Raw genomic sequence first — 113,533 nt, forward strand, 5'->3', positions numbered from 1 at the left:
AGTTGCGCCGATGGTAGTGTGGGAGTTCCCATGTGAGAGTAGGTCATCGTCAGACACTTATTCAGAGAAAGCCCGAATCGAAAGATTCGGGCTTTTTCGCATTTGGAGCTCGGCAAAAATAGCATGAGTTGCGGCAATAAACCTGCTCCTTTGCCGCTATACCAAGTGCTGCGAAGTGAAACGCGGTTGTGCCGATGGTCGTGTGGCAGTAATGGCGTAGTCCATGTGAGCCTTGGTCATCGTCAGACGCTTATTCAGAGAAAGCCCGAATCGAAAGAGTCGGGCTTTTTCGCATTTGGAGTTTGGAAAAATATTATGGGTTGCAGCCAACAAGCCTGCTCCCTTGCCGCTATGCCAAAAGCTGCAAAGTGAAGCGAATATCCGTTGCGCCAAGGGTTGGTGGCTTTAGTTACTTGAGCGTTGGTGGCAGTGATTTATTAGCAGTAAAAACGGCGCCTTGCGGCGCCGTTGCACTCTGGAGAAAGTAAACGTTATTGGCTTTTAACGGTAACGAACTCAGGATAGGCGTCAATGCCACAGTCGGAGGCGTCCATACCGTTGTACTCTTCCTCTTCGCTAACGCGGATACCAATGGTGTACTTCAGCGCTGCCCATACGGCGAATGAGGTGGAGAAAACCCAACCGAAGATAACCGCGGCTCCCAGCAGTTGCCCGCCGAAGGTCGCGTCGCCGTTAGAGAAAGGCACCGCTACCAGACCAAACAACCCGCAGACTCCGTGCACTGAGATAGCACCGACTGGATCATCCAGTTTGATCTTATCCAGAGCGACGATTGAGAACACCACTAAGCCACCGGAGATGGCGCCAATCAATGCGGCCATTGGCAACGACGGCGACAGTGGATCGGCGGTAATGGCAACCAACCCAGCCAAGGCACCGTTGAGGATCATGGTCAGATCGGCTTTTTTCCAAGTGATCTTACACAGTACCAAGGCGGCGATGGCGCCGAAGGCGGCCGCGGAGTTGGTGTTAACAAAGATCTTGGCGACAGCGCTGGAGTTCTCGACGTCCGATACCATCAACTGTGAACCACCATTAAAACCAAACCAACCCAACCACAGAATAAAGGTACCTAAGGTTGCCAATGGCAGGTTCGAGCCAGGAATTGGGTTTACGCTGCCATCTTTGTTGTATTTGCCTTTACGGGCTCCAAGAAGAAGCACTCCGGCGATTGCTGCTGCGGCCCCAGCCATATGAACGATGCCGGAGCCGGCGAAGTCCACAAATCCGATGCTTTCAGAGACAAAGCCACCCCCCCAGGTCCAATACCCCTCAATCGGATAGATAAAGCCAGTTAACACAACAGCAAACGCCAAGAATGCCCAAAGCTTCATGCGCTCAGCGACGGCGCCAGAAACGATCGACATGGCGGTTGCCACGAATACCATTTGGAAAAAGAAGTCAGCTTCAAGAGCGTGCGATTCCGGCGTGTCGTTGCCAATCAGACCGCCGAAGCTTGGCAGCCAGCCGCCTTCGGCGTTGCCGACGTACATGATGTTGTAACCCACTAGTAGATACATGGCGCAAGCAATGGCATACAACGCCATGTTTTTAGTGAGGATCTCGGTGGTGTTTTTAGAGCGAACCAAGCCCGCTTCCAGCATCGCGAAGCCGGCGGCCATCCACATCACCAGCGCTCCAGCGACAAGGAAATAAAAGGTATCGAGTGCAAAACGCAGCTCAGTAACGGTACTGGTTAATTCGGTTATCTGTTCCATGGTTTTGCTCCCCTTTAAATTGCTTCCGCGTCCATCTCGCCGGTACGAATGCGCACCACTTTATCGAGATCGACCACGAAGATTTTGCCATCGCCAATCTTGCCGGTGCCGGCAGCGTTGCTGATCACTTCAATCAAGCGCTCAACGTTATCGGTGGCGGTGGCGATCTCCAGTTTTACTTTTGGTAGGAAGTCCACTTGGTATTCCGCACCGCGATACAGTTCGGTGTGGCCTTTCTGACGGCCAAAGCCTTTTACTTCGGTGACGGTTAGGCCTTCAACGCCCAGTTCGGCGATGGCTTCGCGAACGTCGTCGAGCTTGAAGGGTTTTATGATTGCGCTGACCAATTTCATTGCGATACCTCGCCCAGTTATGTGTTGGGTAAGAGATAACCAATAGTCATGCCAGGTAATTAATTGTTAATTTATTCATGAAGTTAGTTGTTTTGGCTAGGCAACAGTCGACTGTGGTTGCACCATGATGGTCGGCGTGTTTGCACAAAAATTGTGCACCAGCGCTGCGCTGGTGCATTTAAATAAAAAAGGCTGCAAAAGCAGCCTTTTAGATTGCACTAACTTGGTCAATGGCTATTTCGAGCCACCGTATTTCTCCTGATAAGCTTTATCCCATTGCGGCACGATCTCTTGCAGGAAGCGTGCTTTGTCGGCGCGCATCTTATCCATGTCCATCCCGAGTGCGGCTTGCGCTTTCGCTTCGGTGGAGATGTCTGGGATTTTGACCGTCTCGGTGATGCCATGTTTGGCCAGCACTCGGGCCAGTTCAGTACGGGCATCAGCACTGCGGTCTAGTGATGTGGCCAACAGTCGCAGTGCTTCGGTGGGGTTGTGGGCATGGATGCCGTGAGAGGCGATCGACATATCCCAGCGCCATTGTGCATGGCGGATGGCGGTTAACACCGGTTTCATCTCGGCCTCGCTAGCGCCAGCGTCCCAGGCGGCTTTGGCTTCAAAGTGGGCGTGCACCAGTTGCTTTTCGGCCTTTAGTTTGGCGTCGTTGATCATCTGTTTGTAGTCATGAACCACTTTTTCCAATTCGTCTTGGCTTTGGGTATGGCAGCGGCCACAAGTGAATTCAAAGCGGTCGAACGGATTGCCAACGTTGTGATCGGTGTATTTACGGCCCTCTTCATTGGTGACTCGTGGCATGTGGCAGTCGGTACAGGAAACGTTATTACGGCCGTGAGTACTGGTCATGGTGGTTTCGAAGCCTGGATGCTGCGCTTTAAGCATTGGCGCTTTTGATAGCGCGTGGGTCCAGTCGGCGAAGTTAATGTTGTCGTAATAGCGTTCGATATCGTCGGTGTTGGTCCCTAGATCCCATGGGAACTTGACGAACTTGTTGCCAGGTTCGAAGTAATATTCGACGTGGCATTGGCCACAGACCATGGTCTGTTTTTGTGACTTGTCAGCGCTGTCCCACTGCCAACCGATGGTGTCCATCGCACGCTGGGCAAAAGGGGTGCTGATCCTTAGGCGCAAATTGTTGTCGTGGCAGGTGCCGCAACCGATGCTGTTGGTGATCTCATCCCCGCCTTTGGCCCACATCCCTTTGAAATATTCCGCTTCGCCGTTGGTTTCAATGTAGCGCGGTACGTCCGGCGATTTACATGACCAACAGGCCATCGGCATCGGCCCTTCGTCTTTGGTCATCGGTGCGCCGGTACGTAAGGTATTGCGAATGTCGGTTATCGCATAGTGGTGGCCGCGGGCTTTGTTGTAGTCTTTGGCAAAGCCATAGCCGGCCCACAGAATCACCAAATTGGGATCTTCTTCTAGGGCATCTTCTATATCGCTGCTTTCACTGGTTTGCAGCCATGACTGATATTGTTTGCTGAAACGTTGATAGCTGCTGTTGTCGGCGTTGGTGATCTGCTCTGCGGTCGCACCGAAACCGAGCGAGGTGAATAGGGCCGACAGCACCAGCGCCGAGGGTTTAGGCATCTTCCTCATCGTTGGAGTCCTTACTTTTGCGAAAGAGGTCTCTGTAAATCTAGTTAACTATCTCCAAGGTGGCATGGTTTCAGACAGGTAAACTTGCTATCAAAGCATCGCTTTTGAAAAGTGCACTAATGGCCGAACAAACAGATAACTACCTATGCCAAGAAAACTCTCTTTAGGACGCAGCGTTGCCCTAACGATGATTGCAGTCATCGTCTGCGTCAGTATTCAGTCCAGCGTTGGCCTGTTAACGGCGATCTACAGTATTGATGATGGCCGGGCGATCAATATTGCCGGGTCGCTGCGGATGCGTTCCTATCAACTGCTGTTCCTAGCAAATTCCGGTTCTGAGGTGTTACCCCAGCAGATCGACAGTTTTGAATTGGTGCTGCAAGATTTGGAAAGCAACCTAAGCCGGCAAAGCCTGCGTCCAGATGAACTGGAACAGGGCTTTGTGCAGGTAGAACGCCGCTGGGCGACCATGAAGCAGTTGCTGCTGAAAGAGCAGGTGCACTCTTACGTGGCGGCGCTGCGTTCGTTCGTGGCAGACATCGATGAATTTGTCCAGGAACTGGAAGATTTTGCGCGTTTAAAAGTGATGGTCTTGGTGGGCACCCAGGTGGCCGCTATTGTGTTATTGATGGCGCTGTCGACCTTTGCCCTAAGTTACATTCGTCGCCACATTACCCAGCCGCTGCGGCGCTTAGAGATGAGCGCCGAGCAGATGGCCGCCGGCGACTTTTCGATTGAGGTGCCCAAGTCTCGTTTTCGCGAATTAACCACCTTTGGCGAAACCATGGCTAGCGCCAGTGCCCAGCTTGATAGTCTTTATCGGCGTTTGGCAAAACGTGTTGAAGCGCAAGACATCGCCCTAAAACAGGCGCACAAAGACTTAACTTTTTTGTACGACGCCAGCTTTGCGCTGCATGCCAGTCCAGTGCAGGCCGGTGATATAGAGGAGAGCTTAGAGGCGCTGCGGCAGCACATAGGTGCCAATGGCGTCCGCCTAACCTTGGGCGGCAACAGCGGCGTTCGTTACCAAGTTGGCGAATTAGCGCAGCTCAGCCAGCAGGTACCATTGCCGCATCAAGACGGCACTGGGCGCTTGGCGATTAGCCATCAGCAGCCGATCGACAGCGAGTTGCTCCACAGCTTTGCGCTCTTGATGAGCCAAACCTTGCAAAGCCAACTGGATGCCAAGCAGCGCGAGCAGATGCATCTGATGGAGGAGCGAGCGGTGATCGCCCGCGAGCTGCATGATTCGTTAGGGCAACTGCTGGCGTACATGAAAATTCAGCTTAGTTTGCTTAAGCGAGCCAATCGCAGCGCAGAGCGCAGTGCCATTGATGATGCCACTGAAGCGCTGCAAGAGTCAGTGGATATGGCCTATCAGCAACTGCGAGAATTGCTCAGTACCTTCCGTTTGAAGTTGGTGGCGGCGGATCTAGAGCAAGCTTTAGAGAGCATGATCACTCAGCTGCAGCCGCGCACCGATGCCCAGCTGCAACTGGATTATCAGTTGCCGCGGATTACCCTAGAGGCCAACCATCAGGTGCATCTGCTGCAACTGTTGCAGGAGGCGGTGGTCAATGCGATCAAGCACGCGCAGGCGCAACATATTGTGATAGAAGGGCGGCGCCAAGACGGCCGCTGGTTATTACGAGTTTACGACGATGGCCTAGGGATGCAGACCGAAGGCGATTTAGAGGGTCATTTTGGTCTTGGCATTATGCGTGAACGCGCTCGAAAAATGGGCGCTTCATTGACCATAGGTCAACGTAGTGGCGGTGGCGTTTGTGTTACCGTGGAATTGAATGAATCAGAGGAGTTCCAAGATGGCTGAGACCTGGTCAGTAATGTTGGTGGACGATCACCCACTGCTACGCCGTGGCGTGGTGCAACTGCTAAACAGCGAACCGCACTTTAACGTGGCCTTTCAGGCTGGTGGCGGCGAAGAGGCGCTGAGTATGCTGGCTGAAGAACTGCCGGATCTGGTGGTGTTGGATCTGAATATGCAGCCGCTTAGTGGTTTAGATACGCTGCAAGCGATCCGCCAGCGTGGTTACGACGTCAAAGTGGTGATCTACAGCGTGTCAGACAATCCACGCGAAGCCGAAGCGGTATTGAATGCCGGTGCCGATGGCTTCCTAGTTAAAGATACCGATCCTGAAGAGCTGTTGGACTCACTTAAATTGGTGATGGAAGGTGAACGTCGAGTGACGCCGCGATTGGCGGACTCGATTGCCAATGCTGAACATTGGGATCGTGATCTGACCCCTCGGGAGAAAGAGATCGCCCAGCTGATTGGGCAGGGGATGAGTAACAAAGCGGTGGGTGAAGCGCTGTTTATTAGCGAAGGCACCGCCAAGGTGCACGTTAAAAACCTGCTGCGTAAAACCGGCTGTGCCAGTCGGGTCGAATTGGCCTTAAAAGTGAATAAAGGCTAGTTTCGCTATCCCTATTAAAAGCCCCGCACTCAATGAGTCGCGGGGCTTTGTTTTAATAGCGGCCTTCGACGAAGTCGAGCCAGCTTTGCAGCAGATGGACGAAGTCATCTTGGCCACAGAGCGCTTCGCTTTCGGCGTCGTACAGATTCAGATCTGGATCGCTTAGCTCTTCATCCTGATGCAATAGATGGTCTTGCACTAACACTTCGCCATCGGCGATCCGCAGCCCTTGCTCCCGCCCCTCAATCACCAGAGGAGCCTGATCGCTGTACTCTTGCTGCAGTTGTGCCAACAGCGCTTTGATGGTTGCGGGTTGCGCCAGTTCGTCGTTGATAAAACGCGCTAGCGCTTCATGTCCCATCGACAGTGACAGTTGCGGCTGGCCGCCCAATTCGCGGCGAAAATCGAACTCCATCGGTTCCTCGAAATAGAATGATTACGGGGCTAATTGTAACTCAGAGTCTGGCAACAACGCGGTTGCGAACTGGGCAATCGCGTCGTGGACTTAGGTGGGCGTAACGGGATGAACCAAGTACAATGTGGTTAATTCTCAAATAGACTAGAAACATCGTGACTGAACAGCAGCAACTGGATGACCGCCTTATCGATCTTGAAACTAAGGTTGCCTATCAAGATGGCATTATTGAACAACTTAACGACACCGTGGTCGAGCTGAACCATCTGGTAGCGAAGCAGTCTGAACAGATCAGGTTGCTTGCCGAGCGGGTTAAATCGATGCCACAGGGCAACAGCATTGATGGCAACGACAACACGCCACCGCCGCATTACTAATCGCCAGTTAGCACTATAAGGATATCTGCCGTGACGCAACCGATTGCCCAGTTGGGTGAACCAGTACTGGCTCAAGTGGCCGAATATGTTCGTGATTTCGATGAAGAGCTACAGCAACTGGTCGAACGGATGATGACCGCCATGCGTGACGCTGATGGGGTTGGCATTGCCGCGCCGCAAATCTTTGAGAGTAAGCGGGTGGCGATCATCGCCTCTAAGCCGTCGGAGCGTTACCCCGATGCCCCCCATTGCGAGCCGCTGGTGATGGTTAATCCGGAATTGTTAACCCATGGCAGCACTCAGCAAGTGGGTTGGGAGGGCTGTTTGTCAGTGCCGGGGATCCGTGGCCGGGTGAAGCGATTCTGTGATATCCGCGTGGCCTATCAGGATATGGCGGGGGAGTGTCACTGCATCGAATTGAGCGGCTTTTTGGCGCGGATCGCCTTGCATGAGATCGACCACCTTAACGGCAAAACCTTTGTTGATGTGGTGGCGGATCGCAAAGATCTGATCGCCGGTACCGTATGGCAGCAGCAATGCCGTTAGCCCGTTGGCTGACGATTAGCTTACTACCACTGCTGCTGGCCGGTTGCGCCAGCAGCAGCTTACTGATTACTTACCCGCAGCGCTTTGCCGCGGTAAGCAGCGAATTGCAACAGGGGCAAAGCGCACAGGCGCTGGAGCAACTCTCAGCCGGGATCGACGGCAGCGATGGCCTGCTGTACGCGCAAGAATCGGGTCGAGTGGCGGCGCTCAGTGGCGACACCGCCGCCTCGATCGACTACTACCGCCAAGCACTTAGCGATTATCAACAATACGATTGGAAGGCGCTGATCTCGCTTAGTGATCTGGGTGCCCAAGCGCTTGGTGCCAGCATTTCCGATAATCTGATCCCCTATCGTGGCCAAGCTTATGAGCGGGTGCTGGTGCATCAGCAGCAGTCACTGAACTATCTGTGGCAGGGACGTTATGAAGATGCGTTGGTGCAGGTGCGCCAAGGGGACCAAGCGCAGCATTTGGCGCTGCAAGCGTTCGGCGAATTAGAGTCTAACCGCGCGCTGCAATCGGCGGCGATCGACAGCCAGTTAACTCAGTTGGATCGCGCCGCTGGCGATGCGCCGGACTCCTTTATCAATCCCTACGTACTCTATTCCAATGCGGTGCTGTACGAAGGCGCAGGGCAAGCCAATGACGCGTTAATCGACGTGCGCAAGGCATTGCAACTGCGGCCGGAAAACCAACTGCTGCAACAGAACTTTGTTCGTTTGAGTTGCCAACTGCAGATCGATTGCGCCAGCGCTCAGGCGCAGTTTGGTGCTGCGCCGCCGATCGCCGCCAATCAAGGCCAACTGGTGCTGCTGTATGAACGCGGCAGCGTCAGCCCGCGGCAATCGATCCGCCTGCCGATAATCTGGGATGGCAACTATCAACAACTGGCGCTGCCAACCTACTATTCGCGGCCGTCGTTTGCTCCCTCGGCGGTGCAACTTAATGGTCAGCGTTTAGGTTTGTCGGCACTGGTTAATGTCGATGCCATGGCGGCGCGGGCGCTGCGCGAGCAATACCCCTACATCATCACTCGCCAAGCGCTGCGGATTGCCGCCAAGCATGGCGCCAATGAATGGGCGGAACACGCCGGTGGTGATGTTGGTTCGGTGCTGATGCAGTTAGTTAATGCCGTTACCGAGCAAGCGGATCGGCGCAGTTGGCTATCGCTGCCGCAGCAAGTCGATGGCTGGCAGGGGGCGTTGGCGGCGGGGCAACATCAGTTGCAGATTGCTGGGCAAACGCTGCCGATAACCATTGAGCCGAACCGAATCACTCTGGTCTGGGTGGCGGAAACTGGTAACTTGAGACAAATCCAATCACAATTGCTTTAACCGACAATCGAAAGGACGTAACACATGAATCGGATCACCCACATCCTGATGCTGGCGCTCGCGCTGGTGCTTAGCGGCTGTGCTTCCAAAGTGGAATATGGCGATGCCACTGCAGTCGAAACCGTCGATTTGGGCTTTGGCTCAACGGATTTACAGGCCGTAGCGGCCAAGATGGTCGACTCGATGATGACCACCCCATCGGTGCAGATGCTAACCGCCAACAATCAGCGTCCTGTGCTGTTTGTCGATCGGGTCACCAACAAAACCTCGGAGCATATCGACACCGAATCGATTACCGACACCATCAGCACCCAGTTGCTACGCAGTGGCCAGTTCCGCTTTATCGACATGACCAAAGTGGACGCGGTGCGCAAGCAATTGGACTACCAAAATCATTCTGGCTTGGTGGATCCAAGCAAAGCGATCCAGTTTGGTCGCCAAGTTGGCGCTCAATACATGCTGTACGGCAACCTGTCGAGCATCGTTAAAGACAACGGCTCGACCAAAGACGTGTATTACAAAATGACCATGCGCTTGATGGATCTCGACAGCGGCCTAATCGAATGGGCGGATGAGAAAGAGCTGCGTAAGCAAAAGAGCAAAACCTTGTTCGGTCTGTAAACTGCAGCGCCGCCAAGCATTGAATAAGAAGGGGCTACCGTTAGGTGCCCCTTTTTTACAGCCAGATTTGGAGCTAGATTTTAGCTGTTAGCTGTTAGTTGTTAGCTATCAGTAATCAGTGAAAGCCAAATCCAGGTCGCGACCTCGACGTCCTATTGGTTCACTAAAAACTAAGCACTGAAAACTGCTCGTAGTCGATTATTCAGGCTTGAACACCCCAATCACATCGCCGCTGGCTTGGGCTTCGGCGGCCTCACTGCCTTGATGCTTGCGATAGCCACAACTAACGCACTCCATCACCTCGACGCCATTCTCGACATACAGCATGATGCTGTCTTGATCGTTGCACTTAGGGCACGTTGCCCCGGCGATAAATCTCTTCTGCATTGGATACTCCCTGTGGTGGCGTAAATGCTATCATCCGCCCCAATTTTCCCTGCTCTGAAGTCACTATGATAACCCTTGATAAGGTGCAACTCATCCGCGGCGGCAAACGCCTGCTGGAAAACGCCAGTCTTTCGATCTTCCCCGGCCACAAAGTGGCACTGGTGGGCGCTAACGGTGTTGGTAAGTCCAGCCTGTTTGGGTTGCTGCAAGGGGAATACGGCGTCGATGCTGGCGATTGTCAGTTGCCGAAACATTGGCGGATGGCGGCGGTAGCGCAGGAGACCCCAGCGCTGGGACGCAGTGCGCTTGAGTACGTTATCGATGGTGACGAGCAATACCGTGCATTAGAGCAGGAGTTGGAAGCGGCCCAAGCCGATGGCGACGGTCGTCGTATCGGCCATGCCCACGATGCCTTTGAGGCCTACCACGGCTATCAAGTACCGGCTAAAGCGGCTGAGCTGCTGAATGGCTTGGGCTTTGATGATGCCGGCCAGCACCGGGCGGTGAAAGAGTTCTCCGGTGGTTGGCGGATGCGTTTGAACCTAGCGCGGGCGCTGCTGATCCCATCGGATCTGCTGCTGTTGGATGAACCAACCAACCACTTGGATTTGGATACCCTGATCTGGCTTGAACAGTGGCTTAAGCGTTATCAAGGCACCTTGCTGCTGATCAGTCACGACCGTGATTTCTTGGATGAGGTGGTCGGTGAAATCGTCCATCTGGAACAACAACAACTGTTCCACTACCAAGGTAACTACAGTCAGTTTGAACGCCAGCGTGCCGAACGGATGGCGCAGCAACAAGCGGCCTTTGATAAGCAGCAGCGCGAAAAGGCGCACATGCAAAGCTTTGTCGATCGCTTCCGCGCCAAGGCGAGTAAAGCCAAACAGGCGCAAAGCCGTCTGAAGGCGTTGGAAAAGCTGACCATGTCAGCGCCAAGTCACGCCGATTCGCACTTTAATATGGCCTTTCGTGAACCCGCAGCGTTGCCGTCACCACTGCTGCAGATGAGCGAAGTCCAAGGCGGCTACGGCGATACCGTGATCCTCAACAAGATTAAGTTGAATCTGGTGCCGGGCAGTCGCATCGGCTTGCTTGGCCGCAACGGTGCCGGTAAATCAACGCTGATTAAGATGCTGGCGGGCGACCTTGCACCGCAGGCTGGCGAGCTGAAATTGGCGCAAGGGGTTAAGATCGGTTACTTCGCTCAGCATCAGTTGGAACTGCTGCGGATGGACGATTCGCCGCTGATGCATCTGATGCGCTTGGCGCCGGAAGCGAAAGAGCAGGAGCTGCGTAACTTCTTGGGCGGCTACGGTTTTGTTGGCGATCGCGCGCTGGAACCGGTGCGACCATTCTCCGGTGGTGAAAAAGCCCGTTTGGTGCTCGCGCTGCTAGTGTGGCAACGACCAAACCTATTGCTGCTGGATGAACCAACCAACCACTTGGATCTGGAGATGCGCCATACCCTAACCGTGGCGCTGCAGGGGTTTGAAGGGGCGCTGGTGGTGGTGTCGCACGACCGCCATCTGCTGCGCGCTACCTGCAGTGACTTCTATCTGGTCGATAGTGGCAAAGTGGCTGATTTTGATGGCGATCTGGAAGATTACTATCAATGGCTGTTGAACCAACAAAACGCCGGTACCACCAAAGCTGGCGGTAATGGTGAAGTAGTTGATCGTAAAGCGGAAAAACGCCAGCAGGCGGAACTGCGCCAGTTGCTGTCGCCGCTGAAAAAGCGGCAACAGCAGCTAGACAAGCAGATGGCCAAGGCGCAGACTGAGCTCGACCACATTGAGCAAACGTTGGCCGACGCAGATATCTACGCCGCCAGCGAAAAAGATCGCTTAACCGCGCTATTGAAACAGCGTGGCGATCTGCAAGGACAGCTAGAGGAGCTAGAGCTGGAATGGTTGGAGCTGCAAGAGCAGATGGAAACGCTGACTCAGCCGTAACGATGATCTCGTTGGCGACCTTCGTCGCCTACTGTCAGCAACGTTGGCCGCAGGCGCAAGCGCTGGCCTTGGCGTTGCAACAACAGCACGGGCTAGAACCGAACCTGTTGTTGCTGGTGTGTTGGGCTGAACAGCAGCGGCAATTTCTCGACAGCGAGCAGATCCGCTTGCTTGATAATGCCCAGCGTCAGTGGGCGACTCAGATGTTGCAGCCCTACCGGCAACTGCGTCAGCTCGGTAAGCAGCATCTGCCAGAGGCGGACTATCAACAGATGTTGGCGTTGGAGCTCACCTTAGAGAAACGCAGTCAGCACTTGCTGGTACGGGCGTTGCAGCGACTGCAGCCAAGCCCGCAGGGGGACAACCTGGCGGCGCTGCTGGCAGCACTGAACTTGCAACTGCCGGCATCGCAACATCAACAGTTGCAGCAGCTTTTTTACCGCACCGAGTTACCATAGCTTGCCCTTCTTCAGCGCCAACCGCAGTGGTTGGCGTTGTTTATGCAGCCAGCAGTTGGTTATCTTCAGACCTTCACTCTTGGTTGAGGTACTGCAGTGACCGCTCGTTTTGCCCCTAGCGTCTGGTGGCGCAACCCCCATATTCAAACCATTTGGCCGGTGATCTGTAAGCCGAAGTTGGCGCCAGCCCTTAAGCGGCAGCGACTGGAGTTGGATGACGGCGACTTTATCGATCTCGATTGGTTGGCACAGCCGAGCCCCGGACAACCCTTGCTGCTGTTGATCCATGGTCTTGAAGGCGGGGCGGACTCCCATTACATCCGGCGGATGCTGCTGAGTGCTCAGGCGCACGGGTTGGCGACGGTGGTGATGCATCAACGCAGCTGCTCTGGTGAGCCAAATCGCTTACTGCGCAGTTACCACAGTGGTGCCAGCGACGATTTAAAGCGGGTGATCGATCATCTGCACCTGCGCTTTGGCGACCACCCGTTGTGGGCGCTGGGTTACTCCCTTGGCGCCAATCAGTTGTTGAAATACCTTGGCGAGCAGCGTCAGCACAGCTTGTTAGCTCGCGCCGCTGCGGTGTCGCCGCCACTGGATCTGGCTGCTTGCGCGAAACGGATGGAACGGGGCTTTTCGCGGGTGTATCAGCGTCATCTGATTAAGCGGCTGCAGCGCAAAACCGCGCAGAAGCTTAAAGACTTTCCAGAATTCTCATTAGCCAAACCGCTGTCGCAGCTCAATACCTTTTACCAGTTCGACGATGCGGTGACGGCGCCAACCAACGGCTTTGCTGGGGCGGCGGATTATTACCAACAGGCCAGTGGCAAACCCTTTGTGGCTGACATTGTCACGCCAACGCTGTTGCTGCATGCCATTGACGACCCGTTTATGACCACGGCGGTGGTGCCAGAGCAGATCAGCACTAGCGTGACCATGGAACTGCACCCTCGCGGCGGGCACGTGGGCTTTATCGCTGGGGGCTGGCCATGGGCACCACAGTTCTATCTGGAGCCACGCTTATTGCAGTTTTTTTGCGCAGAGTCGTAAACTTTGAGGGGGGGCCGCGTCGTTTGCGCGACTGTGGATTGACTACACTTTGCGCTTGCCTTGCCGTCTACCAGAGGAGTTGTCATGCGCATGGTATCCAAGGTGTATGGTGTTGTGATGCTGGCGAGCAGTGCGGTGGCGCTGGCGGAACCACTGCCGGTGCATTCGCAAGCGCCACTGCGCTCCCTGCTGTACAGCACCGCCCCGATAACCACGGACTATCAGTTGGGATGGCAGCTGGCCAGCGATATTCATGCCGCCAGTATCTTCGCGGTCGATCCCAACTACACCCTCGATTATTACCAGATGGAATATGGTCTAGAGGCCTTCTACGGTGTCAGTGCCGATTGGCGCTGGCGTGCAGGGGCGCGCTGGCTGCGCAGCGATGATGCCCATCTGGATCAACTGACGCTGACCTTTCATAACCTGTTTGGGCTGGATCAAAACGGCCGCGATCTGGTGCCGAAACATCGCTTCTTAGTGGATGTGCCAGAGGCGGGGGTGCGGGTTGAACAGTTTGATGGTCAGTCGCTGGTTAATAAGTTCTATCTGGGGCTGGATCATCGCTGGTGGCATGCAGACAAACACCAGTTGGCCAGCAGTATCACCTTGCAGTACAACGACGGCGGTGCGCCGTGGCGTTCGGGATCGCGCTGGGATGCTGGTGGTCAGTTGGACTACGGTTACCGCCGCAGCAATGGCGATCAGGCATGGCTGATGCTTGGGCTGAGCCACAGCGGCGCAGACCAGATCTTGGGTTTGCCGGTACGATCGTTGCTCGCACAGATCGCCGCAGGTTACCGCCACTACTTGGCGCCGCGGCACAGCATTGCCCTGCAGTATCAACTCAGTCGCGGAGCCATCGAGGGCTTGGGGCAACTGGCGCAACTAGTGCACGAAATTCACTTTGGCTACCGCTATCAACATCGACGTCAGCAATGGGATCTGATCTTATTGGAAAATGCCGAGAATCCGGATAACTCGGCTGACTTTGGCTTTGCAGTGCGCTTCGCCTATCGCTTTAACTCGTAACAACGACGACAATGGCCGTTTGAGTTCCAGCGTAAAACCGTTCATGTTAATAGAGTTTGCCACCCTGCAAGCGGCACTGCCCGCCGCCACCATCGATAACCTGCTGAAAGAGTATCTGTTGACTCAAGTCAGCGATGAAGGCTTTGACGGCACCGGCCAACAGCAACTGGCGCATGGCATCGCTTTAGCCAGAGCGGCATTGCAACGGGGCGAGTTATTGGTGGAGTATTGCGAAGACGACGACAGCATTGCGGTGCGTCGGCGTGAGGATATTCAGATCGGCGACTAGGGTAAGCGCCCAATCTTAGGCGAAGCGATTGACGAGGGAATATGTCAGCGAAGCATCCAATTATTGCGGTTACCGGCTCCTCTGGTGCCGGAACCACCACCACCACCACTGCGTTTTCTCACATCTTTCGGCAACTGGGGATCAACGCGACCTTGGTGGAGGGGGATTGCTTCCATCGTTATACCCGCGCGGAAATGGAAGTGGCCATCCGCCGTGCCCGAGAAGAGGGCAACAGCATCAGCTACTTTGGCCCAGAGGCCAATGACTTTAAGGCGTTAGAGCAGTTCTTTCGGCAATACGGCGAAGATGGCAGTGGCGAGATCCGTCGTTACCTGCACACCTTTGACGAAGCGGTGCCGTTTAACCAGATGCCGGGCACCTTTACCCCTTATCAGCCATTGCCAGCAGAGAGCGAGCTACTGTATTACGAAGGGCTGCATGGGGCGGTGGTGACCGACGATTGCAATGTCGCCAGCCATGCGGATTTGCTGATAGGCATGGTGCCAATCGTCAATTTGGAATGGATTCAGAAGATCGTCCGTGACACTAACGAGCGCGGCCACAGTCGCGACAAAGTGATGGACTCGATTGTGCGGTCAATGGATGACTACGTGGCCCATATGACCCCGCAATTTTCTCGTACCCACATAAACTTTCAGCGGGTACCGACCGTAGACACTTCCAATCCGTTTTCCGCCAAAGCGATCCCCAGTCTCGACGAAAGTTTTGTGGTGATCCGCTTTCGCGGGGTACAAGAAGTTGATTTCGCCTATTATTTGCAGATGATCAGTGGCAGTTTTATGTCGCGCATCGACACGCTAGTGGTTCCGGGCGGTAAGATGGCGCTGGCGATGGAGTTGATTCTGACGCCGCTGATCCGCAAGTTACAGCAGCAGCGGCAGCAGTGTCTGCTCGCGGGTCAAGTGACTAATCTCCAATCAAAGGAGTAATAGTCAGACAACAATGAGATCTAGCGCAATCGACGGCAGACAAAATTGACCAGCATTGCTTAAAAGTTAGATCTTCGTCCTAGTGCCCGACTCGCGGTCAGATTAAAATTTACCTAACTTTACGTAATTTTTGTTTATCGTGACACTGGCACAACGTTGCTGCAGTTAACGAAAACGCTACACAAGGGAAGACTCACTATGGCGCTAATTGGTAAGCCAAAGCCAGATCCAACATTGGAATGGTTCCTGTCCCACTGCCACATCCATAAGTACCCAGCAAAGAGCACTCTGATCCACGCCGGTGAAGAGTCGGATACTCTGTACTACATCGTAAAGGGTTCGGTAGCGGTGCTGATCAAGGATGAAGAAGGCAAAGAGATGATCCTCTCTTACCTGAACCAAGGTGACTTCATCGGTGAACTGGGTCTGTTTGAAGAGCAGCCAGAGCGTACCGCATGGGTACGTGCTAAATCCCCTTGTGAAATCGCTGAGATCTCGTACAAGAAGTTCCGTCAGCTGATCCAGGTAAACCCTGACATTCTGATGAAGCTGTCTTCCCAGATGGCCAACCGTCTGCAATCCACTTCTCAGAAAGTGGGTGACCTGGCGTTCTTGGATGTGGCGGGTCGTATCGCGCAAACTCTGCTGAGCCTGGCTCGTCAGCCAGACGCGATGACTCACCCAGACGGCATGCAGATCAAGATCACTCGTCAAGAGATTGGTCAGATCGTGGGTTGTTCCCGTGAAACCGTTGGTCGTATCTTGAAGATGCTGGAAGAGCAGAACCTGATCCAAGCCCACGGCAAAACCATCGTGGTTTACGGCACTCGCTAAACGCGAAACGCCTGCAAAAAACGGCTCCCCTCGGGGAGCCGTTTTTGTTGGTGCGGCGCGATGCTGCAGCTTTTGCTACTCACTGACAACTGACAACTGACAACTGACAACTGACAACTAAAACCGAGCAACACGGTTATCGAGCATCGGTGGATTCAAAGATCTTATCCGCCGAGGCGGCGACGAAACCGCGGTAAAGTTGGCCATCGGCCATCGGATAGCGTTGGGCGAATTCGTAAAAGCAGGCTGGGATAGTCAGGCTGCCATCGCTAAACGGCACCTCGACTTTATCGGCAAGAGTTGAAGATTGCTCCAGCAGCACTTCCGGCGAGCCTTTGATTTCGCCGCCGCTTTGATTGAGCGGGAATCCCGCCTGTTTCAGGGCATGGTTGACCGCGCCTAGGTTGGCAAAGTCCGCCAGTTGGTTGACGTTGATGGTGAAGTGGTTGGCGCGAAAGCCAAAGGCGGCTAACCAGGCGGCGTACTCACTTTCGGCCAGCAGCGTCTGATAGTCACTGCGACTGACCTGCCAGCGTTTGCCGCTGTAGAGAAAGTCTGGTGCGCTGGCGGCCTCGTCACCAAGTTGCGCCATCATCGATTTGGCTAACTGTTGCAGTTCGCTGCTGCACTGTTCGAGCAGCAGTTCGGAGATAAACACCTTTGGCGCGGTGGGATTCGGGTGTTCAAAATGGCGGGCGTACAGTTTCTTTTGCTTAAAGTGATACTCACCTTTGGCTTCATAACCCAATGCAATAAAGTGCGCCGCCAGTTTATCTAGGCCAATTTGGGGCAAATTGAAGGTGCGAAAGGCGACGTGGTCGTTGATCAACGCTTGGCCACTGCCAAGCAATTGATGGATGGCAGCAGCGCTGGGACATTGTTGCAGGTAATCCTGCCACAGCGCGGCGAACAGGCTATCGATGGTGTGATTCATGCGCTTCTCTCCATGAGCAAAGACCACCCGCAGGTGGTCTTATCTACAAACTGTTGTGGTTATTCGATGGTTAAACCCGGCGACAAGTTGGCGGGTAGGCTAACTTGGTCGGCTTCCATTGAGGCCACCGGGTAGGCGCAATAATCGGCGGCGTAATAGGCCGATGCGCGGTGATTGCCACTGGCGCCGATGCCACCGAACGGCGCCGAACCGGCGGCACCGGTGATCTGCTTATTCCAGTTAACGATGCCAGCGCGACTGCGAGGCAGGAAATAATCCCAATCGGCGCGATTGTCGGACAGCAATCCGGCCGATAAGCCAAAGCGGGTATTGTTGGCCATCGCAATGGCGTCATCGAAATCGTCGTAGCGCACCAGTTGCAGCAGCGGTCCAAAGTACTCTTCATCGGGCAGTTCGCTGATGGCGGTGACATCGATGATCCCTGGGCGGAGCAGGCCGGTGCCCGCTTGCAGTATCCGCGCTTCGGTCAAGCTGGTACCGCCCAGTTGTTGCAGTTGTTGCTGGGCGGCGAGGATCTGCTCGGCGGCGGCACTGGAGATCATCGAACCCATAAATGGCGTAGGTTCTGCTTGCTGTTGGCCGACCACAATGGCTTCGGTGGCGCGCACCAGCATCGCCAGCAGTTGTTCGCCCTGTTCGCTGCGGGGCAGATACAAGCGGCGGGCGCAGGTGCAGCGCTGACCAGAGGAGATAAACGCCGACTGGATAATGTCGTGCACGGCGCCGCGCAGATCGGCCACTTCGCGGACGATAAGGGGGTTGTTGCCGCCCATCTCCAGCGCCAAAATTTTGCCCGGATCGCCGCCATGCTGTTGATGCAGTAGGGCGCCAGTGCGGGAACTGCCGGTGAAGAACAGGCCATCAATGCCGGGGTGGCTGGCCAGCGCTTTGCCTGTCTCCAATTCGCCTTGAACAAGGTTAATAACGCCAGCGGGTAAGCCCGCTTGTTGCCACAGTTTTAAGGCCAACTCGGACACCGCGGGAGTAAGTTCGGATGGCTTTAGCACCACAGTATTACCGGCGATCAGAGCCGGTACGATATGACCATTAGGCAGGTGGCCGGGGAAGTTATAGGGGCCAAATACTGCCACCACCCCGTGGGGTCTGTGCCGCAGCATCGCTCGCCCGCCCGGCAACTCGGTCTCTTTAACCCCCGTGCGTTCGTTATAGGCTTTGATTGACAGTGCAACTTTGCCAACCATGGCGGCCGCTTCGGTGCGAGTTTCCCACAGTGGTTTGCCGGTCTCGGTGGCGATCAGTAGGGCGATCTCCTGCTGGTGTTGCTCCAGTTGATGGCGAAACGCCTCGATCACCGCCAACCGTTTGCTTAGCCCAGCCAGATGCCAGTCCAGTTGCGCGGCGCGAGCAGCGGCAACGGCGGCATCCACTTGGGCGGCGCTGGCGGCGTGGCCTTGCCAGATTTCGCTATTGTCGGCGGGATTGACGGAACGCATTGGCGCGCCATCGCCTGCGAGCCATTGACCATTAATCAGATGAGTCATGTTGTCTTCCTTGAATCGGTGATCAGAATTACCGTGCCACTACATTGGCAGCAGCCATACCGGTTGTTCGGCGTCGAGCTGTAGCTGCGCCAGTGCCGCTTGGCTCAGGCCGATGCGATCGTCTTCGAGCAACTGCGCTGGGGCGCGGATCACTCGATAGTTATGGATGTCGCCGTTGCAGATCAGATAGTCATCGTGCAGCTGCGCCTCGGGAACGATGGTGGCTCGGCGCTGCTCCGACTGTTGCACACTGTGGATCTGTTGCCGTTGGCATTCGACCGTTGGCCCGGCGTCAAAGATGTCGACGTAGTTGCGGAAGGTGAACCCCTCCGCTTCCAGCAAAGCCAGCGCTGGGGCGGTATTTTGATGAACCTTACCGACCACCGCTTGGGCGGCGTCGCTGAGTAAATTGACGTACACCGGATGGCGTGGCATCAGTTCGGCGACAAAGCTTTTTTCACCAATGCCAGTCAGGTAGTCGGCGGTGGGAAAGTCGATGCCGAAGAAATGCTGCTGCAGCCACTGCCAAAACGGCGAGCGTCCCTGTTCATCGCTGACTCCGCGCATCTCGGCGATGACGGTATCGGCAAAGCGCTGCGGAAACGCCGCCAACATCAAAAAGCGGCTGCGAGACAGAAAACGGCCGACGTTGTCGCGGCGCTGATCGCTTTTTAGAAACAGGGTGCACAGTTCGCTGGCGCCGGTGTAGTCGTTGCACAGGGTCAGGGTTGCCACTTCACGACGGATATCGAGCTTCTCCGAAACATGCACGTCTTTGCCCAGTCGGTAGTGATAGAAGGCATCGTTAAAGCCAACGGCGGCGGCGATGGCACACGTGCCGATCACCTCGCCATCGTCCTCTAACACCATCAAGTAGCTTTCATCGCCGGGGTCAGTAACTTCACGATTAAAGCTTTGAATTGAATGCTCAATTTTGTTGCGAAGCAGGGTTTCATCAACCGGCAACGAAGTGAAGCCGTGGCCGGACTCATGGGCGATTTGCAGCAGTGCCGGGTAATCGTCACTGCGAATAGCGCGGATCACTAACATAGCGGCCTCACTTAGCCGTTAACAACTTGGGCTACCGCCTGCTCAAAGCGCGCTAAACCTTGATCGATCTCGGCGTCGCTGATCACCAGTGATGGGGTAAAGCGCACCACATTGGTTCCCGCCACTAGGCACATCAGGCCATTGGCCGTGGCCGCTACTAAGAAATCGCGGGCGCGCCCTTGGTAGTCGTCGTTCATCGCCGCCCCCAGCAGTAGCCCCATACCGCGAACTTCACTAAATACGTGGTACTTAGCGTTAATCGCTTCAAGGCCGGCTTTAAGCCGCGCCGACTTTGCGGCCACGCCGGCCATCACTTCTGGCTTTAGTAGTTCATCCAGCACCGCTTGGCCGACCGCACAGGCTAATGGGTTGCCGCCGTAGGTGGAGCCGTGGGTGCCGATTTTCAGGTGCGCCGCCAACTCTTGGGTGGTCAGCATCGCCGCAATCGGGAAGCCGCCACCAAGGCCTTTGGCGGAGGTCAGAATGTCTGGCACCACCCCATATTTTTGGTAGGCGTACAGGTGGCCAGTACGACCGGCACCGGTTTGTACTTCGTCGAAAATCAGCAGTGCGTTGTGCTTGCTGCACAACTCTCGCACGGTTTGGATAAATTCATCGCTGGCTGGAATGATCCCACCTTCGCCTTGCATCGGTTCCATCATTACCGCACAGGTGCGATCACTGATGGCATGGCGCAGTGCCTCGACGTCGTTGAATGGCAGGTGATCGATGCCGCCGGGCTTGGGACCAAAGCCATCGGAATAGGCCTTTTGGCCGCCGACGGTAACGGTAAAGAAGGTGCGGCCATGGAAGCCCTGGTTAAAGGCGATGATCTGATCTTTGCCCTCGCCAAAACGGTCGAGCGCGACCCGACGGGCCAGTTTCAGCGCCGCTTCATTGGCCTCGGCGCCGGAGTTGGCGAAGTAGACTCGCTCGGCAAAGGTGTGATCGGTTAGGGTCTGCGCCAGCTTCAAGGCGGGTTCATTGGTGAAGACGTTGGAGAGGTGCCACAGTTTGCCAGCTTGGTCGTGGAGAGCATTGACCATCGCCGGATGGCAGTGGCCTAAGCAACTTACCGCGATGCCACCGGCAAAGTCGATGTAGTCACGTCCCTGTTGATCCCAGACACGGCTGCCTTCACCGCGTACCGGCACCATCGCCGCAGGGTTGTAGTTGGGTACCATTACCTCATCAAACAGATCGCGGGTAATTGGGTTGGTCATGGCGTCTTCCTCATGTTGACGGCACCGTCTGTAGCGATGCTTATTTTCTATCCGATGTGCTGGCACCTTATAAAAAGCCGTGAGGCGAGTCAAAAAAGCAGCAATGGCGGCAACCGCAGTCAATTTGGGTAGTTATGCAGCAGCGCGAAATGGCGTGATTCGGCTGCCAATCCGCCATTAAAAAGCCCAGCATCGAAGTGCGCTGGGCTGGGACTTGGGGGTGGTTCGCCGAGAGTGGGCAATTATCTGCTTTGAATGGGGTTCTATGCGTCGGCAAAAGTCACCCAAGCTTGACCTGGGCTAAGTTGATGGCGGTTGTTGCAGGCTGTGGGGTTTGGGGTAGTGGCTAAGCCACTGCTCCAGCTCCTCGCGCTCAATCAGTTTGCGCTTTTTTAAGGTGCGACTGATGGTCATCAGATGCGCCTGTGCCACCACTGCGGTGATGGGCGACAGTTGCTGATAGTCGCGCTGCGCCATCTCGGCCAGCAAGCGTTTATTGCCGTCGTGCAACTGGCCGGCCATGCAGCGATAGCCCCATAGGTGCGGTTGCTGCCAGAGTTTAAGCAACGACTGGCTTGGCAGTTGGGCAGTCAGTACCGCTTGGTGGATCTGTTTCTCTCGCGCCTCGCGGGCGCGCTTAAGCCACAATTGTTGCAGTTCATTAAAGCGTACTTCGGCGCAGTGCAGCAGCAATAGCGCGTCGACCGCTTGCAACACCGCGCAAGCCTCGCTGATGCCAACGTCCAAACCGTAGTGATGCGCCAGTTGTCCGGCTAACCGTTTTTGCTGCTGCACCATCCGCCACAACTTTCGTTGTCGAAGATTGATTTTGCTGCTGCGGTGCCACAATTGAAACTGCAACCATGGCAGCGCTTGCTGTATTTGCTGCACCCCAAGATAGGTAAATGCCAATTTCGGGTTGGTGACCAAGGCGTTGCCACGTTGCTGCAGTTGCCGATTGACGTAGCGCAGCAGTGATTGTCCCAGTAACGGTTGCCCTTGCAGCAATAACATTGCCTTGCTGCGGCTGATGTTAGGGTTGATGATCTCATTCAGCAGTGCCAGGTGGGGCGCTTTGATTGGGCACTGTTCGCTAAGGTGCAGTTGCCCCAGAGTATCGCTTAGATCTTTTTCAAAATGCTCGATAAAACGCTGCTGATAGCTGGCCAGTTGCGCCTGTTGCTGCTGTTTTAGCTGATCCCGTCGCTGCGCCGCTTGGCGGTCGATCGCCAGACGGCTGCCGCCGACGGCGGCGGGCGCCTCAGTGGCCGAGTTTGGGGCGGGGTGGTTTAACAGGTAGTGCCAAAAACGCTGTTGTAGTGGACCGTTATCGGTCAAGGGGTTGCTGGCGTATTGAGCGATAGGCGATGACTGCGACACAGGGGTTCCGATAACAAACAAGCTCTCATGGCGGTTATCGGCGCGGCAACGGATTAGTTTAGATCGAGAAAGTTTTGCAGCAGTTGATGGCCCTGTTCGGTCAGCACCGATTCTGGATGAAATTGCACCCCGACGATGGCCAACTGGCGATGGCGCAAGCCCATGATCTGCCGTAAACCGGAGTCGCTGTCACACCACGCGGTTATCTCTAGGCAATCGGGTAAGGTATTGGGATCGACCACCAGTGAGTGGTAACGAGTTACTCGCAGTGGCTGCTTAAGCCCCAGAAACAGGCCCTGCTGCTGATGGTGGATCAGCGAGGTTTTGCCATGCATCGGAATTTCGGCGCGCACCACTTGAGCGCCAAAGTGCTGGGCGATCGCTTGGTGGCCAAGGCAAACCCCAAGGATCGGCAGTTTGCCGGCGAAGTGGCGGATCACCTCAAGGCTGATGCCCGCTTGATTGGGATCTTTTGGCCCCGGCGAGATAATAATTTTGCTGGGCTTAAGCGCTTCGATAGCGGCAACGGTGATCTCATCGTTGCGTTTTACCACCACCTGTTGTCCTAACTGCTGCAGGTACTGCACCAGATTGAAGGTAAAGGAGTCGTAGTTATCAAGCATCAACAGCATCGGGCGGGATTATCGTGGTGGCGTTCAAAGGTGGCGATGATCCAATAAAAAACGCCAACTTGGTAGCCAAGTTGGCGTTTTTTGTCGTCCTGAGCTGGCAAGTTAGATGGCAACTGCCGGTCGCTAGCGCGGTTCCTGCATGGTGATGCAGTGGATGCCACCACCGCCACCAAGGATTGGCAACGCGTCGATAGCGATGACCTCACGCTCTGGGAACTCGGCTTGGATGATCCGCGCCGCTTCTTGGTCGCGATCCGCTTGGCCAAAGGCGGGGACGATGATGGCGTCATTAGCCAGGTAGTAGTTGATGTAACTCAGCGCCAGGGGTTCGCCATCGAGACTTACCGCTTCGGGCTCTGGGATCGCAATCAGCTCTAACGTACGCCCTTGGGCGTCTTGCTGTGACGCCAGTGCTTCGGCGTTCTGTTGGTAGCGCTCGAAGTTCGGGCTGCGGCGATCATCGCTGCCCATGGTCAGAATACGGCCAGGGCGGGTGAACGTCGCGATGTTATCAACGTGACCATCGGTATCGACATCACCAAAGACCCCATGCGGCAGCCACAGTACCTTATCGACCCCCAAGGTACGGCACAGCTCCTGTTCGATCTGCGCTTGGGTCATGTTGGGGTTGCGATTGGGGTTTAGCAAACATTCGGCGGTGGTCAGTAGCGTGCCTTCGCCATCAACATGAATGCTGCCGCCTTCCAGTACCATTGGACTGGCCATGATGGCAAAGTCTGGCTGTTGGCTGGCGACATGTTGCTGCAACGCGGCACCACTGGCAGCGTCGTTATGATAGGGGCTGAATTTTTCGCCCCAGCAGTTAAACCGGAAATCGACCGAGCCGCGGTGTTCACCTTGGAATACCGTTAGCGGGGTGATGTCCCGTGCCCAACTGTCATCCAGTGCCATCGGCAGCAGGGTGACGTTGTGGCTGGTCACCATCCGCTTGGCTTCATCCAATTGCGCCGGATTGACCATCAGTGTCACCGGCTCTGATTGGGCAATGGCGGCAATCACCTCGGCAAAGGCGCGCTTGGCCGCTTCAATGCCGTAGCCCCATACCCCTTGGCGACAGGGCCATGCCAAGTAGCAACCGCGATGTGGTTGCCACTCTGCCGGCATGGTCCAGCGCGATTGTGCTGCGTTCATCCGTCCAGATCCTCAAGATAGGTGTAACCACCTAAACCCAGTTCCAGCTCGGCAAGGACTGCCTGACGTTGCTCTTTAGGCAGCTTGCGAGCCAAATTTTTGTAGGAGGCCAGCAAGGTGCTGGCGTCGATATTGACGTAGTTAAGTACATCGCGAACGCTGTTGCCTTGATGCACTTCACCAAACACCAGATTGCCATCGTCATCAAGGCTGACGGCGACCGATTCGGTATCACCAAACAGGTTGTGCAGATCGCCAAGGATCTCTTGATAGGCGCCGAGCATAAAGAAACCGATGTGGTAGGGCTTATCGGGATCAAACGCCGGGATCGGCAGGGTGGTTTCGGTGCCTTGGCCTTCGACGTACTGATCGATGGTGCCGTCGCTGTCGCAGGTGATGTCGAGGATCACCCCGCGGCGCTCGGGGGCGCGGTCGAGCCCAGACAGTGGCAGCACCGGGAAGATCTGATCGATGCCCCACGCGTCCGGCAGTGATTGGAACAGCGAGAAGTTAACGAATAAGCGATCCGCCAGTTTTTCGTTCAGTTCATCGATGATCGGCCGATGAGCGCGGTTTTTAAACGACAGTTGCTCGGCAATCAGCTGGCAGGTAGCGGTATTGACCTGTTCCGCCCAAGCTCGCTGGCTTAGGTTTAAGCTGCCAAAGGTGTACATCGCGTTGACTTCGGCCAGATCGCTCATGGTGTCGTGATACAGCTCGACGATGGCACGGGAATCGGCGTTACTGAGCGCATCTTGATAGCTGCGCCAGAGGTTGTGCAGCACCAGCGGCGCGGCTGATTCTGGTTCCGGCAGAGTCTGCTGTTGCTGTTGCTCGACGCCAATCACATCGGCAATCAATACCGCGTGGTGGGCGGTCATGGCGCGTCCGGATTCAGAGATCAGATTCGGCATCGGCAGATTGTGCTCACGACAGACATCACCAATGGTCCAGACCACGTTATTGGCGTATTCGCGCATCGAGTAGTTGGCCGAGCATGCCGATTGACTGCGGGTGCCCTCGTAATCGACCGCCAAACCGCCGCCAACGTCAAGGTAGTCAATGGCGGCACCTAACTGGCATAACTCGGCGTAGAAGCGACCGGCTTCGCGTAGACCACTTTGAATATCGCGGATGTTGGCCAGCTGCGAACCGAGATGGAAATGCAGCAACTGCAGAGCGTCGAGCATCTGCTCTTGCTCAAGGCGGGTGATCACCTCAAGGATCTGGTGGGTCTTAAGGCCAAACTTAGACTTGCTGCCGCCGCTGGAGGACCAATTGCCTTTACCGGCAGAGGCCAAACGGGCTCGAACTCCTAAGCGCGGATTGACCCCAAGCGCTTTGGCTTCACGCAGCACTAAGTCCAGTTCAGAGGCTTTCTCAAGCACAATAAAGACCTTGTGACCGAGCTTTTCGCCCAGCAGCGCCAACCGCACGTATTCACGGTCTTTGTAGCCATTACAGACGATCACCGAGCTGCCTTGGCTGGCCAGCGCCAACACCGCTAACAGCTCTGGCTTGCTGCCGGCTTCCAGACCCAGCTGTTTGTATTCGAGGTTGTTCTGGCTGGAAAGCAGCCCTTCAACGACCTGCCGCTGCTGGTTCACTTTGATCGGGTAGACCGCCAGATAGTGGCCGTCATAGCCGTAGTTGGCGATCGCCTCATTAAAGCGTTCACAGAGGTTTTGCACCTGGTGGCGCAAAATGTCGGGAAAGCGCACTAACACCGGCAGGGTCATCCCCTGTTGGCGTAGTTGTTCGGCCAAATTATGCAGGTCAATCTGCTGGCCATTGGCTTTGGGGGTCGCGGCCACATGGCCGTTGTCACCAATGGTGAAGTAGCCGGCGCTCCAGTAAGGAATGTTGTAGGTCGAAAGCGCGTCGTTGATAGTCCAGTTATCTGACATCGAAAGATCTCCACAAACAAGTCGCCCCGCGCTTGCTGGTCTTAGCATGGCTGCGGGGCGATGGTTCGAGTGACTTACTGGCCGAGAGCGTCCAGTACGTAGCGCGGCAGGGCAAAACTGCCGACGTGTAACTCTGGGGTGTACCACCGAGTCTCAATGTTGGCGGCGGCAAAGCGTTGACGAATTACCTCAATGCTATGCTGACGCACGGCGGCGTTGTCGCTCGCCCATGCGAAGGTCATATCACCGCCGATGTAGGTTGGTACCGCAGCACGGTAGAAGCTGCGATCGGCAAAGTAAGGTGACAGACGAGAATCGGTGGTGGTCACTTCATCCAACTGCATAAAGCATACGCCGTTTTGCGTTACCAGGATGCCGCCTTCGGTCAAACAGTTGGCACAACCTTGATAGAAGGCGCTAGTGAATAACGCTTCACCCGGGCCGATTGGATCGGTGGAATCGGAGATGACCACATCGAACTTATCTTGGCAGTTGATCACAAAGTCGCGGCCATCGTTGATGACCAAGTTGACTCGTGGGTCGTCAAAGGCGCCGTTGCTGTGGTTTGGTAGGTAGGTTTTGCACATCTCGACGACCGAGGCGTCAATCTCCACCATGGTCACATGCTCGATACTTTGGTGACGGGTGACTTCGCGCAGAATACCGCCGTCACCACCGCCGATGATCAGCACTCGCTTGGCGTTGCCGTGGGCCAGAATTGGCACATGGGTCAGCATCTCATGGTAGATAAACTCGTCTTTCTCAGTAGTTTGGATCATGCCATCGAGGGCCATCACCCGACCAAATTTGGCGTTATCAAAGATGATCAGATGTTGGTGTTCGGTACGGCTTTCAAACAGCACCTTATCAATGCTGAATTGCTGGCCATAGGCGTTGTGCAGAGTTTCAAAGTAACGATCACCTTGAACCATGTTGTCGAGTCTCCCAGAGGTAACGGGCCAGTGTTGTGGGCGCTGGCGATTTGAATTATTTGCTCAGGGGTTATACCTGTTACGGCACCATTTGCAAGCGATTTGAATTTCAGTCACAAGCGGTTTTGCTTTATAAATCTGTCACTTGTGTAAATATTGGGGCTGACATCCTGATATCGATGGTTAGAATAGCCGCCACCCTATTTTTAACCATTAGGGCGTATCGCTGTGGTCTGCAAAATAATGCACCCAAGAACGTGCATGGCAGCACTGATGCGTCTTAAGTAATACAGGTCGAGTGCCATGTTTTTTGAAGGCTCCGAGAAGAAAGTCGAAGTCATTGTTGGTCCAGAACACGCCAACTTACGTCAACTTCCCCGCAGTTTTTGGGAAACCCTAGTGAGTCGTTGTCATGCGACCATTTTGTCAGAGATCCACAATGAGCAGATGGACGCCTATCTGCTGTCAGAGTCCAGCTTGTTTGTATGGAACGATCGGATCCTGATGATCACCTGTGGGGTGATCACCTTGGTGGATTCCGTTGCCTACTTTATCGAGCAGATGGGGATAGAGAAGGTGGCGATGGTCAGTTTCCAGCGCAAAAACGAATACCAGTCGCACCTGCAAAAAAGCTGCTTTGAAGAGGATATGGCACGGCTCAATGCGCTGTTGCCGGGTAAAGCGTTCCGTTTGGGGCACCTGGATGCCCACCACAACTACCTGTGGCATATGGATGCGCCCTACCAGCCGCTGGCGGATGACATCACCACCGAACTGCTGATGTACCACATCAGCGGTGACGCCGCTCGCTACCTTCGCAGCGACAGTCAAACCGTTGAGGGCATTGCCGAATTGCTGCAGTTGCATCAGCTGTTCCCAGGGTTTGAGTTTGACCAGTTCCTGTTTGAACCCTACGGCTATTCGATGAATGGCATCAAGGGCGACCAGTACATCACCATGCACATCACCCCGCAGGAAGAGACCTCTTACGTCAGTTTTGAGACTGACATCGATATCGCCCGCGAGTGCCCGCAACTGCTCGAGCATATGGTGCAGATCCTGCAGCCAAGCTCGTACGATCTGATCACCTTCAATACGGAACCGCAGTTTGAGCCTGCAGAGCCGATGTGTTGCGTAGCGAATCAGCGCCAGCCGCTTGATTGCGGCTATGTACTAGGCTTCCGCCATTGGCTAAAACGCGCCGAAGCAGTAGAGCCAGCGGTGGCGATGTAAGCGTTAGCTATCGCGATAAAGCACAAAAAAACGCCAGTAGAGCTAATCTGCTGGCGTTTTTTTATCTGGTTTTATCTGCCACTCGCTGGTGCCGGTGGCAACACGCTCTAGATTAGCTAGAGCGCTGCACGGCGATGTGAGCTAAGCCAATCAGCGCTTGCTTATAGTCGCTTTCTGGCAGGCAATCCAAGGCGGCAATCGCTTTGTTGGCTTCCTCTTCGGCACGCTGCATGGTGTATTCCAGAGAGCCCACTTGGTTGAGTGTGGCCACCACTGCATCGACTTCGTCGCAGCCACTGTTTTCAATGGCATCGCGGATCCGTTTGGCGTCGGCCTCTGACGCGTTAGCAATGGCGTGGATCAGCGGCAGGGTCGGTTTGCCCTCGGCCAGATCGTCGCCCAAATTTTTGCCCAGCTCTTCGGCATCGGCGGTGTAATCCAAGACGTCGTCGACCAATTGGAAGGCGGTGCCAAGGTAGCGACCGTAGTCACCCATAGCGGCACACATCGCCTCGTCGCAGCCTGCCATGACCGCTGGCAGGTGAGTGGCGGCTTCAAACAGACGCGCCGTCTTGCAGTAAATTACCTGCATGTAGCTTTCTTCGGTGGTATCGGCATCGTTGCAATTCATCAACTGCAGTACCTCACCCTCGGCCAACACGTTGGCGGCCGCCGACAGATCTTTCATGACGTAGTGTGAGCCCAGATCCACCGCCATTTGGAACGAACGGGAGTAGAGGAAATCTCCCACCAATACGCTGGCGCTGTTGCCGAATAAGGCATTGGCCGTCTCTCGACCGCGGCGCATGGTGGATTCGTCAACCACGTCGTCGTGCAGCAGGGTGGCGGTGTGGATAAATTCGATGATCGCCGCTAGCGTGGTGTGGCCATCACCTTGGTAATTTACTGCTCGGGCTGCCAATACCGCTAACAGTGGGCGCAGGCGTTTGCCGCCACCGCTGATGATGTAAAATGACAGTTGATTAATAAGCGCAACGTCGCTGTGCAGCTGTTGTTGGATGGTTTCGTTCACTTGCTGCATATCGTTGTTAGCAAGATCGCGGATGGCATTAAGATCCATAAAAAGTCCCAGATTTTGGCAGCCACAGCGACGTAGACTGTGTAAGGTTATTTGGTAAGCAGGCCGCATTTTACTGAAAAACTGTCGGTGAACCAGATTGTTTGCTTGGAACTTTAGGTCGCCTCCGCAAAAGGGGGGATCTTTTTCAAAAGCACGCTTGCCTGTTTCCTGTTCATGCCGTAGAATGCGCGCCCATTGTCATACAGTTTTAGTCACACTCTGAGTGCGCCAAATTTATGCGCCAAATCGGGGTGTGAAATACCGGAGTTTATATGTACGCGGTTTTCCAAAGCGGCGGTAAGCAACACCGAGTTGCTGAAGGCCAGACCCTGCGTCTGGAGAAGTTGGACGTTGAAACTGGCGCAACCATCGAATTCGATCAGGTTCTGCTGGTAGCTAACGGCGAAGAAGTTAAAGTTGGCGCTCCTCTGGTTGAGGGCGGCAAAGTTGTTGCTGAAGTGGTTTCTCACGGTCGTGCCGACAAGGTTAAGATCGTTAAGTTCCGTCGTCGTAAGCACAGCCGTAAGCAGATGGGCCACCGTCAGTGGTTCACTGAAGTTAAAATTACTGGCATCAACGCTTAATTCTAGGAGTTACGAGAAATGGCACACAAGAAAGCTGGTGGTTCTACCCGTAACGGTCGCGATTCAGAAGCTAAACGCCTAGGTGTTAAGCGCTTCGGCGGCGAGTCTGTTCTGGCAGGCAACATCATCGTTCGTCAACGTGGTACCAAGTTCCACGCTGGTGACAACGTAGGTTGCGGCAAAGACCACACCCTGTTTGCTACCGCAAACGGTAAGGTTCAGTTCGAAGTTAAAGGCAAGAACAACCGTAAATACGTAAGCATCATCGCTGAGTAATACGGCTTGCTAATCGAGCTAAAAAAGCCCCGCCTTGGCGGGGCTTTTTGCATAATGGGATATACTCTATCCATTACGTAAAAGAACCATATCGACAGCGTACTCATGACCGCGTGCAGTGACGGTCACGCGCGCTGCCGATATGGTTCGTAGGAACGAAAGATGAAGTTTGTAGATGAAGTTACCATCCGCGCTGAAGCGGGTGATGGCGGTAGCGGCGTAGTTAGCTTCCGTCGTGAAAAATACATCCCTAAGGGTGGCCCAGATGGTGGCGATGGCGGTGACGGTGGCGACGTATTTTTGGTTGCCGACGAAAACCTGAATACCCTGGTGGATTACCGCTTTGAACGTTGTCACCGCGCCTTGCGTGGCGAAAACGGTCACGGTGCTAACTGTACCGGTAAGCGTGGTGACGACAAGTTGCTGCCAGTGCCAGTAGGTACTCGCGCAATCGATGCCGACACCGGTGAGCAGATCGGCGATCTGACCTTCCACGGCCAGAAGTTGCTGATTGCCAAAGGCGGTTTCCACGGTCTGGGTAACGCCCGCTTTAAGAGCTCAGTAAACCGTACCCCACGGCAAAAGACTTTGGGTACCAAGGGCGAACACCGCGAAGTTAAGCTGGAGCTGTTGCTGCTGGCTGACGTTGGTCTGCTGGGTCTGCCAAACGCCGGTAAATCTACCTTTATTCGCAGTGTTTCTGCGGCTAAGCCAAAGGTGGCCGACTACCCATTTACTACTTTGGTGCCAAACCTGGGTGTAGTACGTACTGGCCCATCAGAAAGCTTTGTGATCGCTGATATTCCGGGTCTTATCGAGGGCGCTTCCGAAGGCGCAGGTCTGGGCATTCGCTTCTTGAAACACCTGGAGCGTTGTCGTCTGCTGCTGCACATCATCGACATGGCGCCATTTGATGAGTCCGATCCAGCCGAGGGCGCGATTGCGATCCTTAACGAGCTGGCCGAGTACTCGCCAAAGCTGTATGAAAAGCCACGTCTGCTGGTACTGAACAAGCTGGACTTAGTACCTGAAGATGAGCGTGAAGAGCGCATCAACGCCATCAAAGAGGCGCTGGAGTGGGACGAAGAAGTGGCCACTATTTCTGCTATCTCGAAAACGGGTACCGAGCAGTTGGCTCGTGATATCCAGCGCATCATCAATGAGATGCCAGAGGATGAGCAGGAAGAAGAAGGCGAGCAGGAAGTCTCCTTCAAGTGGGAACATCACCACGCTGAACAGATGAAGCATGTTGTTGTTGAAGACGACGAAGATTGGGATGACTGGGACGAAGACGACTACGACGTCGAAGTGGTTTACCAGAAGTAATACCAACCAAACTGATTGTGTGGTTGCTACTGCTAGCCTAAACCGTTCCATTCTGTGTTGTTCAACTTACTGTTAGAACCCGCTAGCAGTCGCGTTGAACGCCTTGATTGAAACGGTTTAATCTGCGCATTAGTCTGCTCACACCACCAGTATGGCTGGCATAAGATCATGAATTAGCTCTGAAATACGAGCTGGTTTATGCGAAAGTAGGGCGCCCCAATTGGGGCGCCCTTTTTTGTTTAGCGTAGGGAACCTGACGATGAAGCTAGCGATGATCGCTTGTATGGCCGCCAACCGAGTGATCGGCAAAGATAACCAGATGCCGTGGCACCTACCGGCGGATCTGGCCCACTTTAAGGCTACCACCCTGGGTAAGCCGGTGGTGATGGGGCGCAAGACCTATGAGTCGATTGGCCGACCGCTACCGGGGCGGCATAACATTGTGATTACTCGCCAAAGCGATTATCAAGTTGAAGGTATCACCGTGGTGCCTTCAATTGCCGCAGCGATGGCCGCTGCTGGCGAGGTTGAAGAGCTAATGGTGATTGGTGGCGGTCAACTGTATAACACGCTACTGCCGCAAGCCGACCGTCTCTATCTAACCTTGGTCGATGCCGAACTTGATGGCGATACCTACTTTCCGGCATGGCAGCCAGCGCAGTGGCAAGAGGTAAGCAGCGAAGTTCGTTTGGCGGATGACCGCAACCCTTATTCGATGCGCTTTGTTTGCTTGCAGCGGCTGTCAAAAGATTGACGATTTGCTGCCGATTTGGTTTTTTTTGGTTGTTCAGTGTCGCCAGATGATCCAAATCAAGGACGATTAAACTAGCCCGTCGGCCGTTGCCAGTTTGTGATAAATAAGTGCCGTATATATCGAAAATGCCATGGAGATAGGCGATGCGGATGACTATGAGCATTAGGGCAAAGATTGCCCTAATGACCGCGATGGCGATGGGTGTGCTGGCGGTGTTGTCGTCGGTGACTTGGCTGGCGTTAGAACGTAATAGCCAAGCGGTGATTCAGATCCAGACGGTAGAATACCCAGGGTTGCAGGCGGCCAGTTTGACCGAGATGCGCATGCAGCAGGCGGCAGAGCGCTTTGATGTGGCGGTATCCACCGGTGATGCGGAGCTGCTGCAGGCCAATCAACAGTTGCTGGAACAGATCCAAGGTAACATCCGCCAACAACAACAGTTGGTCGGCGAAGCTGAATCCGAGCAGTTGCAACTGCTACTAACGCGGATCGAAAGCTATTTTAGCAACGCTAACCAGCTGGCGGCCTCGTTGATTGCCGGTACCGCAGACTTTGCGCTGATTGGCACCAAAGCGCAGCAAAATGCCAGTTTGCTGGAGGGGATCCAGGCGCAGTTAGCAGGGCAGTATCAGCAGCAAACCAGCCGGTTTGAGCAGACCGTCAGCGAACTGGAGCAGCAAAATGCCAGCAGTGCCCAAGGGGTGTTGATCGCTTGTATTGCCACCGCTGGGGTGATTTTGGTGCTGGGGATTGGGTTGGCGCAGACCACCCGCCACAACCTCGCCGTGGTCACCGCCAAGCTGCAAGCGATTGCTAGCGGCGATGGTGATCTGACCGCCCATATTGATTACCAGCGCAATGATGAAATTGCGCCATTGGTGGCACACATCAATCAGTTTATTGGCACCTTGCATGGCAATATCAAAGCCATTGTCGATAACACCCACAGCCTCGAGCAGGTCTCGCAGTCGTTGCAGCAGGGTAATCAGGCGACCTTAGTGGCCTCTCAACAACAATTGGATGGCATCGATGAGGTGGCGCTGGCGGTGTCACAGATGTCCAGCGCCGCGCAAGAGATTGCTGGCAATGCCAACGATACAGCGCAAGCGATGGAAGCGGCCGCAAGCCTGTCGCAACAGGGCAATCAGTTTGTTCACCAAACCATAGAAGCGATGCATCTGCTGGTCACCGACGTGCAGCAGGTGTCTGCCGTGGTCGATACCTTGAATCGCAGCACTCGCGATGCTGAATCAATCCTTGATGCCATCAATGCCATTGCCGAACAGACCAATCTATTAGCCCTGAATGCCGCAATTGAAGCGGCTCGTGCTGGCGAGCAAGGGCGCGGCTTTGCCGTGGTGGCCGATGAGGTGCGCACGCTTGCGTCGCGCACCCAAAGTTCGACCAAGGAGATCCAGCAGGTGTTGGCGCAACTGCAGCAGCAAGCTGATGCGGCGATGACCATCATCAACGGCAGTGTCAGCAGTGCTGAGCAGTGCACAGCGCAAAGCGCGCAAGCGGAGCAAGCGCTGCAACAGGTGCAGCGTAATGTCGCCGACGTTGCCGATCGTAATGCGCGCATCGCCACTGCCACTGAGGAACAAGGGCAAAGCACCCAACAGATCGATCATCATCTACAGCAACTCAGTGCGATGGCGCGTAATACGGCCGACAACATCGACGCCGTCGACAAAGCGGTCGGTACTATTGGCCAAATCGGAGGGCAACTGGCGGCGGTGACCAGCCAATTTAAGATCAACGGCTAACTACGAAACGGATTTCAATTAAACCAACTTGATTCAATCGGTGGTCAAGCTAGTGCGGCTTTTGCCTGCAGCAGCTATCAAACGTTGAGTTAAATTGGTGGTTCAAGCAAAGGAAGCAACAATGATAACAAAGAGCGTAATAGCAGCAGCGGTGTGTGCCTCGCTGTGCTCCGCAGCGGCCAGCGCGGCCAGTCTGGATAATTTGAAAATCAGTGGCTACGGCACTGTCGGCATTGGCATTGCCAGTAATGATGCCGGCTACGCCGATTACGACAGTGACATCGCCGCGAATCCCGACAGCAAAGTGGGTTTGCAATTTGATTTCGCGGTTAATGATCGGGTTAATTTCACCACTCAGTTGGTGGCTAAGGGCAAATACGATTTCGAGCCCGATATTGAAGTGGCTTACGTCAGTTATGACGCGGAATTGTTGACCGTGCGCGCCGGTAAGTTACGAGCGCCAATCTTCATGTACTCCGATTACGTTGATATCGGTTACAGCTACCCAATGCTGCGACCTTCGGAAGAGGTCTACGGCGGCCTCGATGTAAATACCATCACTGGCTTAGATCTGTTGTTACCACTGGAACTTGGCAATACCAACCTGTTGCTGCAAACCTCGTTTGGTAACACCTACGTCCGTGAAGAGGAGTCTCAATTCGGCAAAGTGGATGTCGATAATGTTATCGGTGTTGCCGCCAACTGGTACGTAGGCGATTGGACTTTCCGCGCCTCGTACACCCAAGGTACTTTGGGCTGGAGCCAACCGGGAATGACTGGCATAACTGAAGTCGACCGGCTCAACGCGGCGATTCACGCTTTATTAGATGGACAAGACACCTCATTTACCTCTTTGGGTCTGCAATACAACGATGGGGTGTGGTTGCTGAATGCTGAGGCGATGCGCCATATCGCCGATGGCGAATACTGGGACAGCGACGGCGTATCGGTGCTGCTTGGCCGCCAATTTGGCAGCGTAACCCCGTACATCGCTGCCGGTTGGACCGAGACCACCGACGATGACAAACGTGCTAATCCGACCATATTCCAAGGCGAGCTTGCTGATTATCAACGGTTATCTTATTCCGTTGGCGCTCGTTGGGATTTGATGCGTAATGTCGCGCTAAAAGCCGATCTTACCTACGCCGATTACCAAGATACCTTTGGTGGCGTAAATGCCAATACTGATGGTGCGACTATCTTTGAAGATGACACCGTCGTCTACACCGTTGCGGTTGATTTCGTATTTTAAGGAGTAAGTGATGAACAAGGTTATTGGTGCCGCATTGCTTGCACTGTTTACGTCGTTACCGGCGCTGGCTGGGGTGGTGGTGATTGGTCACTCAGAGGGCGCGGCCACCATCGATAAAGAGACGGTTACCAAGCTGTTTTTGGGAAAGACGACTCGGTTTAATGGCGCCACCGTGAAACTGTTTGAGCTCAGCGAAGGCAGCAGTGAGCGACAGGCATTCCATGCCGCCACCACCGGTCGCAGCGATGCTCAATTGCAGTCCAACTGGTCACGGCTAGTGTTCAGCGGTAAGGCGCAGGCGCCAGTGGTGCAAGAGGATGCCGCGGCAATGATTAGCGCCGTTGCCGGTACCCCCAATGCCATTGGTTATGTCGATGAAGCGGCGGTCAGCGATGACGTAAAAGTGCTGCTGAAGCTGTAAAACGATTGCCGTTAAGATAAAAAATGCCCCGCAGGTAATTCTGCGGGGCGTTTTTTTGTTGGTTTACAACTGCTGCTGTTCTACCGTGCCGCCACCGGCGGGGATCAGGTATTTGGCGTTGTGTTCGGCGTGCCAGATGCACAGATGCCCACCCCAGCAACAGCCCATATCCAGCCCCAGTGCATTGGCGTGGTTGGTTTGCCCCAGCAGGGCTGCCCAGTGACCAAACACCAGACGGTGCTGTGGCAGGGTTTGATGATTGGGGTAGGTAAACCATGGAATGTTGTCGCTGCTGGTTGGCTCTGCCATTTGCGGAGAGGTTTTATCCTCAAATTCCAAGCTGCCGTCCGGCCGCAGGTAGCGCATCCGGGTAAAGGCGTTGACGGTAAACGTGGCGCGCTCATACAGCGGCGCGTGTGGATCGTCGCTATCGGGCTTGTCGCCGTACATTTGCTGGCAAAAATCGAGGTAGTCATCGCCGCGCAAGATTGCTGCAGCTTCCGCAGCGCGGCTGCGAGCGATGGCTAAGTCCCACTGCGGTGGCAGACCGGCGTGGGTCATCACCACATTGTGCTGTGAGCATTCGCGCAGCAGCGGTTGTTGCCGTAGCCAGTGGATCAGCTCGGGCAGATCGGTGGCTGCCAGTAACGCTTCCTGCCGGTCGCGGCGGCTGCCTTTTTTCAGGCCTGCGGCAACGCAGAACAGGTGCAAGTCGTGGTTACCTAGGACAACCTTGGCGTGTTCACCTAACGACTTTAAGTAGCGCAAGGTGGCGAGGGAGTCGGGGCCGCGGGAGATAAGATCGCCGCACACCCAAAGATAATCACGAGTTGGCTCGAAGTTGAGATGACTCAGCAGCTGTTGCAGTTCCAGCAGACAGCCTTGGATATCACCGACAAACAGGTTTTGAACGGAGTTGGACATCAAGTAGCAGAGGCTCTAGTGCAATGCGCCGGGCTGGCACAGTTGGAATGGGGCGATGGGAGAGTTAAAGGCGCCGTTGGCACCAGTAAGCTGGTAGTGGCCTTGCATCAGCCCAATCGGGGTTTCCAGTACCACCGCACTGCGGTAGCTGAAGCTGTCATTGGCGGCAATGGTCGGGGTTTGCCCGACCACGCCAACGCCATCGACTTCGGTCTGTTTGCCGTTGCCGTCGGTGATCAGCCAGTAGCGCCGTTGCAGGGTAACGGGCTGATCAAAGTCGTTGTGGATCTCAATCTGGTAGTGGAACACATACTGCCCTTGTGCCGGCTCAGAGTGCTCTGGCTGATACTCGGTGGCGATTGAGATCCGCAGCATCGGGGTTAGCCCTTGCGACGACTGATGTGGTTCGCCATCGCTACGAACTCTGGCACGCTGATGTTTTCCGGACGCAGAGTTGGGTCGATCCCCAGTTCGGCGAACTCCTCGTCGTTCAGCTGACCTTTGAGGTTGTTGCGCAGGGTCTTACGGCGCATCGCAAACGCGGAAGCCACCAGTTTTTCCAGCTGACGAATGTCATCCGCCGGGTATGGTTTGACTTCGTGTGGCACCAAGCGAACCACCGCAGAGTCCACTTTTGGCGGCGGAGTAAAGCAGCCTGGTGGTACTTCCAGTACTGGCATGGTTTTGCAGTAGTACTGCGCCATTACGGTTAGGCGACCGTAGTTCTTATGGCCAGGGCCAGCACACAGACGCTCTACCACCTCTTTTTGCAGCATAAAGTGCATGCTGGCCATGTTGTCCACGGTTTCAAACAGGTGGAACATCAGTGGGGTGGAGATGTTGTACGGCAGGTTGCCGAACACCTTCATCTTTTTGCCTTCTTCCGCCAGCGAACTGAAGTCGAACTTCAAGGCGTCGCCTTCGTGGATCACCAGACGGGTGCCCCAACGTGGCTGGTGGCGCAGGCGTTCGGCCAAGTCGCGGTCCAACTCGACCACGTTCAGGCGTTCTACCTGTTCCGCCACTGGCTGGGTTAGGGCGCCAAGGCCAGGGCCGATCTCGACCAAGGTGTGGTTGTTGTCTGGGCTGATGGCACCGACGATGCGATCGATGACGTTCATGTCATGCAGGAAGTTTTGCCCAAACCGCTTACGGGCGCGGTGCCCCATGTGAATGTTATTGCTCATGAATGTTGATTGCTCGCTAGCTCGATGGCTTTGCGTAAGGCGACCTTCAGACTGCCTGCGTCGGCTTGGCCTGTGCCAGCCAAGTCGAGGGCGGTACCGTGGTCGACGGAAGTACGGATAAAGGGCAGTCCCAGCGTGATATTCAGCGACTGGCCAAAGCCTTTGTATTTTAGCACCGGAAGCCCCTGATCATGGTACATCGCCAGCACCGCGTCGGCGTGGTCGAGGTATTTCGGTTGGAACAGGGTATCCGCGGGTAGCGGTCCGGTTAGCAACATTCCTTCGCTGCGCAGGGCGTTCAGAGTCGGTTCGATGATGTCGATCTCTTCGCGCCCTAAGTGGCCGCCCTCACCAGCGTGAGGGTTAAGGCCGCACACCAAGATCCGCGGTTGCTGGCAGGCAAACTTGCGCTGCAGATCGTGGTGCAGAATTCGGATCACTTTTTCCAGCCGCTCTGGGGTGATCGCCTTGGCAACGTAGGCCAAGGGGATATGGGTGGTCACGAGTGCCACCTGTAGCCCTTCGGTGGCCAACATCATCACCACATCCTGACACCCTGCCTGTTGGGCAAAGTATTCGGTATGGCCAGAAAACGGCACTCCGGCTTGGTTGATGATCCCTTTGTGGACCGGACCGGTCACCACCGCGGCAAATTCGCCACTTAGGTTGCGTTCGCTGGCAAAGCGCAGGGTTTCCACCACATAAGCGGCGTTGGCTTCGTCTAATTGGCCGACGTTGCAAGGTGCCGCTAGCGCCGTTGGCGCGATAGTCAGGGTACCGGCTTGCTGCGGCCGTGGCGCCTGACTGGGCTGGTAGGGTTGCAGTGTTAACGGCAACCCAAGCTGCTTCGCCCGCTGGCTCAGCAGCTCTGGATCGGCGCACACCACTAGCTCAACCGGCCACGCTTGTTGGGCAATTTGCACCGCCAAGTCCGGTCCGATCCCCGCAGGTTCACCTGGGGTGAGCGCAATCCGAATGGTCATGAGCGCTTGTCGAGCAACTCGATGTAAGCGCCAGCGCGCATCTCGTTCTGCCAAGCCTGAGATTGCTCAGCGGCTTTGCGGCGGAACAGCAGCTGGTAGGCGCGATCGGTGTTCATGCTTTCGGTGGCATCACTGGTGCGCTTATCCAACACTTGTACCACGTGCCAGCCATGGCTAGAGCGAAATGGCTGCGACGTTTGCCCTGGGGCTAAACGATTGATGGTGTCTCGGAACTCCGGCACGTACATGTTGGGATCGGCCCAGCCCAGATCGCCGCCACGGGTGGCCGAACCAGGATCGTCAGAGTGTTGCTCTGCCAGATCGGCAAACTCCGCGGCGCCGCTGTTAACCTGCTCGATAAACTCCAGCAGCATCTGTTGCGCCATATCTTCCGAGAGGATCGGCGATGGCTTTAACAGGATGTGGCGCGAGTTGACCTCGGCCACCTCTTGGGTTTCGATGCCGCGGGTGTCGAAGATCTTAACGATATGGAAGCCGTTAGCGCCTTTAATTGGACCGATGATGTCACCGGCTTTGGCGTCGGTTACCACTTCGGCAAACAGGGTTGGCATGGCGTTGACGTTCATGTAACCCCAATCGCCCCCTTCCAGCGCCTTCGGCCCGGATGACGCCGCTAGGGCGGTGTTCTTGAAGTCAGCACCGTCGTTAAGCATCTGCAGCACCTTGTCGGCGCGAGTACGGGCGGCATTTTCGTCGTTGCCAAAGTCGATCAGAATGTGGCCGACATGGAACTCGGCGCTCTGCAGGCCCTGCTCTTTAATCAGGCTCACTAAGGTGTCGATCTCTTGTGGGGAGATCTGCACCCGGCGCTGCACTTGAATGCGTTGTACCTGACCGATGGTGATCTCGCGCCGCACCTGCTCGCGATAAGCGGTGTAGTTGCCGCCTTGGGATTCGATGGTTTGGCGTAACTGCGCCAGAGTCTGTCCCTGTTCGCTGGCCATGTTGGTTAGGGTTTGATCTAGCTGGATATCGCTGATCACCATCCCCATCCGCTCGGCCATCTGCAGTTGCAGTGATTCATTGATAAGGCGATCAATCACTTGAGCGCGCAGCGCGCTGTCGGATGGCAGCTGTTGCCCGGCTTGCAGAGCGTTGCGCTTAACGCTCTCTAACCGTTCGCCAATCTCGCTTTCTAAAATGATGCCGTCGTTTACCAGCACCGCCACATGATCCAGCGGTTGCGGGGCAGACCACGCCAGCATAGGCATCAGCACGGCGGCAATTAGGGTATGTCGAAGCTTCATTGTTATATCCATCCTGGCTCGCCGGTTGTGGCGAGGTGATTAGCTGTCACGTTATCGGTTGCCGTTTTGACTGCGGCGGCCGCCAATTAGTTTCCGGTATACTGGGTTTTGCGGTAGCTAAAGCGCCCTTCATCGCGCATATCTGCAACCCCTAGCGGACCAGTGGAACCTAAGCCTTTCAACATAAAGTTGAAGCGAAAGCCCTGATCAAATTCGTTGGAGACCCGAATTGAGTCGTAGGTCTCACCGGTAAAGTCGGTTTGCAACTCATTGTAGTAAGCCACCTGAATCGCCCAACAGCAGGATTCGTATTGGATTCCCGCGAGCGACTCAATTGAGCGACTCAAGTTGGTATCGTAGTAGTAGTTACCGAACATGTAGATGTCTTGTGCCAGTGGCCAAGTCATCCGCAGGCCGACTTGATTGATATCGACGGGAACACCATTTACGTCATCACCCAGATTGGCGACGTAGCGATGAGACAACTGCAGTGAGCGATTATCGTCCATCTGATAGTTGAGTAACACCTCTGACTTGTTCAGTTCGCCGTTTTCGCTGTCAAATTGCAGTGACGCGTGGGTGTACCAAAAGCGGTCGATCTGCCACTGCGCTTCAGCAGCAATGGCCGAGGTTCCAGCTTGTTCAGTGGTGCTTTCCGCGCCGTCAACCGGAATGGTCACTTGGGTGTCGTCAAAGTAGAAGATCTGCCCCAGTGCCACGCTGGCGATCTCGTGCTGGCCTGCGTCAAACAGCCGCGAGGCGACCCCAACGGTTAACTGATTGGCGTCAGCGATCCGGTCCAGACCGGAGTAGCGGCGATCACGGAATAAGCCAAGGTAATCATCTTGCAAGCGGCCGGTATCATACAGGGCGATGTTGTCCTGATCTTCATAAGGCACAAACAAATACTGGAACTGTGGTTCCAACGTTTGCCGGAACTGCTGCTGACCCAATTCGAACTTGCGATCAAAGTTGATTTGGCCATGAACGCGCATCTGCGGGATAAAACGACTGACCGATTCATCCAAACCTAGGTAATCGTTGTTGTCCGTAGTGGTCGGAATATCTTGCTGATAGAAGGTTTGCATCAGTTTGACTTCCGAAGTCAAACTGCCCGCCGGACGGACGATTGGCAACGACAGCGTTGGTTCGAAGTGCCAACGAGTAGCCGATAGCTGGTCGCTGTCGGGGTGTTCAAACCGAGTTAACTCACTATTTAAGTCAAAATGCAGGCCGTACGGCAACTGGTGCTGAAAGTAGTTAAAGTCGACCGCCGGCATTATCCGATACGGTTGCTCTAAATCCCCCAGAACATCGATATGGTGGGCGGTAAAGGTAACGTTCCAATTGCTTTCAAAGTACGCCAATTGCCCCTTAGCGCTGATCTGATTATCAGAGGCGCTTTGTACATCGCTGGTGATATCGGTGAAGTAGTTATCATCACTGATGTTGGTGTAATCGGCGTACAGTCGCCAATTTTTGTTCAATTTGCCGGAGTGCTTAAAGTGCACCAAATAGCGATCGTTGACCTCATCGGCTTCGGCTAATTTGTCGTTACCTAGATATTCCAGATGCAGTTGGCCTTGACCCCAAGGTTGCAAATAACGCCCCATACCACGAACCGCGGTGCCACGCTTTGTCATCACTTGGGTAGTCAGGGTCGCATCCAAGTTAGGAGCGATGTTCCAGTAGTACGGCTGAATGTAGTCAAAGCCATTTTTAGAACCGCTGCTAAAGCTAGGAAAAAGGAAGCCAGTCTTGCGTTTATCGGTGATCGGGACGGTCATATACGGCACATAGAATATCGGTGTGCCAAACACTTCGACTTTGGCGTGCCAGATCTCACCCCATTCGGTTTCGCTGTCGATCTCGACCGATTTAGCTCGCAACGCCCATTCCGGATTGTCACTGGAGCAGGTGGTAAAGCTAGTGTCAAACAGCGAAATATCCTTATTTTCCTGCAACAGGATTTGCTCTGCGCTTCCGTGTACCTGCTTGCCATTTAACCAATAGTCGGCGCGACTCAGCTCAGCCTTTTCGGTGCCGGAATCCGCCGCCAGATCGGTGGCCACAATGGTGACATCCGGATCTTGGTAGATCAGACCACCTTCGGCAGTGATGGTTTCGGTTTGCTGGTCGATAGTGGCGCGATCGGTGCTGATCTGGCGATGGCCTTGGATCAGTTTGACGTTGCCCTCAAATACTGCGGTTTGGCCGCTGTAGGCTTCACTGCGATCGGCACGGATGCGGATCTCGGGATCGCTGGCATTGCCGCTAAATTGTGGCGCTTCGATGCCCTCAGGCAGTGACACAACACACTGGCTGTCGTCGATGGTGGTTGCTGCCCAAGCGGCAAACGGGCTACAACTGAAGGCTAAAATCAGGGAAAAACGCATGGGGTCCCAAATAGTCAAGCATCGGCGGCTGCCGTGATTTACGTCAGCCAAAATAAGAGCCTAAGTGGCTTTTGTCGACAATTCCACAGTGGTTACATGGTCGTGGAAAAACTTCGGTATGATAAAGCAATTTTGACCATTCGACCATGTTAGGGACCGGCATGACCGTAGACCCAAGAGCACAACAATTACACCGTTGGCTCGAACAACAGTGGCAACAAACATTGCCGCCACCTGAGCCGATTTTCGCCGATGCTAGCTTCCGGCGTTATTTCCGTTATCAGCGCGATGGCCGCAGTGAAATTGCCATGGATGCGCCGCCGCATTTAGAGGATTGCCGACCATTCGTAGCGGTCACCAACGCCTGTGCCGCGCAGGGGTTGCCGGTACCCACCATCTTGGCACAAGACCTAGAACAGGGTTTTTTGGTACTGAATGATCTTGGTGACACCCACTTTTACAAGATGCTAAGCCGTGCCGATGTGGGGTGTTGGTATCGCAAAGCGTTGGCGCTGCAACCGCATTTTTGCCGGTTAACCACAACCGAACTTGGACCGTTGCCGGCGTACGATGCGGCGATGCTCGATTTTGAGCTGGAACTGCTACCGCAATGGTTTGCCGGCGAGCATCTGCAGATTGAACTGCCAGCCGAGGCGTGGCAACAAGCGAAACAGGCGTTGTTGGCTAACGCCGCCGCACAGCCGCAAGTGGGGGTACATCGAGATTTTCACAGCCGCAACCTGATGGTGGTTGGCGGCAATCTGGCGCTGATCGACTATCAGGGGGCGGTGCTGGGACCGATCACCTACGACCTCGTTTCACTCTTACGGGATTGTTATTGGCGGATGGATCAGAAACTGCTGACCGAACTGGTGGCCGAGCAGCATCAAACCCTGATCAAAGCAGGCCTTGTGGATGCTGAAGTGTCGTTGGCCCAGTTTACCCGCTGGTTTGACTTAACCGGTTTGCAACGTCACCTCAAGGTGCTGGGGATCTTTGCTCGGCTGCACCACCGCGATGGCAAATCGGGCTATTTGGCGGATCTGCCTCGGGTGCTGCAATACGCGGTTGAGGTAGCCTTGCGCTATCCGGAAACCCAAGCGTTAGGTCAGTGGTTGGCTGAGCAACAGCAGCGACTGGAGTCACAGCAATGAAAGCGATGATTTTAGCCGCTGGTCGTGGTGAGCGGATGCGGCCGCTGACCGACACCACCCCAAAGCCATTAATTCGCCTGTGTGGTAAGCCGTTAATTGAGTACCACCTTGAAGCGCTGGCGCAAGCGGGCTTTACCGAGGTGGTGGTCAACCAAGGCCACTTAGGCGAGCAACTGCCACAGCAGTTGGGTGATGGCAGCCGCTTTGGTCTAGAAATCCATTACAGTGATGAGCGCCCTGATGCCCTGGAAACCGGCGGTGGCATTGCCAAAGCGCTGCCACTATTGGGAAATGATCCATTTTTGCTAATTAACGGCGACGTTTATTGCCCACATCCGTGGCAACAAGTGTCGTTGCCGCAGGGTAAACTGGCCCATCTGTTGTTGGTCGCCAACCCGGCTCATAACCTGAGCGGTGACTTTCATTTGAGTGAGGGGCTAGTCGCCAATGAGGGCGACAACCGCTTAACCTACAGCGGCTGTGCGCTGCTGCACCCGTTATTGTTTGAGGGTTGCCCAGAGGGGCATTTCCCGCTGGCGCCACTGCTACGACAGGCCGCCGCTAATGGCTTGGTCAGTGGCCAGCAGATTACAACGCATTGGTGTGATGTTGGCACCGTGCAACGCTTAACCGAGTTGGAGAACACGCTCAATGCGCATTTGGGGTAAGGTGATTGGCGCTGCCATTGGCTGGTTTATCAGTAAAGGCTCGGTGTTTGGGCTGTTGATTGGGGCTTACTTGGGCCATCGTTTTATCGATGCCAGAGGCAAACGGAAACGGGCCAATCCATTCTTTCACACCACTTTTGCGGTGATGGGTCATATCGCCAAGAGCACCGGCCAGGTAACCTCGGAAGATATCGCCTTGGCATCGCAGTTGATGGATCAGTTAGGGCTGCGCGGCAGCGCTCGTGAAGCGGCACAACGGGCCTATCGCGAAGGTAAAGCCAGTGATTACCCAATCCATCAGCGGCTAAAACAGTTGGGCTTGGCGCTGAAGTTCCGTCGCGACTTGGCGATGATGTTTGTCGAGATCCAGATTGTGGTGGCGCTGGCGGATGGCAGCATTCAGCCGCCAGAGATGCGTTTGCTGCAGATGGTGGCGCACGAACTGGGCTTTAGCCGCGATCAACTGGAGCAGATGATTGCCCGCGCTAAAGGAGGCCAGCATGGCCAGCAGCAGGGGATGAACCTAAAAGATGCGTGTCAGATCTTAGGGGTTAGCGAACAGGACGATATTCGCACCATCAAGCGCGCCTATCGTAAGCTGATGTCGCAACACCATCCGGACAAACTGGCCAGCCAAGGCTTGCCGCCAGAGATGGCTAAAGTAGCGCAAGAGAAAAGCCAACAGATCCAAGCGGCTTGGGAGTTTATCAAGGCGCGCAAAGAGGGCTAGTTACCCTAGTACAAGGAGAGTCAGATGAAGTTGCTCAGGATGTTGAGTGTGTCATTGGTGGCGTTACTGACGGCGCCTCTGGTGCAAGCGGAATCACGTTGGTTTGTGGCGCCGATGTATGGCGCCTCTTTTGGTGGTGATCTCGAGGTCACCAGCAAATTACCGGATCAAGAGCGCACCGATGTGGGTGACTTGGAGATCGACGACGACAGCCATGTTGGCCTGATGATCGGCATGGAAACCCCCGATCCCGGCAACGTTTATCTGCTCTATAGCACTCAATCGACCCGCTTTAAGGAGGGCAGCATTGCTCCCTCTAACGGCGTTGACGTTGATGTTAGCTACTACCATTTTGGCGGCAGCTTATACTTCCCGCGGGGTGATTTGGAGCCCTACCTCAGCGCCAGTATCGGTGCGACGCACCTGAAACCCAGTGGCAATTACTCCGACGAGTTGGCGTTTTCTTTAGGGTTGGCACTAGGGGCTCGCTATATGCCGCTGGAAAATCTTGGGCTGTATGCTGAGTTGCGCGGCTTCTATACCGGCTATGACAGCTCGACCAAACTGGTTTGCCCGGACAGCGATGGCAATTGCACTCTGCGGATTGAGTCCAACGGCTTCTTTCAGGGGCAGGCCAGCATCGGCGTGGTAGTGCGGTTTTAGCCGATAACGGCTGGTCGTTAGCAGTTGTCAGTCATTAGTTGTCAGTTAGAAGTTAAAAACTAACCGCGGGCGTTGTTATGCCACGCGGTGCAGGGCAACGCTGGCAGGCTGATAACGTAATCGCTGCCAACCTAAGCCGCTGGTAAACCGGCGGCTTCCCTCTAACCGCCATCCATGTTGTTGCCATACCTGAATAAATTGCTGCTGGTCAAAGCGGTCATGTTGCGGATGTTGCAATACCCGCTTCCACAGCGGGTGGCAGATCAGGCTGCGAAACACCTCCATCGAATAAAAACGGGCACCGGGCTTGGCGACCCGGGTCAACTCTTTGATTGCCCGCCGCCAATCTGGGACGTGATGGATCACCCCAAAGGCGAATAGACCGTCAAACTGATTGTCTGCCAACGGCAGTTGGCTGCAGTCGGCCTGCAGATACCGCTGCGACGGATGGCGTTGTTGCGCTCGTTTTAACATGGCCGGATCCAGATCCAATCCAAGCACTTTCTGGGCGCCGAACTGCTGTTTGATCAACCCGCTACCAACGCCCTGACCGACCCCGATCTCTAACGCGTATTCAATCGGTAACTCGGTCCCCATCGCTTGCAGCATCGGCGTTTCGATGTGAGTTTGAATGGCCGCCCGCAGCGGATTGTTTAGCGCCAGTTTCTCAATCAGATTTAGTTTCATGATGATTTGCCGCGATACTATGTGTGGTTGTCTACTTGGATAACCTGCAATCGGTTTACTTTGGAGTGTATATGGCCGCAATCGTGGTGCTAGATGGGCAAACCCTAAATCCTGGCGATCTGAGCTGGCAGGGGCTAGACGACCTCGGCAGCGTCGCAGTGTATGACAACTGTGACGCCAGTGAGCTGCTTGAACGCGCTGCCGATGCCGAAATCGTATTAACCAACAAGGTGGTGCTGGGCGAGGCTGAATTGGCTCAGTTGCCGAAGTTGAAGTACATCGGGGTGACCGCCACCGGCGTTAACGTGGTTGATCTAAACGCCGCCCAGCGCTGCGGGATCGTGGTGACCAACGTGCCAGCTTATGGCCCGGAATCGGTGGCGCAGATGGCGCTGGCGCATCTGCTGAATTTTGCCAGTGCGGTGCAGCAGCATCATCAAGCGGTGCAACAAGGGCAGTGGCTTCGCAGCAGCCAATTCTGCTTTTGGAATAGCCCATTGATGGGATTGGCGGGTAAAACCTTTGGGGTGATGGGCTTTGGCGCCATCGGCCAAGCGGCGGCGCGGATGGCTCGCGGCTTTAATATGAACATTCTGGTTAGCACCCGCAGCCCGATTGCCGACCTGCCGCAGGGCTATCGCTGGGTGTCGCAAGCGCAACTGTTTGCCGAAGCTGATGTGGTCAGCCTGCACTGTCCGCAAACCGCCGAAAATACTCAGTTCGTTAACGCGGCACTGTTGGCGACCATGAAGCCAACAGCCCTGCTGATTAATACATCCCGGGGCGGTCTGGTGCAGGAAGCGGATCTGGCCGATGCCCTGAAGCGTGGGGTGATTGCCGGTGCCGGTTTGGATGTGCTGTCGAGCGAGCCTCCGCAAGCGGATAACCCGCTGCTGAGCGCGCCCAATTGCACCATCACCCCGCACAATGCCTGGGCGACCATCGAGGCGCGGCAGAACTTATTGAACATTGCCGTGGCCAATGTGGCCGCCTACCTCAATGGTCAGCCGCAAAACTGCGTTGCTTGAGAGGATCGGCATCATTGCCATGTCAGCCTGATGCCGTACAATCCTCACCTTAATTTTTACGCCCACCAGCGAGAGTCCCTCAATGTTTCAGAACAATCCGCTGCTGCTGCAATTAAAAGCGCAGATCCGCGAAACCCTGCCCACCGTTGAGGGGCAGATCAAGGCCACCGCCAAAGGTTATGGCTTTCTGGAGACCGATAAAGGCGAAAGTCACTTTATTGCGCCGCCAATGATGAAAAAGGTGCTGCACGGCGATCGCGTTAAAGCGGTACTGCGCACCGAAGGTGACAAGACTTCCGCTGAGCCAGAGGAGCTTGTGGAAGCCGGTCTGGATCGTTTTATTGCGCGGGTGCAGTGGTTTAAAGGCCGCATCAATGTGGTGCCGGATCACCCGATGATCCGCATCGGGCTGCGGGCTCGGGTTAAGAAGAACATCGATGAGCAGTCACTGAAAGATGGCGACTATGTAGTGGCGCATCTGAAGCGTCACCCGCTTCGTCCTGACGACAACAGCTTTATCGCTGAGATCAGCGAGTTTGTTGCCGCGACTGACGATCCGCACGTGCCATGGTGGGTGATTCTGGCGAAGCATGAGTTGGCGAAAGTGGAACCTGAAGGCCCAGCGGATTGGAGTTTAGATAACAGCGACCGTCGCGATCTGACCGCGCTGCCGTTTGTCACCATCGATGGTGAGTCCACCAAAGATATGGACGACGCGCTGTACATCGAAGCCACCGACAATGGTTGGCGCCTAACCGTGGCGATTGCCGATCCAACCGCCTACGTGCGTCCGGGCGATGACGTTGACCAAGAGGCGTTTAAGCGCTGTCTGACCCAATATCTGCCGGGTTACAACGTGCCGATGCTGCCGCGTCAGTTGGCGGACGAGCTGTGCTCACTGGTGGAGGGCGAGGATCGTCCAGCATTGTGTGCCCACATCGATATCGCCGCCAATGGCGAACTGCAGCCAAATGCCGAGTTCTTCCTGGCCACCATCCGCTCGCAGGGCAAACTGGTGTACGACCACGTCTCCGATTTCTTGGATGGGGTTGAGGGCGGTTGGCAGCCAGCCAACGAGGTGATTGCGGCCCAAGTAACCCAATTGCACGCCATCGCCAATGCCCGCACCGCCTGGCGTAAAGAGAATGCGCTGGTGTTCCCAGATCGTCCAGACTACCGCTTTGAGGTGGACGACAACGGCAATGTGCTGAACATCCACGTCGATCATCGCCGTACCGCCAACCGCATCGTTGAAGAGTGCATGATCGTTGCTAACGCCGCCTGTGCGGAACGTTTGGCGGCAACCGTCGGCCAAGGGGTGTTTAACGCCCACGCCGGTCTCGATAGCGAGCGGGTCGGTAAGGTGATTGAGCTGCTGGCGGAGCATCATCTGAGCTTCGATGCCGAGCAACTGCAAACTCTGGGTGGCTACTGCGCCCTGCGCCGGGTGCTCGACAAGCAGGACAGCGGCTACTTGGATGCCCGCATTCGTAAGCTGCAAGCCTTTGCCGAAGTGGCAGGCACCGCGATGCCGCACTTTGGTATGGGTTTGGAAGGGTACGCCACGTGGACCTCACCAATTCGTAAGTACAGCGACATGGTTAACCACCGTCTGCTAAAAGCGATGGTTGCAGGGCAAGAGCCAAGCCAAAATGTCGATGAAGCGCTGCTGCTGCAACTGGCGAAGATGCGCAAACTGCACCGGATGTGTGAACGTCACGTGGGTGATTGGTTGTACGCCCGCTACCTCAAAGCGGAGCAGGGCAGCAAGACCGAATTTACCGGTGAGGTGATCGACATCAACCGTGGCGGCGCTCGTGTTCGTCTGCTGGAAAATGGCGCGGCGGCGTTTATCCCTGCCAGCCTGTTGTCGGTGGCCAAAGAGCGCTTGGCGATCGATGGCGATGCCGCGATTGCCCGCTTCGACAGCGAGATCGCTCTGCGTCTGGCCGACATCATCAAAGTTACCATCGGTGATGTTGATGTCGATCAGCGCAGCGTGACCGCCTTGCCGGTGACGCCGCTGGGGGCGTAATCGCCAAGTTCAGAAACAACAAGAGCAGCCCTAGGGCTGCTCTTTTTTTGTTAAGCGAGTTATCAGTTGGCAGTTAGCTGTTAGAAGTTGTTAGTTGGTAGTTAATAGTGATTAGTAAGAGCCAAAGCCAGAGCGGCGACGTTGGCGCTACTGCTGAGCTACTAATCACTAAAAACTGCGCTTCGCTGCGGTGTTTACACCGACAGTCCCAGCACCCAAGCGGCAAAGCCGAGGTAGATCACCATCCCGGTGGCATCGACGATGGTGGTTACCAGCGGGCCGGAGGCGGTGGCCGGATCGAGGTTGATCTTGGACAGCAAGAACGGCAGCGACAGGCCGATCAGCGAGCCGACCATCACCACGCAGATCATTGCGGCGGTAACGACAATGGCGATCTCCTCGCCACCGCGGAACCAGCCAAGGCCAGCGACCACCGCGCCCATGGTCAGACCCAGTGCACCAGCCACCACCACTTCGCGGCCGAGTACCCCAAACCAGTCTTTCAGTTCCACTTCACCGGTGGCCAGTGCCCGCACCATCAGTGCTGCGGCCTGTGAACCGGCGTTACCGCCCGCGCCCACCAACAGTGGCATAAAGAACACCAAGGCGACGTTGGCTTCAATCACATGCTCGAAATGGGCGATGCCGGCACCGGAGAGCAGCGAGCCAAACACCAGCAAGATCAGCCAACCAATACGTTTGCGGTACAGCTCCCACTTGCCGACCTTATCCATGGTGGTTTCCAGCGCCGATACTGAACCGGCTTTCTGGGCATCTTCGGTGGCTTCGGCCACCACCGCGTCCATGGCGTCATCGTAGGTACAGATCCCGACTAAGCGGTCAGCGCTGTCGACCACCGGCAGTGCCAGCAAGTCGTAGTGGCGGATCTTGTCGGAAACTTCTTCCTGATCGTCATCGACCCGCACATACAGCACCTCGGTGAGCATGATGTCGGCCACTAGGCTTTCTGGGTTAGAGAGGATCAACTCGCGCAGCGAGATGGTACCGACCAAGTGGCGATCGCCGTCGATCACGTAGGTTTGGTAGATGGTCTCTTTGTCTGGCGCTTCCAACCGCAGTCGTTGCAGGGCTTTGCGTACCGGCCAGTGACTGCGCAAGGTGGCGTAGTCCGAGGTCATCATCGCCCCGGCGGTTTTCTCTGGGTAGGACGCCAGGCGGCGTACGTCTTCCCGCTCCGCTTGCGCCAAGCCCGGCAGCAGCGCTTGCTGTTGCTCTGGCGACAGTTGGTTAAACAGATCCGCCCGCTCGTCCGATTCCATCTGCGAGAACAGCGCCGCCAGTTCATTGCGCGGCATGCCCTCGGCGATGTCCGCTTGTTTTTGCGGATCGAGATAGGCGAAGACTTCGGCGTGATCGCGAAGTGACAGCAGATCCAGCAGCTTGGCCGCTACTGGTGCATCGAATTCATCCACGGCCAGCGCAAAGTCGGCCGCGTGCATTTGGTCCAGCTCAGCACGGATGGCGTGCTTGTCGCTGACAGCGAGAGCGTCGCTGAGGGTGGCAAAAAGTTCAGCCTTTTGCATGGTCCACCTCCGAATACGGAAACAGAGCCAGCGGGGAGGCGATCCCCATCAGATATGGACTCTGTTTACCGTGAGTAATTGTTGCACGGTTCGTTTAATTGTTCCCACCTGGGACTGGGAATAGGGTCCATACTGACCTCGAAAATAGTAATTTCGCCGCGATTTTAGGCGCTTAGCAAGCAGGGTGCAAGCCTCATTCCGATGACAAAATGTGATTAACGCCGATACAAAAACGCCCAGCCTAATTAGGCTGGGCGTGGCTAGCGTTTAGCTTGGATTACTGTGGGGTCACCACGATCAGGCGGATCGCATCCAACTGAATTTGAGCGCGATTTAGATGGGCCTTAACCATGCTCATCTGTTCGCGGATGGCGTCCAGTTCGCTGTCACGGATGTTTGGGTTAACCGCTTTCAGCGCTTGCATCCGCTCCAGTTCCGCGCCCAGTTCGTCGTTCATCTTCTGCTCGGCGGCGCCTACCAGTTCAGCCAGTTGCTGTGCCACTTGGCCTTCGGCGGCGGCGATCAGCGGGTGCAGCACCGCTTGCGAGGCAGACACCAACTTCGAGCCAACGTGACGGTTGATTGGCACCAACTGATTGTTGAAAGAGTGGAAGTCGATGTTCTTACCCAGATCCTTACCGGTTTTGTCCATCAGCATGCGAATTGGGGTTGGCGGCAAGAAGCGGCCAATCTGCACTTCGGCTGGGGCAATGGCTTCGGCAACGTAGATCAGCTCCAAGAAGATGGTGCCGGCTGGCAGCGCCTTGTTTTTCAGCAGCGATACGCCGGTACAGCCGGTTTCAGAGCTGGTGATCAGATCGATACCGGCAGCCACCATCGGGTGCGCTGGGGTGATGAACTGGAAGTCATCGCGGGACAGGGCGGTGTCACGATCGAAGGTGATCGAGCAGCCATCTTCCGGCAGCCCCGGATAGCTTGGGTACAGCATCTGCTCGGTTGGGCGCAGCACCACCGCGTTTTCACCGCGATCGTCCTGATGCACGCCAATCACATCCCACAGCTTCAACATAAAGCTGATGAAGTCGGTGTCGTCGTCGGCCTTCTGCAGCTGCGCCACCAGCTCTTGCGCTTGGTCGCCGCCGTTGGAGTTGATCTCCAGCAGACGGTCACGACCGGCTTCTAGCGCCGCTTTGTGCTCGGCGGCGCGGGCGGCGGTTTGCTCGATCAGTGGATCAAGGCCGTCGATGTTGCCGGCCAGTACTGAAATCAGTTGCTCACCAAACTCGTCGTACAGCAGGTGACCGCCTTGGCAGTTGTGCTCAAACGCGTCCATGCCGCGATCGAACCAATCCAGCAGGTGCTGCTGGGCGCTGTCTTTGATGTACGGCACGTGGATCTGCACATCTTGGGTCTGACCGATACGGTCCAGACGGCCGATGCGCTGTTCCAGCAGATCAGGGTTTTGTGGCAGATCGAACATCACCAGCTGATGGGCGAACTGGAAGTTACGACCTTCAGAGCCAATCTCGGAACAGATCATCACCTGCGCACCACCTTCACTTTGGGCAAAGTAAGCGGCGGTTTTATCACGCTCAAGAATCGACATCCCCTCGTGGAACACCCCGGCTTGAATGCCTTCGCGGGTGCGCAGCGCTTCTTCCAGCTGCAGCGCGGTGTTGGCCTGTGAGGCGATCACCAGCACTTTCTTAGAGCGGTTGGCTTTTAAGAACTCCAGCAGCCAGTTAACGCGGCTGTCGAATTGCCACCAGCTGGAACCGCCCTTGTCGCCTTCAAACTGCTGGTACAGTTTTTCTGGGTAAAGGTTGTTGATGATCTGCTGTTCGGTGGTCTTAGCGCCGCCAAACATGTTGGAGACTTTCACCGCAGTGGCGTACTGGCTTGGCAGTTCCACTTCGTGGCGATGCAGTTGACGGGCGGTAAAGCCTTTAACGCCAGCGCGGGTGTTACGGAACAGCATCCGGCCGGTGCCGTGACGGTCCAGTAGCTCTTTTAGCAGCTTGGCGCGAGCGACGTTATCGCCAGCGGCAATCGCGGCCAATGGTGCACTAATGTCTTGAGCTGGCAGTAGCGCCACCAATGCGGCGTTCTCCGCTTCGGTCAGGGTGCGCTGTTCCAGCAACGCTTCGGCGGCGTCTGCTACTGGCTGGTATTCCTGTTCCTCTTTTAGGAACGCTTCGTAATCGTAGAAACGATCGGAATCGAGTAGGCGCAGACGGGCGAAGTGGCTCTGGTGACCGAGCTGATCTGGGGTTGCCGTCAGCAGCAGTACCCCAGGTACTTCCTCGGCCAGCTCTTCGACAATCTGGTAGGCGCGGCTTGGTTTGTCTTCGCTCCACTCCAGATGGTGCGCTTCATCGACCACCAGCAGATCCCAGTTGGCATCCAGCGCTTGTTCAAAACGCTTCTTCTTGCGCAGCAGATCCAGTGAGCAGATCACCAACTGTTCGGTATCAAACGGGTTGTCGCTGTCGGCGTAGGCTTCGATGCAACGCTCTTCATCAAACAGGGCGAAGCGCAGGTTAAAGCGGCGCAGCATCTCGACCAGCCACTGGTGCTGCAGGTTCTCTGGCACCAGAATCAGCACCCGCTCGACGCGGCCGCTCAGCAGTTGCTGATGGATGATGTGGCCGGCTTCGATGGTTTTGCCCAGACCCACTTCATCGGCCAGCAGTACTCGCGGGGCGTGACGCTGACCCACTTCGTTGGCGATGTACAGCTGGTGCGGGATCAAACCGGCGCGTGGGCCTTGCAGGGCGCGCAGCGAGTTTTGCTGCATGGCGTGGCGCTGCTGCTGACACAGGTAACGGGTAACGAAGTACTCCATCCGGTCAATCTGGCCGGCGAACAGGCGATCTTGCGGCTTGTTAAAGCGGATCTGATGGTCCAGCAGAGTCTCGCGCAGGCTAACGGCCTCACCATCTTCCTGTTTGCTGCCGTGATAGGTCAGCAGCCCATTTTGTTCTTCCACTTCGCTGATGGTCATACGCCAGCCTTCGTGGCTGGTGATCTCATCCCCTGGGTTGAACACCACTCGGGTCAATGGCGCTTCTTGGATGGCGAACAGGCGGGTTTCGCCGGTGGCAGGGAATAGCACGGTTACCATGCGGCCTTCGATGGCCACAACAGTGCCGAGGCCAAGATCTGATTCGGTGTCGCTGATCCAGCGTTGACCTAAAGCAAAGGACATATCGGGGAGAACTCCTGATGGCGAGTGGCTGGCAAAAAAAGGCGCGTATCTTACCCAAAAAATGGCGGCCATTCATCTGCTTATTCGGCCAAAACCGTTGATTGCTGCGGCAACGGTTATTGTGGCATGTTGAGATAGTAGTGGGACGTTGCTGCTGCCCCATCATCGCGCGCGTTGGTTGACGGTCGGTCTGCCAGCGGTGGTCGCAAATTCGACGGATTAATTGGATAGATTCTATACCAATCTCACCGGTTGGTTGCTGGCATTTGGCCAAGACGATCCTTGTTACTGGTCATGCTGTAACCTTGGGTGAACCCCATTTGCAATGGAGGCGTCATGGTCCAGTCCGACAAAAAGCTTTTCGTTTTAGATACCAACGTGCTGCTGCACGATCCCCTTGCGATCTACTCCTTCGATGAACACGACGTGGTGGTGCCGATGACGGTACTGGAGGAGTTGGATCAGATCAAAGACCGTAAAAAAGATGTCGCCCGTGAAGCCCGTGTTGCCATTCGCGCGTTGGAAGATTGCGTCGGTGGCGCCGAGCCGGAAGCGCTGTTAGAGGGGGTACCGCTGCGTACCAGCGGCATCGACGTTCCGACCGGCAATTTATTGATCTTCCCGGATCACCAACTGCAATTTGCCAACGCCATCGATCTGCCCGGGGATCACAACGACAACCGCATCATCAATGTCGCCTTGCACCTGCAACGCCGCAGCCAACGGCCGGTGGTGCTGGTGACCAAAGACATCAATATGCGGATTAAAGCTAAGGGCGGCGGCCTGCGCTTGGTCGAGGATTACCGTTCCGATCAACTGATCGACGATATCCGCTATTTGGCCAAGGGGTTTACCGAGTTTGACGGTGACTTTTGGCAACGGCTCGGGCAAGTGCAAACTCGCCAGCAGGGACGGTTTGCCGAGCACCGCATTCCGCTGGCGCAGTTAGGGGATGAGTCGCTGTACTTGAACCAGTTTCTGCTGGATGGGGGCGATGAGTTTTGTGGCCAAGTGGTCAAGATTGACCAGCAGCACGCGACCATTCGAGACTTTGGCCGCGAGCGGATGATGAATTTTCACGCCTGGGGAATTAATCCGAAAAACATCCACCAAGGGATGGCGTTGCAGGCGTTGTTGGATCCCAACATCGATATTGTGATCCTGACCGGCCCTGCCGGTTCTGGCAAAACCTTGTTGGCGCTGGCGGCAGCGTTGGAACAAGTGATTGAATTGCGCCGTTATGATCGGGTGATTGTGACGCGTAATACCCCGGAAATTGCCGAGTCGATCGGCTTTTTGCCCGGCAGCGAAGAGGAAAAAATGATGCCGTGGTTGGCGGCGGTTACCGATACCTTAGAGGTGTTGCATAAGAACGACGAAAGCCCCAGTGGCAGCCTGCAATACATTATGGATAAGGCCAACATTCAGTTTAAATCGGTCAACTTTATGCGTGGTCGTTCGATTCAAAACAGCTTTGTGTTGCTGGATGAGTGTCAAAATCTAACGCCATCGCAAGTGAAAACCTTGATCACCCGAATGGGCGAGGGCAGCAAACTGGTCTGCAGTGGCAACTTAGCGCAAATTGATTCTAACTACCTGACGGCGGTCAATTCTGGCCTGACCTATCTGGTGGAACGGTTCAAGATGTTTGAAGGCAGCGCCAACGTTTATCTCAATGGCGTGGTGCGGTCACGATTGGCCAGTTTTGCTGAACAAAATCTGTAACAGAGTCAACGTTGGTGGCGCCTGGCTTCTGGTACACTGAGCGCCAACAGTCTTTATTCACTTAACTGATCTATCTGTGAAATTGCCTATTCTTCGGCGCTACAACAAAGCGGTGTTTTACACCTACTTTGCGGTGGTGGTGTTAGCGCTGGTGGCGGCTTCGGCTGCCCATAACAACAAAATCAAGCGGCTGATGGCCGAGGAATACGCTCGTATTACTCAATACAGCCATCAGGTCGAGATGCTGTTGGAATCCAGTGCACGGGCAATGTTGTCGCTGCGAGACCTTGGCAATAGCCATATGCAGTTAACCCAATCGCTGCGGGCGCCGCTACCACTGGAGTACCAAGCGGACGGCAACCGCTTCTCGATCTTCCGTGGTGGCATAGATAACGCCGAGGCGGTGGGCTTGATCTCCGGCCAAGGGCCGCTGCAGCAGCGCAGTGAGGCATTTTATCGGGAACTCGACACCCTCTATCAGATGTCGCTGATCTTCCCGGTGGTCGAACGTTCCAGCCAGACCATTTCACAGGTGTACTACATCAGTGCCGCTGGCATGAGTTCGGTATTCCCATGGCCGCAAAGCAATGCCCAGTGGCCGCAAAACTCGCCGCTATTGGCTAAAGTGCAAGCCTTGCCAAAGGATGGCAATCAGGTTTTTTGGAGCAAGGTTTACCGTAATAACCAAGGTAAGCTGGTCAGTACCGTTGGCGTGCCGTTTTACTATCAAGGGCAGTTTCTTGGCGGCATTTTTGCCGACGTTGAACTGGCCGAATTAGCCAATCGCATCGATCGCTACTTTGAAGTGGGTGGCATGGTGTTGATGCTGGACGACGACAACATGCTGTTGACCTATCCGCGGATGCACCTAGACCGCAGCAGCACCGCCTTTCAACTAAGCCAGAAGCTACCGGCTGCATTGATTAAAGAGCCTACCGTGGAACTGCTGAACAGCGCCGAAGGCCAGTTGTTGCAGGGCTACTATGTGCGCTCGGTGGCGATGGAAGTGGCGCCGTGGCGGTTATTGTTTTTGCAGCTAGAAGATGAATTGGTCGCACCGGCCGTCGAAGAGTTGGAGTCACTGTTTTTCACTCTGATCCTATCGCTGTCGATATTGGTCAGTGTGGTGCACGTGTTGACGCGTCGTGCGTTCGTTAGCCCTGCGGCGAAGCTGATTGAGCATCTGAAAAACAGCGCTGAACGACCCCAACCGTTGCCCGCCAAGGTAGCCTCAGGTTGGGAGCCGTGGTTTGAGTTGATCACCCGTACTTTTGAGGATAACCAGCAATACACCCGTCATTTGGCTGAGCAAAACCGCCGTTTGGACAAACTGGTGGCTAAGCGTACCGAACGATTGCGACTGGCTAACGAGCAGCGCGAACGAGACTTTTCGTTGATGCGCAGTTTGATCGATGCCATCCCCGAAGCGATCGTGTTTAAAGACACCAATGGCCGCTATATGGGCTGCAATAAAGCGGCGGAGCGGATGCTTGGCCACAGCGAATCGGAGATCATTGGCTGCAACTTACTGGATCTGGAAAACTCGCCTCGGGCGGCGCGATTAGTGCAAGAAGATCTGCAAGTGCTGCATCGCCGTACCCCGGATCGCTTTCAAGAGTGGCGTGATGTCGATGGCAAAATGGTGCGAGTTGATGTGCTGCGCTTGCCGTTTTACAACAGTCGCGGCGAATTGTTGGGGCTGATCTCGGTGTGGCGTGATGTGACTCGTGATACCGAACAGCAAGAGCAATTGCGCCGCAGTGAACAGCGCTACCATCTAGCGATGGATGCGGTAGAAGATGGCATGTGGGATTGGCATCTCGACTCTAACCAGCTGATCTGTAACCCCGCTTACTACACCATGCTGGGCTATCAACCGGACGAATTTCCGCTGTTGATTGAGACCTTCTATGAGCTGATGCACGCCGATGATCGCAGTCGCGTCGAGCACGAAATTGACGCCTATCTGGCGACTCCTTCTGGGCAGTTAAACGTTGAATTCCGTTTGCGGACCAAAAACGGCGGTTACCGCTGGGTGCTTTCCCGAGGTGGGGTGGTTGATTTTGCCGAGGATGGCGAGCCATTGCGGATGCTTGGTACCAATAAGGACATTACTCGGCAAAAAGAGAACGAAGTGATCCTGCTGGAAGCCAAGCAAGACGCTGAGCTGGCTAACCGCACCAAGAGCGAATTTTTGGCCAACATGTCCCATGAAATTCGGACACCGATGAACGCGGTGTTAGGGATGTTGGAGTTGGCGCTACGTACCGATGTGACCCCGCGCCAGCACGATTATTTGGACAAAGCGCGGATGAGCGCGACCTCACTGCTGCGGATCATCAACGATATCCTCGACTTCTCGAAAATTGAGGCCGGTAAATTGGAGTTGGAGCAGCGGCCATTTTCGTTGGAGCAAGTGCTGGAACATGCGCTGTCGATCAGTTCATTGAAGGCGCAAGAGAAGGGCATCGAACTGCTGCTGTACGCCACCTTCCGCAGTGGTTTGCATATTCAGGGGGATTCGCTGCGGTTGGGGCAAGTGTTGGTCAATCTGCTCTCCAACGCGGTTAAGTTTACCGCCGAAGGCGAGGTTGAATTGGGCTGTGAGGACAGCGACGAAAGCAACGGCCGAATTCGCTTGAAGTTTTGGGTGCGCGACACTGGTATTGGCATCAGCAAGGCACAGCAACAACGACTGTTCGACGCCTTCAGTCAAGCGGATGGTTCCACCACTCGCGAATATGGCGGCACCGGCCTAGGTCTGTCGATCTGTAAACACTTGGTGGCGATGATGGGCGGCAATATCGACATCGAAAGTGAACTGGGGGTAGGCACGACCTTCAGTTTCACCATCGACGCGGTGGTGATGCCGGCGCCGGATCAACCGGAAAAAGCGCTACCAACGCAGATCCAAGGGCTCAGAGCATTGGTGATCGACGATAACCAGACGGCACTGCAGATCTATTCTACCTACCTGCGTGATCTGGGCTTTGCCGTGGACACCGCCGCGAACGGTGCCGATGGTTTACAGCTAGCACAGCAACGGGCGCCGCAGTTGGTGCTGCTAGATTGGATGATGCCAGAGATGGATGGCGTGGCGGTGGCGGAGCAACTGCAGCAGTGGTACGTCAGCGGCAAGATTGAACGGCTGCCGAAAATCATGATGATGACGGCCTACAGCGCCGAAACGGTGCAACAGCAACTGCACAGCGGTCGTATCGACTACCTGATGCAGAAACCGTTTAAGCAGATGCAGTTACAGGATGCCTTGTTGGAGGTGTTCGCCGCTGACTTTGACTTGCCCGCTATCGAGGCCGCCGAGGAGGCCTTGGCCGAGTTAACCCCAGAGCAAGGTCAACGGATCCTGCTGGTAGAGGACAACTTGATTAACCAACAGGTGGCGACTGAACTGTTAAAGAGTGCCGGCTACCATGTTACGTTGGCGGAAAATGGCCAGATCGCGGTGGATCTGGTGGCGGCAGATAACTTTGATCTGATCCTGATGGATATCCAGATGCCGGTGATGGATGGTTTGCAAGCGGCGGCACTGATCCGCGCCAGCCACCCCGATTTGCCGATCATCGCCATGACTGCCCATGCCATGAGTGGCGACCGTGATAAGAGCTTAGCGGCGGGCATGAATGACCATATCACCAAACCGATTGTGCTACCGCAACTGTTTGAAACGCTGAAGCAGTGGTTGAAGCAGCCATGAGTAATCGCAAATCAAATGTCGATCCACGCCGTTGGTTTTGGCTGCTGCTAGGGCTGCTGTCGGTCGGGTTGGCGACATTGGGGCTGTTTTTGCCGCTACTGCCAACGGTGCCATTTTTGTTGTTAGCCACCTTTGCTTTTGGCCGCTCCTCGGAACGGTTGCAGCAGTGGCTATATAACCACCGTTGGTTTGGCCCGATTTTGCAAAACTATCTACGCCACAAGGGGCTTACGCACCGCCAGTTGTATACCGCGCTAACCACGTTGTGGCTCGGGATCATCTTGGGCTGTTATTTAGCACCACTGTGGCATGTGCGGATCTTTCTGGCGGCTATCGCCATCGGCGTCACCATTCACCTATGGCGGATGAACCGACTTGACTGATACATACAACGGCGACCATTGTGGTCGCCGTTTTCTTGGGTAGGGTTATCGCCAACTTAGTTGGCGGCGGGCTGATCGCCTATCTGGCTTTGTTGGTAATTCTGGATACCGACTTTTTCTATCAACTCTAATTGCGTCTCGAGCCAATCGACGTGCTCCTCTTCAGCATCGAGGATCTTCTGGAACAGATCGCGACTGACGTAATCGCGAACCTCCTCGCAGTAACCGATGGCATCGCGCAGATCGGGAATGGCGATCATCTCCAGTGCCAAATCGCACTCCAGCATCTCTTGGGTGTGCTCACCGATGCGCAGTTTTCCCAGGCTCTGCAGGTTTGGCAGTCCCTCCAGAAACAGGATCCGTTCGATCAACCAATCCGCGTGGTTCATTTCGTCGATGGATTCGTGGTACTCGTAGTCCCCCAGTTTGGTCAGGCCCCAATCTTTGTACATCCGGGCATGGAGGAAGTATTGATTGATGGCGACCAGTTCGTTGCCAAGGATCTTGTTCAGGTGAGCAATGACTTTAGGATCGGCTTTCATGATCTGCATCCACTTGCGAAACGATGCTTCAACCATGGTACAGAAACTGACCCAGCACAAGACACACACTGTGAATAGTGTGTGCCGAAAAGACGGTGATCGGCACCGTGGCTAGTGCCGTAGCGCTGGGCTTGGGATTAGCACCCCGCGCCGCAAAAGTTTGGGTTTAACCTCGTTAGCAACGGCGTTAGGCAACCTCGTAGTAATTGGGGATCATATCTTTGGTAGCGGCGATCATCTCCAACGTGTCGCGGACGCATTTACCGCATTGCTTGCCGACATTCAGCTGCGCCTGCAGCGATTTCAGGTCCATCGCGCCTTGCTCAACGGCTTGTTTAATCTGTTTGTCGGTGACGCCATAGCAAACACACACGTACATCGTTTTGGCTCCGGGCAATCGCTGATTGCCGCTGCAAATTACTCTCTTCAATGGAACTGAACTTTAAATGCAAATAATTCGCATGTCCAATTCGATCTTAGAGCAAAATCCCAAGAAAACGAGCGCGGAAGTTATAAAAAACTGTGAGCTGACGCAGGACCGCTTTGGCGCTGGCATTGGCTATTTCAGTACCCTTTACGGATATCTACCTGATGATTAAGGGCTAAGCCCTGTTGCCAGCGTTCAAGATTGGCAATGAACTGAGTGACGATTTGTTCCGGGAAGCTGGCGGCGGCGATGTGTGGGGTGATAGTTAGATTGGGGCAGTGCCATAGTGGCGAGTCCACCGCGAGCGGTTCTTGCTCGAACACATCCACTACCGCCTGACCAAGCTCGCCCGCTATTAGCGCTTGAGACAATGTCTTGATATCAACGGCGCTGCCGCGACCAACGTTAATAAAGGTGGCGTCGTTGGGCATCGCCGCAAAGACTTCGGCGTTAAACAGATGGTGGGTGGCAGCGGTGGCCGGCAGGACGTTAACGATGACTTCGGCCAAGCGAACCGCGTCGGTCAACTTATCGGTGGCGAAGCAGCGATTAAAGCCCGCGACATCGCGACCATCGGTATTGAGCCCCAGCACTTGCATGCCGAACGCCTTGGCCACCCCGGCGATGTGCTGGCCAATGTTGCCGGTGCCAGCGATAAGCAGGGTCTGTCCGGCTAGGCTGCCATAGCCTTTGGGAGACCACTGTTTAGCTTGTTGGGCGACAGCATAACGGGGCAGCTCCCGCAGTCGGCTGAGCAGATGGGCGAACACGTATTGCGCCATCAGTGGCCCGAACACCTCGCGGACGTTGGTCAGCTGATATTCCGTTGGTAGATCTGGCTGACATAAGGCATCGACGCCGGCGTAGACGCTGGCAATCCACTTCGGCTTGAGCTTGTCTGTGGCTAGGTTGCGCAGGGCTTTGGCAGCCAGCGCTGGCTCTGCCAGCCAAATTTCGGCTTGGCTGGGATCAGCGGTGCATTCAATGCCGTAAGGAGCCAGTAGGCGCTGATAACGGTCGAAATGACGAGCAGAAAGTAGGGCAATCATCAGCGCCATCCTTGGGTTGATTGGCTTTGTTGTAGATAAGCGCGGCTGCGGCCGGGGAAGTCGGTGAACACCCCATCAACCCCAAGCGCGTTCATGCGGTCGAGATCGGCTGATCGATTGACGGTGTAGACGTAGACTTTAAGGCCGCGCTGATGGGCATCTTCCACCAAGGCGGCGTTAACGCCTCTGAGGTGGATGTGAACGGCATCGGCATTGAGCTTGCTGGCGAATTTGGCCAAGCTGTGTGATCGTCGCTCGGTCAGGGCGCCAATGGCGTATTGTGGCGCCTGCTCGGCAAAGTGGCTAAGCATGCGGTGATCAAAGGAGGAGACAATGATCTGCTCGGCTCGCAGCCCCAATTGCTGCTGAGCCTCAGCCAGCAGCGCCGGTAGCGGCCCACCACTGCCTGCGCCTTTCAGTTCAATATTCAGGTCGATTCGGTCGCCGATAAGCTGCAGTACCTGCCACAGCGTTGGCACTGCTTCGCCATCACCGGCATCCAGTGCTTGCAATTGCTCAAGCGAAAAGTGGCTGACTTGGCCGCTGCCGTTGGTGCGCTTATCGACACTGTCGTCGTGGATCACCACCAGTTCGCCAGCACAGAGGTGCACGTCTAATTCGATGCCATCGGCGCCTTGTTCGATGGCCAATGCCATCGCTTTTAAGGTGTTTTCTGGTGCTTCGCCGCTGGCACCGCGGTGAGCAATGATCTTCATTGAGGGCTTATCCAACAAAAAAGAGGAACCTAAGTTCCTCTTTCAAATTCGTTAACTTATTCGGCGACAGTCGCTTTGGTGGTCGCCATCATCTGCCCCAGGCGGGTTTGTGCACCCGGGGTAAAGCCAGCAACGAACTCATCGACAAAGCCTGGCGCAAAACAGGCAACGATGGTGCTGCCCAGTTTGAAGCGGCCCATCTCTTCGCCCTTTTCAAGGGTGACTGCGCCTTGGCCTTCGCTTGGGTAATCCCAGCACACCACCTGTTTCTCGCCACTTGGGGCGATGGTGCCGGCCCAGATGGTTTCAATCGAGGCAACAATGGTTGCCCCTACCAATACCATCGCCATTGGCCCGAATTCGGTATCAAACAGTGCCACCACACGCTCGTTACGGGCAAACAGGTTTGGCACGTTTTCAGCGGTCAGTGGATTTACTGAGAACAGATCCCCTGGGACAAAGATCATCTTGCGCAAGGTACCTTTGCACGGCATGTGAATGCGGTGGTAATCCTGCGGCGACAGGTAGATGGTGGTGAAATGGCCGTCGCGGAACTGATCGGCGTCGCTGGCGTAACCGCCCAGCAGGGTATCAACGGTGTAGTCGTGACCCTTCGCTTGGATGATGCGGTTAACCTTGATTGGACCGGCTTGGCTAACACGGCCGTCGACCGGCTGACACAGGGTTGTGTCATCGCCGATGATTGGCCGAATACCGGGCTTTAGTTCACGGGTGAAGAAGTCGTTAAAAGTGGCGAAGCGAGTGGTGTCTTCGATCAGCGCTTCATCCATGTTGATCTTGTACTGCTTTACAAACCAATTAATGGCGGCGGTGGTTACCTTGCCACATTCCGCGCTGGCAAAGCGGCCGACCAGACGCGATAACGCGTGCTGCGGCAGCAGGTATTGCAGTTTCACTTTCAGTTGGTCTAAAGACACGAGTTGCCTCTATTTACTTGTCGTTCAGTGGATCGATGAAGTGACGGGTAGACCGATCAGTTTCCATCGTTTCCAAAATTCGATGATAGTTATCAAAGCGTTGCAGGCTGATTAGGCCATCTTCAGCGGCCTGACGCAATGCGCAACCGGGATCATTGCCGTGCTTACAATCACGGAATTTACAGCCGCCAAGGTAGTCTCGGAACTCTTTAAAGCCCCAAGTCACCCGTTCTGGTGCTAGATGCCACAGCGCAAATTCGCGCACCCCAGGGGAGTCGATCAGGTCGCCACCTTGCGGGAAGCGTAGCAAACGGGCGGTGGTAGTGGTGTGCTGGCCCAGACCGGAGTTCTCCGAGACGTCGCCGACTTCCAGATTCAGCTCTGGCATCAAGGTATTTACCAGCGATGACTTACCGACGCCGGACTGACCAACGAAGATGCTGATGTTGTCTTTAAGCAACGCTTCCAACTCCGCCATACCTTGGCCGGTGTGGGAGCTCACTAAATGGATCGGGTAACCGATCTGGCGGTATGGCTCGAGGATCTCCTCGACAATGGCCATGCCTTCATCATCCAGCAGGTCGACTTTATTGAGCACTAAGATCGGCGGAATGCCGGTGTCCTCGGCGGCCACGAGGTAGCGGTCGATGATCATCGCCGATAGCTCAGGCACTACCGCCGAGACGATCAGCATCTGATCGATGTTGGCGGCAACGGGTTTAAGGCCATCGTAATAGTCGGGGCGCTTCAGTTCACTGCGACGTGGGTGTACGGCCTCGACGACGCCGGCGATCCCAGCGTTGATCTCATTACCTTGGCGCCAAGCGACCTCATCGCCCACCACCACACTGCCGATGGTACGGCGCAGGTTACAGCGATACACCTCGCCGGCTTCAGTTTCGACATCGGCGTGTTGGCCGAAGCGGCTGACAATGCGGCCCCAGATCTGCGGGCCCAACTGATCGTTGTCCCATTGGGCTTCGCCTTTGCCTGCCAGACGTTTGTCGCGATTGGCGCGAACCCGTCGCAGTTGGCCCTTGGTTAGCCGTTTCTTCGCTTTGCTCACCGTCAACCTGTGTATTCGTTAAAAGACCTCGTATGATACACGGTTCTGCAATAAGGGAGTTAACACACCGATGCCACAAGATGCCAACAACCTAATCTGGATCGATCTGGAGATGACTGGTTTGGATCCGATCGAGCATAAGATCATTGAGATCGCCACCATTGTTACTGATAGCCAACTGAACATTTTGGCGGAAGGGCCAGTGCTGGCGATCCGTCAAAGCGAAGAAGAGCTGGCGAAGATGGATGAGTGGAACCAGAACACCCATGGTGGCAGCGGTCTGCTGGACCGGGTTCGTAATGATTCCGTGTCCATTGAAGAAGCACAGGCACAGACCTTAGCGTTTCTGGCTGAGTGGGTGCCGGCAGGCAAATCGCCAATTTGTGGTAACAGCATCGGCCAAGATCGTCGTTTCTTGGTTAACTACATGCCAGAGTTGGAAGCGTACTTCCATTATCGTTACTTGGATGTAAGCACCATTAAAGAGCTGACTCGTCGTTGGCAGCCAGAGTTGCTGAACCAATTTAAAAAGCAGGGATCTCATCTGGCATTGGACGATATTCGCGAATCTATCGCTGAATTGTCATTTTATCGCCAGACTGTTTTCAAAATTTGAGCAGTCAGAAAAAATTGCCAAATCGGGGGTTGCCAGCCAAAGGAATTCCCTTATAATGCGCCCTCGCTTCCGGCAACAAATGTTGTTTAAAGCGCGATAGATGCGGCACTAGCTCAGTTGGTAGAGCGCAACCTTGCCAAGGTTGAGGTCACGAGTTCGAACCTCGTGTGCCGCTCCAAATTAAAAGATGTTTCGATGACCAAGTCGGGATGTCGGCGAAAGCCAAAATAGATTAAGCGGCACTAGCTCAGTTGGTAGAGCGCAACCTTGCCAAGGTTGAGGTCACGAGTTCGAACCTCGTGTGCCGCTCCAAATTAAAAGATATCTCGATGACCAAGTCGGGATGTCGGCGAAAGCCACAATAGATTAAGCGGCACTAGCTCAGTTGGTAGAGCGCAACCTTGCCAAGGTTGAGGTCACGAGTTCGAACCTCGTGTGCCGCTCCAAATTAAGAAAAGACCCAGCCTTCGGCTGGGTCTTTTTGTTTCTGTGTCCTGCAATTATCCACAAACAGTCCATCACAACCCTATCGTAGCCGAGAACCGGTTCTCGGAATTGGGTTGCAGAAACCCTCTGACTCTGCCTGAAAACAGGTTGTCGGCCACAACAAAAAACGCCTCCAGTTGGAGGCGTTTGGGGGTCAGTTGCCAATGCCTGGGCGGCTTAAGCGACGAACCACGTCATCGTGCTGTGGGTACTGCGCTAATAAGGTCTCTTGGCTGAACAGCTCGAAGTCATCGAAGGTGAAGCCGGGCGCTACCATACAACCTACCAACGAAAAGCCATCATTATTCATTGCCGAACCGAAGATATAGCCTTTAGGTACCAATACCTGTGGTTGTTCACCGTTAGCGATATCTAACCCTAGCTGAGCGGTGATCAGTTGACCTTGAGGATCAATCATGTAGATGGTTAGTGATTGGCCGGCATGGAAGTACCACATCTCATCGGCAGTTAAGCGGTGGAAGTTAGAGACTTCGCCAGTACGCAGCAGAAAATAGATGCTGGTCCAAAGTTGGCGGCGATCATCAAAGCCATCTTGTGAGCGGAATGAGGAGCGGTAGTAGCCACCTTCAACGTGTTGTTCCAGTTGTAGGTGGTTAATGAAATAGTCGGCGTTATGCATGTTTTTCTAAATATCGGGTACAAAAAAGGAAGCTCGATTGAGCTTCCTAGATGATATCGCGTTACTGAGGTTAATTCAGGCGCTTATGGGGTTGGGATCAGCAGCACTTCAACGCGGCGATTGAGGGCGCGGCCCTGAGTTGTATCGTTGCTGGCGATTGGTCGCAGCGGACCATAACCGGCGGTGCTTAAACGGTAGCTGGCAACGCCTTGGCGGGTTAGCTCATCAGCCACGGTTTCGGCGCGTTCAATCGACAGGCGCTGGTTCAGCTCGGCGCTGCCGGTGCTGTCGGTGTGGCCAGTGACCTCCAGACGAGTCTTTTCGTATTTGGCGAGCACCATTGCAACGCCAGACAAGGTGTTGGTCGCGCCCGCTTTTAATGCCGATTTACCGGAATCGAAGGTTAGGGTATTTGGCAGCACCAACTGAATATTGTCACCGGTGCGTTTGACGCTAACGCCGGTGCCAGCCAGTTGATTGCGCAGTTCAGCCTCTTGCTTATCCATGTAGTGACCGACGCCGCCCCCCAGCAAACCACCGGCTGCGGCACCGATCAGGGCACCTTTGCCGCGATCGCTTTTAGATGAACTGGCAGCACCAATGATGGCACCGGCTAGGACACCACCGATGGCACCTTTGGTGGCGCTATTGGTCTTTTGTTCGCCGGTGTACGGGTCGTGGCTGGTGGTGGCACAACCGCTCAGCAGAGTCAGTGAGACAGCGATGGCGCAAAGGGAGTTTTTCATCGGTACGTGTTCCTTTGATATTGGTCGCAGGCCATTATTGGATGCTTTAGCTAACGGCGCTTTGCGCTACGTTAACTTCTATATTGATTGACTCACCAAAATGAAGATGGTTCAGCATGAATAAGGGTGTGATTGTAACGTTTGCGTTGATGATGACCACTATTGCGGTCGAAGCGGCTGAGTACCAAGTGGCATCATGGCGTTGTGGCACCGGATTGGTTAAGGCTGGCGACAGTCGCAGCCATTTGATTAAGCGTTGTGGTAAAGCGGATGGTGAGCGGCGGCTCAAAAAAGGGGTAAAAGCGTATACCTACGTTGGCAAGCGAGGGCCAACAACGGTGGTGACCGTTGAGAAGGGAGTAGTCACCACCATTACGCAGCATCGATAGCCGATTACAATTCGTCGTCTTGGTCGTCGAATTCGTCTTCTGGCTCAAGCATGCCCCAGCCGTCGGTCTTGCCTTTAAACTGCTTACACAGCTTGTTTAGCAAGGTTTCGATGGCGGTGATGGCGTCGTACTCTGGCACCATCTCTTGCTGCAGGCGCAGTTCCCACATGTTGGCGTCGTCGGCGAAGTTCACGAACAGGCCAGCACCTTCGAACTCGCGGGCAACGCGAGCGGCGGCATCGTTGGCTTGTTGTTCTTCAGCGAAGATCACATAGAAATCCAGCATGTATGACTGGCTGAGATCGATGCCTTCGCCCTGCATCAGTTCAAGCAGTTCGCCGTTGGCGTCATTTGGAAAAGACATAGCGTTGTCCTAATTAAAATTTAATGGAAGGGCGGCCTTTAGGCTTAGGCGCTTGCTTTGGCTTATCGGCTTTGGCTGGCTTGACCCGCATCTCTGCTGGGGCCGAGCTGGCTTTGATAAGCACCGCATCGTCGCCGAAAATGACATTGTCACCGGCCACCAGTTTACGGCGCTTACGGGTTTCGACCTCGTGATTGACCAATACGTGGCCATCACCGATCAGCATTTTCGCTTCGCCACCGGCGCCAACCCAACCTTGGATTTTGAGCACTTTGTAGAGCTCGATGTAGTCATCGCCAGGATGCAGTTCTAAAACCTGAGTGGTCACTCGAATAGGCCTTTTTATTACGATATTGGCGCGATTATAGCGAGTTTCGTGTCGTGGTGAGGCTAAAAATAAAGGAGAGCCGAAGCTCTCCTTAGTTATCGACACTCGTTAACGAGTAACGATTACATTTCAGCGTTGTGGTACACGTTCTGAACGTCGTCACAATCTTCCAGCGCCGCCAAGAACTTCTCGAATGCGGCTACGTCGTCGCCTTCGATCTTGGTGTAGTTCTGCGGTACGAAGGAGATCTCTTCGATTTCGAACTTGATCTCTGGCATGGCGTTGGTCAGACAGGTCTTAACCTTAAAGAACTCAGTCTGTGGTGCGAATACGGTGGTCATGCCGTCTTCTACTTCCACGTCGGTCACGTCCACGTCATCCATCATCAGCATTTCCAGAATGCCGTCTTCGTCTTCGCCTTCAAAAGCGAAGATGCACTGATGGTCAAACATGTGCGCACAGGTGCCAGGGGAGCCCAGCTTAGCGTCGTTTTTAACGAACGCCTGACGTACGTCGGTGTAGGTACGCTTGTTGTTGTCGGTCAGACAGTCCACGATCACCATGGTGTTGCCTGGGCCGAAACCTTCGTAGCGCATTGGCTCGTAATCTTCGCCAGCGCCACCTACTGCCTTGGCAATCGCTTTTTCGATTACGTGGCCAGGAACCTGATCTTTCTTAGCCTTTTCCATCAAGCTGCGCAGCGAGATGTTGGTGTCTGGATCTGGGCCACCGTTCTTGGCTACCACGTAGATCTCTTTGGAGTATTTGGAATAAACCTTGGTTTTTACACCAGCGGTTTTAGCCATTGCATTCTTGCGGACTTCAAACGCGCGTCCCATCTGGGTCTCTCTCTTGTTCAAAAGGTTGCTAGTTAACCGAGCAAGTTTACCAGTTGTCACCACAACGGCAAAACCGCCAAATCAGTGATAATCACTCATGGTTGCTTGAACGTTACCATTGGTGCAGCAGCCAAGGGGATTTTAGTTTTGGTCAATGCTGCAGGTGGCGACAAAAAGGATGGTGAACATCGTTGCGAAAGCAAGTTAACTGCGCGGCAGTTCGGCAACAGCTCGCGGCAATGACTTGATTGTTTGGCATCATAAATTCGCGTTTTTCGCTGATTTTTCTTAACTCGGCGGTGCTACACTGGTGGGCTGTTTTCTCTGGTCGTTGTTACTGTGTCGCTGATCTTTGATGTCGCCAAGGTGCGCAAGTCATTTGAAAAAAATACCTTTGTTCGGGGGGAAGCTTACTTCGAGCGAGGCAAAGTCGTGTACTGCGATGTCAGCCAAGAGGGGCGCAGTATCCATGGCGAGGTGGCGGGCAACTATGGCCGTGACTATGAAGTTTCGATTGCCGCGACGCCGCAGGGGATTGTCAGTGATTGCACTTGCCCGGTGGGCGACCAATGTAAGCACGCGGTGGCCATTTTGTTGGCGGCGTTGGAGCAGGCGGGCACAACTGACACCATGTATCAGCGCTGGTTGGAGCGGTCCAGCCGCGATCTGCGCCACGATCGCCAAGCGGCAACGCGCAGTGATGGTGACAAGGTGTTGGCGGTGATGTTGCAGCACCAGCACAGTGAACTGGCAAAAGACGCCATTGTGGTCAAAACCGGTTACCGCCGTGCCCTCAAAAGCGGTGGTTTTGGCAAAGTGGTGGCGCGCTCGGCCAAAGAGTTGCTGTCGGCTTATCGCGATGACTTGGTGCTGAGCGACGACGATCGCGAAACCGTATTACTGCTTGAAGCGGGCTTTGAGCTAAGTCAAAACGGCCCACGTTATGCGTATTCTGGATTGCACCGCAACGCGTTGCAGCGTCTAGCCGAAAAGCAGCAGTTGTATTGGGATGAATCGACCACGGCGCTGACCTTAAGTGGTGCCCGCCACCTAAGTTGGCACTGGCAACCGGAAGGTGACAAAAAGGCATTGGAATTGCGCTTAGATGGCTGTCAGCGCTGGCGATTATTGCCCTTTACCACGCCGTGGTATGTCGATCTGGACAATCATCAGCTTGGGCCGATTAACACGTCGTTATCGCCACGTTTGCTGCATCAGCTTTCCAGCTTACCGGCGCTGACGGAAGCCTCGGCACAGCACTTTGCCACCGAGATCCTCAATAACGTCGATAGCGACGAAGTGGTGCTGCCGAGTAAGCGGGCGGATCTGGAGATTAACGCGCCGCTGGCGGTGCAACTGCATCTGTGGCGCAGCAGTGACGACATCATCGCCGCCTTGAGTTTTGGCTATGGCGCAATGGTGCTTAGCCCGCGGGTGCTGGCAAAACCGACGTTGCAGCTCTATCAGCATGCGCCTGATTCCGTCTGGGTACGCCGTGATTTCGCCGCCGAACAGACCGCGTTTGCGCTATTGGCGGATCAAATGTTGGAAGTGCTGCCAGAGAGCGACAACCAAGTGTCACTGCTGCTGCGCTCGCCGCTGCCTAATCAGCGCCTATTCTGGCAGCATTTTCTTACTCAACATCGGCAACAGCTTAGTCAGCAGGGGTGGCAGATCTCCACCGCGGATGATCTCCACCTTGAACCGGTTGCCATCGAGTCGATGCAGCTTGAACTGCAACAGCAGGGCAACTGGTTCGATCTGGATATATTGGCGCAGCTTAGCGTCGATGGCATGCCGATCTCATTGGCGCCGCTGCTGTTGCGCTGGCTGGCGGGCAATCCCGATTGGCGCGAACCGCGCGCCCAAGTGCTGCTGGAACGCAACGATGGCCCGCCGCTGCTGGTGGATTACCATAGTTTGCAGCCGATTCTGGCGGTGCTAGCCGAACTGGGCGATCGCAAGCCACGAGCTAAGGTGAGATTGGCCCGTCATCAGTTGGCGCGATTGCCCGCGGCTGATGAGCAGCTGCCATGGCTCGGTGATGACTCCCTCAAGCAATTGGCGGCAGAACTGCGTGATTTCAGCGGCATTGAGGCCGTTGCTCCACCGCAAGGGCTGCGTGCAGAACTGCGCGGTTATCAACAACAGGGTTTAAACTGGCTCAGCTTCCTGCACCGCTTTGGCTTTGGTGGGGTGCTGGCGGACGACATGGGTTTGGGCAAAACCCTGCAAACCTTGGCACACCTGCAACGCTTGAAAGAGCAGGGGCAGCTTAGCCAACCGGCGCTATTGATCTGCCCAACCAGCTTGGTAGGCAACTGGCGCAGTGAAGCCAAACGCTTTTTGCCGGATCTAAAGGTGTTGGTGATTCACGGTGCTCGCCGCCAAGAAGACTTCGAACAGATTGAACAAGCGGATCTGGTGATCACCACTTACCCGTTGATCCATCGCGATATCGACACCATGGTGATGCACGATTTTTCGGTGTTGGTATTGGATGAAGCGCAAGCGATCAAAAATCCTGCCGGCAAAGCCACCCGAGCCATCAAAGATCTGGTGGCGGAGCAGCGGTTGGCACTGACCGGCACGCCAATGGAAAACCACCTTGGCGAGCTGTGGTCGTTGTATGACTTTATTTTGCCGGGATTTTTAGGCACTCAAGGGCAGTTCAGTCGGCTCTATCGTCGACCGATAGAGCAGTTTGGCGATCAACAGATGCAGCAATGGCTGCAGCAGAAGATCCGGCCGTTTATGCTGCGTCGTACCAAAGACCAAGTGGTCACCGAACTGCCACCGAAAACCGAAATTATTCAGCGTATTTCGCTGCCAACCATGCAGCGCACGTTATACGAAACGGTGCGAGCCAGTATGGAGAGCAAAGTTCGACAGTTGCTGGCCGAGAAAGGCGTGGCCGCCAGTCGCATCGAATTTTTGGATGCGTTGCTGAAGCTGCGCCAGATATGTTGCGATCCCAAGCTCACCGGGCTTGAGGCGGCTCAGCAACTGGATGAATCAGCCAAACTGGAATACTTGCTAGAGAAACTGCCACAGATGATCGCCGATGGTCGGCGGGTACTGCTGTTCTCGCAATTTACCAGCATGTTGGCGCGCATCGAGGCGCGGGTGCAGCAATTGGGCATCGGCTACAGTCTGCTGACCGGCCAGACCAAGGATCGCGATGGCGCGGTGGCGGCGTTCCAATCGGGGCAAGTGCCGCTGTTCTTGGTGTCGCTAAAAGCCGGCGGCGTTGGTTTGAATTTGACCCAAGCGGATACGGTGATCCACTTTGATCCATGGTGGAACCCGGCGGCAGAGCAACAGGCCACCGATCGCGCCTACCGCATCGGTCAAGATAAACCGGTGTTCGTCTACAAGCTGATCTGTGAACATACCGTGGAAGAAAGGGTGTTGGCGCTGCAGCAAAGCAAGCAGGCGCTGGCGGACAGCGTCTATGGTCAGCAAGTGGAGCTGGGCACCTTGGATGACGCAGAGCAGTTATTGGCACTGTTAGCCAAGTAGCCAGCAATTAGGGAAAGAAGCCGCGTGCATACCAGCAACTTTGAATTTATTGCTAACGTGATGCCGCTGCTGTATCGCAGCGGCAGCTTGAGTGAGCATTACTATCACCTCGATCGCCAAGGCTGCGCCGCCAAGTTGCGGTTGTTTGCCGAACAGTGCGTCAATGAACTGATGGCGCATTATCAATGCGACCTCGCCGAGCACTCGGAAAGCCTGAATGAACGGCTGAACCGGCTAAGCTTCGAAACCCCAATCCCGGATGATCTTATCGCGCTGCTGCACCAACTGCGCAGCGCCGGTAATGTGGCGGTGCACGCTCAGCAGGGCGATGCGGCCTTGGCCAAGAATCAGGTGCGGGAGCTGCTAAAAGCCGCCCATAAACTGGCGGAGTTTGTGTATCTACTGCGATTTGACGGTCAAGTGGCGGATATTGCACCTTGGCAAGAGCCGCCAGATCCCGGCGCCAGTTATCTTTATCAATTAGCGTTTGAAGGCGATGCCGAAGCCTGCTTTGCACTGGCGCAACAACTCAATGAGCAGCTGCAACAGGCGTTCGCGACCAAAGCGGGGCAGCGCAGTCAGCAGCAATTGAGTCAACAGCAGCAACTGCGAGCCGACGTTGATTATTGGCTTGGCAAGGCGATCCGGCAGCATCATTGGCCATCCCAGCTGTTGGCGGCGCAGATCGATTCTGGTCTGTTAAATACCCCCGCTCAGGTCGAGCAAGCCGAGCATTACTTCGAGCTGGCGCTCACCAGTGACGAGTCGCAGGTGCAGTTTCATTACGCGAGCTTTGTCCGCAGCCAAGAAAACGGCAGCAAGTGGCTTAAGCTAATGCACCGCGCTGCTGCTGGTGGTTGGGTTGCAGCTACGCAAACGCTGATTGAATACTATGCCGAGCAAAATCAGCTAGAACGCTATCAAGAGTGCGTAGAGCTTGGCATGGCACAAAATCTTGGTGCCGCCTTTGCCTTGCAGTTGTTGGCGTTGGGGACGGCAACAACTGCCGATGCCGATGTCGATAAGCAAGGGCGTAATCTGATGATCCGTGCCCAAGCCACCGGTGAGCGTAGCATCGCCTTCGCCCGTGGCTTCTGCCTGTTTTTGGGGCGCTTTGGCTATCCGCAAGATCGTCAGGCCGGTTACCAATTGATGCGCCAGCACTACCAACAACTGCCGAGCAGTCGTTTAGTCAATCCCGCCGCCATCACCTTTATGGCGGGCGAGCAGTTTGAGGCCGACAGTAGCGAGCGGGTTAGCCAAGCGGAAGCGGCGGTGATTGCCAGTACAGGCAGCGAACTCGAAGCGCACATTGCTTTCGCCGCCGCGCTATTGCTGATGCGTCACATCGCCGAAAAAGGCAGTTACAAGGGAGTGCTGGTGCCTAAAGTGTTGCTGCAGCGGGCGGCAGAATTGGGGCATGAGGAAGCGCAGCGGTTTATGCGATCGCAACAAGGCAAGGCGCAACTCGCTGGGCTGATTGCGGTTGGGCGCCCGAAAGCTGACCGGAAAAAGCAGGCAGATAAGCGCAAAGCGGCGAAACGCGCACGAAAAAAGCGATAATGTGATCTGCTGCAATGAATGCGCTTGTGGAATCGTTGTGGTTATCTCTAAATGGGTAAGATAAGAGTGAGAGTCGTTCTTATTTGCGCGGCGGATCACAGTTTGCTTTGTTGTTGCTTTGTTAATGGTGATGTTGGCTGGATTTTAAGTTGTTAAATTTAGGTAAAACATGCCAATTTTACGCATGATTTGCTTGAGCTGCAGTGTGGCTTGAGTCACATTACGTCCCGCAGTGTGATTCACGGTGACAGCCATCATGACAAAGCGCGAACAACATCAATATTTACAGCAACGCCAAAGCTTAGAAGAGCGTTGCCATCGCTGTTCTGGCGATGCCCGTTGGAAGCTGGGAGACGGTATCGCTCTCGGTGTAATGTGCGCCGCACTGGCGTCGATCTACTTCATTATCTGACGCCCAAAAGATCCGAATTTTGCAAACGCCGCTTCAATTGAAGCGGCGTTTTTGATCGCGCTGAATTTGCCATTATTGGTATAACGAAACCAAAAAAAAGCCCCAGACCAATTGGCCTGGGGCTCATATATTGTTGAACTTAATCCTATCGGATTAGTTCATGCCATATTTCTTCAGCTTCTTGCGCAGAGTACCGCGGTTGATGCCCAGAATGTTAGCAGCGCGGGTTTGGTTGCCGCGGGTGTACTGCATCACGATGTCCAGCAGTGGCTGTTCAACTTCGCACAGTACCATTTCGTATACTTCAGAGGCTTCTTGGCCATCCAGTTGGGCAAAGTAGTTGCTCACAGCGCGCTTTACGGAGTCGCGCAGCAGCTGTGGCTTAACGGTGCCGTTTGGAGTCTCGATTTGGCCAACGGTCAGTTGGTGTGCTTCAGAAAAGGAGTTCTGCTGATCAAACATACTGTCTTTGCTCTGTCTTTTAACGATTACTATTTTCAAAAAAGCGGGCAAGTGCCTCGCGCTGCGCCGACGCCGAGTCCAACAAGTTGAACGCTTTGCGTAATTCCGGTTGTTGCTGGTTATCGAGATACCAGCCCACGTGTTTACGGGCGATGCGCATGCCGCGCTCGTCTCCATAAAACAAGTGCAATTGCTGCAGGTGTTCCTGCATCAGTTGCCAGCGCTCGTGCAACGTCGGCTCTGGCAGATGGGTTCCGGTTTTCAGGTAATGATCGATTTCGCGAAAAATCCACGGTCGACCTTGTGCTGGGCGCCCAATCATCAAGCCATCGGCTTGCGTGTGCTCCAGTACCTTGCGGGCTTTTTCGGGACTGTCGATGTCGCCATTGGCAATCAACGGAATCGAAATAGCCTGTTTTATTGCCGCAATGGTGTCGTACTCGGCTTCGCCTTTGTACATGCATTGTCGGGTTCGACCGTGCACGGCGAGAGCAGCGATGCCGCTTTGCTCGGCTATGCGGGCGATGTCGACGCCGTTGCGGTTTTCCGGATCCCAACCGGTGCGGATCTTAAGAGTCACAGGTACATCCACCGCGTTTACTACGGCGGTGCAGATCTGTGCCACCAAGTCCGGGTGGCGCAGCAGGGCAGACCCTGCCAGCTTCTTATTAACTTTTTTTGCCGGGCAACCCATATTGATGTCGATGATCTGGGCGCCGCGTTCCACATTGAAACGGGCGGCCTGAGCCATCAACTCTGGTTCACAACCGGCGATTTGTACTGAACGGATCCCACTTTCACCACTGTGATCCATCCGTGACATCGATTTCTCGGTATTCCAAACCTCAGGATTGGACGAGATCATCTCACTCACGGCCAGACCGGCCCCTAAACGACGGCACAATTGGCGAAAAGGCAGGTCGGTGACGCCGGCCATTGGCGCCACGAACAGCTGGTTATCCAGTTGATAGGGTCCAATTTTCATAGTCACTTTTTAACCCGCTCTGAAACGAGGGAGCGAATCTTACTCTTTTTTTGCAGGCTTGCAAAGGTCATAAAATATACGCGAGGCAAATTAATTTGCTTGACTTTCCAAGCGGGAATGGCGGTTTATAAAGTAAAGCCACGTTAGTGATGGCTAACTAACGTGGCTTTTTGTGAGTTGTTTAAAAGTTGACCGCTAGGCTGTGATCGCCATTAAGCGATCTTAGTGCCATCCAGACGACACCAATCGCCTTCGATTGCAGTTGGGTTTAGCTGGAACCACTGGCTGTAGATTTCGCGCAGTTCGTCGGCTTGCTCTTGCAGCAGGCCAGACAGCGCCAATTGGCCACCGGGCTTAACCAAAGCGCTGATCACCGGTGCCAATTCGCGCAGAGGTCCGGCCAAAATGTTGGCGACCACGGCATCGGCTTGCAGATCCGCCGGTTGGTCTTTGGGCAGGTAGACGGTCAGCTTGTCTTTGATGCCGTTGCGCTCGGCGTTGTCGGCAGAGGCGGTCAGCGCCTGCGGGTCGATATCAAGGCCAATCACCTGTTTGGCACCCAGCTTGATGGCAGCGATCGCCAAAATGCCGGAACCGCAGCCAAAATCCACCACGGTTTTGTCGGCCAGCTCTTGGCCGTCTAGCCAAGTCAGGCACAGGGCGGTGGTCGGATGGGTGCCGGTACCGAACGCCAGACCGGGATCGAGCATCACGTTAACCGCGTTTGGCTCTGGGGCTTCACGCCAGCTTGGGCAGATCCACAGGCGGTTACCGAACTTCATCGGGTGGAAGTTATCCATCCACTCGCGTTCCCAGTCTTTGTCTTCCAGTGCTTCTACTTTATATACCAACTGATTGGCCAGCTCTGGCAGCTGCTTTAGCTGTTCAATCACCGGTTCCATCTCGGTGATGGCGTCATACAGGCCCACCACGTCGGTGTCGCCCCACAGGCGGGTTTCGCCTGGTAGCGGTTCAAATACTGGGGTGTCATAGGCGTCAACAAAAGTAACGGACACGGCGCCGCTCTCAAACAGATGATCGCCAATGATCTCCGCGGTTTCTGCGGTGGCGTTTAAACGGATCTGCAGCCAAGCCATAAAGAGCCTCGTTGTGACAAATAGAATAACCAAAGCGGCGAATTGTAGCGCAAACCCGCGTGGCGTATATCGAAACTTGCCGCAGTCGCCAAAGGCTTGGTTGCAGAGGTTAGCGTTATTGGCGTTGCTTCAATTTTTTTCAGCGCCATGGCGGTTAAAATTTAGCATCTTTTCGGCCCTACAACCTGCGTGAGTCGCGGCATGTCGATGCACAATAAATTTCCTCGATTACTGGCAAAACTTGATATTTGGCAAGGAATTACCGGTGCTCTGTTAACGCTTTTTTTGGTCTTTCACCTGCACCTGACTGGTTCGATGCTATTGGGATTCGATGCCTTTGATGCGGTGATGGCGGCGTTGCATGGCTCGTGGTTAACCGAATCCGGTGATGGCTATGTGGCGATCGTCTACGTTGCCATTGCGTTGGTGGCGCTGTTGACCTTGGTGCACGTGTTGGCGGCGGCACGTAAATTTCCGTGGCGTTGGCAGCAGTGCGCGGCGTTGTATCGCCACAGTCGCATCATTCACCATCCAGGCACCCGCTTGTGGCTGGTGCAGTTGCTCAGTGGCATTGGCTTGCTGGTGCTGGTGGCGCAACACCTGATCGTGGTGACGCTGGATGCCGCTACGCTTAGTGGCCAACAGTCCGCCCACGCGATGGCGCATCTCGGTGGTTGGTGGTTTTATGCCCTGTTGCTGCCTTGTTCGATTGTGCACGCGATGGCTGGGATCACCCGCTTGTGGTTGAAGTGGTGCCCTATCTCTGAACCGCGGTTTTTGGGCCGGAGCTTAACTAAGTGGTTCGCCCTGTACTTGCTGCTTTTGGGTAGCGCTAGCGTGGGTTACAGCACCTATTTAGGAATCAATTTATGATCGCAGCGATAACCATTATTCACACTGACGCTTTGGTGTTGGGCGCCGGATTGGCTGGCCTTCGAGTGGCCATTGCCTGTAAACAGCGGGGGTTTGAGCCACTACTGCTGTCGCTGACGGCGGCACGCCGGTCGCAATCGGTAATGGCGCAAGGGGGGATGCAAGCGGCACTGGCGAACAGTGTTAACAGCGCTGGCGATAATGAATGGCAGCACTTTGTGGATACCGTGGTTGGCTCCGATTGGGGCTGCGATCAAATCGTTGCCCAGCGGTTTGCCCATGTGGCACCCAAAGCAGTGCGGCAAGCGGCGCAGTGGGGGGTGCCGTGGACCCGGATTAAGGCCGGGGTACGCCAACTACAGCAGGATGGTAAGACCGTTACTGTTAAGGAATCGCCGAAAGCACACGGTTTGATTCAGGCTCGTAATGTTGGTGGCACCAGCAAATGGCGGGTGTGCCATAGCGCTGACGGTAGCGGTCATTCGTTATTGTCGACCATCAGCGACCGAGCGATCGCTGAGCAGATCTCGATCGCCGAACGGGTTGAGGCGTTGGCGCTGATCCACGATGGCCAACGTTGTCACGGTGTGCTGGCGCGGGATCTGGTTAGCGGTGAACTCCGTGCTTATCTGGCGCGCACCACCACCATCGCCTGTGGCGGTTATGGTCAGTTGTGGGCCGATACCACCAATGGCTTGGCGACGCATGGGATGGGCGCAGCATTGGCGTTGGCTACCGGGGTGGTGCCTTTGGGGAACCCCGAAGCGGTGCAGTTTCATCCGACGGCGTTGGTGCCCAGTGGCATTTTGATTAGCGAGGTTTGTCGTGGTGACGGCGGCGTATTGCGCGATGCCGATGGTCAGCGCTTTATGGAACACTACGAGCCACAACATAAAGAGTTGGCCAGTCGTGATGTGGTGTCACGCCATATGGCGACTCATTTGGCTAAGGGCAAAGGGGTTGCCAGTGCCGATGGTGACCACCTGTGGCTGGATCTCACCAAACTTGGGCGGCCGTATCTCGACAAAAATCTGCCGGAAGTGGTGGATATTTGCCGTGATTTCGCCGGCATAGATCCCGCCAAAGAGTGGATCCCGGTGCGGCCTGCCCAGCACTACAGCATGGGCGGGGTGCGCACCGATGCCGACGGTCAGGCGCTGGGATTAACTGGGTTGTATGCGGTTGGTGAGGCTGCTTGCTGGGATCTGCACGGTTTTAACCGGCTGGGCGGTAACTCATTGGCAGAGACACTGGTGGCGGGGATGATTGTTGGTGAGCATGTCGCCGCTGGCTGTGAAAAGTTCAGCAGTGGCGATCCCCAGTTGGTCGCCGCCTTTGCTGCACCTTGGCAGCAGCAGATTGACCGTCTATTGCAAGCCGACGAGGGCGAGGATTGCTATCAACTGCTGGCACAGATGCAGCGGTTGATGACCGATAACGTCGGCATCTTCCGCGATGAACAGGGGTTAACCGAGGCGATTACGCAGCTGCAGCAACTGTTGCGCCGCAGTGGCCAGTTGGCGCTAAGAAATCGCAAACGCCACGGTAACTTGGAGCTTGAAGCGGCGCTCCGTTTGCCGTTGCAACTGCAACTGGCGCTGACAATTGCTACCGCCGCCCGTGCCCGCACAGAATCTCGTGGCGCTCACGCTCGTGATGATTTTCCAGCCCGTAACGATCGCGATTGGCTTAAGCGCACGTTGGCGTACTGGCAGCAGGGAGCGGTGCAACTTGATTACCAACCATTAGAACTGCAACAGATGGCGTTAGCGCCGGCAGCCCGTGGCTATGGCGCCACCGAGATTATCCCGCATCCGCAAGCTGAAGGCCGCGCCCAGCAATTGGTTGACTGCGGTGGCGCTGGCATCTGTCCCGAGGTGCTAGCAGGCTTACCGCGCTGCTATCAAGGCGACAACCAACGTTTATCGATGCCAGAGAAGAGCCTCCAATGAGCCGTACGTTAATTTTTGAAGTGTTTCGTTTAGATCCGCAAGCGGCCGATGCCACAGCCTGGATGCAGTCCTTTGAGCTGCCGGAATCCGCTGGGATGACAGTACTGTCGGCGCTACGACAATTGCAGCAACAACAGGATCCAAGCCTGCTGTTCGATGGCGTTTGCCGCTCTGGCAATTGCGGTGCCTGCGCCATGGTGATCAATGGCTTGCCGAGTCTGGCCTGTAAAACCTTAACCAGCAGCATTAGCTCTGGCCGGATCACGCTGATGCCGTTGCCAGGCTTTGAGCTGATTGGCGATCTGGCGGTGGATACCGGTAAATTTATGCGGGCGTTATCGATGCGGTTAGGCGCTTGGTTGCACCCGAAAGCGGATTCGCGCAGCTTCGATCAGATTGAAGCGGCGCAAGATCCCCACACAGCTGAGAGCATCTATCAAACCGACCGCTGTATCGAGTGTGGCTGTTGTGTGTCGGCCTGCGCGGCGGCGCAAATGCGCGCCAGTTTTATTGGCGCGGTGGGGATGAACAAGGTGGCACGATTTGCCCTTGATGATCGCGATGCCCGAGGCCCCGATGACTTCTATCAAGTGCTTGGCAGTGCCGATGGGGTGTTTGGTTGCATGACCTTGTTAGGCTGTGCGGATGCTTGCCCTAAAGGGTTAAATCACCAGATGCAGATCAGTTATTTGCGGCGGAAATTGGCGCTTAATCCCAATCGGATCTTGTGATCTGACAACCATAGCGTCACTAAGCCGGATCGAATGATCCGGCTTTTTTGATCGTTCTGACCCGCTTTGATCAAGGAATTTGCACTAGCCTTGCGGCACAGTGGCGCTGAGTTTATCAGCATAAGGAGTGTGCGATGAGAGCGTTAGGATTATGGCTAAGCCATATCGCTGTTGGGGTAGTGGGTCTGGTTGGCGGCATGTACTTACTGCCGATCTTGACCGCCCCAGAGGCGCCAAGTGGGACTGCAGTCCAGCAAGTGGTTAGCAACAGTGATTATCAAGCCAGTTTTGCCCGTGACCGGATCGACAGTGACTTTTTGCATTGGGGCGAGGGAACCTTAAGCATCAGTGGTGAGCAGATTGCCTTTCGTGGCCAACTGGCCGCCGGTCCGGATTATCACCTGTATCTGTCGCCGCGCTATGTGGAAACCGAGACGGAGTTTGCCGAGCTAAAAGCGCAGATGGTCGACGTAGGATTGGTGAAAAGCTTTGATGGCTTTGTGTTGCCACTGCCGCCAGGCATTGAGGTGGGTAATTACGCGGCAGCGATCGTCTGGTGTGAATCGTTCGGCGAGTTTATTACCTCGGGGCGACTTATTGCGGTCGATAACAACTAGCTGCACATGGCCGAGGGATCTGGCTGGTCATCAGCGGTTCATGTTCAGTGATCAGTGATGAGTTTTCAGTGAGTCGTCGTTCGAAAGTAGAGCTTGCGGCTGGCGGGATTTGACAACAAGCTGCCAACTGCCAACTGCCAACTGCCAACTGCCAACTGCCAACTGCCAACTGCCAACTGCCAACTGCCAACTGCCAACGGAAGTTATTCAGCCTCGTCAAAGCGGCAGGCAAACAACTCACAGACGGCGCTAAGAGCCGCATCGGCGTCGTCGCCATCGCAGCATACGGTGATGGTGCGGCCACGGCAGCCTTGCAGCATTAACAGGCCAAAGATGCTGTTGGCGTTGGCCTGCTGTTCATCTAAATGCAGGGTAATGGTGGCACGATAACCGGCAGCTAATTGCGCTAGACGGGTAGCCGCGCGGGCGTGCAATCCGAGCTTATTAACCACAGTAACTTGGCGGCACAGTGCGGTCATGAGGCGCTGCCAGACTGGTCTAGCTCGCGATGGCTACAAGAAACGATATTGTGGCGTTTGCTAAAACGTTGTTGCAGCTTCTCGGCAATGTAGACGCTGCGGTGTTTGCCGCCGGTACAGCCAATGGCAATGGTGAGGTAGGCGCGGTTGTTGCGCTGCAGCAGTGGTAGCCAATTGGCGAGGTAGGTTTCGGTGCTGTCGATAAATCGTTGCACGTCGTCGTGACGGCTAAAGAAATCGACCACTGGCATATCTAGGCCGGTGTAGGGACGCAGTTCCGGTTCCCAATGAGGGTTAGGTAAAAAGCGCACATCGAAGATAAAGTCGGCCTGTTTTGGCATTCCATACTTAAAGCCAAAAGACTCAAACACCACCGTCAGTTCAGTTGGCTCTGCATCCAACAAGCGTGAACGAATGGCGTCGGCCAACTCATACACCGACAGGTTATCGGTGGCGATGTGGTGGTCGGCTTGCTGTGCCAGTGGGCTTAAGCGCCGTTTCTCTTCAGCAATTGCGACCGCTAACGGCTTGCCATCGTGAGACAGTGGATGCAAGCGGCGGGTTTCGCTGTAACGTCTGAGCAGGGTGTCATCATCGGCGTCTAGGAACACAATTTGCGCGTCGATGGCCGCAGGCAGATGTTGCCGTAACTGGTTGAGGTCCAGTTGTTCGCTGGGCAGATTTCGAATATCGAGGCTGACCGCGATCTGGGTTTGGTGGCTTTCCAAGCTCTGCAGTAAATGGCCCAGCAGTGACAGTGGCAGATTGTCGACGCAGTAGTAGCCGCTGTCTTCGAGCACACGCAGCGCCACCGATTTGCCGGCACCGGAACGGCCGGAAAGGATCACCAGTTTGATCATTGACTGACTAACTCAAACAGCTGTTGATTATCTTCGGTACGGCGCAGCGCCCGAACCAGCTCTTTTTGACTGAGTTTTTCGGCTACCTTGGCCAGTACCGCCAGATACTGCTGATGTTCCTCCTCGGGGACGAACAGCGCAAACAGCAGATCCACCGGTTGTTCATCGATGGCGTCAAAGTCGATTGGGGTGTCGCATTTCAGCATCACCGCCATTGGTTTGGTCAGACGAGACAGGCGGCCATGGGGTAGGGCGATGCCCTTGCCAAAGCCGGTGCTGCCCATCTTTTCTCGCGCCATCAGGCTTTCAAAAAGCTCATGTTGAGGCAGCTCTGGACAGCATTCCGCCGCCAGTTCACTGATAAGCTCTAAGGCGCGTTTTTTGCTGAGCTCCGGGGTAACGCAGCGGGCGCACTCCGGAGCAAGTAGGTCGTTAATTTCCATTTAGCGTCGTTAGTGCCGGGTCAGCTTCTCTTTGTGTTTGATCACTTGCCGATCGAGCTTATCGATCAGGCCATCAATGGCGGCATACATGTTGTCGTGCTGATGCGCGGCAAACACTTCCCCGCCGTTGACGTGTAATTTGGCTTCGGCAATCTGTTGTACTTTTTGCACTTCGAGGATCACGTGGACATTGTTGATGTGTTCGAAGTGGCGCTCAAGTTTTTCGAATTTCTCGTGCACGTAACTGCGTAACGCGTCGGTAATGTCTACGTGGTGCCCGGTTAGGTTGATCTGCATAGCTGACCTCCGTGGGTGCGCTTACAACATCTTGCGCTGGTTTGAGGGTGGGATGGCCAAGGATTCGCGGTATTTGGCGACGGTGCGCCGTGCTACCTGAATGCCTTGATCCGCGAGGATCTGTGCCATCTTGCTGTCGCTTAATGGCTTTTTTTGATTCTCTGCCGCAACCAGTTTTTTGATCAGTGCGCGAATGGCGGTGGATGAGGCTTCACCGCCGCTGTCGGTACTGACATGGCTGGAGAAAAAGTACTTCAGTTCGAAAATACCCCGAGGGGTGTGCATGTATTTCTGGGTGGTTACCCGCGAAATGGTGGACTCATGCATCTCTACCGCTTCGGCGATGTCATTGAGCACCATCGGTTTCATCGCTTCGTCGCCGTATTCGAGAAAGCCTTGTTGAAACTGAACAATGCAGTTGGCGACTTTCATCAAGGTGTCATTGCGGCTCTCTAGGCTCTTAATAAACCACTTAGCCTCCTGCAGATGGCCGCGAATGAACTGGCCATCGCCAGCGTTGCGACTATTACGCGACAAGGCCGCATATTGCTGATTGATCTGCAGCTTCGGCATTGCGTTGGGGTTGAGTTCAACCACCCAGCGGCCGTGCTTCTTACTAACGGAAACGTCCGGTACCACGTATTCACTTGGCGGTGGGGCGATCTGGCCGCCAGGGCGCGGGTTTAAGGTTTGGATCAGGGTCATGGTCGCCTTCAACTCATCTTCACTGAGTTTAGTGCGCCGCAGCAGGGTGCGAAAGTCGCGATTGCCGAGCAGATCCATATGCTCATGGAGTAGCGCTATCGCTTGGTCGCGCCATGGGGTGTCGCTGTCCAGTTGCAACAGCTGAACTCGTAAGCAATCGGTGAGATCAATGCTGGCACAGCCAACCGGATCGAAGCGCTGCACGCGTTTGCGCACGGCTTCCACTTCATCCAGCTCAATGTCGTCAACACCAACGGCGCTGAGCACATCGTCAAGCGGGATGGTCAGATAGCCGTATTCATCGATGGCATCAATAAGCGAGGTGGCGATGGCGCGATCGGTATCGCTCATCGGGGTCAGCGCCATCTGCCACAGCAGATGGCTTTGCAGATCGTCGCTGGTTTCCCCTTGATAGAGGCTGTCGTCGTCATCGCGAGCAGGGCCGGCCGGAGTGGCTGGGGCAGCGCTGTAGACATCGTCCCAGGTGGAGTCGAGCGGCAGATCATCGCTCATCTCAGTTTTGCTGAGCGCCTCACTGGTTTCCAGTTCGCTGCTCTCGACAGTGGCACTGACGTTGTCATCATGGTGATCGTCGAGGTTGCCATCGTCATTGCCGTACTCGTCTTCGGATTGCTCCAGCAATGGGTTGGAGTCCAAGGCTTCTTGGATCTCTTGCTGCAGATCCAGCGTCGACAACTGCAGCAGGCGGATCGCCTGTTGCAGTTGCGGCGTCATGGTCAGCTGCTGGCCGAGTTTGAGTTGAAGCGAGGTCTTCATCTAACGATCAATATCCTTGTTGTACCTTGGCATTACAGCTTGAACTGGTCGCCTAGGTAAACCGAACGCACCAGTTGGTTGTTCAGTACCTCTTCCGGAGCGCCTTGGGCGATCATCTCGCCGTGGCTAACGATGTAAGCGTACTCACACACGTCCAAAGTTTCGCGCACATTGTGGTCGGTGATCAATACACCCAGACCGCGCTGCTTGAGATGCTGGATGATCTTTTTGATATCGATAACCGAGATCGGATCGACCCCAGCAAATGGCTCGTCCAACAAGATAAATTGCGGCTCGGCTGCCAGTGCTCGGGCAATTTCAACTCGACGTCTTTCGCCGCCGGAGAGCGCCATCCCTAAGCTGTCACGGATGTGGGTGATGTTGAACTCTTCCAACAACTGTTCCAGCTTTTCAATCCGTTGTTGCTGGGTTAGCTCTTTGCGGATCTGCAGCACCGCCATCAGGTTGTCATGCACCGTCAGCTTACGAAAGATAGAGGATTCCTGCGGCAGGTAGCCAATTCCTTTGCGGGCACGGTTGTGCATTGGCAGCAGGGTGATGTCATCATCATTGATGTGAATCGCGCCACGGTCGTTTTGTACCAGCCCAACCACCATGTAAAAGGTGGTGGTTTTACCGGCGCCGTTAGGGCCTAGTAGGCCGACGATCTGGCCGGTTTCAACGGTCAGACCGACATCCTTGACCACTTGGCGGCCGTTGTAGCTTTTGGCCAAGTTACTGGCTTTGAGTACCGTTGGGGTCATGGGGTTGGCTCAGTCTTTGGGGCCTCATCTTCGGTTTTGGGCAGGAAGATGGTGGTGATCTGTTCTTGTTTACTGCCTTTGGCTGTCAATTTCTGTTCCAGTGCGTTATAGCTGATGCGGTCGCCCTTAACCAAGCTGCCATCTTGGCGCAGTTCGGCTTCGCCAGTGAGGATCAGCTCACGTTTGGCAACACTGTAGCGGATCTCGCTGGCTTCGGCTTCAGCCATCAAACCGTTGTCCATCATCTGTTCGTAGGTGGCTGGGTTACCGGTAGCGACAAAGATCTGCTCGGTTTGCGCTTCGTTGCTTTGCAAAGTCAGTTTGTCGGCGTGGATCTTCAAGGTGCCTTGCACCACCACTACGTTATCAAGGTAGCTTAGGGTGCGACTTTGCAGATCGCCTTCACTGCGATCGGCGGTGACGCTAACCGGCTGACGAAAATCGTCCTCGGCGGCGTGGCCGATAGCGGTGGTCATTGCCAGTGCAAGTAGCAGTGCATTACTGAACTTCATAAGTGGAAACTACCTTTTGTTTCAGGTGAATATGGTTTTGATTTAGGTCGGCATGTAAGCCAACAGCTGTCATGGTGAAGTCGATGCCCTCGGCTTGCAGTGCCACCTCGTTGGTCATCACCATGGTATCTAAGTCCAGCGTTAATTGTTCGGTTTTGATGGTGTTGATCGGCTTATCGGGCTCGATCAAGGTGATCACCACGTTATTGGCGAGACTCAAATAACGGTTGTCTTGCAATGCGCCATTATCGGCGACGACTTTCCAAATGGCTGGGCTGTCTTCTGGATACACTAGATACACTGGCCGCTCAAACTCGGTGTACTGTTTTTGCTGATAATGCCGCATGGTGTCGGCGGCAACCTCGGCGTTTAGGCGGCCATTAAGGTCATAAGAACGGGTTTTCATCGCCCGCGCAACAAAGTCTGGCTCGTGCTCGCCGAGCGGTCGTACCTGTTCTGGCTGATGTGACAGGTTGTGCCAATACAGACCACCGGCCATCGCCAGCAGGATCAGGCCAGCTAACAGCTCGCGCTTCATACCGACAGACCTTTGGCGTCTTGCAACTTGCCTTGTGCTTGCAGCAGTAAGTCACACAACTCGCGCACCGCACCAAAGCCGCCGTTTAAATAGGTGCGATAGTGGGCCTGTGGCAACAGCGCTGGGTGCGCATCATGCACCGCTACCGCCAAGTTCACCTGCTGCATCACTGGCAGATCCACCAAGTCATCACCGATGTAGGCGCACGCTTCGGCGCTGAGCCCTAACTGTTGGCACAACTCGTTGAAGGCGGTCAGCTTGTCTTCACAGCCTTGAATGATGTGTTGCACCCCAAGGGCGGTCATTCGCTGTTGCACGATCTGCGAACGGCGACCGGTGATCACCGCCACTTGAATGTTGGCGTGTTGCAGCGCTTTGATGCCGAAGCCATCACGAGTGTGGAAGGCTTTCAGTTCTTCGCCGTTGTTGCCCAGATAGATGCGGCCATCGGAAAACACCCCGTCAACATCGCACACCAGCAGCTTGATGGCGGCGGCACGGTCGATAACCTCGGTGGTCACTGGGCCGTATAGGGTCGCGATGCTATCCATCACAGTACTCCTGCTTTAAGCATATCCATCATATTTAACGCGCCGCTGGGGCGGTTATCGGCATCAACGCTGATTAAGCCGTTGATGTTGTTGTCTTGCATCAATTTCAGTGCCTCGGCAGCCAGTAGATTACTGTCCACCACTATCGGATTTGGGGTCATCACGGTGCCGATGGCGGTGCTGTGGATATCGATACGGGCATCCAGCACGCGACGTAGATCGCCATCGGTAAACAGCCCGGTTAGGCGGCCGTTGTCGTCGATCACCAGCGTCATACCAAGGCCTTTGGCGGAGATCTCCAGCAGCGCTTGGCTGATAGTCACCTGTTGACCAACCAGCGGCAGCCGGTCGCCGCTATGCATCACATCGGCCACTTTTAACAGTAGTCGTCGCCCTAAGGCGCCGCCCGGGTGCGACAAGGCAAAATCGTTGGCAGTAAAATCGCGGGCTTGCAGTAGGGTGACCGCCAAGGCATCGCCCATCACCAAGGTAGCGGTGGTTGATGAGGTTGGCGCCAATCCCAGTGGGCAGGCCTCTTCGGCCACCGCAATGCACAGATGATGTTTGGCCAGTTTGGCCAGACTGGACTGTGGCTTGCCGGTCATCGCGATAACCGGCATGCCGAGGCGTTTGATCACCGGCATCAAGGTTAGGATTTCGTGGGCTTCACCTGAGTTGGAGATGGCAATCACTACGTCATTGATGTCCAGCATCCCTAAGTCGCCATGGCTGGCTTCGCCAGGGTGGACGAAAAAGCTTGGGGTGCCAGTACTGGCTAAGGTGGCGGCGATTTTACGGCCGATATGACCGGATTTGCCCATGCCCATCACAATTACCTTGCCCTTGCAGGCCAAGATGGTTTCGCAGGCGCCGATGAACTGATCATCGATGTATTGAGTCATCTGCTCGATTGCGCGGGTTTCGATGGCAATCACTTGCTGCGCCCATTGGCGCCATTGCTTAGTCATGGGTAGTCACTTGATTTACGGATGGCAGCATGCGGGTTAGTAGAACAGGCTGACTTGATAAAGGATAAAGCACAGCAGCAGTAATCCGCCTTCAGCTCGGCCAATGCTGTTGTTGCGTTTCAGCAGCAAAATAAGCAGTGGCGCCAAGCTGGTGCCAAGCATGGTAAAGAAATCGCGACCGGCTGCGGCGGCGTCAATGGCGCCTGGGGCAATCACCGCTGGGATCGCCAGCACCGCTAGAATGTTGAATAGGTTGGAGCCGACCACGTTGCCAATGACGATGTCATCTTCACCTTTCATCAGACCAGCAATGCAGGCGGCCAATTCCGGCAGACTGGTACCGACAGCGATAATGGTTAAGCCAATAACTAAGTCCGACATGCCGAACCACTTGGCGATCACCACCGCGTTATCCACCATCAGATCCGCCGCAATTGGCAACAGCACCATGCCAATCACCAACCACAGCAAAGCCTTAGCCATCGGCACGTTAGCCGGTACTTCGCCTTCGGCTTCACTAACCATCTTATCGTCGCGGGCTTTTAAAGCACTGATCACCAAAAAGCCCATTACCAGAGCGAAGGCGGCAAACAAGATCAATCCATCGGTTACCGATAACTGCAGATCGTGCATAAGGTAACCAGCCAAGATGGTGGCTCCCAGCATCAATGGCATCTCTTTAATCAAGGTTGAAGAACCAACCAGTAGCGGCTTAAGCAGCGCCGAAAGGCCTAGAATAAGAGTAATGTTGGCGATGTTAGAGCCAATCACATTGCCGACCGCGGTATCGAGTTTGCCCTCCATCGCCGCGCTGGCAGCGACCATCGCTTCCGGTGCTGATGAACCCATGGCGATGATAGTGAGGCCGATGATCATCGGCGCAAGGCCTAGGTTGCGTGCGACGGCAGCGGCGCCGAAGACGAAGCGGTCGGCGCTCCAAACCAATAACGCCAGACCTGCTAGCAGCAAGAAGATGTTTAACAGCATGAGGGCAAAAATAACACGGTCGAAAGGGTCACATTGTCGCCCGTTGCGCTTGAAATTGAAAGGCTTTAGCCATTGTGATGCGGGTTGCGCAAGCTTAAGATGGCGGGCTTAACTGGATAAATTTGTTGGAGAAAGGCGGCGAAAAGTTCGGCTATGCCAGCGCCGTGACCCCTATGACTGATCCTCACCTACCCCCGAGTGATGACTTAATTTGCGTTGAAGGATTGCAGTTCTATCGCGGCGACCGCGCCATCTATCGCGATCTCGATCTGGTTATCCCCAAGGGCAAAATCACCGCCATTATGGGCCCCAGCGGCATCGGTAAAACCACCCTGCTGAAGTTGATTGGTGGCCAGTTACAGCCATCCAAAGGGCGGGTGCTGTTTGATGGCATTGATGTTCATCAACAGTCGCGACGACAGTTATATCAACTGCGCCGACGGATGAGCATGCTGTTTCAATCTGGCGCGCTGTTTACCGATATGTCCGTCTTTGACAACGTCGCCTTTCCTCTGCGGCAACACACCAAGTTGCCCGAAGCGTTGATCCGTCGCTTAGTGCTGCTGAAGCTGGAAGCGGTGGGATTGCGCGGTGCGGCTGGGTTGATGCCGAATGAGCTCAGTGGCGGCATGCAGCGCCGTGCCGCCTTAGCGCGGGCGATCGCGCTAGAGCCGGATCTGGTGATGTATGACGAACCGTTCGCTGGCCAAGATCCGATTTCGATGGGGGTGGTGGTTAAGCTGATTCGTGAGCTCGGCAGCGCTTTAAACCTGACGTCGGTGGTGGTCTCCCACGACGTTGAAGAGGTGCTTAGCATTGCCGATTGGGTCTACGTAATCGCCGACGGTCAAGTGATCGGCAGTGGCACCCCTGAACAGATCCGCGCACTTGATAGCGCCCAGTTACAACAATTTTTGCAGGGGGCGCCGGATGGTCCAGTGCGCTTCCATTTTCCTGCAAGTGACTACATGGAGGCCTTGCTTAAGTGATCGATTGGATTGCGCAAATTGGCCGTACTGGTATCAATTGGCTGGCTCGTCTTGGGCAAGCGGGGTTGATGTTAGTCGGCGCCTTGGTGGCTAAGCCGCAGCCGCGACAGATGGCGCCGTTGTTGGTGCGGCAACTGTATCAGGTTGGCGTGTTGTCGCTGCTGATTGTGTTGGTTTCAGGGCTGTTTATCGGCATGGTGCTGGCGCTGCAGGGCTACATTATTTTGGTCGACTTTGGTACCGAGGAGAGCTTGGGGCCGATGGTGGCACTGTCGCTGCTACGGGAACTTGGTCCGGTGGTAACTGCACTGTTGTTTGCTGGCCGAGCTGGTTCGGCGGTGGCGGCGGAGATCGGCTTGATGAAGGCCACTGAACAGTTAGCCTCGCTGGAGATGATGGCGGTCGATCCACTGCGGCGGATTGTGGCACCACGCTTCTGGGCCGGAGTGATCGCGATGCCGCTGCTGGTGTTTATGTTTTGTGCCGTCGGCATCTGGGGCGGTCATCTGGTTGGGGTGGAATGGAAAGGCATCGACGCTGGCGCCTTCTGGTCAATCCTGACCGCCAATGTTGAATGGCAGCAAGATATCGTTAACTGCTTTATCAAAGCGTTGGTGTTTGCGGTGGTGGTGATCTGGATTGCGCTGTTTAAAGGCTACAGCGCGGTGCCGACCGCTGAAGGCATCAGTAAGGCCACCACCGATACCGTCGTACACAGCTCATTGGCTGTGTTGGCACTGGATTTTGTTTTAACCGCATGGATGTTTGGGAGCTAGCATGAATTCCAAAAGCATAGAATTGGCCGTTGGCGGCTTTATTGTCGCAGGGCTGCTGGCCTTTGCGGTGTTGGTATTTAAAGTGGCGGATATCGATCCGCGTCAGCACACCCAGCAGTATCAGCTGGTGGCGTATTTTGACAACATCGGTGGCCTCAAAGCGCGGGCACCGGTCAAGGTCGGCGGGGTGGTGATTGGTCGAGTGGCTGCGGTCGAACTCGACCAGCAGCAACTGGTGCCGAAAGTGACGATGTTGATCGACGGTCAATATAATCAGTTCGCTGATACCAGTAGCTTGTCAATTCTGACCTCTGGTCTGTTGGGCGAACAATACATCGGTCTGACCCCAGGGTTTATGATCGACGATGAAGGCGAGATGCTGGCCGATGGCGATGTGGTTGAAGATACCCGCAGCGCCATGGTTTTGGAGGAACTGATCAGCCAGTTCCTGTACAGCAGCGGCGACAAAGATAAGGAGTAACCGCGATGAAAAAATTGATGATGGCCGCCGTGGCGCTGTGCGGCTCGTGGCTGGCACCGGCCTATGCCGAGGTTGACCAAAGCAACCCATACACCATGGTGGAACAAGTGGCGTCAGAGCTGTTGGGTAACTACAGCGAGCGCCGGGCCGAGCTGGATGCCAATCCGCAGTTGTTGCGTCAGTTGATTGAAACCGACCTGATGCCTTATGTGAACGTCAAGTACGCCAGCTACAAGGTGATGGGCAAAGCGGTACGCAGTGCCACTCCAGAGCAGCGCGACAACTTCACCGCCGAGTTTCGCGAGTATATGGTCACCACCTTTGCCCAAGCGTTTACCGTTTACACCGATCAAACCATTGAGTTTGAACCAGCACAGCCGCTGACTGACCGCAACATCGTTTCGGTTGGCGTGACCTTTATCGAGGGCACCCGGCCACCGATTGAAGTGAAGCTGAAGCTGCGCCTGAACAAGAAAAGCGGTGATTGGCAAGCGATCGATCTGATCGCGGAAGGCGCCAGCATCTTGGCCGCCAAAGAGACCGAGTTTGGTGGCCTTATCCGCCAGCAAGGTTTGGACGCGGTGATCCAGATGCTTAATGACAACAACCAAAAAGCGCTGGCGGGCCAGTCATAATGGCACTGCTGGCAGAGCGCAGCGGTGACAGCTTAAGCCTTAGCGGTTCGCTAACCAGTGCCGATGTCGAGCAGCACTGGCCTATCCCAGCCGCTTGGCTTGGCTCGCAAACGCTAAATTTGAATCTTGAGCGACTGCAACAAGTGGATAGCGCTGGGCTGGCGTGGCTGATAGAGCTAGAATCGGCGCAACGTCAGCAGCAGGGGACGATGCAATGGTTGCATTGTCCCGAGCGGCTAATTCAGCTGATGACCCTGTACGACCTTGATGTCAGTGCGGGTCAGTTAGCGGTAAGACATCAGAATTAGGGAGTGCTCGATGGAGCTTAGCGAAATTCAACAACGCCTAGAGCAGGCGATGGCGACAACCGAAATCAAAGTTAGCGCCGAAGGCACCCACTACAAGATCGTGATCGTCAGTGACGCTTTTGATGGCCAGTCTAAAGTTAAACGTCAACAAGCGGTGTACGCGCCATTGATGGACAAAATCACCGATGGCACTCTGCACGCCTTAACCATCAAGGCTTTTACTCCAGCCGAATGGCAGCGCGAAAAGCTGTTTAACTGAGCGAGTCACAGTGGATAAATTGCAAGTTCGGGCCGCAGGCCCACTGGCCGGAGACGTGGTGATCTCCGGCGCTAAAAACGCCGCCCTGCCAATCTTAATGGCTGCGGTGCTGGCGGAAGATACCATGACCATCCGCAACGTTCCGGCGCTGCGTGACGTTAATACCACCATCGCCTTGCTGCGTCAGTTGGGCGCCGAAGTCAGCGATCTGGCCGATGGCGTTCTGACCATCAATCCGGCCACCATCAACAACTACGTCGCCGCCTATGATTTGGTGAAAACCATGCGCGCGTCGATCATGCTGCTGGGACCGCTGGTGGCGAAGTACGGCGAAGCGGATGTGTCGCTGCCAGGCGGTTGTGCCATTGGCGCCCGTCCCGTTAACCTGCACATCCAAGGTCTGCAGGCGATGGGCGCGGACGTGACCGTGGAAGAGGGTTACATCAAAGCCCGCGTCGATGGTCGCCTTAAAGGTGCCACCATCCTGATGGACGTGGTATCGGTAACCGGTACTGAAAACCTGATGGCGGCGGCCGCGTTGGCCGATGGCGTAACCTTGATTGAGAACGCCGCCCGCGAGCCGGAAGTGATTGACTTGGCTGACTGCTTGAACGCCATGGGTGCCAAGATCACTGGCGCCGGTACCGACGTGATCCGCATTGAAGGTGTTGAGCGCTTAACTGGTATCGAGCACAGCGTGATGCCGGATCGCATTGAAACCGGCACCTATCTGGTTGCTGCTGCGGCTACCCGTGGTCAGGTGAAATGCTTGAACGCGGCGCCAGCAACCCTGGAGCCAGTGCTGCTGAAGCTGGAAGAGGCCGGTGCCATCATCGAACGTGGCGACGATTGGGTAAGTCTGGATATGCAAGGCCGTCGTGCTAAGCCGGTATCGATCAAGACCGCTCCGCACCCGGCGTTCCCAACCGACATGCAAGCGCAGTTCTGTACCCTGAACGCGTTGGCGGAAGGTACCGCAATGGTGACTGAGACCATCTTTGAAAATCGCTTTATGCATGTGCCAGAGCTGCAGCGGATGGGCGCCCAGATCGAGCAAGAGGGTAACACCTGTATGATCCACGGCTGTGAAGATCTGCAGGGCGCGCAAGTGATGGCGACCGATTTGCGTGCCTCTGCCTGTTTGGTGATTGCCGGTCTGGTGGCCTCTGGCACCACCGTGGTGGATCGCATCTACCACCTTGACCGTGGTTACGAACAGATCGAACACAAGCTGTCTGGCCTGGGTGCCGATGTGGTGCGCATCAAGTAAGCGTCACTGAACGTTCGAGCGCCAATGGCATTAACAAAAGCCCCGCAACTCACTGAGTGCGGGGCTTTTTGTTGATTCGAATCTCGGTGTGGTTTGGTGGCTAATCACCGCCTCTTAGTAAGCTCGCTGCAACGCCATTTACATCACAGTTGGCCGTTCTTCGACGGTCACCGGCACATTAAAGCGTTTGCCTTGGCGGATCAGCGTCAGGTTGACTTCGGTGCCCGGTGGGGTTTCCGCGACGCTATCCAGCAGCATGGCGGTGCCGGTGATCGGTTTGCCATTGAATGCGATCAACACATCGTACAAACGCAGTCCGGCTTTGCCCGCTGGGCCATTGGGATTGATGCCGGTGACCACCATGCCAGCGGCATCCATCAGTCGCAGTTGGCGGGCGATGGTTTCATTAACGGGATCGCCATCAAGACCTAAGTGACCGCGGATCACTCGGCCATCACGGATCAGCTTTTCCATGATGTTGTGCGCCAATTCAATTGGGATCGCGAAGTTGAGGCCAACGCCAGCGCCGCCCAACTGCTGGTAGTTGGCGGTGTTAACCCCAACTAAACGACCATCAGCATCGACTAACGCGCCACCGGAATTGCCTTGATTAATTGCCGCATCGGTTTGAATAAAGTCTTGAAACCCGGCGGATAAGCCATTGGATAGGCCATTGCGGCCGGTGGCACTAATGATCCCTTGGGTGATGGTTTGGCCGAGGTTAAATGGGTTACCGATGGCCAATACCACATCGCCGATGCGAGCACTGCGAGTGATATCCAAAGGGATCACCGGCAGTTGTGGCAGATCGATTTTAAGCACCGCCAGATCGGTGACCGGATCGGAGCCCACCAGCAAGGCTTCGGCGATGCGTCCATCCTGCAGCGCGGCAAAGATCTGCTCGGCTTGGCGTACCACATGGTAATTGGTAAGCACATAGCCATCAGGACTCATGATGATGCCGCTGCCCAGCCCTTGCGGAGTCGGCTGACTGAAGTTGCTGGTGCCCGGGCCAACGGTGTAGATGTTCAGCACTGCCGGGGCGGCGCGGCGCACCGCGCTGGCGTAACTGCTGCGCTCGACTTGGCTGATGCTGCTGTCCAGCCGCGGCAAGCGGCTGCGCAGCTCGGGATTCAATATCACAATAATGGCGGCTAAGATTAGACCGGCTAACAAAGGCTTAAGGATGTATCGCAATAGCGCCATCGGGGTTCTCAATTCTCGCGATCAGAGTTAACTGGGGGCGATGTTATCGCTCCATCGGTGGGATAGCAAAAGGGTGGCCGCAGCCACCCTGTGTGTTTGCGCTTGGCAGATGGTGGCGTTAACGCATGATCACCATCAGTTGCTCATTGTCGCGAATGACGGTAGCGGCAAAGGCACCGTCGTAGTCGCTGAGCGCCTTGCGTAGCTGTTTCAGATCTTTAACCGGCACCCGCTGACGATTCATCAGACTGACGCTGGTGATGATGTCACCTTCCATCAAACCTTGCTGAGCGGCGCGGGAGCGTTCGGCCAGTTCGGTTACTTTGATGCCACGGACGCCATCTTCATTGACGCTGGAGAGTTTGGCGCCCTCAAGGGCTGGGTGCACCACCGAGGCTTTAACGTTTTCGCCGGGGGCTTCATTCAAGGTCACGTTAACGCTTTGGCGTTCGCCGTCGCGGATCAGCTCTAGGGTGATCTTGGCACCAGCGCCCATGGTGGCAACCTTGGCGCGCAGCTCCTGGAAGGTGCGGATCTTTTTGCCATCCAGCGCGACAATGATGTCACCGGATTTTAGTCCCGCTTGCTGCGCCGCAGAATCGGCTACCACTTGGCTGACATAAGCGCCGTGCTTAGTGTCCAATCCAAACAGCTTGGCGGTTTCATTATCCAGTTCGCCACCGATGATCCCCAACACGCCACGGCGCACTTCACCAAATTCCAGAATCTGATCCGTTAGGCTTTGCACCATATTCACTGGAATCGCAAAGCCGATGCCGACGTTGCCGCCGCCCGGGGCGATGATGGCGGTGTTAATGCCGATCAGTTCGCCTTTCAAGTTCACCAAGGCGCCGCCGGAATTACCGGAGTTAATTGCCGCATCGGTTTGAATGAAGTTTTGGTAGCCCTCGCTATTGAGGCCACGGGAAAGGGCGCTGATGATCCCGGAGGTGACGGTTTGGCCTAGGCCAAATGGGTTGCCGATGGCAACAGTGAAATCGCCTACCTTGATTCTGTCGGAATCTGCCAGCTTAACCGCAGTTAGATCGTCGGCTGCAATTTTCAATACCGCCACATCGGTGGCCGGATCCGAGCCGACCAGCTCGGCCTCAAATTCGCGACCATCACTGAGGTTAATCACAATCTTATCGGCGTTTTCAATAACGTGGTGGTTGGTAATGATATGGCCTTGCTTAGCATCAACAATCACCCCGGAGCCGAGACTGCGAAACGGCCGACTGCGCTCGCCACCACGAGGGCCGTTGGGGCCGAAGAAGAAGCGAAACTGTTCTGGCAGCGATTGTTGCGCGGTCTGGGTGCCCTCGACCGATACCGACACTACCGCAGGGGAGATCTGCTCCACCATTGGCGCCAAACTCGGCAGTGCTTGGCCGCCAACGGCGTCTGGCCAAGCGGCGATCGCCGGTGCCGTAGCACCAAATAAACTGGCAGACAGAATTGCAGCAGAAACCAGCGTTAGATTTTTTTTCATGGTTGTTCAAGCTCCTACAGTCACAACACGACCCATTGTTAATAAAGCTGACCAATCTGGCTGGGAAAAAGTTCCCCAGTGGGATGGCGCCGCCATGGCATAACAAAAACGCACCCTAGTGGGTGCGCTGTGAAAAAATCATTGGTTGGCCGCTTTCGGTTCCGGATTGATGATCCCGTGCGATCCTTGAACATAATCATTTGGTGGCAGCGAGGTAACGTTGTCGGCTTCGGCGATAACGATTTGCTCTTCAGGCTCTGCCGCCGCCGGTTCATCGCTCAGTTCTCGGGCGGATTCTTGCCAGAACGCTTGGGTTTTCTCCAACTGCGCCGCCAGAGCCGCAAGGTGCTGCTTGGATTGGGTAAAGTGGTCATTCAGGCCTTGGCGTTGCTGTTCCAGCTCAAATCGAGCCTGCGCCAGTTCCTGCTGCAATTTATCAACGCTGGCTTTGCCGCCACTGCCACGACGACCAATAAAAAAGCCAATTACTAACGCCACTGCCGCTGCAGCAACCACAACCATCTCGTTCATTCACCTCTCCTTACTGTCTCGCCTTGGCTGTTACCAAAGCACTGCGGACCTCAATATACCGAGCCCGAGGGCACCGTGGTAGACTCGTTGAACGCAATTATAGGGGATATCACCCTCGGGAAAATTGCGCTTTATCAGAAGTTTTCAGGCATCTTCGGATGCCATGCCGTCGATGGAATGACCGATGCCAACGCCCAAGGAACTGTACCTGCGCGATCTCAAGCGCCCCGAATTTGTCCACGATCCTGCGCAAGCCGCGGCGGTCGAACAGCTGGAATTGCTGTACCAGCAACTGCGCAATCGCAGTCGGCAAAGTGAGCAGCCATGGTGGCGGCGCTGGCTCACTGATGAGTCTAGCAACCACCCCAAAGGGCTTTATTTTTGGGGCGGCGTTGGCCGCGGCAAAACCTATTTGGTGGATACTTTTTTTCAGTGTTTGCCGACCAAGCGCAAGTTACGGGTCCACTTTCACCGCTTTATGCAGCGCGTTCACCAAGAGTTAAACGAGCTTAAAGGCCAAGCGGATCCGTTGCTGGTGGTCGCCAAGCGCTTAGCCGACGAAGCCGAGGTACTCTGCTTTGATGAATTTTTTGTCTCTGACATCACTGACGCGATGATACTGGCCGGGTTATTGGAACAGCTGTTTGCTCATAAGGTGGTGCTGGTGGCAACCTCTAACATTCCGCCCCCGCTGTTGTATCGCAATGGTCTGCAGCGGCAGCGTTTTTTACCGGCGATTGAACTGATTCAACAGCATTGTCAGGTGTTTGAGCTGGATAACGGGGTCGATTATCGGTTGCGTACGTTGGCGCAGGCGGAGATCTATCATCATCCACTCGATGACGCCGCGTCGGCCAACTTACATCGCTATTTCGACCAGCTGGTGCCCGCGGCAATGGTCGAGCAACAGCCGTTAATGCTGTTTGGCCGCGAGATCCCCATTATCCGCAGTGGTGAAGGGGTGTTGATGATCGATTTTGCGGCACTGTGCGACGGCCCCCGCAGTCAAACTGACTACATCGAACTGGCGCGGTTGTACCACACGGTACTGCTGAGCGAGGTCAAATTGATGGGCCAAGAACACAGCGGTGATGATGTCGCTAGACGCTTTATTGCGATGGTGGATGAATTCTACGAACGTGGGGTAAAATTGATTGTTTCCGCTGAGGTGGCGCTGGCGGATTTATACGGTGGCGGCCGCTTGGCGTTTGAGTTTCAGCGCTGTCAAAGCCGCCTGACCGAGATGCAGAGCCACGACTATTTGGCTCGCCCCCACCTTCCGTAAAAGTTCGCGCGAAAAACGCCAATTTAACCGAAAAAAGCGGGTGATTTTTGCGTCAGACTCCCTTATAATTCGCGCCCTGCCCACGTTACGGTAGAGCGCACTGCGCTCAAAACCAGCGTCTTGTCCCGCTCGAAGGGGTGGGTGGAAGACCACTAAAAGGTTGTTTAACTGTTTTTAGTTAGACGCATTTTGTAACAGCTAAATTGGGTTTTTATCTAATGAAAACTTTTTCTGCTAAGCCAGAGTCCGTACAACGCGACTGGTTTATCATTGATGCCGAGGGTAAAACCCTGGGTCGTATGGCTACCGAAGTAGCTCGTCGTCTGCGCGGTAAGCACAAGCCTGAGTACACTCCTCACGTTGATACTGGCGATTACATCGTAATCATCAACGCTGAGAAAGTTACCGTTACCGGTAACAAGTCTCAGGACAAGATGTACTACCGTCACTCTGGCTACCCAGGTGGCATCAAAGAAATCAACTTCGCTGATCTGCAGGTTCGTAAGCCTGAAATGATCATCGAAAAAGCGGTTAAGGGCATGCTGCCAAAAGGTCCTCTGGGTCGCGCCATGTTCCGTAAGCTGAAAGTGTACGCTGGTGCTGAGCACAAGCACGCTGCACAGCAGCCACAGGTTCTGGATATCTAAGGGGATATAGGCAAATGACTCAATACTACGGTACTGGCCGCCGCAAGACCTCCACTGCTCGTGTTTTCATCAAGCAGGGTTCTGGCAACATCACTGTAAACAAGCGTTCTCTGGAACAGTTCTTTGGTCGTGAAACTGCTCGCATGGTAGTTCGTCAGCCACTGGAACTGGTTGAGATGCTGGACAAACTGGACATCTACGTAACCGTACGCGGCGGCGGCATCACCGGTCAATCCGGCGCTATCCGTCACGGTATCACTCGTGCTCTGATGCAGTACGATGAGACCCTGCGTCCGACTCTGCGTGAAGCTGGTTTCGTTACCCGCGACGCTCGTGAAGTTGAACGTAAGAAAGTTGGTCTGCGTAAAGCACGTCGTCGTCCACAGTTCTCCAAGCGTTAATTCGCTGGCGTCCTATGGATTCGAAAAAACCGCCCTCTGGGCGGTTTTTTTATGCCTGCAATTTGGCTACTGCGCCAAGCCTTTAAAATTCTCTGTCTTATCCGATCAAAGTCGCTCTTGCGGATCATCAAACCGGTCGGATCTTTCGCTAAAAAGTCGCGCTAAACAAATTGGTTATCTGGCTACTCTGCAAATAATCGATAACTTTATCTAACATCTTGATAAAAACTCATGTGATTTAAGTCCGCCTTGGTGTGCAAGGTGTGAACTGGGTCGCTTTTTCTTTATAATGCGCCTGCCCCCGCTCTTGGGACAAATGGACTTGGGCCTGCAGTGAACTCATCAACAAATGCGATGAGGCGCTGAGCCAAATCAGCTTCCGAGGCATAAGAAAAGCAACACCCTGTTGGGAGAAATCTAGATGAGCAATGCGCCTGTCGATACTGGACGTCGCAGATTCCTAACTCTAACCACCGCTGTGGTGGGTGGGGTTGGCGCAGTGGCTACTGCGGTTCCCTTTATCAAATCGTGGAACCCCAGCGCAAAGGCCAAAGCGGCCGGAGCACCAGTAGAAGTAAACATAGGAAAGATTGAACCGGGTCAGATGCTACGCGTGGAATGGCGTGGCAAACCGGTCTGGGTGGTACGCCGCACCCCTGAAGTATTGGCCCAGATGAGCGGTCTGACCGATCAACTGCGGGATCCGAACTCCGAAGAACCACAACAACCAGCTTACGCGGCCAATGCCAATCGGTCGATTAAGGATGAGTTCTTTGTTGCCGTTGGTCTTTGCACTCACTTAGGGTGTTCGCCCACCTACCTGCCAGATTCCTTTGATCAACAAGTCGAAGGGGTGCAAGCGGGCTTTTTCTGTCCTTGCCATGGCTCCAAGTTCGATATGGCCGGGCGGGTGTTCCAAGGAGTGCCTGCACCGCTGAACCTGGTGGTGCCACCGCACCAATACACCAGCGACAGCACCATCCTGATCGGTGTGGATGAGGAGACCGCCTAATGAGCAAAATCATGGATTGGATTGATGAGCGTATTCCGCTCACCAAGACCTATAACAAGCACGTTGGCGAATACCCAGCGCCGAAGAACTTCAACTTCTGGTATTTCTTTGGCTCGCTGGCAATGCTGGTGCTGGTGAATCAGATCCTCACCGGGATCTGGTTGACCATGAACTACGTACCGTCGGCGGAAGGGGCGTTTGCCTCGATTGAATACATCATGCGTGATGTCGAATACGGATGGTTGCTGCGCTATATGCACTCCACCGGTGCCTCGGCATTCTTTGTAGTGATTTACCTGCATATGTTCCGTGGCCTGATTTACGGTTCCTACCAAAAGCCGCGTGAACTGTTGTGGATCTTCGGCATGTTGATCTTCCTGATCCTGATGGCGGAAGCCTTTATGGGCTACCTGTTGCCGTGGGGCCAGATGTCCTACTGGGGCGCGCAGGTAATTATCTCGCTGTTTGGTGCGATCCCGGTGATTGGTGATGATCTGACCCTGTGGATCCGCGGCGACTACGTGGTCTCTGGGGCGACCTTGAACCGGTTCTTCGCCTTGCACGTGATTGCCCTGCCATTGGTGCTGGTGGTGTTGGTGTTCCTGCATATCGTTGCCCTGCACGAAGTCGGTTCCAACAACCCCGATGGCATCGACATTAAGAAGAACAAAGATGAGAACGGTTGGCCAAAAGACGCTATCCCATTCCACCCGTACTACACCGTTAAGGATATCGTTGGCGTTGCCGGCTTCCTGATTGTGTTCTGTTACGTGATCTTCTTTATGCCCGAAGGCGGTGGCTATTTCCTTGAGCCGCCAAACTTTGAAGCAGCCAACCCACTGAAGACCCCTGAGCACATTGCGCCGGTGTGGTACTTCACCCCGTTCTACGCGATTTTGCGAGCGGTTCCCGACAAGCTGTTCGGGGTGATCGGCATGGGCGCGGCGATTGTAGTGCTGTTCTTCCTGCCATGGCTGGATCGCTGCAAAGTGCGTTCTATCCGCTACCGCAGTGTGATCCATAAAGCCAATATCGCTCAGTTCGTGGTGTGTTTCATCGCTTTGGGGATCTTAGGGGCGTTGCCGGCCGGTGAACTGGAAACACTGCTGGCGCGGATCTTCTCCCTAGGTTACTTCGGTTTCTTTGTGGCGCTGTTTGTCTACAGCAAGTCCGAAAAAACCAAACCGCTACCAGAACGGGTGACAGGCTAATGAAGAAGTTAATTATTACTTTAATGGCTTGCCTACCGGCACTGGCCTACGCCGCCGGTGGCAATAATGAACATGTGGTGTCGGCAGATATCGATCTGCACGACAAAACCTCGCTGCAAAATGGCGCACGGGTGTTTATGGAAAGCTGCATGGGCTGCCACTCTGCCCAGTACCAACGTTATCAACGGGTCGCGGAGGATGTCGGCTTTAGCGTGGATGAGATGACCGCGATGATCCACACCGATGCCAAAATTGGTGATCTGATGGTCAGTTCCATGCCACAGGCCGAAGCCGCCAAGTGGTTCGGTGCCGCGCCACCGGATCTAACCATGATTGCGCGGGTACGGGGCTCCGACTGGGTCTACTCCTACCTAACGACGTTCTACAAAGATGAAAGTCGGCCGTTTGGGGTCAACAACTTGGTGTTCCCATCGGTGGGGATGCCGCACGTACTGCAATCCTACCAAGGTACGCCCGTGCTGCAGGAGGACGGTAGCATCGTGGCCGCCGGCGGCAGCATGAGCGATGCTGAGTACAAAAAGTTGGCTTTGGATCTGACCAACTTCCTTACCTATTCGGCGGAGCCAATCCGTACTACCCGTGAAGCGATGGGGGTCTGGGTGTTGGGTTTCTTGGCAATTTTCTTTGTGATTGCCTATCTGCTGAAGCGTGAGTACTGGCGAGATGTACACTAATTCGCTAGAACAGGTTACAATCTAACGCTTGGCTAAATGGGGGCATCAGCCCCCATTTACTTTATTTTTTCTGAATTCCTTTCGGAGGGTATCAATGGCTGTCGCTGCCAACAAACGCTCTGTCATGGCCCTGTATTCCGGTGCCAGCGATCTTTATAGCCATCAGGTGCGCATCGTTCTTGCTGAAAAAGGCGTAGGCGTTGAAGTGGTGCAGGTGGATCCAAACCAACTGCCACAGGATCTGGTTGAACTGAACCCATACAACAGCGTGCCAACTCTGGTCGATCGTGAGCTGGTTCTGTACAAGGCTCGCATCATCATGGAGTACTTGGACGAGCGCTTCCCGCACCCGCCATTGATGCCTGTATACCCTGTTTCTCGTGGCCAAAGCCGTCTGATGATGCACCGCATCGAAGCCGACTGGTACAGCCTGGCCGAGCGCATCGAGCGCGGCGAGAAAGCGGAAGCGGCTCGTAAAGAGCTGACCGAAGGCATTCTGGCACTGGGTCCAATCTTCGCTGAAACGCCGTTCTTTATGAGCGAAGAGTTCACCCTGGTGGATTGCTACCTGGCCCCGCTGTTCTGGCGTTTGCCTGCACTGGGTATCGAGCTGAACGGTCGTGGCTCTGCAGAAGTGAAAGCTTACATGACCCGCATTTTCGAGCGTGAGTCCTTCAAAGCGTCTCTGACTGAAGCAGAGCGCGAGATGCGGATCGGTTAATGACCGCACCATTGGCCCCAACTCGTCCCTACCTTCTGCGTGCTTTTTACGATTGGATGGTGGACAACGATCTGACCCCGCATCTGGTGGTGAACGCCACTTTGCCAGGGGTTAAGGTACCAACTCAATTCGTTGAGGATGGTCAGATCGTGTTGAACATTGCCCCTCATGCGGTTGGTAATTTGCAGCTGGGCAATGACTACATCATGTTTAACGCCCGTTTTGGTGGTAAGCCGCACGCCTTAGAGGTGCCTTTGGCAGCGGCAGAAGCGATCTATGCCCGTGAAAACGGGGCTGGTACCGCCTTTGCACCGGAACAAGCCTATGAGCTGGCCGAAGAGGCCGAGCCAACGGTTGAGCCAGAAGCAACGACACCGCCGCGTCCAAGCGGCCGTCCGAGCCTAACGGTTGTTAAATAAGTTAAGCCGCCTCAATCGAGGCGGTTTTTTATTGCCGATTGAAAGTTCATCTTGCTTTTGGCTCATGAATGCATGAGTTAATGTCGCTGTTGCCTCAAGGTTGTGTCTGTTAGGGTAAGTGACGTGGCTCACAGTTCGCCGCGTTTTTAACTGAAGTACCAAGAGGTAGTTATGATCCAAGGCATCCAAATCACCAAATCCGTAAACGTTAACCTGATGAACTCCATCTGGCTTATCGACGCAGAAAACAACCAAGCTCGCTGTCTGGCGGCGGCCTCTGGCTACGAAGCGGATCAGGTTGTTGCTCTGGAAGAGCTGGGTGAGTACGAGTCTCGTCCAGTAAACGTGGAAGGCGTTCAGCCACTTCGTGAAGGCGGCCAGCACCTGAACGTAAACGTTCTGAACCGTGAAACTTTGGTGCGCATCATGGAAGCTCGTGAGCGCGTAGAAGCCGGTAACCCAACCGACGAAGATCTGGACATCATCACTGCCAATGCGCAGCTGACCATCCGTGTATCCGGTTACGCGGTACGCTTTAACTCGCTGACTCTGGAACAGCAGAAAGACGTAATTACCCGTACCTTCACCCAGTCTCTGTAATACAAACGCCACCACTTTGCCGGTGCGGCGGTGGTAGTGGCGAGATAACAGAGGGTCGAAGAGACGCTAAGGGCTGCCATTGGGCAGCCCTTTTTGTTTGCGCTGCTGGCAGTGATATAACCTAGCAAGCAAACTTGTTTGGATAATCATCAATGCGAGCCGATCTACTAGCACTGCCCAGCAGCGTCAATCTAGCCAGCACCATTCGTCAGCAAGAGCCGCTGTTGGCCAAACAACTTGGGATCTCGCTTTATCAAGTGATGGAGCAGGCGGGCAACGCTGCCTACCAACTGTTGCGTCAACGCTGGCCAGAGGCAAAGCGGATTTGTGTGTTGTGCGGTGCCGGTAATAATGCCGGCGATGGTTATGTGCTGGCTCGCGAGGCTGCCGCAGCTGGTTTGCAAGTCCGGCTGTTGCAAACTGACAAACCCCTTGATGGCGATGCGTTAATTGCTCAGCAATCCTGGTTGGCCAGTGGTGGCACGATTGAACCGCTGACGTTGCCGCTGCCAGACACCGAAATCCTTGTTGATGCGTTGTTGGGGACCGGTATTTCCGGCACCGTACGGCCCGCGTTAGCGGCAGTGATTACTGCCGTTAATCAGCATCCGGCCAGCGTGTTGGCAGTGGATCTGCCCAGTGGCGTGAATGCGCAAACTGGGGGGATTGCTGGTGTGGCCGTTAATGCCGATATCACGATTAGCTTTGTGGCGAATAAGTTGGGATTACTGACCGGCGGGGGCTTAAGTCAATGCGGTGAACTGCATTTAGCACCACTGCAATTGGGAGCCCATTTGGCCGCTGAAGGACGGTTGTTGCAACCGGAGTGTCTGAGCAACTGGCCAGCGCGCGCCGCCAACAGCCATAAAGGTAGCCACGGTAAACTGTTGTTGCTAGGCGGCGCCGAGGGGATGGCTGGGGCATTGCGGTTGGCTGCGGAAGCAGCGCTGCGTAGTGGTGCCGGTTTGGTTGCCGCAGGTTGCGCCGAATCGAGCGTTAGCGCGCTGGTGATCCCGCGGCCAGAGGTTATGGCATTTACTGCTGATTCTTCCCAGCTCGAGGCTCGCTTGCAGTGGTGTCAGGTTATCGGCATCGGCCCAGGGCTTGGTCAAGGGCGGTGGTCGCAACGGGTGTGGCAGTCGGCGCTCGCGCAGGATAAGCCGATGCTAGTGGATGCCGATGGCCTAACTTTATTGGCGGCTAAGCCGCAGCGACGGGATAACTGGGTGCTGACCCCGCATCCCGGTGAAGCTGCACGATTACTGGATTGCAGCATCGCTGCCGTCGAGCAAGACCGATTGGCGGCCGCGCAAGCGATCCAGCGTCAATATGGCGGAGTGGTCGTGCTCAAAGGCGTTGGCACCGTGATTGTCGACCCTCAGCAATGGTCGCTGGCAGTTACTGGCAATTGCGGATTAGCAACAGGGGGCAGCGGCGATCTGCTTTCTGGTATAATCGCCGGCTTAATGGCTCAAGGCCATGCAAATTATCAGGCCGCGTGCATGGGGGTAATGCTTCATGGCGAGGCCGCAGATCGGGCGGCAGGCGATGGCCTACGTGGCATGTTACCGTCGGATCTGTTTCCGCATATCCGTTTTTTGGCAAATCAAGGAACCCTATGACTCAGGCAGTTTTTGAGTTGGCAGATGAACAAGCGACATTGGCGCTTGGACAGCAGTTAGCCGCCGTAGTAAAAGCGCCGTTGGTGGTGCATCTGCACGGCGATTTGGGCGCAGGTAAAACCACCTTTACCCGTGGTTTGATTCAAGCGCTGGGTCATCAGGGGGCGGTAAAAAGCCCAACTTATGCCTTGGTTGAACCTTATGAACTGGCCGATATGCAGATCTATCACTTTGATCTTTATCGACTAATGGATCCTGAAGAACTTGAATTTATGGGGATCCGTGATTACTTTGCCAACAACACCCTGGCGTTGATTGAATGGCCGGATAAAGGCCATGGCATGCTGCCACCGCCAGATCTGGTGATCACCATGACCTACCAAGGCGAGGGGCGCCAAGCGCAACTGCACAGCCGCTCTGAATTGGGCGAGGCGTTACTACAACAACTACTGAACTAACTGATGAGTCTATTTTGTCGATGGCTGCTGCCGGTGGTGCTGTTGCTAAGCAGCGCCGCATCTTGGGCTAACACCTTAACAGCGACCCGTATCCATGAGAGTCCGACCAATACCCGGTTGGTGTTCGAACTGAGCGCCAAGCCGACCTACGCCACTTCACGGCTATCGAATCCGGATCGGATCGTCATCGACATAAAAGACACGCGCTTAACGGCGAAGCTCGATAATCTGGCCAAACAGAGCAAGTTACTCAAACGAGTGCGCACCAGTAAGCCGGCCGGCCAAGGCCAGTTGCGGTTGGTGCTGGATATGGCGGCCAGCGCCAGCTACAAAGCGTTTGCTCTGGGACCAAGCGGAAAATCACCGCATCGTTTGGTGGTTGATCTAAAACCGACCAAGGCCACTAGCACCGCCAAACCCAACAGCCCCGGCCGCAAGGTGGTGATCGCCATTGATGCCGGTCACGGTGGTAAAGATCCCGGCTCCATTGGGCCTTCCGGCACCTACGAGAAAAACGTGGTGCTGCCGATTGCCAAAAAGTTAAAAGCTAAGATCGACGCCACCCCAGGGTTTGAAGCGGTATTGGTGCGCAGCGGCGATTACTTTGTCTCCTTGGATAATCGATCCGAGCGTGCCCGCGCCGCCAACGCCGATCTGCTGTTGTCGGTACACGCTGACGCGTTCTCCAACCCGCAGCCTCGGGGGGCGTCGGTGTGGATCCTGTCTTTGCGTCGCGCTAATTCCGAAATGGGTCGCTGGCTAGAACAAGACGATAAGTTGTCGGAGCTGCGTGGCATCGGCGAGGTGATCTCGCAATCCTCTCAAGGCGATCAAGACTTAAGTCGTACCATTGTCGACTTGGCGCGGCAGAACAATATGGCGGAAAGCCACACCTTGGCTGGCGATATCCTCGGTGAGTTTAAAACCTTCACCAAGTTGCATAAGCGCGAACCGCAGTCGGCGTCATTGGCGGTATTGAAGTCGCCGGATCTGGTGTCGATGTTGGTGGAGGTGGGCTTTATCTCCAACCCGCAGGAGGAGCGTTTGCTGCGTTCAAGCGCCCACCAAGATAAGTTAGCGACGGCGATGCAAAAGGCGGTGACCCGCTACTTTAAGAGCAATCCGCCCCGTGACAGCTGGTTGGCGCAAACCCAGACTCACAAAGTGAAGTCGGGTGAATCCCTGTCGGTGATTGCCCAGCGCTACGGCGTCAGCTTGGCCGATCTTAAGCAAGCCAATAAGCTGCGTAGCAATACCTTGCATATCGGCCAGCAGTTGGTGATCCCGCGCGTTTAATGCGCCACTAGGAAAGACTATGACCATTCAGATCTTACCGCCGCAGTTGGCTAACCAGATCGCGGCCGGTGAGGTGGTCGAACGCCCCGCATCGGTGCTCAAAGAGCTGGTGGAGAACTGCCTCGATGCGGGTGCCACCAAGGTTGAGATTGAGGTGGAGCGTGGCGGCAACAAATCGCTGGTGATCCGCGATAATGGCAAAGGCATCGCCAAAGACCAACTGGCGCTGGCACTGGCTCGCCATGCCACCTCGAAAGTAGCCACCCTAGAAGATCTGGAATCGATCTTAAGCTTCGGTTTTCGCGGCGAAGCGTTGGCGTCCATCAGCTCGGTAGCGCGCCTGACCTTAAGCTCTCGGGCTGAAGGTGCGACTGAGGCATGGCAAGCCTATGCTGAAGGCCGCGATATGGCGGTGCAGGTTAAACCGACCGCCCATCCGCAAGGCACCACCGTCGAGGTGGTCGATCTGTTTTTTAATACCCCCGCGCGGCGCCGTTTTTTGCGTGCCGATAAGACCGAGTTCACTCATCTGGAAGAGCAGCTGCGGCGGATCGCGTTGGCCAAAGAGAGCGTCCACTTTAGCCTGCGTCACAACGGCAAACTGGTGCGTCAGTATCGACCAGCCAGCAACGATCGGCAGCGGCAACAGCGGTTGGCATCCATCTGCGGCAGTGCCTTTGCTGAACGTGCGTTTACCCTACGCAGTAGCACCGATGAGCTGGCGCTGACCGGGTTCCTGGCGCTGGATGATGACAAAGCCAAGATCAGCGACGTGCAGTACTTCTACGTCAACGGTCGGGTGGTGCGTGATAAATTGGTCAATCATGCGGTTCGACAAGCGCTGGAGGAAGCCGGTGTCGCCCAAGCGGCGGGCTTTGTGCTTTATCTGGTGCTGGATCCCCATGAGGTTGACGTCAACGTTCATCCGGCCAAACACGAAGTGCGGTTTCATCAAGCGCGTTACGTCCACGACTTTATCCTAACCGCATTGAAGCAAGGGTTAGCCCAGCGGACGTCGCTGTTTTCAGAGGCAGAAGCACCGTCGACACAGCGGCAATTCAATGAACTGGGCGCTGTCTATCAGGCTCAGTCTCAGCAACTTGAGAACCGTAGCGACCACAACGCGGCTGTGGGCATGGCTCAGCAACCGGACTCATCCGGTTGGGGCGCTGACGCCAGCCGCAGCTATGCCAGCGACAGTCGTTATGCGCCTGCGGCAGGCTCCAGTTATTCAGGCAACGCCAGCAGCGGCGGTTATGGCTACGCGCCTAAACCGCTGCGGCCACAGGCTAACAGTTACGCACAGACCGCGGCGGTTAACGCTTATGGCCAGTTGCTGCAAACGCCAGTGCCGCCACTGACCGAGCAAGCGACTGCCGACGCCAATCAGTGGCGTTTACTTACCCAATTAGATCAGCAGTTGCTGCTGGGGAAAGGCAGCCAGTTGAAACTGCTGTCGCTGGCGAAGCTCAACGCTTATCAGCAAAAACAGGCATTGCTAAGCCGCTTACCGCAGGGACTCGTTGGTCAACCACTGCTGTTGCCCGTATCGCTGCCCGCTGACGTTAATTGGCTGGCGGTGATCGACCAACACAGCGGGCTGCTGCGCCGCCTTGGCATCGACATCAGTCAGCAGCATCAACGGTTGGTGCTAAAAACCGTGCCGGCGGTGCTGCGCCGTAGCGATTTGACTAAAGTGATCAGCGAACTGCTGCAGTGGTTGGAAGGCGATAGCCCATCCGACGAAGCGCTAGCGGCGTGGCTGAGTGGCTTTAGCGACGTGGGCGACGGTGCCAGCCAACTGTGGCAGCAACTTAATTCAACCCAGCAGGACGCACTGATGGCCCAAGCCATCGATTTGCCATGGCAGGCTTATCTGGAGCAAACCCATGAGTAACGATCCGCGCCCATTGGCGCTGTGCATTATGGGGCCGACCGCCTCTGGCAAAACCGATTTGGCGATTGCCTTGCGTCAGCACCTGCCGGTGGAGTTGATCAGTGTCGATTCGGCGCTGATCTACCGTGGCATGGATATCGGCAGCGCTAAGCCCTCGGCCGCCGAGCAAGCGGCAGCGCCGCATCGGTTGATCGATATTCTCGATCCGGCTGAGAGTTACTCGGCCGCCGATTTTGTTGCCGACGCCGAGCGGGAAATGGCCGCCATTACCGCCCAAGGTAAAATTCCGTTGCTGGTTGGCGGCACCATGATGTACTTCAAGTCGTTGATTGAAGGGTTATCGCCACTGCCATCGGCCAATCCGGAGATCCGCGCACAAATTGAAGCTGAGGCTAAGTCCGACGGTTGGCAAACGCTGCATCAGCAGTTAGCCGAGATCGATCCGGTCTCGGCGGCGCGCATTCACCCCAATGATCCGCAGCGGCTGTTGCGGGCGCTTGAGGTCTATCGCATCAGCGGTAAGTCGATGACCGAACTGACTCAGGTTAAAGGTCAGCAGAGCCAATATCGATTTGCTCAGTTTGCTATCGCTCCGGCTGAACGAGCAGTACTGCATCAGCGCATTGAGCAACGCTTTATGCAGATGTTGCAGCAGCCGTTTGAACAAGAGGTGCAAGCGCTGATTGACCGCGGTGATCTGCATCCGGAACTTCCGTCGATCCGTTGTGTCGGATATCGACAGATGTGGTCGTACCTGCATGGGCAAGTGGATCGCGCTACCATGATCGCCCAAGGCGTTGCCGCGACCCGGCAATTAGCGAAGCGACAGCTGACTTGGCTGCGCGGTTGGCCAGAGCTAACTTGGCTCGATTCCAACGACCTTGATAATGTAGACAAGGTGTTGAGAAAATTAGCAATATAGTGTTGCCTAGGCTATAAAAAGACTAGCGCAGTGATGCGCTAATCGCCGACAATATACTGTTCAAATCAAATTACAATTTTAAAGGAAAACAGAATGGCTAAGGGGCAATCTCTCCAAGACCCGTTTTTGAATGCGTTACGTCGTGAACGTGTTCCCGTTTCAATCTATTTAGTTAACGGTATTAAGCTTCAGGGTCAGATCGAATCATTCGATCAATTCGTTATTCTGCTGAAAAACACCGTAAGCCAAATGGTTTACAAGCACGCTATCTCTACCGTGGTTCCTGGTCGCCCATTTAACATGAGCAATCACACCGGTGCTGGCCATCAGGTAGACAGCGGCGATACCCCGGCTTAACTGCCCTCGCAATCATTAGGAGCAAGTCTGCTTGTTTGAGAGGTATGAAGCAGGCGAACGCGCTGTACTGGTTCACATCGACTTCAGTCGAGAAGGTGAACGAGAGGATTTCGACGAGCTGCGCTTACTTGCCAGCTCGGCCGGAGTTCAAGCCTGCGGTGAGATCACCGGAAAGCGTTCCAGTCCCCATCCTAAATATTTCTGCGGTACCGGTAAGGCCGAAGAGATTGCCCATCTGGTGCGCGCTGTCGAAGCTGACATCGTCATCTTTAACCACGCCCTAACTCCAGCGCAAGAGCGTAATATCGAACAGATCTGCGAGTGTCGCGTGCTCGACCGCACCGGCTTGATCCTCGATATTTTTGCCCAACGTGCTCGCACCCACGAAGGTAAGTTGCAGGTGGAATTGGCGCAGTTGCGTTATATCTCTACCCGTCTGATCCGTGGTTGGACCCACTTGGAACGCCAAAAAGGCGGTATCGGCTTGCGTGGGCCTGGCGAAACCCAGCTCGAAAGCGATCGTCGTTTGGTGCGCGAACGCATCAAAACCATTTTGAAGCGACTGGAAAAGGTGGCCAAACAGCGTGAGCAGGGGCGTCGTGCTCGGCAGCGCCGTGAAGTGCCAACGGTATCGTTGGTGGGTTACACCAACGCCGGCAAATCAACCCTGTTTAATCGCATCACCGCAGCGGGTGTATACGCCGAAGATCAATTGTTTGCCACCTTGGATCCAACCCTGCGCCGCATCGACGTCAACCAAGTTGGACCGACGATTCTGGCGGACACCGTTGGTTTTATTCGCCATCTGCCGCACGATCTAGTCGCGGCCTTCAAAGGCACGCTGACTGAAACTCGCGAAGCGGATCTGCTGCTGCATGTGGTTGATTGCGCCGATGATCGCTGCGCGGAAAACATCGAATCGGTCAACGAGGTGTTAGCGGAGATCGAAGCCGACGAGATCCCAGTGCTGCTGGTGTACAACAAAATCGATAATCTCGATGACGCGGTTGCCCGTATTGATCGTAACGATCAAGGGGTACCAGTGCGGGTGTGGCTAAGCGCCAGAGCCGATGTCGGTATCGAACTGTTGTTTGAAGCGCTAACCGAACTGCTCGGCCAAGCGATTGCTGATCTGACTTTGGTGTTGCCGCCGGCGGAGAGCCGCTGGGTCGCCAAGTTACACGAACTGAATGCGGTTCAGCAGGTCGAATACGACGAGCAGGGACAGACGGTGGTACAGGTGAAGCTGCCCGAACGCGATTGGCAGCGATTACTGAAGGCTTCCGAGGGACGCCTGCATCACTTTATCCGCGAGTAATTGGCTGATAAATTAGCTAGAGTTACCAAAACCTTCCAAATGATGGAGCTGTAAATGGCCTGGAACGAGCCTGGCAATCAAGGCAAAGATCCCTGGGGAAACAGGGGCGGCAAGAATCAGGGTCCACCTGATCTGGACGAGGTGTTTCGTAAGCTCGCCAACCGTTTCGGCGGTGGCGGCGGCAAGTTTAGTGGCGTGGGCGTCGGCCTAGTGCTGGCTGGTGCCGTGGTCGCATACGGCTTGGCGGGTTTGTACAAGATTGAAGAGGCTGAGCGTGGCGTAGTGCTGCGTTTTGGTCAATTTGAAGGGATTGTTGGCCCAGGTCTGGGGATCCGCCCACCGCTGGTCGACAAGATCTACCCGGTTAACATTGAACGGGTTAACCGTTTGAACGCCTCTGGCTTGATGCTAACTAAAGATGAAAACGTGGTGACCGTGCAGATGGAGGTGCAGTACCGCATCCAAGATCCGCGCAAGTACCTGTTTAACGTAGCAAGTCCGGACCAAACCCTGAGCGAAGCCCTCGACAGTGCGATGCGCTACGTGATCGGTCACACCACCATGGATAACATCCTAACCGTGGGCCGTGAAGAGGTGCGTCAAAACACTTGGGAAGAGCTTGACGGCATCATCACCCCGTACGATATGGGGATTCAGATCGTCGACGTGGCCTTTAAAGAAGCCCGTCCACCTGAAGAGGTTAAACCGGCGTTTGATGACGTAATTGCGGCTCGTGAGGATGAGGAGCGTTACGTTCAAGAAGCGACCGCCTATTCTCGTCAGGTAGAGCCACAAGCTCGTGGTCAAGCGGAGCGTGTGCTTAAAGAGGCGGATGCCTACAAGCAGCGCGTGGTGTTGGAAGCTCGTGGTGAAGTGGAACGCTTTAACCAACTGCTGCCGCAGTATGAAGCGGCGCCAGAGGTAACTCGTGAGCGTCTGTATCTGGAAACCATGGAACAGGTGTACTCCAATACCTCCAAGGTGATGATCGATAACGACGGTGGCTCGATGTTCTATCTGCCGCTGGATAAGATTATCCAAGGCCAGAGTGCAACGCAGTCACAGCCGGCGGCAACAGTGCCAAGCAACAATAATAACCGAACCATTCGCACCCCAGTGAATGATCCGATCAACAGCCGTATCAGCGGTCGTCAAGGGAGAAACTAAGCCGTGAACGTTCGTACCTTAGTCATCCTATTCGTGGCCGCCGTGGTTGCCCTTTCTTCGCTGTTTGTGGTGGAAGAGGGCGAGCGAGCCATCGTTAAACGTTTCGGTAAGATCAACAAAGACGCTGAAGATAAGACCGTGGTTTATGCCCCAGGTCTGCACTTCAAAGTGCCATTTATCGATCAGGTTAGCTCGCTTAATGCGCGGATCCTGACCTTGGATGCGCCAGCGGATCGCTTT

General features: G+C 55.1%; 115 protein-coding genes, 3 tRNA genes and 1 pseudogene (1 of these 119 cut by a window edge). 67 read left to right on the plus strand and 52 right to left on the minus strand.

The features are described 5' to 3' along the window. Positions 1-491: 491 nt before the first annotated feature. The 3 genes from G506_RS0103500 to nrfA form a co-directional block, all read right to left on the minus strand. Entirely contained in the window at positions 492-1,739 is a 1,248-nt protein-coding gene (locus tag G506_RS0103500; RefSeq protein ID WP_028115665.1) for an ammonium transporter, read from the minus strand. 14 nt (positions 1,740-1,753) lie between these two features. Then, positions 1,754-2,092 (minus strand): P-II family nitrogen regulator, encoded by a 339-nt coding sequence (locus G506_RS0103505; RefSeq protein ID WP_028115666.1) that lies wholly within the window; start codon positions 2,090-2,092, stop codon positions 1,754-1,756. A gap of 234 nt (positions 2,093-2,326) precedes the next feature. After that, a complete protein-coding gene (gene nrfA, locus G506_RS0103515) occupies positions 2,327-3,709 on the minus strand; it encodes an ammonia-forming cytochrome c nitrite reductase (protein ID WP_028115667.1) in 1,383 nt (460 codons plus the stop codon). 145 nt (positions 3,710-3,854) lie between these two features. Here nrfA and G506_RS0103520 point away from each other — a divergent pair, with 145 nt between their 5' ends. Together G506_RS0103520 and G506_RS0103525 are read left to right on the plus strand one after the other, a co-directional pair. Continuing rightward, a complete protein-coding gene (locus G506_RS0103520; RefSeq protein ID WP_084631142.1) occupies positions 3,855-5,540 on the plus strand; it encodes a histidine kinase in 1,686 nt (561 codons plus the stop codon). Then, positions 5,533-6,144, plus strand: a complete 612-nt coding sequence (locus tag G506_RS0103525; RefSeq protein WP_028115669.1) for a response regulator — start codon at positions 5,533-5,535, stop codon at positions 6,142-6,144. The genes G506_RS0103520 and G506_RS0103525 overlap by 8 nt, the downstream gene beginning before the upstream one ends. Positions 6,145-6,196: 52 nt before the next feature. On the opposite strand, the gene G506_RS0103530 is transcribed toward G506_RS0103525, so the two are convergent. After that, positions 6,197-6,559: a YacL family protein gene (locus tag G506_RS0103530; RefSeq protein ID WP_028115670.1), complete on the minus strand. Its 363-nt coding sequence runs from the start codon at positions 6,557-6,559 to the stop codon at positions 6,197-6,199. Between the two features lie 155 nt (positions 6,560-6,714). Between G506_RS0103530 and G506_RS0103535 the strand changes: the two genes are divergently transcribed. The 4 genes from G506_RS0103535 to lpoB are packed head-to-tail and all read left to right on the plus strand — an operon-like array spanning position 6,715 to position 9,437. Then, entirely contained in the window at positions 6,715-6,936 is a 222-nt protein-coding gene (locus G506_RS0103535) for a SlyX family protein (RefSeq protein WP_028115671.1), read from the plus strand. Positions 6,937-6,966: 30 nt separating this feature from the next. Continuing rightward, positions 6,967-7,482 (plus strand): peptide deformylase, encoded by a 516-nt coding sequence (def, locus tag G506_RS0103540; protein WP_028115672.1) that lies wholly within the window; start codon positions 6,967-6,969, stop codon positions 7,480-7,482. Next, positions 7,473-8,816, plus strand: a complete 1,344-nt coding sequence (locus tag G506_RS18655; RefSeq protein WP_051201876.1) for a COG3014 family protein — start codon at positions 7,473-7,475, stop codon at positions 8,814-8,816. The genes def and G506_RS18655 overlap by 10 nt, the downstream gene beginning before the upstream one ends. A 24-nt stretch (positions 8,817-8,840) precedes the next feature. After that, complete coding sequence (gene lpoB, locus G506_RS0103550; protein ID WP_028115673.1) at positions 8,841-9,437, plus strand: penicillin-binding protein activator LpoB; 597 nt, start codon at positions 8,841-8,843, stop codon at positions 9,435-9,437. Positions 9,438-9,635: 198 nt separating this feature from the next. Here lpoB and G506_RS0103555 read toward each other — a convergent pair whose 3' ends face one another. Continuing rightward, positions 9,636-9,824, minus strand: coding sequence for a YheV family putative zinc ribbon protein (locus tag G506_RS0103555; protein ID WP_028115674.1), 189 nt, complete (start codon positions 9,822-9,824; stop codon positions 9,636-9,638). Between the two features lie 65 nt (positions 9,825-9,889). On the opposite strand from G506_RS0103555, the gene G506_RS0103560 reads away from it, so the two are divergent. From G506_RS0103560 to crp, 7 genes are all read left to right on the plus strand, one after another. Beyond that, positions 9,890-11,779: an ATP-binding cassette domain-containing protein gene (locus G506_RS0103560; protein ID WP_028115675.1), complete on the plus strand. Its 1,890-nt coding sequence runs from the start codon at positions 9,890-9,892 to the stop codon at positions 11,777-11,779. 11 nt (positions 11,780-11,790) lie between these two features. Further along, on the plus strand, positions 11,791-12,237 hold the full coding sequence (locus G506_RS0103565; RefSeq protein ID WP_028115676.1) for a DUF2390 domain-containing protein: 447 nt from the start codon (positions 11,791-11,793) through the stop codon (positions 12,235-12,237). Between the two features lie 96 nt (positions 12,238-12,333). Continuing rightward, complete coding sequence (locus G506_RS0103570; RefSeq protein ID WP_028115677.1) at positions 12,334-13,287, plus strand: hydrolase; 954 nt, start codon at positions 12,334-12,336, stop codon at positions 13,285-13,287. Between the two features lie 84 nt (positions 13,288-13,371). Further along, positions 13,372-14,319: a DUF3187 family protein gene (locus G506_RS0103575; protein WP_028115678.1), complete on the plus strand. Its 948-nt coding sequence runs from the start codon at positions 13,372-13,374 to the stop codon at positions 14,317-14,319. A 43-nt stretch (positions 14,320-14,362) separates the two neighbouring features. Next, positions 14,363-14,608 carry a YheU family protein gene (locus G506_RS0103580; RefSeq protein WP_028115679.1) on the plus strand — a complete coding sequence of 82 codons (246 nt, stop codon included), beginning with the start codon at positions 14,363-14,365 and terminating at the stop codon, positions 14,606-14,608. A gap of 41 nt (positions 14,609-14,649) precedes the next feature. Beyond that, on the plus strand, positions 14,650-15,558 hold the full coding sequence (locus G506_RS0103585; protein WP_028115680.1) for a phosphoribulokinase: 909 nt from the start codon (positions 14,650-14,652) through the stop codon (positions 15,556-15,558). 198 nt (positions 15,559-15,756) lie between these two features. Beyond that, positions 15,757-16,392, plus strand: a complete 636-nt coding sequence (crp, locus tag G506_RS0103590; RefSeq protein ID WP_028115681.1) for a cAMP-activated global transcriptional regulator CRP — start codon at positions 15,757-15,759, stop codon at positions 16,390-16,392. A 136-nt stretch (positions 16,393-16,528) separates the two neighbouring features. Here crp and G506_RS0103595 read toward each other — a convergent pair whose 3' ends face one another. From G506_RS0103595 to speE, 9 genes are all read right to left on the minus strand, one after another. Beyond that, on the minus strand, positions 16,529-17,326 hold the full coding sequence (locus G506_RS0103595; protein ID WP_028115682.1) for a DUF1338 domain-containing protein: 798 nt from the start codon (positions 17,324-17,326) through the stop codon (positions 16,529-16,531). 59 nt (positions 17,327-17,385) lie between these two features. Further along, complete coding sequence (gene astD, locus G506_RS0103600) at positions 17,386-18,849, minus strand: succinylglutamate-semialdehyde dehydrogenase (RefSeq protein ID WP_028115683.1); 1,464 nt, start codon at positions 18,847-18,849, stop codon at positions 17,386-17,388. 39 nt (positions 18,850-18,888) lie between these two features. Beyond that, a complete protein-coding gene (astA, locus tag G506_RS0103605) occupies positions 18,889-19,899 on the minus strand; it encodes an arginine N-succinyltransferase (protein WP_028115684.1) in 1,011 nt (336 codons plus the stop codon). Positions 19,900-19,910: 11 nt separating this feature from the next. After that, complete coding sequence (locus tag G506_RS0103610) at positions 19,911-21,122, minus strand: aspartate aminotransferase family protein (protein WP_028115685.1); 1,212 nt, start codon at positions 21,120-21,122, stop codon at positions 19,911-19,913. Positions 21,123-21,422: 300 nt separating this feature from the next. Then, positions 21,423-22,502 (minus strand): hypothetical protein, encoded by a 1,080-nt coding sequence (locus G506_RS0103615; protein WP_028115686.1) that lies wholly within the window; start codon positions 22,500-22,502, stop codon positions 21,423-21,425. A gap of 53 nt (positions 22,503-22,555) precedes the next feature. Then, a complete protein-coding gene (locus tag G506_RS0103620; RefSeq protein WP_028115687.1) occupies positions 22,556-23,134 on the minus strand; it encodes an anthranilate synthase component II in 579 nt (192 codons plus the stop codon). Positions 23,135-23,257: 123 nt separating this feature from the next. Continuing rightward, positions 23,258-24,286, minus strand: coding sequence for an agmatine deiminase family protein (locus G506_RS0103625; protein ID WP_028115688.1), 1,029 nt, complete (start codon positions 24,284-24,286; stop codon positions 23,258-23,260). Beyond that, positions 24,283-26,193 carry a biosynthetic arginine decarboxylase gene (gene speA, locus G506_RS0103630; protein WP_028115689.1) on the minus strand — a complete coding sequence of 637 codons (1,911 nt, stop codon included), beginning with the start codon at positions 26,191-26,193 and terminating at the stop codon, positions 24,283-24,285. The genes G506_RS0103625 and speA overlap by 4 nt, the downstream gene beginning before the upstream one ends. A 74-nt stretch (positions 26,194-26,267) precedes the next feature. Beyond that, the gene (speE, locus tag G506_RS0103635) at positions 26,268-27,125 is read right to left on the minus strand and encodes a polyamine aminopropyltransferase (protein ID WP_028115690.1); all 858 of its coding nucleotides are present in this window, start codon (positions 27,123-27,125) and stop codon (positions 26,268-26,270) included. Between the two features lie 303 nt (positions 27,126-27,428). Here speE and G506_RS0103640 point away from each other — a divergent pair, with 303 nt between their 5' ends. Next, a complete protein-coding gene (locus tag G506_RS0103640; RefSeq protein ID WP_028115691.1) occupies positions 27,429-28,358 on the plus strand; it encodes an adenosylmethionine decarboxylase in 930 nt (309 codons plus the stop codon). A gap of 112 nt (positions 28,359-28,470) precedes the next feature. On the opposite strand, the gene ispB is transcribed toward G506_RS0103640, so the two are convergent. Next, positions 28,471-29,439, minus strand: a complete 969-nt coding sequence (ispB, locus tag G506_RS0103645; protein ID WP_028115692.1) for an octaprenyl diphosphate synthase — start codon at positions 29,437-29,439, stop codon at positions 28,471-28,473. A 272-nt stretch (positions 29,440-29,711) separates the two neighbouring features. Here ispB and rplU point away from each other — a divergent pair, with 272 nt between their 5' ends. The 7 genes from rplU (at position 29,712) to G506_RS0103680 (ending at position 35,818) form a co-directional block, all read left to right on the plus strand. Next, a complete protein-coding gene (rplU, locus tag G506_RS0103650; RefSeq protein ID WP_028115693.1) occupies positions 29,712-30,023 on the plus strand; it encodes a 50S ribosomal protein L21 in 312 nt (103 codons plus the stop codon). Between the two features lie 18 nt (positions 30,024-30,041). Continuing rightward, positions 30,042-30,299 (plus strand): 50S ribosomal protein L27, encoded by a 258-nt coding sequence (gene rpmA, locus G506_RS0103655; RefSeq protein WP_028115694.1) that lies wholly within the window; start codon positions 30,042-30,044, stop codon positions 30,297-30,299. Positions 30,300-30,461: 162 nt separating this feature from the next. Then, positions 30,462-31,625, plus strand: coding sequence for an Obg family GTPase CgtA (gene cgtA, locus G506_RS0103660; protein WP_028115695.1), 1,164 nt, complete (start codon positions 30,462-30,464; stop codon positions 31,623-31,625). Between the two features lie 259 nt (positions 31,626-31,884). Continuing rightward, positions 31,885-32,379 (plus strand): type 3 dihydrofolate reductase, encoded by a 495-nt coding sequence (gene folA / locus G506_RS0103665; protein ID WP_028115696.1) that lies wholly within the window; start codon positions 31,885-31,887, stop codon positions 32,377-32,379. 143 nt (positions 32,380-32,522) lie between these two features. Further along, positions 32,523-34,145 (plus strand): methyl-accepting chemotaxis protein, encoded by a 1,623-nt coding sequence (locus G506_RS0103670; RefSeq protein WP_084631146.1) that lies wholly within the window; start codon positions 32,523-32,525, stop codon positions 34,143-34,145. 121 nt (positions 34,146-34,266) lie between these two features. Next, a complete protein-coding gene (locus tag G506_RS0103675) occupies positions 34,267-35,397 on the plus strand; it encodes a porin (RefSeq protein ID WP_156904781.1) in 1,131 nt (376 codons plus the stop codon). Between the two features lie 10 nt (positions 35,398-35,407). After that, on the plus strand, positions 35,408-35,818 hold the full coding sequence (locus G506_RS0103680) for a type 2 periplasmic-binding domain-containing protein (RefSeq protein WP_028115699.1): 411 nt from the start codon (positions 35,408-35,410) through the stop codon (positions 35,816-35,818). 63 nt (positions 35,819-35,881) lie between these two features. On the opposite strand, the gene G506_RS18660 is transcribed toward G506_RS0103680, so the two are convergent. The 6 genes from G506_RS18660 to lptD form a co-directional block, all read right to left on the minus strand. Then, on the minus strand, positions 35,882-36,742 hold the full coding sequence (locus G506_RS18660; protein ID WP_051201880.1) for a symmetrical bis(5'-nucleosyl)-tetraphosphatase: 861 nt from the start codon (positions 36,740-36,742) through the stop codon (positions 35,882-35,884). A 15-nt stretch (positions 36,743-36,757) separates the two neighbouring features. Then, positions 36,758-37,117, minus strand: coding sequence for a Co2+/Mg2+ efflux protein ApaG (apaG, locus tag G506_RS0103690; RefSeq protein WP_028115700.1), 360 nt, complete (start codon positions 37,115-37,117; stop codon positions 36,758-36,760). Positions 37,118-37,122: 5 nt separating this feature from the next. Next, entirely contained in the window at positions 37,123-37,929 is an 807-nt protein-coding gene (gene rsmA / locus G506_RS0103695) for a 16S rRNA (adenine(1518)-N(6)/adenine(1519)-N(6))-dimethyltransferase RsmA (RefSeq protein ID WP_028115701.1), read from the minus strand. Then, positions 37,926-38,912: a 4-hydroxythreonine-4-phosphate dehydrogenase PdxA gene (gene pdxA, locus G506_RS0103700; RefSeq protein WP_028115702.1), complete on the minus strand. Its 987-nt coding sequence runs from the start codon at positions 38,910-38,912 to the stop codon at positions 37,926-37,928. Before pdxA ends, rsmA begins: the two co-directional genes overlap by 4 nt. Beyond that, positions 38,909-40,180, minus strand: coding sequence for a peptidylprolyl isomerase SurA (gene surA, locus G506_RS0103705; RefSeq protein ID WP_028115703.1), 1,272 nt, complete (start codon positions 40,178-40,180; stop codon positions 38,909-38,911). The genes pdxA and surA overlap by 4 nt, the downstream gene beginning before the upstream one ends. A gap of 86 nt (positions 40,181-40,266) precedes the next feature. Further along, a complete protein-coding gene (gene lptD / locus G506_RS0103710; RefSeq protein ID WP_028115704.1) occupies positions 40,267-42,576 on the minus strand; it encodes an LPS assembly protein LptD in 2,310 nt (769 codons plus the stop codon). A 161-nt stretch (positions 42,577-42,737) separates the two neighbouring features. On the opposite strand from lptD, the gene G506_RS18665 reads away from it, so the two are divergent. The 4 genes from G506_RS18665 to G506_RS0103730 are packed head-to-tail and all read left to right on the plus strand — an operon-like array spanning position 42,738 to position 45,791. Further along, positions 42,738-43,730 (plus strand): aminoglycoside phosphotransferase family protein, encoded by a 993-nt coding sequence (locus G506_RS18665; protein WP_035387020.1) that lies wholly within the window; start codon positions 42,738-42,740, stop codon positions 43,728-43,730. Further along, positions 43,727-44,398, plus strand: a complete 672-nt coding sequence (gene murU / locus G506_RS0103720) for an N-acetylmuramate alpha-1-phosphate uridylyltransferase MurU (protein WP_028115705.1) — start codon at positions 43,727-43,729, stop codon at positions 44,396-44,398. The genes G506_RS18665 and murU overlap by 4 nt, the downstream gene beginning before the upstream one ends. Beyond that, positions 44,382-45,128: a co-chaperone DjlA gene (gene djlA / locus G506_RS0103725; RefSeq protein WP_028115706.1), complete on the plus strand. Its 747-nt coding sequence runs from the start codon at positions 44,382-44,384 to the stop codon at positions 45,126-45,128. The genes murU and djlA overlap by 17 nt, the downstream gene beginning before the upstream one ends. 24 nt (positions 45,129-45,152) lie before the next feature. After that, positions 45,153-45,791 carry an outer membrane beta-barrel protein gene (locus G506_RS0103730; RefSeq protein ID WP_028115707.1) on the plus strand — a complete coding sequence of 213 codons (639 nt, stop codon included), beginning with the start codon at positions 45,153-45,155 and terminating at the stop codon, positions 45,789-45,791. A 75-nt stretch (positions 45,792-45,866) separates the two neighbouring features. On the opposite strand, the gene G506_RS18670 is transcribed toward G506_RS0103730, so the two are convergent. Then, a complete protein-coding gene (locus tag G506_RS18670; protein WP_051201883.1) occupies positions 45,867-46,478 on the minus strand; it encodes a class I SAM-dependent methyltransferase in 612 nt (203 codons plus the stop codon). Between the two features lie 71 nt (positions 46,479-46,549). Here G506_RS18670 and G506_RS0103740 point away from each other — a divergent pair, with 71 nt between their 5' ends. Then, entirely contained in the window at positions 46,550-47,506 is a 957-nt protein-coding gene (locus tag G506_RS0103740; RefSeq protein ID WP_035387022.1) for a D-2-hydroxyacid dehydrogenase, read from the plus strand. Between the two features lie 82 nt (positions 47,507-47,588). After that, positions 47,589-49,541 carry an exoribonuclease II gene (locus G506_RS0103745; RefSeq protein ID WP_028115709.1) on the plus strand — a complete coding sequence of 651 codons (1,953 nt, stop codon included), beginning with the start codon at positions 47,589-47,591 and terminating at the stop codon, positions 49,539-49,541. Between the two features lie 194 nt (positions 49,542-49,735). On the opposite strand, the gene mgtE is transcribed toward G506_RS0103745, so the two are convergent. Next, the gene (gene mgtE / locus G506_RS0103750; RefSeq protein WP_028115710.1) at positions 49,736-51,085 is read right to left on the minus strand and encodes a magnesium transporter; all 1,350 of its coding nucleotides are present in this window, start codon (positions 51,083-51,085) and stop codon (positions 49,736-49,738) included. Positions 51,086-51,362: 277 nt separating this feature from the next. Continuing rightward, positions 51,363-54,254 carry an RNA polymerase-associated protein RapA gene (gene rapA / locus G506_RS0103755; RefSeq protein ID WP_028115711.1) on the minus strand — a complete coding sequence of 964 codons (2,892 nt, stop codon included), beginning with the start codon at positions 54,252-54,254 and terminating at the stop codon, positions 51,363-51,365. A 336-nt stretch (positions 54,255-54,590) separates the two neighbouring features. On the opposite strand from rapA, the gene G506_RS0103765 reads away from it, so the two are divergent. The 3 genes from G506_RS0103765 (at position 54,591) to G506_RS0103775 (ending at position 60,077) form a co-directional block, all read left to right on the plus strand. Then, positions 54,591-55,979, plus strand: coding sequence for a PhoH family protein (locus G506_RS0103765; protein WP_028115712.1), 1,389 nt, complete (start codon positions 54,591-54,593; stop codon positions 55,977-55,979). A gap of 76 nt (positions 55,980-56,055) precedes the next feature. Continuing rightward, positions 56,056-59,694 carry a response regulator gene (locus G506_RS0103770; protein ID WP_240473380.1) on the plus strand — a complete coding sequence of 1,213 codons (3,639 nt, stop codon included), beginning with the start codon at positions 56,056-56,058 and terminating at the stop codon, positions 59,692-59,694. Further along, on the plus strand, positions 59,691-60,077 hold the full coding sequence (locus G506_RS0103775) for a YbaN family protein (protein WP_028115714.1): 387 nt from the start codon (positions 59,691-59,693) through the stop codon (positions 60,075-60,077). Before G506_RS0103770 ends, G506_RS0103775 begins: the two co-directional genes overlap by 4 nt. Before the next feature lie 56 nt (positions 60,078-60,133). On the opposite strand, the gene bfr is transcribed toward G506_RS0103775, so the two are convergent. The 6 genes from bfr to rsgA all read right to left on the minus strand — a co-directional run bounded on the left by bfr (position 60,134) and on the right by rsgA (position 64,815). Then, complete coding sequence (gene bfr, locus G506_RS0103780) at positions 60,134-60,619, minus strand: bacterioferritin (protein ID WP_028115715.1); 486 nt, start codon at positions 60,617-60,619, stop codon at positions 60,134-60,136. Positions 60,620-60,806: 187 nt separating this feature from the next. Continuing rightward, a complete protein-coding gene (locus G506_RS0103785) occupies positions 60,807-60,998 on the minus strand; it encodes a bacterioferritin-associated ferredoxin (protein WP_028115716.1) in 192 nt (63 codons plus the stop codon). 185 nt (positions 60,999-61,183) lie between these two features. Further along, on the minus strand, positions 61,184-62,095 hold the full coding sequence (locus G506_RS0103790; RefSeq protein WP_169628066.1) for a D-2-hydroxyacid dehydrogenase: 912 nt from the start codon (positions 62,093-62,095) through the stop codon (positions 61,184-61,186). Continuing rightward, entirely contained in the window at positions 62,095-62,811 is a 717-nt protein-coding gene (locus G506_RS0103795) for a glycerophosphodiester phosphodiesterase (RefSeq protein ID WP_028115718.1), read from the minus strand. Before G506_RS0103795 ends, G506_RS0103790 begins: the two co-directional genes overlap by 1 nt. Positions 62,812-62,867: 56 nt before the next feature. After that, positions 62,868-63,749 (minus strand): archaetidylserine decarboxylase, encoded by an 882-nt coding sequence (gene asd / locus G506_RS0103800; RefSeq protein ID WP_028115719.1) that lies wholly within the window; start codon positions 63,747-63,749, stop codon positions 62,868-62,870. A gap of 13 nt (positions 63,750-63,762) precedes the next feature. After that, a complete protein-coding gene (gene rsgA / locus G506_RS0103805; protein WP_028115720.1) occupies positions 63,763-64,815 on the minus strand; it encodes a small ribosomal subunit biogenesis GTPase RsgA in 1,053 nt (350 codons plus the stop codon). Positions 64,816-64,885: 70 nt separating this feature from the next. On the opposite strand from rsgA, the gene orn reads away from it, so the two are divergent. From orn to G506_RS0103825, 4 genes are all read left to right on the plus strand, one after another. Continuing rightward, a complete protein-coding gene (gene orn / locus G506_RS0103810; protein ID WP_028115721.1) occupies positions 64,886-65,431 on the plus strand; it encodes an oligoribonuclease in 546 nt (181 codons plus the stop codon). 102 nt (positions 65,432-65,533) lie between these two features. Beyond that, positions 65,534-65,609, plus strand: a tRNA-Gly gene (locus G506_RS0103815). Positions 65,610-65,667: 58 nt separating this feature from the next. Then, positions 65,668-65,743, plus strand: a tRNA-Gly gene (locus tag G506_RS0103820). 58 nt (positions 65,744-65,801) lie between these two features. Continuing rightward, a tRNA-Gly gene (locus tag G506_RS0103825) sits at positions 65,802-65,877 on the plus strand. Between the two features lie 194 nt (positions 65,878-66,071). Here G506_RS0103825 and G506_RS0103830 read toward each other — a convergent pair. Further along, positions 66,072-66,557 (minus strand): cupin domain-containing protein, encoded by a 486-nt coding sequence (locus tag G506_RS0103830; RefSeq protein WP_028115722.1) that lies wholly within the window; start codon positions 66,555-66,557, stop codon positions 66,072-66,074. 83 nt (positions 66,558-66,640) lie between these two features. Next, positions 66,641-67,303: a YiaD family glycine zipper/OmpA-like lipoprotein gene (locus G506_RS0103835; RefSeq protein WP_028115723.1), complete on the minus strand. Its 663-nt coding sequence runs from the start codon at positions 67,301-67,303 to the stop codon at positions 66,641-66,643. Between the two features lie 149 nt (positions 67,304-67,452). Between G506_RS0103835 and G506_RS0103840 the strand changes: the two genes are divergently transcribed. Next, positions 67,453-67,692 (plus strand): DUF2845 domain-containing protein, encoded by a 240-nt coding sequence (locus tag G506_RS0103840; RefSeq protein WP_169628067.1) that lies wholly within the window; start codon positions 67,453-67,455, stop codon positions 67,690-67,692. Between the two features lie 4 nt (positions 67,693-67,696). Here G506_RS0103840 and G506_RS0103845 read toward each other — a convergent pair whose 3' ends face one another. The 3 genes and pseudogenes from G506_RS0103845 to G506_RS0103855 all read right to left on the minus strand — a co-directional run bounded on the left by G506_RS0103845 (position 67,697) and on the right by G506_RS0103855 (position 69,223). Then, positions 67,697-68,056 carry a ribonuclease E inhibitor RraB gene (locus G506_RS0103845; RefSeq protein ID WP_028115725.1) on the minus strand — a complete coding sequence of 120 codons (360 nt, stop codon included), beginning with the start codon at positions 68,054-68,056 and terminating at the stop codon, positions 67,697-67,699. Positions 68,057-68,162: 106 nt separating this feature from the next. Beyond that, positions 68,163-68,384 (minus strand): annotated as a pseudogene (locus G506_RS18675) (RNA-binding S4 domain-containing protein); the annotation flags it as partial. 122 nt (positions 68,385-68,506) lie between these two features. Further along, positions 68,507-69,223, minus strand: coding sequence for a YebC/PmpR family DNA-binding transcriptional regulator (locus G506_RS0103855; protein ID WP_028115726.1), 717 nt, complete (start codon positions 69,221-69,223; stop codon positions 68,507-68,509). A 339-nt stretch (positions 69,224-69,562) separates the two neighbouring features. Between G506_RS0103855 and G506_RS0103865 the strand changes: the two genes are divergently transcribed. The 3 genes from G506_RS0103865 (at position 69,563) to G506_RS20835 (ending at position 74,720) form a co-directional block, all read left to right on the plus strand. Then, positions 69,563-72,745 (plus strand): DEAD/DEAH box helicase, encoded by a 3,183-nt coding sequence (locus G506_RS0103865; protein ID WP_051201884.1) that lies wholly within the window; start codon positions 69,563-69,565, stop codon positions 72,743-72,745. Between the two features lie 24 nt (positions 72,746-72,769). Continuing rightward, a complete protein-coding gene (locus tag G506_RS0103870; protein WP_028115728.1) occupies positions 72,770-74,308 on the plus strand; it encodes a DUF4145 domain-containing protein in 1,539 nt (512 codons plus the stop codon). 256 nt (positions 74,309-74,564) lie between these two features. Continuing rightward, entirely contained in the window at positions 74,565-74,720 is a 156-nt protein-coding gene (locus G506_RS20835) for a hypothetical protein (RefSeq protein ID WP_156904782.1), read from the plus strand. A gap of 153 nt (positions 74,721-74,873) precedes the next feature. On the opposite strand, the gene fis is transcribed toward G506_RS20835, so the two are convergent. The 3 genes from fis to prmA all read right to left on the minus strand — a co-directional run bounded on the left by fis (position 74,874) and on the right by prmA (position 77,264). Further along, the gene (fis, locus tag G506_RS0103885; RefSeq protein WP_013343972.1) at positions 74,874-75,182 is read right to left on the minus strand and encodes a DNA-binding transcriptional regulator Fis; all 309 of its coding nucleotides are present in this window, start codon (positions 75,180-75,182) and stop codon (positions 74,874-74,876) included. A 19-nt stretch (positions 75,183-75,201) separates the two neighbouring features. After that, the gene (gene dusB / locus G506_RS0103890; RefSeq protein WP_028115729.1) at positions 75,202-76,167 is read right to left on the minus strand and encodes a tRNA dihydrouridine synthase DusB; all 966 of its coding nucleotides are present in this window, start codon (positions 76,165-76,167) and stop codon (positions 75,202-75,204) included. A gap of 212 nt (positions 76,168-76,379) precedes the next feature. Further along, positions 76,380-77,264: a 50S ribosomal protein L11 methyltransferase gene (gene prmA, locus G506_RS0103895; protein WP_028115730.1), complete on the minus strand. Its 885-nt coding sequence runs from the start codon at positions 77,262-77,264 to the stop codon at positions 76,380-76,382. Positions 77,265-77,579: 315 nt separating this feature from the next. Between prmA and G506_RS0103900 the strand changes: the two genes are divergently transcribed. The 4 genes from G506_RS0103900 (at position 77,580) to G506_RS0103915 (ending at position 81,437) form a co-directional block, all read left to right on the plus strand. Beyond that, the gene (locus G506_RS0103900) at positions 77,580-78,137 is read left to right on the plus strand and encodes a succinate dehydrogenase/fumarate reductase transmembrane subunit (protein ID WP_169628068.1); all 558 of its coding nucleotides are present in this window, start codon (positions 77,580-77,582) and stop codon (positions 78,135-78,137) included. After that, positions 78,134-80,089: a fumarate reductase flavoprotein subunit gene (locus G506_RS18680; RefSeq protein WP_051201885.1), complete on the plus strand. Its 1,956-nt coding sequence runs from the start codon at positions 78,134-78,136 to the stop codon at positions 80,087-80,089. The genes G506_RS0103900 and G506_RS18680 overlap by 4 nt, the downstream gene beginning before the upstream one ends. Further along, on the plus strand, positions 80,086-80,820 hold the full coding sequence (locus G506_RS0103910) for a fumarate reductase iron-sulfur subunit (RefSeq protein WP_028115732.1): 735 nt from the start codon (positions 80,086-80,088) through the stop codon (positions 80,818-80,820). The genes G506_RS18680 and G506_RS0103910 overlap by 4 nt, the downstream gene beginning before the upstream one ends. A 134-nt stretch (positions 80,821-80,954) precedes the next feature. Beyond that, positions 80,955-81,437 carry a DM13 domain-containing protein gene (locus G506_RS0103915; RefSeq protein ID WP_028115733.1) on the plus strand — a complete coding sequence of 161 codons (483 nt, stop codon included), beginning with the start codon at positions 80,955-80,957 and terminating at the stop codon, positions 81,435-81,437. 203 nt (positions 81,438-81,640) lie between these two features. Here G506_RS0103915 and G506_RS0103925 read toward each other — a convergent pair whose 3' ends face one another. From G506_RS0103925 to G506_RS21075, 11 genes are read right to left on the minus strand one after another with little or no spacing between them, the layout of a single operon-like run. Next, the gene (locus G506_RS0103925) at positions 81,641-81,916 is read right to left on the minus strand and encodes an HPr family phosphocarrier protein (protein WP_028115734.1); all 276 of its coding nucleotides are present in this window, start codon (positions 81,914-81,916) and stop codon (positions 81,641-81,643) included. Then, the gene (gene rapZ / locus G506_RS0103930) at positions 81,913-82,773 is read right to left on the minus strand and encodes an RNase adapter RapZ (protein ID WP_028115735.1); all 861 of its coding nucleotides are present in this window, start codon (positions 82,771-82,773) and stop codon (positions 81,913-81,915) included. Before rapZ ends, G506_RS0103925 begins: the two co-directional genes overlap by 4 nt. Further along, entirely contained in the window at positions 82,773-83,219 is a 447-nt protein-coding gene (gene ptsN, locus G506_RS0103935) for a PTS IIA-like nitrogen regulatory protein PtsN (protein WP_028115736.1), read from the minus strand. The genes rapZ and ptsN overlap by 1 nt, the downstream gene beginning before the upstream one ends. Positions 83,220-83,228: 9 nt before the next feature. Next, positions 83,229-83,516, minus strand: a complete 288-nt coding sequence (hpf, locus tag G506_RS0103940) for a ribosome hibernation promoting factor (protein WP_028115737.1) — start codon at positions 83,514-83,516, stop codon at positions 83,229-83,231. Between the two features lie 21 nt (positions 83,517-83,537). After that, positions 83,538-84,998: an RNA polymerase factor sigma-54 gene (locus G506_RS0103945; RefSeq protein WP_028115738.1), complete on the minus strand. Its 1,461-nt coding sequence runs from the start codon at positions 84,996-84,998 to the stop codon at positions 83,538-83,540. A gap of 32 nt (positions 84,999-85,030) precedes the next feature. Next, positions 85,031-85,762, minus strand: a complete 732-nt coding sequence (gene lptB / locus G506_RS0103950; protein WP_028115739.1) for an LPS export ABC transporter ATP-binding protein — start codon at positions 85,760-85,762, stop codon at positions 85,031-85,033. Next, entirely contained in the window at positions 85,759-86,274 is a 516-nt protein-coding gene (lptA, locus tag G506_RS0103955; RefSeq protein WP_028115740.1) for a lipopolysaccharide transport periplasmic protein LptA, read from the minus strand. Before lptA ends, lptB begins: the two co-directional genes overlap by 4 nt. Continuing rightward, positions 86,261-86,812, minus strand: a complete 552-nt coding sequence (gene lptC, locus G506_RS18685; protein ID WP_051201886.1) for an LPS export ABC transporter periplasmic protein LptC — start codon at positions 86,810-86,812, stop codon at positions 86,261-86,263. Before lptC ends, lptA begins: the two co-directional genes overlap by 14 nt. Then, positions 86,809-87,363: a 3-deoxy-manno-octulosonate-8-phosphatase KdsC gene (kdsC, locus tag G506_RS0103965; RefSeq protein ID WP_035386997.1), complete on the minus strand. Its 555-nt coding sequence runs from the start codon at positions 87,361-87,363 to the stop codon at positions 86,809-86,811. Before kdsC ends, lptC begins: the two co-directional genes overlap by 4 nt. Then, complete coding sequence (locus tag G506_RS21070; RefSeq protein WP_028115742.1) at positions 87,363-88,331, minus strand: KpsF/GutQ family sugar-phosphate isomerase; 969 nt, start codon at positions 88,329-88,331, stop codon at positions 87,363-87,365. Before G506_RS21070 ends, kdsC begins: the two co-directional genes overlap by 1 nt. Positions 88,332-88,367: 36 nt before the next feature. Then, entirely contained in the window at positions 88,368-89,318 is a 951-nt protein-coding gene (locus tag G506_RS21075; RefSeq protein ID WP_028115743.1) for a calcium/sodium antiporter, read from the minus strand. Positions 89,319-89,491: 173 nt separating this feature from the next. Here G506_RS21075 and G506_RS0103980 point away from each other — a divergent pair, with 173 nt between their 5' ends. From G506_RS0103980 to murA, 7 genes are read left to right on the plus strand one after another with little or no spacing between them, the layout of a single operon-like run. Continuing rightward, positions 89,492-90,307 carry an ATP-binding cassette domain-containing protein gene (locus G506_RS0103980; protein WP_028115744.1) on the plus strand — a complete coding sequence of 272 codons (816 nt, stop codon included), beginning with the start codon at positions 89,492-89,494 and terminating at the stop codon, positions 90,305-90,307. Continuing rightward, positions 90,304-91,083 carry a lipid asymmetry maintenance ABC transporter permease subunit MlaE gene (gene mlaE, locus G506_RS0103985; RefSeq protein ID WP_028115745.1) on the plus strand — a complete coding sequence of 260 codons (780 nt, stop codon included), beginning with the start codon at positions 90,304-90,306 and terminating at the stop codon, positions 91,081-91,083. The genes G506_RS0103980 and mlaE overlap by 4 nt, the downstream gene beginning before the upstream one ends. 1 nt (position 91,084) lies before the next feature. Beyond that, complete coding sequence (mlaD, locus tag G506_RS0103990; protein ID WP_028115746.1) at positions 91,085-91,564, plus strand: outer membrane lipid asymmetry maintenance protein MlaD; 480 nt, start codon at positions 91,085-91,087, stop codon at positions 91,562-91,564. 5 nt (positions 91,565-91,569) lie between these two features. Then, positions 91,570-92,199, plus strand: coding sequence for an MlaC/ttg2D family ABC transporter substrate-binding protein (locus G506_RS0103995; protein ID WP_028115747.1), 630 nt, complete (start codon positions 91,570-91,572; stop codon positions 92,197-92,199). Continuing rightward, positions 92,199-92,507 carry an STAS domain-containing protein gene (locus tag G506_RS18690; protein WP_035386998.1) on the plus strand — a complete coding sequence of 103 codons (309 nt, stop codon included), beginning with the start codon at positions 92,199-92,201 and terminating at the stop codon, positions 92,505-92,507. The genes G506_RS0103995 and G506_RS18690 overlap by 1 nt, the downstream gene beginning before the upstream one ends. A 10-nt stretch (positions 92,508-92,517) precedes the next feature. Beyond that, positions 92,518-92,766 (plus strand): BolA family protein, encoded by a 249-nt coding sequence (locus G506_RS0104010; protein WP_028115748.1) that lies wholly within the window; start codon positions 92,518-92,520, stop codon positions 92,764-92,766. A 10-nt stretch (positions 92,767-92,776) separates the two neighbouring features. Beyond that, positions 92,777-94,036: a UDP-N-acetylglucosamine 1-carboxyvinyltransferase gene (gene murA, locus G506_RS0104015; RefSeq protein ID WP_028115749.1), complete on the plus strand. Its 1,260-nt coding sequence runs from the start codon at positions 92,777-92,779 to the stop codon at positions 94,034-94,036. 138 nt (positions 94,037-94,174) lie between these two features. Here murA and degS read toward each other — a convergent pair whose 3' ends face one another. The 3 genes from degS to G506_RS0104030 all read right to left on the minus strand — a co-directional run bounded on the left by degS (position 94,175) and on the right by G506_RS0104030 (position 97,265). Next, on the minus strand, positions 94,175-95,242 hold the full coding sequence (gene degS, locus G506_RS0104020) for an outer membrane-stress sensor serine endopeptidase DegS (protein ID WP_028115750.1): 1,068 nt from the start codon (positions 95,240-95,242) through the stop codon (positions 94,175-94,177). Between the two features lie 118 nt (positions 95,243-95,360). After that, complete coding sequence (locus G506_RS0104025; RefSeq protein ID WP_028115751.1) at positions 95,361-96,734, minus strand: DegQ family serine endoprotease; 1,374 nt, start codon at positions 96,732-96,734, stop codon at positions 95,361-95,363. A gap of 138 nt (positions 96,735-96,872) precedes the next feature. Beyond that, positions 96,873-97,265 carry a Z-ring associated ZapG family protein gene (locus G506_RS0104030; RefSeq protein WP_028115752.1) on the minus strand — a complete coding sequence of 131 codons (393 nt, stop codon included), beginning with the start codon at positions 97,263-97,265 and terminating at the stop codon, positions 96,873-96,875. 184 nt (positions 97,266-97,449) lie between these two features. Here G506_RS0104030 and zapE point away from each other — a divergent pair, with 184 nt between their 5' ends. The 18 genes from zapE to hflC all read left to right on the plus strand — a co-directional run. Next, entirely contained in the window at positions 97,450-98,550 is a 1,101-nt protein-coding gene (gene zapE / locus G506_RS0104035; RefSeq protein ID WP_028115753.1) for a cell division protein ZapE, read from the plus strand. Between the two features lie 218 nt (positions 98,551-98,768). Then, positions 98,769-99,197: a 50S ribosomal protein L13 gene (gene rplM / locus G506_RS0104040; protein ID WP_028115754.1), complete on the plus strand. Its 429-nt coding sequence runs from the start codon at positions 98,769-98,771 to the stop codon at positions 99,195-99,197. Between the two features lie 14 nt (positions 99,198-99,211). Continuing rightward, on the plus strand, positions 99,212-99,598 hold the full coding sequence (gene rpsI, locus G506_RS0104045) for a 30S ribosomal protein S9 (RefSeq protein WP_028115755.1): 387 nt from the start codon (positions 99,212-99,214) through the stop codon (positions 99,596-99,598). A 421-nt stretch (positions 99,599-100,019) separates the two neighbouring features. After that, positions 100,020-100,610: a ubiquinol-cytochrome c reductase iron-sulfur subunit gene (gene petA, locus G506_RS0104050; protein WP_028115756.1), complete on the plus strand. Its 591-nt coding sequence runs from the start codon at positions 100,020-100,022 to the stop codon at positions 100,608-100,610. Further along, positions 100,610-101,821, plus strand: coding sequence for a cytochrome b (locus G506_RS0104055; RefSeq protein WP_028115757.1), 1,212 nt, complete (start codon positions 100,610-100,612; stop codon positions 101,819-101,821). The genes petA and G506_RS0104055 overlap by 1 nt, the downstream gene beginning before the upstream one ends. Next, positions 101,821-102,516, plus strand: coding sequence for a cytochrome c1 (locus tag G506_RS0104060; protein ID WP_028115758.1), 696 nt, complete (start codon positions 101,821-101,823; stop codon positions 102,514-102,516). Before G506_RS0104055 ends, G506_RS0104060 begins: the two co-directional genes overlap by 1 nt. Before the next feature lie 94 nt (positions 102,517-102,610). Beyond that, the gene (gene sspA / locus G506_RS0104065) at positions 102,611-103,237 is read left to right on the plus strand and encodes a stringent starvation protein SspA (protein WP_028115759.1); all 627 of its coding nucleotides are present in this window, start codon (positions 102,611-102,613) and stop codon (positions 103,235-103,237) included. Beyond that, on the plus strand, positions 103,237-103,656 hold the full coding sequence (locus tag G506_RS0104070; RefSeq protein WP_035386999.1) for a ClpXP protease specificity-enhancing factor: 420 nt from the start codon (positions 103,237-103,239) through the stop codon (positions 103,654-103,656). Before sspA ends, G506_RS0104070 begins: the two co-directional genes overlap by 1 nt. 171 nt (positions 103,657-103,827) lie before the next feature. Next, a complete protein-coding gene (locus G506_RS0104075; protein ID WP_028115761.1) occupies positions 103,828-104,256 on the plus strand; it encodes an autonomous glycyl radical cofactor GrcA in 429 nt (142 codons plus the stop codon). 152 nt (positions 104,257-104,408) lie between these two features. Then, positions 104,409-105,878, plus strand: a complete 1,470-nt coding sequence (locus tag G506_RS0104080) for a bifunctional ADP-dependent NAD(P)H-hydrate dehydratase/NAD(P)H-hydrate epimerase (RefSeq protein ID WP_028115762.1) — start codon at positions 104,409-104,411, stop codon at positions 105,876-105,878. Further along, positions 105,875-106,336 (plus strand): tRNA (adenosine(37)-N6)-threonylcarbamoyltransferase complex ATPase subunit type 1 TsaE, encoded by a 462-nt coding sequence (gene tsaE, locus G506_RS0104085; RefSeq protein WP_028115763.1) that lies wholly within the window; start codon positions 105,875-105,877, stop codon positions 106,334-106,336. The genes G506_RS0104080 and tsaE overlap by 4 nt, the downstream gene beginning before the upstream one ends. 3 nt (positions 106,337-106,339) lie before the next feature. Continuing rightward, positions 106,340-107,632, plus strand: coding sequence for an N-acetylmuramoyl-L-alanine amidase (locus G506_RS0104090; protein ID WP_028115764.1), 1,293 nt, complete (start codon positions 106,340-106,342; stop codon positions 107,630-107,632). A gap of 19 nt (positions 107,633-107,651) precedes the next feature. Next, entirely contained in the window at positions 107,652-109,529 is a 1,878-nt protein-coding gene (gene mutL, locus G506_RS0104095) for a DNA mismatch repair endonuclease MutL (protein ID WP_028115765.1), read from the plus strand. Further along, positions 109,522-110,451 (plus strand): tRNA (adenosine(37)-N6)-dimethylallyltransferase MiaA, encoded by a 930-nt coding sequence (gene miaA, locus G506_RS0104100; RefSeq protein WP_028115766.1) that lies wholly within the window; start codon positions 109,522-109,524, stop codon positions 110,449-110,451. The genes mutL and miaA overlap by 8 nt, the downstream gene beginning before the upstream one ends. A 93-nt stretch (positions 110,452-110,544) precedes the next feature. After that, a complete protein-coding gene (gene hfq / locus G506_RS0104105; RefSeq protein WP_028115767.1) occupies positions 110,545-110,808 on the plus strand; it encodes an RNA chaperone Hfq in 264 nt (87 codons plus the stop codon). Between the two features lie 31 nt (positions 110,809-110,839). Beyond that, positions 110,840-112,126: a ribosome rescue GTPase HflX gene (hflX, locus tag G506_RS0104110; protein ID WP_028115768.1), complete on the plus strand. Its 1,287-nt coding sequence runs from the start codon at positions 110,840-110,842 to the stop codon at positions 112,124-112,126. A gap of 54 nt (positions 112,127-112,180) precedes the next feature. Beyond that, the gene (gene hflK, locus G506_RS0104115) at positions 112,181-113,293 is read left to right on the plus strand and encodes an FtsH protease activity modulator HflK (RefSeq protein WP_028115769.1); all 1,113 of its coding nucleotides are present in this window, start codon (positions 112,181-112,183) and stop codon (positions 113,291-113,293) included. Positions 113,294-113,296: 3 nt separating this feature from the next. Further along, positions 113,297-113,533: the start of a protease modulator HflC gene (hflC, locus tag G506_RS0104120; protein ID WP_035387000.1), read on the plus strand. The gene runs 645 nt beyond the window's last position; only the first 237 of its 882 coding nucleotides appear in the window; the start codon lies at positions 113,297-113,299; its stop codon lies off the right edge, out of view.

The sequence above is a fragment of the Ferrimonas senticii DSM 18821 genome (assembly GCF_000422665.1).
Taxonomy (GTDB): Bacteria; Pseudomonadota; Gammaproteobacteria; order Enterobacterales; family Shewanellaceae; genus Ferrimonas; species Ferrimonas senticii.

Coding starts and splice junctions, on each gene's coding strand:
- lptD (WP_028115704.1), bottom strand. CDS start 42,576: ATGCGTTTTTCCCTGATTTTAGCCTTCAGTTGTAGCCCGTTTGCCGCT.
- rplM (WP_028115754.1), top strand. CDS start 98,769: ATGAAAACTTTTTCTGCTAAGCCAGAGTCCGTACAACGCGACTGGTTT.
- G506_RS0103610 (WP_028115685.1), bottom strand. CDS start 21,122: ATGACCAACCCAATTACCCGCGATCTGTTTGATGAGGTAATGGTACCC.
- lptA (WP_028115740.1), bottom strand. CDS start 86,274: ATGAAGTTCAGTAATGCACTGCTACTTGCACTGGCAATGACCACCGCT.
- mlaD (WP_028115746.1), top strand. CDS start 91,085: ATGAATTCCAAAAGCATAGAATTGGCCGTTGGCGGCTTTATTGTCGCA.
- G506_RS0103560 (WP_028115675.1), top strand. CDS start 9,890: ATGATAACCCTTGATAAGGTGCAACTCATCCGCGGCGGCAAACGCCTG.
- G506_RS0103900 (WP_169628068.1), top strand. CDS start 77,580: ATGCTATTGGGATTCGATGCCTTTGATGCGGTGATGGCGGCGTTGCAT.
- G506_RS0103575 (WP_028115678.1), top strand. CDS start 13,372: ATGCGCATGGTATCCAAGGTGTATGGTGTTGTGATGCTGGCGAGCAGT.
- G506_RS0104025 (WP_028115751.1), bottom strand. CDS start 96,734: ATGAAAAAAAATCTAACGCTGGTTTCTGCTGCAATTCTGTCTGCCAGT.
- G506_RS0103910 (WP_028115732.1), top strand. CDS start 80,086: ATGAGCCGTACGTTAATTTTTGAAGTGTTTCGTTTAGATCCGCAAGCG.
- G506_RS0103745 (WP_028115709.1), top strand. CDS start 47,589: ATGTTTCAGAACAATCCGCTGCTGCTGCAATTAAAAGCGCAGATCCGC.
- murU (WP_028115705.1), top strand. CDS start 43,727: ATGAAAGCGATGATTTTAGCCGCTGGTCGTGGTGAGCGGATGCGGCCG.
- G506_RS0104030 (WP_028115752.1), bottom strand. CDS start 97,265: ATGAACGAGATGGTTGTGGTTGCTGCAGCGGCAGTGGCGTTAGTAATT.
- G506_RS18680 (WP_051201885.1), top strand. CDS start 78,134: ATGATCGCAGCGATAACCATTATTCACACTGACGCTTTGGTGTTGGGC.
- astD (WP_028115683.1), bottom strand. CDS start 18,849: ATGACTCATCTGATTAATGGTCAATGGCTCGCAGGCGATGGCGCGCCA.
- G506_RS0103795 (WP_028115718.1), bottom strand. CDS start 62,811: ATGAAGATCATTGCTCACCGCGGTGCCAGCGGCGAAGCACCAGAAAAC.
- G506_RS0103765 (WP_028115712.1), top strand. CDS start 54,591: ATGGTCCAGTCCGACAAAAAGCTTTTCGTTTTAGATACCAACGTGCTG.
- tsaE (WP_028115763.1), top strand. CDS start 105,875: ATGACTCAGGCAGTTTTTGAGTTGGCAGATGAACAAGCGACATTGGCG.
- G506_RS0103625 (WP_028115688.1), bottom strand. CDS start 24,286: ATGAACGCAGCACAATCGCGCTGGACCATGCCGGCAGAGTGGCAACCA.
- G506_RS0103915 (WP_028115733.1), top strand. CDS start 80,955: ATGAGAGCGTTAGGATTATGGCTAAGCCATATCGCTGTTGGGGTAGTG.
- hflK (WP_028115769.1), top strand. CDS start 112,181: ATGGCCTGGAACGAGCCTGGCAATCAAGGCAAAGATCCCTGGGGAAAC.
- sspA (WP_028115759.1), top strand. CDS start 102,611: ATGGCTGTCGCTGCCAACAAACGCTCTGTCATGGCCCTGTATTCCGGT.
- surA (WP_028115703.1), bottom strand. CDS start 40,180: ATGAAGCTTCGACATACCCTAATTGCCGCCGTGCTGATGCCTATGCTG.
- G506_RS18665 (WP_035387020.1), top strand. CDS start 42,738: ATGACCGTAGACCCAAGAGCACAACAATTACACCGTTGGCTCGAACAA.
- G506_RS0104080 (WP_028115762.1), top strand. CDS start 104,409: ATGCGAGCCGATCTACTAGCACTGCCCAGCAGCGTCAATCTAGCCAGC.
- nrfA (WP_028115667.1), bottom strand. CDS start 3,709: ATGAGGAAGATGCCTAAACCCTCGGCGCTGGTGCTGTCGGCCCTATTC.
- orn (WP_028115721.1), top strand. CDS start 64,886: ATGCCACAAGATGCCAACAACCTAATCTGGATCGATCTGGAGATGACT.
- speA (WP_028115689.1), bottom strand. CDS start 26,193: ATGTCAGATAACTGGACTATCAACGACGCGCTTTCGACCTACAACATT.
- G506_RS18660 (WP_051201880.1), bottom strand. CDS start 36,742: ATGTCCAACTCCGTTCAAAACCTGTTTGTCGGTGATATCCAAGGCTGT.
- hfq (WP_028115767.1), top strand. CDS start 110,545: ATGGCTAAGGGGCAATCTCTCCAAGACCCGTTTTTGAATGCGTTACGT.
- apaG (WP_028115700.1), bottom strand. CDS start 37,117: ATGCTGCGGATCTCAATCGCCACCGAGTATCAGCCAGAGCACTCTGAG.
- G506_RS0103925 (WP_028115734.1), bottom strand. CDS start 81,916: ATGACCGCACTGTGCCGCCAAGTTACTGTGGTTAATAAGCTCGGATTG.
- G506_RS0103640 (WP_028115691.1), top strand. CDS start 27,429: ATGTTTTTTGAAGGCTCCGAGAAGAAAGTCGAAGTCATTGTTGGTCCA.
- G506_RS18690 (WP_035386998.1), top strand. CDS start 92,199: ATGGCACTGCTGGCAGAGCGCAGCGGTGACAGCTTAAGCCTTAGCGGT.
- kdsC (WP_035386997.1), bottom strand. CDS start 87,363: ATGGATAGCATCGCGACCCTATACGGCCCAGTGACCACCGAGGTTATC.
- G506_RS0103680 (WP_028115699.1), top strand. CDS start 35,408: ATGAACAAGGTTATTGGTGCCGCATTGCTTGCACTGTTTACGTCGTTA.
- prmA (WP_028115730.1), bottom strand. CDS start 77,264: ATGGCTTGGCTGCAGATCCGTTTAAACGCCACCGCAGAAACCGCGGAG.
- G506_RS0103730 (WP_028115707.1), top strand. CDS start 45,153: ATGAAGTTGCTCAGGATGTTGAGTGTGTCATTGGTGGCGTTACTGACG.
- rpmA (WP_028115694.1), top strand. CDS start 30,042: ATGGCACACAAGAAAGCTGGTGGTTCTACCCGTAACGGTCGCGATTCA.
- ispB (WP_028115692.1), bottom strand. CDS start 29,439: ATGGATCTTAATGCCATCCGCGATCTTGCTAACAACGATATGCAGCAA.
- rapA (WP_028115711.1), bottom strand. CDS start 54,254: ATGTCCTTTGCTTTAGGTCAACGCTGGATCAGCGACACCGAATCAGAT.
- G506_RS0103525 (WP_028115669.1), top strand. CDS start 5,533: ATGGCTGAGACCTGGTCAGTAATGTTGGTGGACGATCACCCACTGCTA.
- G506_RS18670 (WP_051201883.1), bottom strand. CDS start 46,478: ATGAAACTAAATCTGATTGAGAAACTGGCGCTAAACAATCCGCTGCGG.
- rplU (WP_028115693.1), top strand. CDS start 29,712: ATGTACGCGGTTTTCCAAAGCGGCGGTAAGCAACACCGAGTTGCTGAA.
- G506_RS0103505 (WP_028115666.1), bottom strand. CDS start 2,092: ATGAAATTGGTCAGCGCAATCATAAAACCCTTCAAGCTCGACGACGTT.
- petA (WP_028115756.1), top strand. CDS start 100,020: ATGAGCAATGCGCCTGTCGATACTGGACGTCGCAGATTCCTAACTCTA.
- G506_RS0103530 (WP_028115670.1), bottom strand. CDS start 6,559: ATGGAGTTCGATTTTCGCCGCGAATTGGGCGGCCAGCCGCAACTGTCA.
- crp (WP_028115681.1), top strand. CDS start 15,757: ATGGCGCTAATTGGTAAGCCAAAGCCAGATCCAACATTGGAATGGTTC.
- G506_RS0103980 (WP_028115744.1), top strand. CDS start 89,492: ATGACTGATCCTCACCTACCCCCGAGTGATGACTTAATTTGCGTTGAA.
- mgtE (WP_028115710.1), bottom strand. CDS start 51,085: ATGCAAAAGGCTGAACTTTTTGCCACCCTCAGCGACGCTCTCGCTGTC.
- hpf (WP_028115737.1), bottom strand. CDS start 83,516: ATGCAGATCAACCTAACCGGGCACCACGTAGACATTACCGACGCGTTA.
- G506_RS0103595 (WP_028115682.1), bottom strand. CDS start 17,326: ATGAATCACACCATCGATAGCCTGTTCGCCGCGCTGTGGCAGGATTAC.
- lptC (WP_051201886.1), bottom strand. CDS start 86,812: ATGAAGCGCGAGCTGTTAGCTGGCCTGATCCTGCTGGCGATGGCCGGT.
- G506_RS0103995 (WP_028115747.1), top strand. CDS start 91,570: ATGAAAAAATTGATGATGGCCGCCGTGGCGCTGTGCGGCTCGTGGCTG.
- folA (WP_028115696.1), top strand. CDS start 31,885: ATGAAGCTAGCGATGATCGCTTGTATGGCCGCCAACCGAGTGATCGGC.
- G506_RS21070 (WP_028115742.1), bottom strand. CDS start 88,331: ATGACTAAGCAATGGCGCCAATGGGCGCAGCAAGTGATTGCCATCGAA.
- G506_RS0103830 (WP_028115722.1), bottom strand. CDS start 66,557: ATGCATAACGCCGACTATTTCATTAACCACCTACAACTGGAACAACAC.
- G506_RS0103585 (WP_028115680.1), top strand. CDS start 14,650: ATGTCAGCGAAGCATCCAATTATTGCGGTTACCGGCTCCTCTGGTGCC.
- lptB (WP_028115739.1), bottom strand. CDS start 85,762: ATGACCCCAACGGTACTCAAAGCCAGTAACTTGGCCAAAAGCTACAAC.
- rpsI (WP_028115755.1), top strand. CDS start 99,212: ATGACTCAATACTACGGTACTGGCCGCCGCAAGACCTCCACTGCTCGT.
- G506_RS20835 (WP_156904782.1), top strand. CDS start 74,565: ATGACAAAGCGCGAACAACATCAATATTTACAGCAACGCCAAAGCTTA.
- G506_RS0103740 (WP_035387022.1), top strand. CDS start 46,550: ATGGCCGCAATCGTGGTGCTAGATGGGCAAACCCTAAATCCTGGCGAT.
- mutL (WP_028115765.1), top strand. CDS start 107,652: ATGACCATTCAGATCTTACCGCCGCAGTTGGCTAACCAGATCGCGGCC.
- dusB (WP_028115729.1), bottom strand. CDS start 76,167: ATGAAAATTGGACCCTATCAACTGGATAACCAGCTGTTCGTGGCGCCA.
- G506_RS0103620 (WP_028115687.1), bottom strand. CDS start 23,134: ATGCTGTTGATGCTTGATAACTACGACTCCTTTACCTTCAATCTGGTG.
- G506_RS0103675 (WP_156904781.1), top strand. CDS start 34,267: ATGATAACAAAGAGCGTAATAGCAGCAGCGGTGTGTGCCTCGCTGTGC.
- djlA (WP_028115706.1), top strand. CDS start 44,382: ATGCGCATTTGGGGTAAGGTGATTGGCGCTGCCATTGGCTGGTTTATC.
- G506_RS0103785 (WP_028115716.1), bottom strand. CDS start 60,998: ATGTACGTGTGTGTTTGCTATGGCGTCACCGACAAACAGATTAAACAA.
- G506_RS0103845 (WP_028115725.1), bottom strand. CDS start 68,056: ATGTCTTTTCCAAATGACGCCAACGGCGAACTGCTTGAACTGATGCAG.
- lpoB (WP_028115673.1), top strand. CDS start 8,841: ATGAATCGGATCACCCACATCCTGATGCTGGCGCTCGCGCTGGTGCTT.
- G506_RS21075 (WP_028115743.1), bottom strand. CDS start 89,318: ATGCTGTTAAACATCTTCTTGCTGCTAGCAGGTCTGGCGTTATTGGTT.
- G506_RS0103520 (WP_084631142.1), top strand. CDS start 3,855: ATGCCAAGAAAACTCTCTTTAGGACGCAGCGTTGCCCTAACGATGATT.
- G506_RS0104070 (WP_035386999.1), top strand. CDS start 103,237: ATGACCGCACCATTGGCCCCAACTCGTCCCTACCTTCTGCGTGCTTTT.
- rsmA (WP_028115701.1), bottom strand. CDS start 37,929: ATGAGCAATAACATTCACATGGGGCACCGCGCCCGTAAGCGGTTTGGG.
- G506_RS0104060 (WP_028115758.1), top strand. CDS start 101,821: ATGAAGAAGTTAATTATTACTTTAATGGCTTGCCTACCGGCACTGGCC.
- G506_RS0104090 (WP_028115764.1), top strand. CDS start 106,340: ATGAGTCTATTTTGTCGATGGCTGCTGCCGGTGGTGCTGTTGCTAAGC.
- miaA (WP_028115766.1), top strand. CDS start 109,522: ATGAGTAACGATCCGCGCCCATTGGCGCTGTGCATTATGGGGCCGACC.
- G506_RS0103945 (WP_028115738.1), bottom strand. CDS start 84,998: ATGAAGACCTCGCTTCAACTCAAACTCGGCCAGCAGCTGACCATGACG.
- G506_RS0103670 (WP_084631146.1), top strand. CDS start 32,523: ATGCGGATGACTATGAGCATTAGGGCAAAGATTGCCCTAATGACCGCG.
- speE (WP_028115690.1), bottom strand. CDS start 27,125: ATGGTTCAAGGTGATCGTTACTTTGAAACTCTGCACAACGCCTATGGC.
- G506_RS0103775 (WP_028115714.1), top strand. CDS start 59,691: ATGAGTAATCGCAAATCAAATGTCGATCCACGCCGTTGGTTTTGGCTG.
- ptsN (WP_028115736.1), bottom strand. CDS start 83,219: ATGGAAATTAACGACCTACTTGCTCCGGAGTGCGCCCGCTGCGTTACC.
- G506_RS0104075 (WP_028115761.1), top strand. CDS start 103,828: ATGATCCAAGGCATCCAAATCACCAAATCCGTAAACGTTAACCTGATG.
- G506_RS0103555 (WP_028115674.1), bottom strand. CDS start 9,824: ATGCAGAAGAGATTTATCGCCGGGGCAACGTGCCCTAAGTGCAACGAT.
- pdxA (WP_028115702.1), bottom strand. CDS start 38,912: ATGACCATTCGGATTGCGCTCACCCCAGGTGAACCTGCGGGGATCGGA.
- G506_RS0103840 (WP_169628067.1), top strand. CDS start 67,453: ATGATGACCACTATTGCGGTCGAAGCGGCTGAGTACCAAGTGGCATCA.
- G506_RS0104010 (WP_028115748.1), top strand. CDS start 92,518: ATGGAGCTTAGCGAAATTCAACAACGCCTAGAGCAGGCGATGGCGACA.
- G506_RS0103855 (WP_028115726.1), bottom strand. CDS start 69,223: ATGGGACGCGCGTTTGAAGTCCGCAAGAATGCAATGGCTAAAACCGCT.
- G506_RS18655 (WP_051201876.1), top strand. CDS start 7,473: ATGCCGTTAGCCCGTTGGCTGACGATTAGCTTACTACCACTGCTGCTG.
- G506_RS0103580 (WP_028115679.1), top strand. CDS start 14,363: ATGTTAATAGAGTTTGCCACCCTGCAAGCGGCACTGCCCGCCGCCACC.
- astA (WP_028115684.1), bottom strand. CDS start 19,899: ATGTTAGTGATCCGCGCTATTCGCAGTGACGATTACCCGGCACTGCTG.
- G506_RS0104055 (WP_028115757.1), top strand. CDS start 100,610: ATGAGCAAAATCATGGATTGGATTGATGAGCGTATTCCGCTCACCAAG.
- G506_RS0103835 (WP_028115723.1), bottom strand. CDS start 67,303: ATGAAAAACTCCCTTTGCGCCATCGCTGTCTCACTGACTCTGCTGAGC.
- zapE (WP_028115753.1), top strand. CDS start 97,450: ATGCCAACGCCCAAGGAACTGTACCTGCGCGATCTCAAGCGCCCCGAA.
- bfr (WP_028115715.1), bottom strand. CDS start 60,619: ATGAAAGCCGATCCTAAAGTCATTGCTCACCTGAACAAGATCCTTGGC.
- degS (WP_028115750.1), bottom strand. CDS start 95,242: ATGGCGCTATTGCGATACATCCTTAAGCCTTTGTTAGCCGGTCTAATC.
- G506_RS0103790 (WP_169628066.1), bottom strand. CDS start 62,095: ATGATTGCCCTACTTTCTGCTCGTCATTTCGACCGTTATCAGCGCCTA.
- fis (WP_013343972.1), bottom strand. CDS start 75,182: ATGTTTGATCAGCAGAACTCCTTTTCTGAAGCACACCAACTGACCGTT.
- cgtA (WP_028115695.1), top strand. CDS start 30,462: ATGAAGTTTGTAGATGAAGTTACCATCCGCGCTGAAGCGGGTGATGGC.
- G506_RS0103500 (WP_028115665.1), bottom strand. CDS start 1,739: ATGGAACAGATAACCGAATTAACCAGTACCGTTACTGAGCTGCGTTTT.